Consider the following 115343-nt stretch of genomic DNA (forward strand, 5'->3'; position numbering starts at 1 on the left):
AGACCAATCGTACGACTCGCTAGTCAGAAGGGCCGACAAAGCTCTCTATATTGGCAAGGCCGCCGGGCGTAACTGTATAGCTTCGCAGGACTCAATACCGCCGATATAAGGGGCCTAAAGCCCCGGCTTCTCACCTCAATGATGCCCGCCAGGCCCATGAGCGTGGCCGTGCGCGATCTCTTCTGGCTCGGCAGCGCGTACTTCAATGATTTCGACATCGAAAGTCAGGGTTTTGCCCGCCATTGGGTGGTTGGTATCAACATCAGCAAACTTGAGGCCGACCTTGGCGACGACCACATGGCGTGGGCCCTGCTCTGTTTGCACCTGGGCAATCATGCCCCGCTTCCAGCGTTTGGCACCCACCAAATGTTTGACTGGCACACGCTGCACCGCATCAGCCTTACGTGCACCATAGGCTTTATCCGGAGTGACGGTTACACTAAATGTATCGCCGGCCTCACGACCTTCCAAGGCTTCTTCCAGGCCCCGGATAATGCCACCGTGGCCATGCAGGTATGCGTTCGGCTCACCACCGCGGGAATTTTCAACGGTATTGCCTTGCTCATCACTAACACTGTAGTGGAACAAGACAACCTGATTCTTTTCGATTGGCATAGAGTTCTCTGCAATGATTCTGGGTGCGCCATTATAACCAGCAGCGCCACTGACTCCAGCACTCACTGGTAAGCTAGGGTTCCTGATGAGCCCGCACCTTGCCGTCAACAAGCCCTGTAAACTCTGAAACTGGAACAGGGCGACTGAAATAGTTCCCTTGATAAAGGTCACAGCCAAGCCCTTTGAGAACTTCCAGGTGAGGCCCTTTTTCCACACCTTCCGCCACAACACTGATACCGAAATTCTTGCCCATTGCGATGATAGATTTAACCATAACCAAATCCATTTCATCATCAAGCAAGTCGCGCGTAAAAGAGTGGTCAACCTTCAGTTCGTTGATGGGTAGATGCTTCAGATAATTCAGCGATGAATAGCCCGTACCGAAATCATCCAGCGAAAACGATAACCCGAAATCTACCAACTCATTCAGCTTTTCAATTATTTCCTTGGTGTCGCCCAGCAAAACGGTTTCAGTGATTTCCAGCTTCAACATAGAGCGATCAATACCCGACTCAGAAACAATCCTTTTCACATTCGTCACGAAATCCCCAGACCAAACCTGCTTCGCACTAATGTTGATCGACATGCGCAAATGTTGATATCGCGAGTCAGATTGCCACTCTTTTAGCTGCCTGCAAGCTTCAGCCAGTACCCAGTCACCGATCGGTGAAATTAGATTCGTCCCTTCGACAACAGCCATAAAATCACTCGGGCTCAGCAGACCCCGCTCAGGGTGAGCCCAACGGATCAGAGCCTCGGCAGAGACAAGGCTGAGATTTTCATCATATTGAGGTTGATAGTGCAAAACGAAATCGCCCTGAGCCAACGAGGCCCACAACTCTTTCTCTAACCGCGCAGTCTTGTCAATTTCTTCCTGTATGACCGGATCAAATATTGCGGAATCATCCTTGCCTTTACTCTTGGCCTGATACAGTGCCAAATCTGCTAACTGCAGCAATTCAGAGGCCTCTTTCAAACCAGGTTCAAAAATAGTGATCCCAATACTTGCTGTAATAGCGTAGTTAATCGGAGGGCGGTTTTCGTTCAGCGTTATACTTATGTTTTTGCCAATCTCTGAGCGAATATCCTTAGCAATCAGCTTGGCTTGAGCAGCCGCATTCCGAGGGTCAACATCCAACTCATTAAGAACAATGACAAACTCATCACCGCCGAACCTGGCAACCGTATCATCCCCACGAACCAGTGAGTTAAGCCGCCCCCCCAGAACCATCAGTAAATCATCACCCGCTTGATGCCCATAGGTATCATTCAGGTATTTGAAGTTATCCAGATCTAAAAATAATACTGCACCGCACTTCCCGGAACGCTTACAACGATCAAGAGCAAGACCTAACCTGTCGTTCAATAGTGCGCGATTTGGCAGACTGGTTAGAGAATCATAAAAAGCCAATGACTCTATTTCGGATTGGTTAATTTTTTGCTGCGTAACATCCTGAACAATCCCTGCCAGCAGCAACGGCTTACCTTCCTCATCGTACTCAACAATACTTCCACGATCCCAAAGCCATATGACTTCTCCATCGGGGCGATTAAACCTGAACTCAATTTCATATGGGGTATTCTTTTCCAATAACGCCTCAAGAGCATCGGCAACACGCTGTTTGTCGTCCTCAACAATGCGAGACATGAAATACGAGAACGAACCTCTCGAACGGTTAATTCCGGTAATTCTTTCCCAACCTTTACTGAAAAGCACCACATTGGTCTCTGTGTTCCAGTCCCACATTCCTTCTCGGGAAACAGACAAAACCAGCTCCAACCGCTTGGAGTTAAACTCGGCCAGATTCTTTAATTCGGTTATTTCAGTAATGTCTCGAGCAATAACAGCAACGTTCGGCTCACCGTTACTGTTCTTGAATGGGATTTTCAGCGACTGGTAATGGCGAACCTCGCCTGTATTGCTATCAGTCGAGTCCTCATAAACCGTTTCGGGCTCGAAGCGCCGCATCACGCTCTGAACGTTTTCTTTAAAAAACCTGCCCTGCTCCTTATTACCAGTAAAAAAGGAGTCTTCTTTACCAATCATTTCCTCTGGGGTGGTGCCGTATAGCTTTGCCACGTAGCTGTTTGCGAAAACAAAGTTGCCTTCCCAGTTTTTAGCCAGGATAGGCTCTGGTATGGCGTTAACGATGTCAGACAGCAACCTGTTTTTTTCTCGCTCAGCATCCAGTTGTGATTGAGGTGAATCGCCCATTAATCTACTGCCCATGTCTAGAATCTTGAAACTAACATTGAACATAAATCAATCTTTGATTCGATGCCTCAGGATTTTTGTAACTCTTTTCCAGTGGCAAACGGAGCTGTTCAGCCCAATTTGACGCGATGCAGGACCTGATAGGGGCCTTGCACGTCTCTGGTTTCGTATTGAGCAAAGACGATTTCGTGAACCGTAAAATCGATATCGTGTGAGCTGAGCTCAGAAATCGATCCCACTATGTCGGCCGGCCTGTAAGCTTCATTATAGAATCCCAGAGTGACGTGCGGGGTGTAAACACGTTGGTTGTCAACGTTAGCAGCACTACCCAGGCACTCGCGTATGGATGCCAGATTACCCAAAGGGTCGTGAACTTGAATGTAAGGGCAGATAGCAAAGCTGTTGCAGCCGGATAACTGTAAGGGAAATGCTCTGAACGAACGTTTCTCTAGCTGATCAACTTGCCTCAATACCAAATTCTGATGGACTTGCTTCTCCGAAAGCAGGCCTGCCAACGCCAAGGTAATGTGGGGCTGTCGTGCATAGCCTGCGTGCAGTTTGTCGGACAAATGCTTCTGACACGCCTCTACTTTATTCAGGCAGGCCGGGTTTGTTACTTCGATTGCCCAGAACCCGAAATGAGGGGCTCCTTTATGCCACTCACGGAAATCCCGCAGCTCGGCTGGGCAAGTAGCTTCAAGGGCTAAAAAGTCGGAAAACATAGTATGGATCGCTCAACGTGGCACGCTACCCCGGTTTCCCGAAGTTGATAAGCACAACATCCTGGTCTTAAATGAAAAGGTTATCCGGCACACTGTATTTTATGGCGGTTCAGTCTCATTAGCGACATAGCGCCATTGTGAGAGACAGCGATCAGTCTCTCAGGCGAAATGTTTTATCCGCATGAAACATCGTATTCAAAGGAGGATTTTATGAAAAAGCTCCATGCACTCGCGTTTTATGCTTTGATCACACCGGGCATAGCCCTGGGTTCAGCGGTATTGCTTGCCGAAGAAGGCAGTGACGCGAATCAGGATTTGGGAGAACAGGACATGGGCCACCATGCTGAACCCCAAAACCAGAACTCTGAGCTACATCAAGGGTCCACCAAGTCCAAATACAATGCAGCTGACACCACGGGCAGAACTGACAAAAAAGACAAAAAAGACAAAGCTGGTCCGAAAAAGGGCGACCATTCGGGCAAACATAAAAAAGAAGATATGGACGAGCAGTAACCACTAGTTCGTCATCAGAATCAGGCCTTTTTCGGACTGAACCAATAAAGGCCTGCCGGTGTCTCAGGAGAGCACGCTAGGCCAGCTGTTTATCCGGCACCGCCGAGCTTTCCACCACCGAACCATGCTTCTGTTCGGAACGGGCTATCACTGAGGTACACGCCAGGTCTCCGGTTACGTTCATAGCCGTGGCCCCCATACCCACAAGGGCATCAATAGAGACCAATAGAGCAACGGTTTCGATGGGCAGGCCTACCTGCGCAAACACGGTCGCAATCATGACAATACCCGCGCCCGGCACTCCGGCAGTACCTATAGAGGCGAGGGTACCGATCAGCACAATTTCCAGCATGGTGACAAAGTCCAGGGGCACCCCTACCACATTGGCGGCAAAGACTGCGGAAATGGCAATGCGGATACCAGCCCCATCCATATTGATGGTGGCGCCCAGTGGCAAGCTGAAACCAAAGATACGCTGAGGAATACCCATTCGACGGGCTGCGTTCAGCGTCAGAGGCAGGGTTCCGGAGCTGCTCTGGGTAGCAAAGGCCGTGGCAACCGGAGCACGGGCCTCACGAATAAAGTCCGCCAGGCCAACACCATTGAGACGCATAAGAACCGCGTACACCGCCAGCTGTACCGCCAGAGCGATATACAACACCATGACCATGTCCCCCAAGGCCAGTATCGTGGCCATGCCCTGCTCACCTGCGGTAGTGGCTACAATCGCGAACACACCAATCGGAACATACTGCAGAACTCCTGCCATCACCTTCATCGTGACATCGTTCAGGCCAGAGACCACGTCATACACCTTGGCTCCTGCTTCACCGTGGGTGTCTGATTCCCGCAGTTTCAGCAAGGCAATGCCAAACACAATCGCGGTAAAAATAATTCCCAGAAGGTTCGGTTGGGCAAATGCCTCAACAATATTGGCGGGAACAATGTTCAGAAGCACCTGAACAAAGCCAGGATTCTCCGGCACTTCAACACTGGCCGAAGACGTTAACTCCAGCCCGCTGCCGGGTTCAAATAAGGAAGCCACACCCAACCCTACCGCAATAGCCAGAGCCGAGGTCAGCACATAGAAACCCAGCAGTTTCCGGCCCACACGCCCCATACTGGAAAGATCGGCCTGATTGATGCCCACCATCAGGGTAAACAGAACAATCGGCACGATCAGAAACTTCAATAACTTGAGCAGCAGCTCACCAAAAGGGTTCAGCCATTCAGCCACCACCGGTCCGCCTACAAGGCCGACAACCAAACCAAGAACCAGCGCAATACCAATACGCAGCACCAAAGAAGTCTTCAGATACACATCAAGCACAGATTTCATGGAGGCTCCCGTTACACCCAGGCCCGTTAATGAGCAAGCGTTCAAATATCTAAGGAGGGGGATTCTGGTCAGCAGCGGCCTATGGGTAAACCGGTATTCCCACGTACGTTACTCACAAAAGCTTTGGATAAGGTTGCTGATAACATCGGGTTAGTCAGCCGAAAGCCTTGTGCTACGGGAGCTCGGGAGAGCTGGTGCAAAAAAAGGCTATACATGAAGGCTATATGAATATGAAGGATCCGTCTCAGCAGGTGAGGAATGCCTCGCTCACGTCCACCGCCACATCGACAAATCAACGTTCAAAACAGGTACAGCCTGTAGTTATCGAGTGGAACTGGAAACTCTACAAAATGCCGGCACAGCTTTCTGGTTAAAAGGCCCATTTTCTGTCAATGGCTTCCAGAGAACCATCTGCGACCAATGACTGATAGGCCACTAGCAAGCGCTTTAATTCATCAGCCGTTACCGACGCCTTGCTGACCCCAAAGAACACGGGTTCTTTAATCACAGTAAAAGGGTGAACCACCAGACCGTAATCCGGGTTGCGCCTTCTTTCAGCCAGGATGTCCAACGGTTCATCGAAGTAGCCAAGCAGCCGGCCCAGCAATACCTTGTCGTCGTTCTGGGGGCCGACCAACTCTTCAGCGCAGGCCTTGAATGCATCGTCGCTTCTCAGCCTTTCAGCAAACTCATCGCCGTAAGCGACATCTGGCTGAATACCAAATTTCAGGCCAAGTGATTGACACTGCGCAACCAGATCGTCAAGAGAACTGATCGGCAGCGCAGCATTCTCCCTCGTCACAACCAGGCTCATCTGGGTGTATCGCTCTGGACCAATCCAATGCAGGTATTCGGAGCGTTCTTCGGTGATATTTACATTTACCAGCACGTCTACCTGCCCCTGCCTGGCCATGATCAAAGCCCGTGACCACGGAATTTCAACGACATTAGGGGTGAATCCCGCGCGCTCCACCAGAGCGACAGCCATCTCGACGTCAAGGCCTTCCCATTGTTTCTCTGAGTTTTTGTAATAGTTGGGATAGAAGTTGCCCACCCTGATATCAAGGCTTTCTGTTGCCTTCGAGCCTGCGGCCATTAACAACAAAAAAAGCAGCACCAAGAGGTGAAATAAACGGCTATCGGTACTTGAATGAAGTTGAAACAAGAAGCGCACCTTTTCAAAATGAACTGATTTAAAGTAACAGGTTTTCGCCGGCAATCCCCCATATGACCATGAAAAGAGTGCTGCCTTTATTTTTCACATAGGCGTAACCCGCACCCTCAAAGGCAGACTTCACATTGATACTTGAGATTAGATGATACGTATACTGGTTGGGTTTTGACCACCAACCAATGCATGCAGTTAGAGGTACCTCCTGAATGACTAAACCCCTTCAATGGCTCATCAGAACCACCATATTTTTGTTGGTTCTGCTGGCAGGCCCCGCATTGATTGCGGCCTGTAGTAGCCAGTCTGGCCAGAGTTGGCGTGACGCCGATCGCTCCAGCGCGGGTATTGCGCCGCTACCCGGCGAGACCGAGGAAGCCATTGTGCAGGTTTATGGTGCCCGAGCTTATAATTGGCGCGGCAATTTTGCGGTCCATACCTGGATTGCGACCAAGGCGCGCGGGGCATCCACCTACGAGGTTCATGATGTCACTGGCTGGGGTTATAAGCCGGTGCGGTCCCGCCCCGGTGAGCCGGACACCGCCTGGTATGGCAACCCGCCGATGTTACTGGCAGATCTCCGTGGTGAGAAAGCAGAGGCCGCCATCATCAATATCCAGAAAGCTATCGACGACTACCCCTTCGCGAATGAATACACAGCCTGGCCCGGGCCCAACAGCAACACCTTTGTAGCCTGGGTAATCCGCCAGGTACCCGAACTGGACGTCGCGCTGCCCAATATTGCTATCGGGAAAGACTATCTCGATGAAGGAGTGTTTGCGAAAGCACCCTCCGGTTCGGGCTACCAGTTCTCCCTGAATGGGTATTTCGGCATTATGGCGAGCATGCGGGAAGGTGTTGAGCTGAATATCCTCGGCCTCAATATCGGTGTCGACCCTCTCTCTTTGGCCGTCAAATTGCCAGGGATCGGGCACCTTGGCTTGCGCGACCCCTGGATGGATCGATCCACTTGGCAAACAGCACCGGCTATCGAACAGGTTTCAGATGCAAATTAGCGGTCACTCCCGCACGCCTGCGATAGGCGGGCTTTAAACTGAGTGAGAATTTCCAAGCTTGAGAACAGTCTGGGCATGATTGGTCGCGCCCAGAAAGCGGGAGCAACCTTGTGATAACTGTTTGTTCAGAAGAGGCATTGTCAGAATTACTGCAAACACACCCGGCCGTCCTGATCCTATTCGGAGGCCCCCACTGCGGCGTATGCCAGGCAATCAAGCCTCAGCTTGAAAAGCTTGCCAGTGGGGAATTCCCGATGCTGGTAACAGCCTACATTGATTGCCAGGAAAGCGGCGGACAATTGTGCGCAGCTCGCGGCATTTTTTCTCTTCCGGTCGTACAGCTATGGTTTAACGGCCAGCGTTTCGCGGAGTTTGCCAGAGTTTTTTCCATCGGAGAGGTTCGTACCGCACTGGAAAGGCCCTATCACCACCTCAATGATGACTGAATGGTTCACCACCAGAACCACAACCAGCCTGCGATCGTATCTACCTGGATGCCAGCCTACATCGGTTTTATGACCGCAGATCCCCCGGAGCATCCAGACACTTATGCTGAATCCTACCATCGTGGATTCTTCGCCAATCTTGCAAAAGGCCGGCCGCCCGAACAATGCGCCATGAACACCCACGACACGGCGTCAGTCGGTGGTCTGGTAACAATTGCCCCACTGGTGTTCTCAGAGCGGCTCCGAGGTACGGAAGTGCCCGACATACAGTCTCTTTGCCGGGAACACCTGGCACTGACGCACCCGGATGAAAGCTTGATGCAGGTCTGTGATCGCTATGTAAGCCTTCTTTGCGGCCTTATGGAAGGGGCAGACGAAGAAGGCGTCAAGGCGCTGCTGTCGGAAGCCGGTAAAGGTGCAACAGGCCTGGATGTTGCGGCATTGGTGAAACGAAACCTGCCGGACAACCAGGTGGTGGGCCGGATTTACTCACCCGCGTGCTACATCTCAGACTCCTGGCCGATTGTTTTGTACCTGGCTTACAAATACCGCAGTGATCCCTGGTTAGCGCTGCGGGTAAACACCAACCTGGGCGGCGACAACGTTCATCGGGGCATGGTGATTGGAGCGATATTGGGGCTGATCAGTGATGACGTGGCCGCCCGCTGGTTTGATCAGTTAATGGATCATGAGGCGATTGGCCGGGAGATTGCTGCGCTGATCAGTGCTGCGGCTGCAGCCGGATAGTCGATTTGTGGGCTCGGCGGAACTAGGCTTTAGGTGCAAATAATCGAGATAACAAGTCCCGATAAATCCGATTATTCCAGTCCTGAACGATGATCTGAGACCTGAACAATTGCCACAATTCCCACGAATAGACGATCAAGAGCAAGATGACTGCCGGCCAAAGCAACCCCGCCCTCAGGCGCAATGAAACCAAGCCCTTTGGCGTCGTTCCATGCAGTGAGAAATCCTTTCTGATTCAATTCACTTCCCCCCTTGAAGCAATCTGACGTGAAACATAAATCAGTCTTTGATTCGGTGCCTCAGGAGTTTTGTAACTCCTCGCCAATGGGGCTTAAAGGAAAGCGATCAACCACTGTGTATACAGAACCATCAGCACTCTGCTCGCTTTCAAAAAGCACAAACTGATCCACCTGAAACGACCCGAAAGCCTTCTCGCCATACTCGGCCAGCAAGCCTTCAACCGAACCAGGCTGACGTTTGAATCGGGAAAGGGTGATATGGGGGAGAAATGCCCGGCTTTCCGTTATTAATCCAAGGCGTTCCATTTGCTCTTTAATCGCATTATGGAGGCTGACAACGGGAGCCTCCGGCTGGATTGCCGCCCAGAGATTTCGGGGAGCGCAAGGCTGGCCGAAACAACCTAACCCCGCGACACTGAGTTCAAAAGGCGCCTGGGGGTTGCGGCGGGCAGCCTCGCACACCGCTGATAGACGACCTTCATCAACGTCGCCAAGGAACAACAAGGTGATGTGCATCTGCTCAACACTTTGCCATTTGGCAGCGGACACCTCTGCCCTGACCTTCGACAGGCGGGCTTTGATCTGAACGGGTATCTCCAATCCGAAGAAGAGTCTAGGCATAATTTGGAGCATCCAGTATGTCAGGCAATCCAGCCTTAGCTTGAAAAGCTTGCCTGAGATGAATTTACGAAGCGGGTAACAGCCTATATTTATTGCGAGAAAAGGAGGGATTACCTCTCAACGGGCGCTCTTGTATTCGTCAAAGATTACTCATCTAGCCCAAATTTTTTCCGAATGCGCTTGGCCCATGATGGCCTTTGTATTTTGTAGCTATATGTACTTTCAGGAACAATGATGTTCGGGTTGGCTAATACGAGCGCGTCGAAAAAAGCGCGTCGATCAAACCCACGATAATTCCCGTACATCAGTTGCTTCTTCTCCCCGTTTTTGAGCACTATCAAGTTTGAAATAAACTCTTGCGTTGTATCACTTACTTGCTTTAATTCCGTAATGTCAGAAACTTTGACCTGCCAGCTCACATCACCGAAGGTAGGGTCAAAATAGGACAGCATGGTTGGCGTGACACAAACCCTGATTTGCTTATTTTCAAGCCAGAACCACAGTGCCAAACCAAGCAAAATAGCCTCAACAACCCAAATGGCGATATCAAGAACGTCAAAGAGCTGCGTTAGCGCACTTTTATCACTCGTTAAATCAGGGAGGTATTTGTGTGCTGCCACGTATAGAAGGAATGTCAGCCCAGCATTGAAAACAAGCAGCAACGCTGAAGAACGTTGCTTCCTGGTAAAAATGAAGTAAGTTGCCATTTTTTTCCTTCGTGAAAATATATTACATGCGCGCCAGGGCCGTTTTTCTAGAAGATTGCCCGGCAGCTTCCCAGCGATTGTGCCGTCAGATACTCACAAAACGCCTTCACATCAGGATTGGTAAACTCACTGGAAATCAACTCGCCCGGGATCAGCCCTTCATCCCATCGCGACGTAACCAGAGTATGCGGGTACACGTTACCGTCGCCGGGATAAATCTGCACCTCGGCTTGGGTCTGATGAATATAGAGATCGCGAAGTTCTTTGGTGCAACGAAGCGCGCTGTGGTCATCGCGGATAACGCACTGATAGCCCTCCCCGGCGAAAAACTCACTGCCGACGGATAACAACGAACTTGTGCTCAGAGTAGAAGTCGGCATCGGGTGGATGGTTCGGGAGACGTCTTTGGCGATATTCGTGCAGCCGGCGATTAACGACAGCAATAGAAGCGTCAACACCCTGAACGTATTCACAAGAGTGCACTGAAACAAGACCGCTGGATTCTTTTGAATAGGCATCACTTTGGTTGTAACTCTTAAAAGAAAACCATTATAGCCAGCATCTGCGCTGACTCCAGAAGAGGAACGCGCCAGGCCTGTCGCGGCCCTGCGCCTTATGCAATAATGATATAACAGAAGCCCAAAATATAATATTATTAGGAAATGCAAGTATGAAAAGGATTTTAGTGTGCACCCTCGTTTCAGCATTAGTGGTTGGCTGCGGAGGTGGTGGCAATGGAAGCAACCTGGAGTCAGTCAACGAAGAGACAGGGTCGCCTGGGGAAGGCGAAGACAACGGGAGCGTAACGCCAGGAGACCAGATCACAGCACTTGAGGGCTCCTGGAAGAAGCAATGCGGAAACGTTGATGGCGAATCGCACTACGATATCGTAACCGTATCCTTCACCGGAGGCAGGTACACCACAAGTATCGAGAACTATACCGATAGCGGTTGCACGACCCCGTTTCAGGACGCTCCGAACCCTGTCGCATCAGGTGACTTCTCACTGGGTGAAAATATATTGCTAGGTGATGGCGTCACCGCTACGGAACTCAATATACACGTTACCCAGTTCAATGGTGCCGACTTCGAAATCTACGAATACGATGTTGTTTACATCAATAACAATGTTCTCTATGCAGGAATAGAATCAGGCAGTTCACCAGATGTGCGGCCAACCAGTCTCAACTATAATCGCCCATTCTATCGACTGAACTAGGTTTATTGATCTCAACCGGGACAGATCTGTCCCGGTTTCGCGGTTTCGTGACTTGATGCTTCACTTCAGTGTCTTACTTTCGTTACCACTTCGGGTACTGCCGGCTCACCGGGTTTGCCGGCGAGAATGCGGTCGGCATCCAGTGAGGCAATCGGTATTCGCGTATCCCTCGGGACGTCGCCGCTTAGCTGCAGCTCAAGATAGCGGAGTGCACAAACCCGCAGGAAGGAAGTGAAGTTGCCGAGGTCGTGGCCGGCATCAATGGATTCGTGGTAAAGCCGGGTAATCATCTGTGGCAGGTTCATGCCGTCCCGTTCAGCCAGCTCTGCCAGCACCTGCCAGAAAGCGTTTTCCATCCGCACACTGGTCACCATGCCATCAATACGCAGAGAATGAGTCCGACTGATCCAAAGCTCCGGATCGGCGTTAATAAAAAGCTTGCACATGGCGACCTCGCTGGAAGCGTTGAGGGGCCGATCATATCGGCCCCTGCCGCGTTATTGATCCAGTAATTTGAAGAACTGCGCCAACCAGGCCGGATGAGCGGGCCATGCAGGCGCTGTTACCAGATTAGCATCGGTTACAGCCTGATCAACCTCGATACCGGCAAAGGTGCCGCCGGCCAGCTCTACTTCCGGTTGGCAGGCCGGATAGGCTGAGCATTTTCGGCCCTCCAGCACCCCCGCTGCGGCCAGCAACTGGGCACCGTGGCAGATCGCCGCCACCGGTTTGTTGGTTTCGAAGAAATGGCGCACCAGATTCAGCACATCCTTGTTCAGGCGCAGGTACTCGGGTGCGCGACCGCCGGGCACCACCAGTGCGTCGTAGTTCGCCGGGTTCAGCCCGTCGAAATCCCCATTCAGAGCAAATCGATGGCCCGGCTTTTCTGTATAAGTCTGGTCGCCCTCGAAGTCATGGATGGCCGTAGCAACGGTATCGCCCGCTTTTTTGTCCGGGCAAACGGCATGAACCGTGTGGCCGACGGCTTGCAGTGCCTGGAACGGCACCATGGTTTCGTAATCTTCGGTGAAATCACCGGTAATCATCAAAATCTTTTTCCCGCTCATGGCTATCTCCTTAATCTTGTTTTTGCCAAGTCCGAAAACAGTAGCAGGGGGGATAGTGGAGCGGGTATTAAGGGACTACTACAGGCCTTCTCAGCCAAAGATATGGGCTTGCTCCTCCACTTAGCGACCGTAGGTTGGCAGCTTCATGTGCCGGTTCACATCCTTGTAAAGCAAATAGCGAAACGGGCCCGGCCCGCCGGCGTAGCAAGCCTGCGGGCAAAAGGCTCGCAGCCACATGTAATCGCCAGCCTCTACTTCCACCCAATCTTTGTTGAGCAGATACATGGCCTTGCCTTCGAGCACATACAGTCCATGCTCCATCACATGGGTTTCAGCAAAGGGAATCACGCCACCGGGCATAAAGTTGACGATATTCACATGCATGTCGTGCCTCATATCCTGCATATCCACAAACCGCGTAGTGCTCCAGCAGCCATTAGTATCGGGCATGACCAGTGGGTCAATCAGCGTTTCATTGGTTACGAACGCTTCAGGAACATCAACGCCTTCTACCTTCTCGTAGGCCTTACGAATCCAGTGAAAGCGCACCGTCTCGCCCGAGTTGTTGTGCAGTGTCCAGTCGCTGCCCGGCGGAATGAATGCGTAGCCACCCGGCTGCATGTTGTGCTCTTCGCCGCTCAGAGTGAGTGTCAGCTCACCCTCAACGATAAACAACACACCCTCAGCGCCCGGATCGGTTTCCGGTTTGTCGCTACCACCACCCGGCTGCACTTCCATAATGTACTGGGAGAAAGTTTCAGAAAAACCGGTCAGTGGCCGCGACAGCACCCACAAACGCGTACCTGTCCAGAATGGCAGATGGCTGGTGACTATGTCTCGCATCACACCCTTGGGAATCACTGCATAGGCCTCGGTGAACACCGCTCGGTCTGTCAGCAGTTGCGTTTGAGGCGGGTGCCCGCCCGTGGGCGCGTAATAGGTTTTCGGTGTATTCGAACTCTGGTCCATGATGGCCCCTTCAAGAAAAACTTAAGCTGGATGGGGTTCCACTCAGCAGCGGGCTATGCCTACTGAACCGGAACTGCATCGTATTTTTTTGGTACGAACGTAGTAAGTAAAACCGCCCAGTACAGCGCCAATAATCCAGGCGTACCCAGACAAGTCGCTCAACACAGGCACCCACACCGCCGCTACGGAGAATGCTCCACCCACTACAAATGCAATAACTGCGTTGTCGTGCCAACCTTTGTTGTAGTGATACTGGCCCGCCTCCATGTTGTAAAGGTCATCGCGGCTAAGCTCCTGTTTACGCACTACGTAGTAATCAACAATCAAAATACCAAACAACGGAGCCAGGGTTGCGCCCAGCGTGTTTACAAAGCCAGCAATACCTATCTGGCTGATCACTGCAGTCCACAACCCGCCAATAACCAGGGCAAACGCGGATGTGATCAAGCCGGCCTTACGAAAGCTGATGGTAGATGGCGACAGATTGGCAATGCCGTTAACTGCAGGAATAAAGTTAGCAACCAGGTTGATGCCAACCGTCGCGGCAAAGAAAGTGATGGCTGCGATTATGCCCAGGAACACACTGTCTGAACGCTCCACAATAGCAGTGGGGTTGATGATGGCTTCACCATAAACAACCGCGGCGCCCGCCGTCGTAAGCAAGGCCAAAGCGGAGAACAGAATCATGTTCATCGGCAGCCCCCAGAAATTGCCCTTGACCATGGCCTGTTTGTTTTTTGCATAGCGGGAGAAGTCACTGAAGTTGATCATCACCGCTGCAAAATAAGCCACCATGGTGCCAAAGATGGCAACAAAACCTGCCGCCTCGGTCTTCCATGTCCCTTCGGGGTTCGCAAAAATCGTTTGTGCGGCAGATAGTAGTTGTCCGTCTGATTTGCTCCAGAGCACGATCAACAAGCCAATCATAACCAAGTACACAAACGGGCCTGCCAGGTTCAAAAAACCTTCAACCCAGTTCATACCGCGCCAGAAAATAATAATGTGAAACGCCCATACGAACAGGAAGGCCACCCAGTCGACGCCGCTTAAACCAAGAAATATCACCTCGGACTCGGCGCCTGTAATGGACTTGATCAACAACGCTAACGCGGTTGAGGCAAAGTAGACTTGCGCGCCGTACCAGAACACAGCGACGACTGCGCGCAGAACCGCAGGCAACTTGGCCCCCGCCGTACCCATACTGGCGCGGGCGAATACCGGGTAGGAAATACCGTAGCGCTCCCCTGCTGCCCCGGACAAATTAACCATGTACATGACAAACAGGCCGGCCGCGATCAAAGCAGTAAATGCAGTCCATCCACTCACGCCAAATGAAATAAATAGCGATGCGACCAGGGTGTAGCCAAACAAAGACTGAATGTCGTTTGCCCACACGTTGAATATTGCAAACGAGCCCCACGTTTTTTCCCTGGCGGTAATGGGGCGCAGAGTGTTTTCACTTTCACTGACGACGGTATCGCTGGCTGGTTGCATGCCAATCTCCTGAGATTAAGTGGTACCCGTACAGGGTTACTGCACAAACCTCAGGCATCAGCAAGATACGGACCATGACAAATCCGCATCCATTCTCAGGCATAGTTAGACAACCGCCGAAATCACAACAGCCAGAACACTGCGACGTAGCGCCCTCCGCGACGATATGGGGAGAGCCCCGGCCGACGGCGGTCCGATATAGCTACGTTTACTTCTCCGAATAAAATAGGGCGAAAAGATCAATGCCGGGCGGCACTAAGCACTAAAGTGGAGCATAAAGAGCTCTGAGCCGATAATTTCTTATCGGTGGTAACAACCGTCCACGCTCCATTCTTCAACTTAACCTTAGCAACCGGGCTCACGTTGCCGATCATGAACATTTTGCTGGAGTCTGGCTTTCTCGCGTTTGAGTCACAACATCCATAAGGAAAGCGAAGCCATAGCCTGGTCTTTCATGGAAAGCCATTAGCATTCAGACTAGAAACTGGACCTGTGCAATTACATACAACCAGCCTTAAGAGGCCCTTATGGCAAAGCCAAAACGAATCTACCTCGCTGGCCCTGAAGTTTTCTTTCCCGCCGGCGAACATCAGTTCATCGTAGCCGAGAAAAAACGCCTCCTTGGGGAATACGGGTTTGAAGGCGTAGACCCACTGGATACCGAGTTGGTGTTTTCAGATGGCGAGGCAAAAGCTGATTGCGGGCATAGAATCTACAGGGCCAACCGTGAACTGATGGACAGCTGCGATGCCATCATCGCCAACCTGACACCGTTTCGTGGTATCAGCGCTGACCCGGGTACCGTCTATGAGGTGGGTTACATGATCGGCCAGGGCAAACCTGCATACGGATTCACCCTGGATAGCCGGCACTACCGGGAACGCGCAGGTGCAACCGGACTGGACGACATGGACCATACAATCGAGGACTTCGAGCTGAGTGATAACCTGATGATTGAGGGCGGCATCCACGAATCCGGCGGGCAACTCTTTGTGGCTGAGCAACCAGGCGAGCACCCGTTTTTCTCAGCAGAGCTGTTTCACCGCTGCGTTCAGGCGCTTACCTGTCATGGTCACTTCCGGTTAAGTTAATTTTTCATTAAAAAACTCAATGGTACGTTGCCATGCAAGCTCTGCGTTTTCTTCATCATATCGGGCGGTCGAGTCATTATGAAAACCATGGTTAGCCCCCTTATACATGTACATTGTGTATTCCACATTATTCGCTTTTAAATCTTGCTCGTACTCAGGCCATGTATCATTAACGCGTTTATCCAATTCACCCAGTTGTATCATGAGCGGTGCTTCAATATTCTTACGTAAGTTTTCGCTTGCAGGCGTACCATAAAACGGCACGCCGGCGCTCAGAAGGCCTGGATCAACCGCCGCCAGGTAATTTACAACATAACCACCAAAGCAAAAGCCAACAGCGCCTAATTTTCCATTGCTATCAGGGTGCGACTTTAAATAATGTGCAGCGGCTACGAAATCATTTTGTATTTTCGCCCTGTCCATCGTTTTTTGCATTGCTCGGCCTTCATCGTCGTTACCCGGATACCCCCCTAAAGGAAATAACGCATCCGGCGCAAAGGCTATAAAACCCACTTTAGCAAGTCGTCTTGCCACATCTTCGACATAAGGGTTCAAGCCCCGGTTTTCGTGTATCACCAATACAACAGGAAGCTTACCCTCCACATTTCTCGGAACAACGAGATAACCTCGGCCTTTACCATGTCCATCAGGCGAGTCAAATTCTTCGTATGTTGCCTTTATATCTTCATCATTAAACGATACCTGCTCTGCGAGGGCATAATCAGGCAATAAGGCGGAGGTTAATACACTGAGAGAAAAGCCAAGAACAGCTAACCCACTGAGCTTTCGCATAAAAGTGCGTCGATCAATCAAACCATGTGCATATTCATCATACCAATCGAATGCTTCCTGAGGGATATGATCTGACGTTGGCGTATTCATAACTGATCCTCGGTTTTTAAACACTTACTGACTTTGTACCATAGCGTAACAACACTAAAACTGGCAGTTTTCGTGCTGTGTACTGGTTGATTCAGCAGGCCTGCACCGATATGGGCGCATGACGGTTTGGCAAGAAACCGGAAAAAAGCCTGGCCAACGAGATAATATGGCGCCATCCAGTTCATCCAGAGAGTGAGTATTCAAATGAAATTAAAAAAATTTTTAGCCGTTAGCGCAGTCAGCTTCGCAATTTTTCTAAGTGCCTGTGCAAATACACCCGGGGCCACCGATAAAGATGTGACAACGGAAAACCTGATTCGTGGCGGCGAGTGGGTTGTGGACGATATAAGCGGCAAAGGCATTATCGACAGCTCTCGTGTCAGCATCGTGTTCATGGAAGGCAATAAGGTAGGGGGTAGCTCATCCTGCAATCGTTACAGCGGTGAATACCAACTCAATGGATCCGAATTTACCGTTGGCGAAAATATGGCCTCTACCCGAATGGCCTGTGCGCCGGCGCTGATGAATCAGGAACAATCTTTTTTGAAACTGCTCATGAATGTAAACCAGGCGCGCTTTGGCGATCACGGCGAATTGCTGTTGAGCACCCCCGAAGGAGAAACTATCCGCGCTTTTCAATCGTCACCTAAGCCGTAGTTTGGGCGGGTACGCGTGAACTCGCCGGTGCGCATCTCGCGAGCGCGCATCGGCATGGCGTCGATACGGCGGAAAATAGCGTCAAGGTCGAGATAGGAGTCCCGGCTTTTGATGCCGCCGTCCTTGCCTATCAACAGGACCTGGCCATCCGAACGCGACTCTTCCAGCATAGCCTTCACGTCACTCTTGAGGCTGCTCGAAACAGATTGCTGATTCGAAACCACACCCGAACCAGTACTTACAAACCAGACAATATCACGGTCATCCACTTTGGCCCGGACACCCCTGAGCGTTTCAATCTCACCGCCATTTTCACTGGCTGCTTGCACCAGAATGAGTCGGTTTTTCCACCGGTAGTCGTTCAACCTGTCCATGTCAGCCCCGTGAGCAGTCAGTGGAATCAGCGAAAGCATCACCGCAAGAATGGTTTTGATCTTAGTAACGAAAAAATTGAGACTCATTTCTTTGCCCCGTCATCGTTCGCCCAAAAAATACGAGAGTCTGTACCCACCTGATCATACGAACGGCCACAAGGAATCTCTCACACCTGTTGGAGAGCTCGCTATTCTAGAGCTATTGCTACAAACGAGGATGCAGGAACGCCAGGCTCTGGCATTTTGCGCGAAAATACATCTGTCCCGATTTTCGAAGGCTCCTACGGTTGGGATAATCATTCCACCCCGTATAAACTGCACTTGAGCAACCCAAGAAACCAAACCTATGCAAACCATCCTCGGCGGGAGACGAGCCGACTGCTCCACGGACCCAACGAAGTGGATTCAAACTGCGATCAGGTATCATTGGCAATGAATAAAACTACCGAGGATAAAACAGCATCAACGCCGCCGCCCGAAAAGAAGGGCTTCAGTGGCTTGCATGTCTTTGGCATTGTGCTGCTCACCATCGTTGCCACCGTGGGCGCTGGTTACTGGTGGTTAAGCCACTATGTGTTTCCTGAGAACTTCGAACCCGTAACCCTGAATGCCAGCGAACAGGATTCACTCAACAACAAACTGAATACTCTCGGCATTGATACCCGAGGCGTCGAATCCGGCCGCCCGTTGCAGCCGGAGCCCTACAGTGAGGAAGGCGCCAGCCGGGAGGTACGTTTCAGCGAGCGGGAACTCAACGGCATGCTGGCCAATAACACCGATCTGGCTCAGAGGCTCGCCGTCGATCTGTCGGACGATCTTCTGAGCGCACTGCTTCTGGTGCCTCTTGACGAAGGTTTCCCTGTACTCGGCGGCAGAACTCTACGAGTAAATGCTGGCGTAGAGCTCTCCTTTGCCAACGGTCGCCCCCTGGTAAAGTTAAGGGGCGTCAGCCTCATGGGCGTGCCCATTCCGAATGCCTGGCTGGGTAACCTCAAGAATGTGGACCTGGTTAACGAATTCGGTGCCAACGAAGGATTTTGGCAATCCTTTGCAGCGGGGGTGGATTATATCCAGGTTGAGGATGGCCGGTTGCTTGTCCGGCTGAAGGAATAGACAACACAACAAGGAGGCATCATGTCGTACACCAGCCGATATACACCCGAAACCCTGAGCCGTGATGAGCTGGACCAGAGCACTGGCCCAATGGTGATCGAATTCGGCACCAACTGGTGCGGGATCTGCCAGGGTGCTCAGGCGAACATCAAGGCGGCAATGGACAATTACCCAGACATTCCGCATGTGAAGGTTGAGGATGGCAAAGGCCGCAGATTAGGGCGGACGTTTGGCGTTAAGCTCTGGCCGACTCTGATTTTTTTGAAGGATGGTAAAGAAATAGCGCGGGTCGTCCGCCCGGAAGACAGCAACGACATCGAAGATGCACTGCTAAAAACTCACTAAGGCCGGTGCCGGCAATTGCTGGCCTGCCAGGAACAATACGGAAACTGGATAATAAATCTGGCCCGGTTTTCCCAAAAATAAATCGGTCCAGGTTTTCGCTGGTTATACATTCTCCAGTTTTTCAAGAGCCTGTTGAGGAGATAGCTCTTCCCCTTCCCAAAGCTCGACCCTATGAGCACCAGCCCCAAAGGCAACTTCCCGAAGCACTTTTACCTCAACTTCAGACAGCCCCCCTTCCGTCATTTCGATAGGGTGCATTAGTACAGCCGGGCTCCGTTTTATGAGTTTTTTAGGAAGCACCTTTTTTATGCCATTGAGCAATTCATGCTCGGCCCTTACGAATTCCCCGATCAACAGGCGGGATGTGCTGAACGGTTCCGGAGCACAAACAATTTCGACAACAGGCTTGCCGGATACCTTCATAATCTCAAAGCGGTTCCGCGAAACCTTTACGTACACCTTTTCTTCAAACAGTTTTCTCAACACTATCTCGTCCTATGTTTAACGAGGTTCTAGAAAAACCTTCTCCGAATTTGATCCACGGAAACCCAGAGATGCTGTTGGTAGTGGCTCGAGTTGCCCGCCTTTACTGCGTGGCCTGGTCAATCTTTTCCGCCTGCCTGGCCGCCTCATCCTCCATAAACTTCTTCATGTTCTCTTCAAACTTCGGCACATCGCCCGGCTTCGTCGGAACCTTTGGCGCATTGTCGGCCCTCATTTCCGCAGCCCGCTCAGCGTTGGCCTCTTTACCTTTGTTCAGTTGCTGAGTCACCAACAGACCAACCACCAATACAGCGGCGAGCAAAAGGATCAGTTTCATAACAGTTTCTCGTTCAGTGGTTACCGATCAGATTCGCTCAATCTGTGCGCATCTCACGAATGCGGATCAGCATGGCATCGATCCGGCCGACACCCTTGCCAGATTTGAAACCAGACTTGTCCCGCTTTTGAGCGCTTACGACCTGCCAGTCAAAAACCATAGCAACAAGCCAGAAACCCCGAAAAGAAGCACTGCAAAATGGACAGCCAGGTTCTTCCGGATAGTTGGGGCAGGCTTGGCAGTGAAACTGAAATAGTCCTCACCAAACAGCCCAACGCCGCAGCCCTCACAGTAGTTTTTCGAGTAAGAGATCCTGAGCTCGGATGGCTCGAACTTTTTCCGACAGCTGTAACAACTCGGCTTAATCACTTGGGGCTCCGATTTGTCTGATGGTTGAAATAATCGGGTCAGGTGGCCGCAAAGAATTCAACAAATCAAAGTCTAATTGCTGCCGCAAACCGGCCGCTTCCGGGGCAACAAGCAGCCAGCCAAGAGCGCCCAGATTCGCGAGAACCGCCAGCCAGAAAACGAACTGATAGCTCACCTTTCGCGTTTTATGCCGAAAAACCTGTTGCGCCATAAGTGCACCAGGCCAGCCACAACAGAGTTCAAAGAAGTGCAGCCTATTCTCGGGCGTGCGCTGTGCTCCCCGTTGAGCCGCCCGCTTATCAATCCAGTACATCACAAACAACAGCAGACTCACCCCGCCATAAGCAGCCGGGATAGAAACAGGCATATACCCCCGATGAAACAGACCTGCCAGAGCGGTGAAAAACGCAAGTACAACAACAGCCGCCACCCAGACTCCCGGAGCGATACTGGCGCCAACCTTTGCTGCTCCCGCATACTGAAACCGCCCAGCCCTCAGCCGGCCCCGGTCATCCTTCGAGATGCTGTACGTCACTTTGCGATCAGGAACCGGTCGCCCTCGGCCTGCATAACTGCTGATATGCGCAAAAACCCGCTCACCACCGGCTTCCGGAGTAATAAACCCAAACCCCTTGGCATCATCCCAGACAGTGAGAAATCCTTTCTGATTCAATTCACTTCTCCTCGAACCAGGGGCATTTGATCGGGCCTGCAATGGTGGTAAAAGCTAACAAACAATAAAGTGCAGTAATAAGGGGCTGGAAAGCCGGTCTCAAATCCATTTCTCAGACATCCTAGTTTTGCAATCCTGAATCAACCCAGCGTGGAACATAAGCCAGTCTTCGGTTCGATGCCTCAGGATTCTTGTAACGGATTACAAGCCCTGCCAAGGCTGGAAAACAGACCTGATCCAGTTTCCCTATTGTTCCTTCAACTCACGATAACTCTCACAGGACTTATCGCGCTCCCTCGCCAACCTGGGATCGCTATTGCCCATAGCGGCAACCGTCGCCGCATTGCAGGCCTGACGCGCCTCATCCAACGGATCAGGCGTTGGTGCGGAACCTATATTGGCAACCGTTGGTTTGAAAGAGACAGCTGCATTGCAGTACATATTCTGGATTTTCGCCTGTTGCCAGTCGCCTGCCCCTGACGCTCTCAATTGCGAACACAGCGCATTGAACAGCCGGGCAGCCGTAGCAGTGCATCTGGAAAACTGACTGAGGTTGTGCTGATGATTGGCACAAACACTCTCAGAGCGCACCTTCCAAAGCTGATGCTGGTACGAAACCGATACCCCCTCGTATTCGATAACCACGGGGGTAACCTCAAGGTTTCTGGTTTCATTGAAATGATTCGATACCGTTGATTGCACGGTGTTGAGGTAAGCGGAAAACACAAAACTCACCGGGTCCAAAATTCCATACTCCAAAATAAACCATAGTTGAGGGCCGAATAATCAAGCCAGGTATTCAACACCTGTATCAGACAGCTTCAGAAATTTGGCGGGAACACGATGACGCGCTCATACTCTGAGAGATTGACCTTGCCGAGATTACCTACATTTTCGTAGTCGATGAAAGCCCATTTCATTGCTCAACGTCCTATGTCGGTTCAAAAATAAATCTGTCACGGTTTTCCCGGCGGAGGCGCAGCCTCAACGAAAAAGGCGCCCCTTGCCTTGTTATGTTTTTACTTGAAGTGGCCGTAAACGCCCCAACCACGACCAGTGATTCCCAAATTCAGCAGCAAATCTGCCTCTTTCTTACCCACGTAGCCTGGATTTTCTGACTCCCAGATCTTGCGCTTAATATATTTAGCCCAGACTTTTTCGAACTGACTTTCCGGCTCCTTATATCCGTTACAAACCTCTACGAATCGCTCTTGGGCAGGTGTTTCAGGATAAATTGCGCCACGCATGAGCGCTGCAAGCCACGAGCCGTAATTGATGAGCAGCTCAATCTCGACCTCAGAGAAGAGCGTATCGGGCACATTGGGCCGGAACTCCATTTTCCTATATTTTATGTGCTCTGCTGAAGCCACTGATCACCCCAAAAAACATAACGCCCGCATTTACGGCTAGTTTGGAGCGCAGCGGAAAACCAGTCCGACAACATACGCTTGTTAACCTTTTTTCCATTCAGGCAAATCACATTTTGAAACTTGTTTGTCAGGAAGGATAAATGCCACGCTGTACCTTGCCCTAGTTATTGCCACATATAACTTATTTTTAGACTCTTCTGATTTATCACCATCAAATACAGCGCAGTCTCCTAGAATATACTTAATATAGGGCTTTGTAGGAACTATTATAGTCCGATCAAACCCTAGCCCCTTTGACTTACCAAAATTAATCTTTCTAATACTGACTTCATTGAAGGTTTTTCCCGAGCTAATACCATGCCTTAAAAGTACAGGCTTATGCTCATTGATATAAGCTATTGCATTCGATTCACTTACACAAAACACGCCAACATGGGCACTAAAATGCTCTGGAATTTCGGCAACAGTAGAAATTGTTTTCTTATAACCTTCGTAAGAATGAACTTTGTCGGCATAATCACAAATACTTTGCACAGATCTTCTGCTAACTGCTAGATATTCCTCGTCAAATTTCATATTTCTAAATTTGCCCAGCTTTTGTTCGCTAGATTTTGGGCCTTTTGACGCTACAGAGGTGTCATAAATCGTTTGCCTAAAATCTCCCACACAAGTTATCAGAAAGGACTTGGATTTACTAAGGGCTTTGAGTATTTCATAATCCCAGCCAACTAGATCCTGCACCTCATCAAAATATATATGCTTATAAATCCCACCCAAACGATCTAGTATTTCTTTCTCCTTCAACTCCATTATTTTACTAGCGAGCTTTGATAGATAAGTCGTGTGTGCTTTTTTTCTGCACTTGGTAAGGTAGTAGTCTGGATTGAAACTCCCGCAAGCTAGAAGCTCTTTTCTACCTGGTATAGTCCTTCCATTCCTCTTATGAGGATCACCATTACTGTTAAAGTTTATAGTTTCAATACGTCCGTCAAATGCACACTGTTGATAAGGCCTTACAATATCCTCAAGTAGAAAGCTAAACAGCCCTTTGACTACAATTTATCGTTATCTAGATTTAGTAATGAGAATCGCGATACCAGCTCTTTTTGGTTGCTTTCAGTATATGTTACTACTAGAACCTTATCTCCCTGATTTGCATAATCTCCGGCTTCGGATATTATTCTATGTGTTTTTCCCGCTCCGGCGGCTGCAATCACAACCTTTTTACTCAAAACGTAGTGCCTTCTGTAAAAAGTCTGGATAATTTATCTTGTGATCAGATTCAAATATTCTGATGGCTGAATCCACTTTTTTCTTACCTGCGCCGCCTTCATCAGCATACCAATCCATTAAAAATCCAACCTTATTATCTAAAGTTTTTTGCTTCATATACTTATTGTATGTTTGTGTTGAAAGTGTGATTTTCGCGTAGTCATCAAGCTCTTTTTCAGTAGCCTTATTAGAAAATATTAATACCGGCTCTAGCGAATACTGCTCGTTATCGGATATAGAGAAAAACTCTATATTTTTATATGCATCATACTTATTTTTGTACTCTTCAATATTATATTTGTGGTTACCATCATTATCTTTGACAACATGTATATTTGTACCAATATTTTTTCCAATTTCCAAGTAATTTTTAAAGCCAATTCCTCGAACCACAACAATATCGATCCCATCGTCTTCTGGCAGTCGATCATAATTATCAATATAACTTCTTTTCAAAACTAGTTCGTCGGACGGACCTTCTACCAACACAACATTTCTTGATAAAACCACCCTTAAAGTGTCATAACCAGGTAATCTCTTCAGACTATTTGATACACTTTTATCTATGTCATTTAACCTGACGTAACTTTCATTAATAAGGCAGAGTTTATCTAGACTAAGCTTATTGAGAACATAAGAGCTATGTGTTGTTATAAACAATTGCTTACCTTGCCTCTGATTTTCTATATATTTAACTAATTTCGACAAATTGGTATGCGAGAGGTGATTTTCAGGCTCTTCCAATAAAATCACATCAACATTGCTGGCCTTGTTTTGTATAGCTAACTTGATTTGAATAGTGTTTTGTTCCCCCTTACCAACTTGAGGAAGGTTAATATTGTCAACAGATAGCTGCATACCTGATTCAAAGCTTGATATAGATACATCAGCAGTTACTTCAAGCTTTTTATTTGTGACAATATTTTCGCTATCTAATTTATCGTTTATCGATTTAACTTGCGGCTGGTCATCGAAATGCTGCTTTAGTTGTCGGTAATTAACATTTAGAAGCGCTTGCTCTTCTTTTGATAATGAGGAGTTTATGATTCTAGAAATATACTGATTTCGACCTTGAGTAGGATGCAACCTACTCGGATCCACAAACAAACCACTCATCTTTCTATTAAGAAACTTAATTTTATTCCATCCAAAGTCTAGCCATTCAATCTTGTAAAATTCAACAGGGATAGACTTTATTGAATCAGGAGTTTTAATAAATTCGTTGTATACCGCTTTCAAGTCATCATCAAATTTTATTTTTAAAGAGAGTCCATCGGTATTTTTATTTAGTGAGTTATTATCCCCTCGGTACTCAGGTGCGCCATCTAGGAACAGTTCAATCGTTATTGAAGGGAGGCTCTCACAATTTTTATCACCCTCTATGTAGGCTGTAGCAGCATCTAAATTGAAGAGTTCTGGTTTTATTTCACTGGACAGCGGCTTACCACGATAACTACAATTTAATGCTATCTCTATTGCCTCTTGAATTGTGCTTTTCCCTGAGTCGTTATCACCTACTAGTAAGTTTAGGTCATGATTAAAGTCAAATGCACGATCTGTGAATTTCTTGAAATTCTTAACGATTAACTTTTCAATGTGCACAAAATATTCCTTATACGACTTTAGCTATATATGCGATAGAGGTTAACGCGTCAATCAGCCGACGCGTCAGCGGTCGGCTGCATTGATTTGTTAGGGCTGAGATTATGGGGAACGCCCCCATTCGTACCAAAAGCCCCGCCATAATATTTCTTCAAATTAACCCCTATCTTTTTCGTCTCTTTGTACTGCGAAAGCATATTCTCACTAGCTATTGCTATTTTAGACCCAGCAAGTGAGTAGCCATTTTTACGCTTTTGTATTGGCAGGTGCTCTAACATCTGAAACTCTACTAAAAGATTTTTAAACTGCCCTGAATCTGCCACACCATCTAGACAATTAACAAAAAGCAATGCTAATTCCTTTGTAGAAAGCTGTGCTCTTAGAATACTTGAGTATTTTCTTTTTTCTTCGTAGGTCAATTTATTTTCTTCGTAACCATCAATAATTTTTAGGGCTTGGTATAGATTCCTGAAATAGTGGCCTAGTATGTGATTGTGATGCTTCTGAATATTTTTATAGCGTTCCAGAGCATCTTCCGGTGTTTTTGCTTCAATTGATAAGAATGCCAGAATCTCCTCAAATACAGCTCGCCCTTCAACCTTAGATTTTTTAGATGATGCACTTACACCTAATTGAGAATTTATAATAGATGCAGTAATTCCCTTGAGAGCTTTTTCAGCTTCACTTCTATAACTTAATTCTTCTAAATCAACCTTTAGGTTATCTACAATTTTATGGTGCAGGTCAAGAATATTAAAAAAGGTCGTTTCGATAGCTTGCGTGCTAAGAGCATCAGCAGTCTTTTCATATTCGTGACGGGCCAAACGCAGCTCTTGTCGCTGAATCACGATAGTGGCGATTAGGCCGAACAACGTAAAGAAAGTTAGTATTGGATTTAGGACTCCACCAAAAAAATCTCCGAAAACGCCACCTCGATCAGTGAACGATATCAAGGCCAGATTAATTAATAACAGTAACCCGGCACTTAATACTGCGAACGAAAGAACTTTAAACAAAACCTTATTGAGACTTAGGCTTATTTTGTTTTCATCGGACTCGGTGAATATAGCTTCAAAATCCGGATACTTTTGATCTAGATAGCTATTCAATCTGTAAAATATTTTTTTAAACCAGTCCTTCATCGTTTATTCCATAATCCGAGAGTTTCTCAGGCTTGTGTCCTAACAGTGGTTAGATAGCGCGCTTCGTTATTACCGAAAAACTGACCGCCATGAAACATGCATACCAGAGTTTGAAAACCTTAAATTAATCGTTTAAATCAAATACCTAGATACATTAAGACCTTGCGCACCCTGTAATAACTTGACGTCTTCATTATCGCAATAACGAAGCGCCGACGTCGCTTTCCCCCTTACCTCGTCTGACTTTCTCCTGAAAAACAGGCTCGCAGAAACCCTATCGATCAAGCCTTCCAGCTTGCCGTGAAAGCAGCGCACACACATGGTAATTGCCGACATAATAAGCGGCATAAAATGCGAGAAATCAAAAAAATGCGGTGTCAGTACTGAGGTGTCCATCGGCCGTTATCCATAACAGTTGGTGCTTTTTTCTGTCTTGTTTTACTACTGAAGATAAACCATCTCAGCACTCTCTGCCCCCCCTATTACAAAAATACATATCTTTATGCCACAAAAAAAGCTGCACGGTCTCCCGCACAGCTTTCTTTTTAATTCAGGTTTTAAACTAAATAGTTATTTATGCAGCAGCCAGAAAAGCTCCGGTCGCAGCAACCACACCACCCAGCACTCGACCAAAGCGGTTATCCGTTTTCTGCATCAATGCACCAAGCCCCCGTCCTACAAAGGTAAGGGCCAGTGTGCCAATGGAGAAGCCAACCAGGTATGCCACCAGCGCTGCGCCAGCAGGCATTTCTGTGCCGTGGGCAAAGCCGTGGAATACCATAAAGGCCGCGACCAGTGTTCCGCCTACCGCGGTAGGCAGTTTGGCCATGGTGGCTATAAGAATACCGGCCAGCAACACGGAGAGTGCGATGCCGGTTTCAACGCCGGGCAGGCTCATGCCTCCCCAGGCAATGGCTGCACCGAGGATCATGCCGCCGATCACAAACAGGGGCGTGCTGTTTTTCATAGTGGTGGACTGGCGCACGCTCCAGAAACCGATGGCTGCCATGGCCAGCAGGTGGTCAAGGCCCAGCATCGGGTGCATCAGGCCGCTGGTGAAGCCACCTTCAGTGTGGCCGGGATGGGCCATGGCTGAGGCGGAGGCGGTCAGCAACGCGGCGGCGGTAAGGAGTTTGGCTGTGAGTTTCATGGTGTTTCTCCTGATGGTTCTGGATTCGTTCCGATTCGGTTAGCTCAGGCTGGTTCAGCCAGTTTTTCGGGCCGTCTTTCCGGCAGCATGCCGCGCTCAAGAATGAAGTTGATAATAGTTTCCAGCCCTACTCCGTCGTAAAGGTTGGTGAACACGAAGGGGCGTTCGCCACGCATTTTTTTGCTGTCCCGCTCCATCACATCCAGGGAGGCATGTACCTGTTCGGCAATGTCGATCTTGTTGATGATCAGCAGGTCGGATTTGGTGATGCCGGGGCCGCCTTTGCGGGGGATCTTGTCGCCGGCGGAGACGTCGATCACGTACAGGGTGAGATCGCTCAGTTCCGGGCTGAAGGTGGCGGAGAGGTTGTCGCCGCCGGATTCCACCAGCACCAGTTCCAGGTTCGGGTGTCGGTTTTGCAGGTCGTCGATGGCAGCCAGGTTCATGGAGGCGTCTTCGCGGATAGCTGTATGCGGGCAGCCACCGGTTTCCACGCCGAGGATGCGGTCGGCTGGTAGAGCGTCGTGTTTAAGCAGGAAGTCGGCGTCTTCACGGGTGTAGATGTCGTTAGTAACAACGGCGATGTCGTAGTGGTCTTTTAGGGCCTTGCACAACTGGCGCAAGAGGGCGGTTTTTCCGGAACCGACCGGGCCGCCGACTCCAACTCTCAAACAATGTTTCATGGCTATATCCTCTTATCTTCAGGCTCCGTGTCTGCGTCGATCAGTAAGTCCTTCCGGGACACGCTGTAAATACATCCCTGTACGCTTGACTGCAGCATCCATGCTGCAGACAGTCCCGGAAGGACTTACTGACCGCCGCTCCAGACCTCGGAGTAAATGTCTTTATGTTTCAGCTTCTGAAAAGCCGTGAATACTGGGTTTCGTGTAAGGCGCTGCCGAGGGCCAGGCCGGGCAAAATGGGGCCAAGTTCTTCGTCATCCCGCTGCAGAGCAATCTCGACAGCGGTTACCAATAAGGGGCGCATGTGTTCGGTTACGCGCTGGGCTGCGGTGTGGCCAAGGGGCAGTGCTTTGCAGGCAACTGCAAGCTGGTTCTCAAGCCAGGCCCAGGCGAAACCGAGCAGGGTCTGGCGCTCGGGCACCTTCCGGTAGTGGGCCACCCAGGCGAACATGGTGATGTAACCGGGTTCGTCCGGAATCAGGCTCGCCTCTGGCAGCAGGCCAAGGTTGCGCAGCAGGGTGACCAGCGCCGCGCCAAGGCGGGTGTCTTCGTCACTCAGTTCTGCGGTTTCCCGGGTGGCGTGCAGCCAGTCGTTCCACTGGGCAATAGCTTCCGCATCCCCGGCTGCCCAGGCACTTTGCAGGCGCACCACCAAAGGCAACTCGCAACGGCTCAGGCCATCTTCCAGAACGCCTTCCAGCCATTGCTGCAAGTCTGCTTCGTTTTCTACCCAGCCCAGCTCAAAGGCACTTTCCAGCCCCTGGGACCAGGCAAAGGCACCTATGGGCAGCGCGGGGCTGACCAGTTGCATCAGGCCCAGCAAAGCCAGGTCGCTCGATGCGGCAGCCGGGCTGTTAGTGGGAGTGAGCATGGTGATGGCCGTGGCTATGGCTGTGGCCGCTATCGGCATTTCCAACTTGTGCATAAGCACCAGGTTCGGGATCAAAGGTTGCCGTGTGGCGAACCAGTTCTGCGCCCAGGTGCTCGGCCAACTCTTCCAGAACATGATCAGGCGGGAAACGCACCCAGCCACCTCGTTCGCTCTGGCCAATAGCCAGCGAGACATGGCGGTTGCCAAGGTGGTAGCACAACCTTGCCAGCGGAAGGCCAGCCTGTATGTAAGCGGTTACTACCGGTTCTTCCGCGGCGCGAATCCGGATGATTTCGCCGGTTCTGGCTTGCAACAAGTCGCCGTCACGCAATACAGGGCCACGGTCCAGAAACAGGCCAACGTCCTGGCTGGTTTCTGTGGTGGAGCGCAGCCGGCCCCGCATGCGCAGGTCGTAGGGCAAGGTCAGATTGTCGAAAATTTCAGTGCTTTCCACATGGGAAACGCGTTTTATAAGTTCCAGCATAAGGTTCTCCGGCCTCTGGCTCAGAATAGGTGGTAGCGCTGGGCCAACGGCAACTCAGAAGCCGGTTCGCAGGTCAGCAGTTCACCGTCTGCATGCACTTCGTAGGTTTGCGGGTCTACAGTCAGGTGCGGGCAGGCGTCGTTCAGTTTCATATCGCTCTTGCGGACTTGCCGCACGTTGGTACAGGCGGAGAGCATGCTGTCCAAGCCCAGCTCCTTGCCAATACCGGCTTCCAGGGCTGCCTTGCTGACAAAGGTCAGGCGGGTGGCACTGGCGGCTTTACCAAAGGCACCAAACATGGGGCGGTAGTGCACTGGCTGAGGCGTGGGAATCGATGCATTGGGATCGCCCATGGGCGCAGCGGCAATCATGCCGCCTTTGATGATGCAGGCGGGTTTCACACCAAAGAATGCAGGGCTCCAGAGCACCAGGTCCGCCAGCTTGCCCACTTCTACCGAGCCCACATCGTGTGCAATGCCATGGGTAATGGCGGAGTTGATGGTGTACTTGGCGATGTAGCGTTTGGCGCGGAAGTTGTCGGCACCCAGTTCTTCATCTTCCGGCAGCAGACCGCGCTGAGTTTTCATCTTGTGGGCCGTTTGCCAGGTGCGGCAGATAACCTCCCCTACCCGGCCCATGGCCTGTGAGTCGGAGGAGATCATGGAGATCACACCCATGTCGTGAAGGATGTCTTCAGCTGCAATGGTTTCCCGGCGTATGCGGGAGTCAGCAAACGCCACATCTTCCGGGATGTTGGGGTCCAGATGGTGGCAGACCATCAACATGTCCAGATGCTCGTCGATGGTGTTAACCGTGTACGGGCGCGTGGGGTTGGTGGAAGACGGCAACACATAGGGTTTCGAGCAGGCGGTGATGATGTCCGGCGCGTGGCCGCCGCCCGCACCTTCGGTATGGAAAGTGTGAATGCAGCGTTCTTTGAACGCGGCCAGGGTGTCTTCCACAAAGCCGGATTCGTTCAATGTGTCGGTGTGGATGGCAACCTGTACGTCGTATTGATCCGCCACGGTCAGGCAGTTGTCGATGCTGGCCGGGGTGGTGCCCCAGTCTTCGTGCAATTTGAGGCCAATGGCGCCCGCTTTGATCTGCAGTTCCAGTGCTTCTGGCAGGCTGGCGTTGCCTTTGCCCAGAAAGCCGATGTTCATGGGCAGGCTGTCCACGGCCTGCAGCATTTTACCCATGTGCCAGGCACCGGGTGTACAGGTGGTCGCGTTAGTTCCGGTTGCCGGGCCGGTGCCGCCGCCCAACATGGTAGTCACGCCGCTCATTAGCGCTTCTTCCACCTGTTGCGGGCAGATGAAGTGAATATGGGGGTCAACGCCGCCAGCGGTGAGAATTTTACCCTCGCCTGCGATGATTTCAGTGCCGGGGCCGATGACGATATCGACGTCTGGCTGGGTGTCCGGGTTGCCGGATTTGCCAATGGCGGCGATGCGGCCTTTCTGGATGCCTACATCCGCTTTAACGATGCCCCACCAGTCGAGAATCAGGGCGTTGGTGATCACCGTGTCCATCACTGAGTCGTCGGCGCGCTGGCTCTGACCCATGCCATCGCGGATAACCTTGCCGCCGCCGAATTTTACTTCGTCGCCGTAATGGGTGTGATCTTTCTCGACCTCAATCCACAGTTCAGTGTCGCCCAGCCTTACCCGGTCACCAACGGTGGGGCCGTACATGTCGGCGTATGCCTGCCTAGTAATCTTCATTTCTGCGCCTCCAGTTTGCCCATCACATCGCCCCGAAACCCATAGATTTCACGTCCGCCAGCAAAGGGAATCAGAGTGACCTGCCGCGATTGCCCCGGCTCGAAACGAATGGCCGTGCCCGCAGCTACGTCCAGGCGGTAGCCTTTTGCTTTATCACGATCAAAAATCAGAGCCGGATTCGCTTCGGCGAAATGGTAGTGGGAGCCGAGCTGAACCGGCCGATCGCCGGTGTTGGCTACATCCAGAGTGATGCGCTCGCGGCCTGCGCAGAGTTCGATGTCGCCGTCTTTGAGTTGGTACTCTCCGGGAATCATAAATAGCCTCCTTTAAAAGCCGATGAGAAGCGTTGGCGAGGCAGCCGATACAAGCGGAACGCCGCCCGGACAAAAGAAGGCGAAAAAGCGCAGTTTATGCATGTATAAATGAGCATTTTGAGCCTTCTTTTAACGCCGTAGCGGCAACGCAGGTAGCTTCTCATTGGCCTTTTAAACAATGGGGTTGTGAACGGTGACCAGCTTGGTGCCGTCCGGGAAGGTGGCTTCCACCTGCACTTCCGGAATCATTTCAGCTATTCCATCCATCACGTCGTCCCGCGTGAGAATTTCTGCGCCGCTGCTCATCAGTTCTGCAACGGAGTGGCCGGCTCTGGCGCCTTCCATGATTTCCGCGCTGATCAGGGCAATGGCCTCCGGGTAGTTCAGTTTCAGGCCCCGGGCCTTGCGGCGTTCGGCCAGCAGTGCGGCGGTGAACAGCAATAGTTTGTCTTTGTCTCTGGGCGTTAATTCCATGGTGTCTAACTCCGGTTATCGCGACGCAATTCGAATGGTGTTCAGGTCAGCCAGATGCGGGGAACGCTGGCTGGCTGGCCGGTGAGTTCTGGCCTGAGCAGTTCCCAGGCTTGCTGGCAAAGGGCCCAGGCTTCGTTTCTTTCCTGCCCCAGATAGCGCAACAGCAACACGCCACGGCGACGGGTAACGGCCCAGCGTTGATTAGCGGGCAGGTTTGCCCGGAGCGCTTCGATAGCAGCGGCTTCGTCTTCCAGCCCGACAACCCAGAGGGTGGCTTGCACGGTCGCACCACCCTGCCCCCAATGGCCTTTAAATCGGCGGTGGGTAGGGTCCATGGGCTGGCGTTCGAGCCACAGAGGGCGGCCGTTCATGTGCAGGCGAAAACTCTGTTCCAGATGGCCAGACACAAACGGCAAGTCACTGGCCGGGCGCCCCAGGGCAAGGATTTCCCAGCCGATGCATTTGGCGCCGGTTTCGAGTTCGATGGTGGTGCTTTGCTTACCCCGGGAGCCGTCAAAGGCAATGGTTTCTTGTGGCAGGTATTCAAGAATGCCGTTTCTGGCCACCCGCAGGCGGGTGTGCTGCCCCCAGGCGACGCCGTGGCTGTCGGCTTTGTAAAGCTTGGCGGCGGCCGGAGTGGTTAGCAACACATGAGCTCGCTCACCGACCGAGGCTTCAATACGGAGCTCATCACCGCTCACCAACCCGCCGGGCGGGTGCAATAAATACACATGGCAGCAGCCGGTGCGCCCTTCCGGGTAGAAAGGCCGCTGCACCCTTAACGGGCCATGGTGTTTACGGCGAACCAGACTGGTAACAGGCTCACCTTTTTCTTTATCTCTCGCTTCAAAACCAAGAGACAAACCGGCGGCCCAACGCCGCTCCAGATCAAACCGGTGGCCCGACGCAGACTCGTGCTGAAGGAATGGTTCTAGTCGTTGGAAAGCTGTCATACCACGGGATGCTTTTGAAAGTGAGTTGCGCCGTTCATCATGAACCTTTCCCACATTGCATCAGCCGTTCCAGACCGGTAAAACCATCATTAATTTCAGTTAGTTACATTAAAAATAAACATAGCATGGTGCTCTATTCCGGGTTCAAGAACCCCAAATCAGTGCGAGCAAAACCGGGGTGCGCCATTCTGGTGCGCTCACCCTGCCAGGTTGAGTGGGCTCTAGATCAGCACAACCTCGTCGCCAACACTTATCAGGCCCGAGTTTCTGACGTTTCCGTATATCCCCAGATTCTGATCCGCGTGCCGAACAATGCTGCGCAGCAAACCGGTATCTGCACCAAAGTCGCTCTGTTGCCTGGTAACCGCACCGCAGCGTGGTGCAGGCCCGTCGCATTCGATGCGTAGCTCGCCAATTTGCAGGGTTTTACCAATCCAGTCCTGTTCAGCCAGGCCCTCGATTCCCGGCAAGGTTTCAATCATCAGATTGGGGCGAAAGCGCTCCAGGTGCCAGTCGGCCTCCGGGTTTTGCTGCTTCATGTAATCCAGGCTGGCTGTGGTCAGGATATGGAACGGCGACACCAGAAAGAACGTGCCCCGGACAGACACGAACTCCTGCATGGACTTTGGCAGGTTATCGAGATCGGGCAGTGGTTCACCTTCTTCTCGTGCGAAGGTAGCTTTCAGCTCGTCAAGCCAGGTGTGGTCATCGGTTTTGTATCGGCGATAGAAGTCGTCACCTGCATCTGCGCGCAGTGGCTGCAGAACGCTTTCATGGCCAATAAGGGCAGACACCTGGGCATTGACCTGCGGGTGATCGCTGCGAAGGGTTTGGCCGTCAGGAAAGGTAATTTCGATATGCTCGCTGTCAAGCTCACCCCGGGTGCGGGCACGGCATTGAAGGAGTTGCGGGCGGAACTTGCAGCTCTGGATCTCCTGGCGTTTTACGTCCTGCACGGCCCATGTGCGATCACCCGCCAAACCCTGCGAATCAAGAGCACAGGCTCCCAGACTTTCACCGGCCATGCCCTTTACGGGGTAACGCCAAATCGACTCGATCGTACCAATTTTCATTGCAGTTACCTCTGAAAATACCGTTTAAAGGTATTGCCGAGGTGTCCAGGCGTCTATACGTCGGAGAACGTAGAAGCGCCCAAGGGGTTGCCAACCATCAACTTGCCTTACTTGATGCAGTTCTGGCGCTGTTGATGATGGCGTCTAACTCTAAACCATCGCGAGGATACTCAGCGGCGCCCACTCTGCAGGAAACAAGCACATCCCGACCGTCCTCCAGCTGGATCGCCGACTCCAGGGCATCGGTTATAAGGTGGGCGACTTCACTCGCGTCTGCAGCGCTCTGCCCGGGAAGCAGAACAATGAATTCGTCGCCACCCCAGCGGGATACTGTATCGGCCTGGCCGATACAGGCGCCGACCCTTCGAGCCACCTGGCGGAGCACGTCATCGCCACCGGAGAACCCCAGCTTTTCGTTGACCTGTTTAAAGCCGTTGATGTTCACATACAAAACGATGACGGTACCCTGCCACCTGTCTGCCTGTATCATGGCCTGCCGTAATCTGTCGGTCAGCAACAGGCGGTTTGGCAGATCTGTGACACTGTCAAAATGCGTCAGGTACTCCAACTCCTGGCTTTTTTCCAGATTGGCGATTGCGAATGAGATATCGCCAGCGACTTCCCGCAAAAGTTCCATTTCAGCCTGGTCGAAAGAAAACGGCTCACACCGATAGAGGACCAAAGCAGCGTCCAACGGCTGTCCCTGCGTGGTTAGCGGAAAACTGGCCAACGCCTGTATGCCCTGACCAACCAACCCCGCCAGGTCCACGTTGCCTTCCTGCTGCGCCAGATTGTTTCGCGTAACTACCTGATGTGTCTGCAGGCACTCATAAATGGCATCGGTTTCGAAACCAGAGAGTGACCGGGCCTGCAGCTGCGTATTTTCGGCGTGTGCGTGCCGGATATTGAGCAGGCCCGAATGCTTGTCGTGCTCTACAACCATTGCAGCAGGCAACTCACCTTTCTCTACCGCAATCCATGTAGCGCCCTCATAGAGCGCATCCAGGGCCTGAGCGCGTAAGATCAGCGTGTTGATGCCACTCAGAACCTTATGAATCCGGTTCAGGCGAAGTACTTTCAGCTCGGCTTCTACGCGCGCCGTGATATCCAGAATCGCCACGATAATAGAGTGGCCATCAGCCGTCTGTACCGGGTTCAGAGCAATCTCGGCCCGAAACTCGCTACCGTCCTGGCGCAAAGCAAACAGATCTCGCCCGCTGCCCAGCATTCTTCGTTCTCCCCCTTCCAAATACTCACGCTGGAAGGTTAAAGGCTCACTGCGGAACCGCTCGGGTAGAAGGCGTTCTACCTGCCGGTTAACCAAATGGCCCTGCGGGCAGCGAAATAGTGAGTGTGCGAGTTGGTTGGCTATCTGGATAGTACCCCTTCGATCAACCATAAGCGTGGCCACTGGAGATGAGTCCACGGTGGAGCGAAAACGTTCCTCCTCCCGGTTGAGGGCACCCGCACCGAGCCAGCCGACACAGGTCAGCACCAGAATGCTGGAGAGACTGCTCAATGCAAAGCCGAACGCCTCGGTGTAATAGCCAGCCACAACGCCTTCCATACTCAGCCAGCCTATAAGCACCGGAGTAACAACGAAATAAGGCAGAAGGCGCCTTAAGGAGCGGCCACCAATATACGCACTCGCTGCGGAACTCATCACCCCGGCGTGAGGCCTTACCATGAGCATGCCAGCGCCGCAGACAACGAACAAAGCTGCGGTGTGCAGGGCCATGGTGGAAAACAAAGGCAGCCTGAAGCGTTGCACACCGAAAATATATCCGATGAGTGCCGCACCGCTGATCACGATTACCGCCAGGGCAAGGAGTTGCAGTACGACGATGGAGTGGCGTAACGGCATAGCATTGATCAGCCACGCGACGCCCATCAGGCTGAAACAAAGGGCCGTGCCGGCCGACATACGCCCCGGCCAGTCCTCTGGAGGCGTATCCAAATCCTGAATCACAAGATTATCGATGCCCAGCTGCCAACCCAGCCCGTACTGGAGCAGCGTGAGGCCTGATATCACGAGAAGAAAAACCCCCAGGCAGGCAACGATCGAGTCCCGTGCAGAAGTCTCGCCACTCTGTGATTGACGATGAAAAAGAAGGCCGCAGATGAGGAAGCAAAATGCTGTATTGAACTTCATTGACTGGAAAGAGGGGCGAAGGCGTTTTCCCACCTCAATATCGAACCCCCACGACAGCATAACCAGCGAACTGATTACGATGACCGCCCAGCCAATATGACAGATGGTGCGGCTGTGTGCGCCTTGCGAGCCTAGCGCTGGAATGTTATTCGGATAGCTTACCCCTGGCATGCCACTCGCCTCTTCCCTGGGTTAGCACGGAGTCTCTGCGCCAATTCGCCGGCCAATTCTCCGCCTGCCAACCCAGCATACACCTGAAGAATACAAGGTTGAAAGCTGAGCAGAAAACAAAGCACCCAAATAAAGCACTGCGCTCTTGAGCGCACCACTGTGGCACCAGTCGGGGCGATGTTTTACTCAAACAGGCAGTTTTTTCAAGGCTGGCCCAGCTCCTTGTTTTTCCGACACTATTAATAGAATCCGCACGCCGGGCAAAAGCCTTCTGGTCCCCACCCGGTACAAATCCTGCAAGCACCGTAAGGAAACATGCAGACAGGAGTGCACCATCATGTTACTTGCCACCGATCTTGACGGAACCTTTCTTGCGGGTGATCCGGAGAATCGCCTCAGGCTGTACCAACTGATCGCCGCCCACCCGGAAATCCAACTGGTGTTCGTAACCGGTCGAGGATTGGAGTCGGTATTGCCACTACTATCTGACCCGACCATCCCCCAGCCCGATTACATCATCTGCGACGTGGGCTGCACCGTTGTCCATGGGGATTCCCAGCAGGCCATACAGCCCTTGCAGGGCGAAATCGACGATATCTGGCCCGGCGAACAGATCATCGAGGCGGCGCTGACGTCGTTCGAAGGCCTGCAGCGCCAGGAAGTGCCTCAGGAACGCCGCGTTTCCTACTTCTGCCACAGCACTGCAGTGGGTGAGGAACTGAAAGCCAAAGCGGAAGCCTTGTCCTGCGACGTGCTCTTCTCCGCTGGCAAGTATCTGGACATTCTGCCCCGGGGTGTTAACAAGGGCAGTACTCTTACGCGTCTGATTGAGCACCTGGGCGCCGACCCGGAAACAGTTCTGGTGGCAGGCGACACCCTGAACGATCTGTCGATGTATCAGCAAAGCTTTAAAGGGGTTTGCGTTGGCGCCTCGGAGTCCAGTCTGCTGGAGGAAACCGAACAGCAGGCACGGGTCTATCACGCAGACGCGACCGGCTGTGGCGGTATTCTCGAAGCCTTTGAACATTTCGGGTTTCTGGGCCACGCCGGTATAGATGCTGAAATTCCGGATACCATGCGATCGGGTAAATCGGACCTGGTTATCGTGTACCACCGCCTGCCCTATGAAGAAGTGGTAGAGAACGGCCAACTGATCCGACGCCGGCCCCGTTCACCCAACGGCATCATTCCCACTCTTCTGAGCTTCTTTGCCGATGGCAAAGCCGGATCCTGGGTGGCCTGGTCGATTGATGACCCGGAACTGGGGCCCTTCCAGACCCACACCGAAGTGGACACCAGCCGTTATGAAAAACTTGTCGCCGCACGGGTTGGGTTAACCGCCGAAGAAGTCGATATCTTCTACAAACGCTTCTCCAAAGAAGCCTTCTGGCCCACCCTGCACACCTTCTGGGAACGCGCCACCTTCCGGGATGATCACTGGCAGGTGTTCCTCAAGGTCAACAAACTCTTCGCTGAACGCACAGCGGCGGAGGCAGCAGACAATGCCGTGGTGTGGATCCACGATTACAATTTGTGGATGGTGCCGGCTTTTCTGCGAGAGCTGCGCCCGGACCTGACCATCGCTTTTTTCCATCACACCTATTTCCCATCCGCCGATGTGTTCAACGTTTTACCCTGGCGCCGGGAAATTATCAGTAGCCTGCTGCAGTGCGATCACATCGGGTTCCATATTCCCCGCCAAGCTGAGAATTTCGTGGATGTGGCCCGCGGCGTTACACCTCTGGAAGTCACCAAAAAAGCCGGCTGCGCACCTCGATTCCTGACTTACGGCTGCGCCGTGGGCCTGGACGAGATGAGCACCGAAATTACCGTGAACGAACGCAAGATAGGCCTTGGTGCACACCCGGTGGGGCTGGACCTGAGTCGTGTTCGCAACGCCCTTGCAGATACCGATGTCATTGCCCGTATGGAGACTCTCAGAGAAGAACTCGAAGGCATCCGGCTGATCCTTTCTGTGGAACGCCTTGATTTCACCAAGGGCATTCTGGAAAAGCTGCAGGCATACGAGCGCATGCTGACCGAGCATCCGGAACTGGAAACCAAGGTCACTCTGATGATGGTGTGTGTGCCCGCCGCGAAAGGCATGACCATCTACGAAGAACTGCTGGCGCAGATTGAACAGACCGTGGGCCGTATCAATGGCCAGTTTGCTCAGGTGGGCTGGACCCCGGTGCAATTCTTCTTCCGCGCCCTGCCCTTCGAGGAACTGGTTGCTTATTACACCATGGCCGATGTGATGTGGATTACCCCCTTGCGTGATGGCCTTAACCTGGTGGCCAAGGAATACATTGCTACCCAGGGGCTCACCAAGGGCTGCGGGGTGCTGGTGTTGTCAGAGTTTGCCGGAGCAGCGGCCGAACTTCGGGGTGCCATTCTTGCCAACCCCCATCACCCGCAGGACCTGGCAGACACCTGTTACTACGCATTGGCCATGAGCCCGGATGAAGCCAGAAACCGCTTGAGCGAGGCTTTCGAAATCGTGTGTCGCTACGACATAAGCTACTGGGGCGACGAGTTTATCGAGACAGTGGAACAGCGGCGCCTCAGCAAACTGAAAAAAGTCGTATCGCTGGGCCAGAGCGCGGCCTGATTGGTTTTTATCCGATAATTGATAACGCAGGAGCCCTGCCATGCTGCTCAAAAATGCCGTTCAGCTGATCTGCTATCCCGACCGGATTGGTAAAGATCTTAAAGACCTTCACACGGTGGTGGACAAGCACCTTTCGGAAGCCATCGGCGGGCTGCACATACTGCCGTTTTTTCCCTCCAATGCAGACGGCGGTTTCTCACCCCTGACTCACAAGGAAGTCGACCCCGCCTTCGGCGACTGGGACGACATTGAAGCCTTCACACAGAAATACGATCTGTGTGTGGATCTGACGGTGAATCACATCTCTGATGAATCCCCGGAGTTCCGGGATTTCATCGCCAAGGGGTTCGACTCCGAATACGCCGATCTGTTCGTACACGTGGACAAGTTCGGTGAGATATCGCCGGACGACATGGCCAAGATTCATATCCGAAAGGAAAAAGAACCTTTCCGGGAAGTGACTTTCGCCGATGGCACCAAAACCCGGGTGTGGTGCACCTTCACCGAACAGCAGGTCGACCTCAATTACGACGCCGACCTGGCCTACAGGTTGATGGAAAGCTACATCGGCTTTCTGACCTCCAAAGGCGTAAACCTGCTGCGTTTGGACGCCTTTGGCTACACCACCAAACGCATCGGCACCAGTTGTTTTCTGGTGGAGCCAGAGGTTTACCGCATTCTGGACTGGATCAACGAAGTGGCCCTCAAGCACGGGGCCGAGTGTCTGCCAGAAGTGCATGACCACACCAGTTATCAGTACGCCATCAGCCGGCGCAACATGCACCCTTACGGATTTGCCCTGCCACCCTTGCTGCTCTACTCACTGCTCGACGCCAACAGTGTTTACCTGAAGAACTGGCTGCGCATGTGCCCGCGCAACATGGTAACCGTGCTGGATACCCACGATGGCATTTGCATACCCGACGTTGAAGGGGTGCTGCCGGATGACAAGATCAGAGTGCTGATCGATAACATCGACGCCCGCAGCGCCGACCCGATTCTGCGCCGCTCTGCAGCGAATATTCACAGCGTGGGCGCTATCTACCAGCTTACCTGCACCTTCTATGATGCTCTGATGCAGAACGACGATGCCTACATTGCTGCCCGGGCCATCCAGTTTTTCACACCGGGCATTCCGCAGGTGTATTACGTGGGGCTTCTGGCCGGTTGTAACGATCAGGAACTGATGGAACAAACCGGCGAACTACGCGACATCAACCGGCATTATTACAGCCTGGACGAAGTAGAGCAGGAGATGCAGAAACCAGTGGTGCAACGCCTGCTGAGCCTGATGAAGTTTCGCAGTAACTACCCCGCTTTCGATGGCCACTTCGAGCTGAACTACTCCAACGATTCCAGCGTCGCCATGGCCTGGCGACATGGGGAATATTACTGCCACCTGTTCGTGGACCTGAACTTTAATACGGTAAAGGTCGAGTACCTTGATGTGCAAAGCGGGGAAACTCGGCGCCTGGATTGTTAGGCGCCGAGCCTGCTCAAAATGTCATATCAGCTAAACATTCTCGTCACGCAATAAAACATAATTGCCCTACCTAACGATCAATTACCTACCATAAAATATGGCTTATTGAAGTACTGATGAATAAGCCAATTTTATTGCTCTCCAGGCTGCACCCTCAAACAATATAGGTTCTCGATGTTAGAAAGCAGTTACAACGGGGTTTTAGTTGCCTGTTCCATCATAGTCGCCATTCTCGCATCCTACACTGCCCTCAATATGGCCAGCCGCGTCTCCAATGCCTCGGGCAAGACGGCTCTTTTCTGGCTGGTCGGCGGCTCGTTTGCCATGGGGTTTGGCATCTGGTCGATGCATTTTGTCGGTATGCTCGCTTTCAGCCTTCCCATTGATCTGGGCTATGACGTCCCGCTAACCCTGCTTTCATTGCTTATTGCCATCGCATCCTCTGCGTTCGCACTTTACCTGGTGTGCCAGGACAAATTGCCTTTGAGGCGGCTGTTGTCCGGCGGTGTTCTGATGGGGCTGGGCATCGCCTCCATGCACTATACCGGCATGGAAGCAATGCTCATGAATCCGCACATTTTTTATGTACCCTGGTTAGTTGTGCTGTCCATTGTTATCGCTATTGTCGCCTCTCTGGGCGCTCTCTGGCTGGCTTTTCGGCTTCGCGAGGAAACCAAACGGGCCACATTTAGCCGCATAGGTGCATCGCTGGTTATGGGCTGCGCCATCATCGGTATGCACTACACAGGAATGGCCGCTTCCAAGTTCCCCCTCAATAGCTTCTGCGGTGCCGCAAACAGTGGCATTGATGCCAAATGGCTGGCCATACTGGTCATCATTGTGAGCCTCGCGGTTTTTGCCATTGCGCTGATTGTGTCCATGCTCGATGTGCGCACAAACCGCCTGTCCACTTCACTTGATGACGCCAACAACGAACTGATCAAGCTGGCTTTGCATGACAACCTGACCCGCCTCCCAAATCGTGTTCTTCTGGGTGACCGGCTGGAGCAGGCCATACATAGGGCAGAGAGAAACAAGAATGAGTTTGCAGTGCTTTTCCTCGACCTCGACGGTTTCAAGGCCATTAACGACATGCACGGGCACCATGTGGGAGACCTTTTGCTGAAAGAAGTCTCTCAGCGCCTCCTATCGAGCAAGCGCGAGGGGGATACGGCTGCAAGGCTTGGAGGGGACGAATTTATACTGCTGATGGAACCCGGCACCCCGGAAAATTCAGCCGGTTTTGCCCAGCGGTTGATTGATAAAATAGAAGAGCCTTACGAGGCTCTGAATAATCACCTGAAAATATCTACCAGTGTAGGTATCGCCATTTACCCTCAGGATGGTGAGACCGGACACGAGCTGATGGTGAACGCCGACGCCGCCATGTACCACGCCAAAAAGCAGGGCCGTAACGGTTACTGTTTTTTCGAACACAGCATGAATGCCGATGTACACCTGCAAATGCAGATGCAACAAAACCTGCGAAACGCGATTGATCGCAACGAGCTGGTTTTGCACTATCAACCCAAAGTTGTCGCTCCGAACGGGCCCATGACCGGGTTGGAAGCCTTGCTAAGGTGGCAAAGCCCCGACCACGGTTTCCTGTCACCAGATCGCTTTTTGCCTCTGGCCGAAAGCTCCGGGTTGATCGTGCCCATTGGCAATTGGGTTATCAACGAAGCCTGCCGGCAAATGCGGACCTGGTACGAGCAAGGCCATCAGGACTGGAGTGTGGCGGTCAATCTTTCCGCTGTGCAACTTGAACACGACAGCCTGGTGGACGTTGTTCGTTCGGCACTGATGCGCAACTCGTTGTCTGCTTCACACCTGGTGCTTGAGATCACTGAATCCACCGCCATGCGCGATGCCGAGACCAGCCTGAAGGTGCTGAACAAACTGTCTGAGCTTGGCGTGTCCATTTCTATCGACGACTTCGGCACAGGCTACTCAAGTTTGCTGTACCTGAAGCGCCTGCCAGCCGATGAGCTGAAAATCGATCGGGGCTTTATAACTGAACTGGCCCAAGGCAACGATGACGAAGCGATCATTCAGGCCATTATTGCCCTGGGCAAGACGTTGGGTATGAGGATTGTCGCCGAAGGTGTTGAAACCTCAGACCAGCAGGCACTGCTGACTCGCCTGGGCTGCAATACCTTGCAAGGCTACCTGCTAGCCCGGCCCGCCGCGCCTGATGTATTGTTCGATAGCATTACTCATCTGACCAAACGCGCTGAGCCAACGCTCGTTACTACTTAGCCTGATTCAACCCTACTTCACCCGGTGCGTTGCGGCATTTTTCGAGCCGCAACGCAGCAAGGAACAAACAACGAACCGGTGCAGCCAGGCCACCTGTTTGTAGTGTTTTGAGAGCCCTGACACTCCCCCATCGATAGCCCCCTGCCAATCGATTTTCTTCATAAAATAAACTAAGCTCCCACCACTCTCCCCATCTTCAGCGGGGGTGCATTTTTCAAACGCGTTATCGCCTGATTAATCAAGGACAATTACAATGACAAAACTCAGCCTGAATACGCTGGCGCTAAGCATTTCACTGGCCCTGGCCAGCACAGCTTTTGCCTCCGATTTCACCGATATGGACCCCGTTACCCTGCGACTGGCACACGTGGTCAACGAGCAGGATGGCTTTCACATAGCCGCTGTAAAATTTCAGGATTTGGTGGCCGAGCGTACCGAGGGTGCGGTAAGCATCGAGCTTTATCCGAACGCTTCTCTGGGTGACGAACGTACCTTGCTCGAAGGCATGCAGATTGGCACTGTGGATATGGGTGTGATCACCAACGGGCCGGTAGCCAACTTTGTAGAAGAGATGGCGGTTTTCGAGCTTCCGTTTCTGTTCCCCTCACCGCAGGCCGCTTATGAAGTGCTCGATGGGCCCATTGGCCAGGAACTGCTGGACAAGCTTTCAGAGGTTAACCTGAAGGGCCTGGCCTATGCAGAGCGCGGCTTTCGCAACCTGACCAACAGCGAGCGCCCGGTTAACACCCCCGAGGACCTGGATGGCCTGCGCATTCGTGTAATGGAGAACCCGGTGTATGTCGACACCTTCCGGGCATTAGGTGCCAACGCCATTCCAATGGCGTGGACGGAAGCCCTGACAGCCATGCAGCAGGGCACCATCGACGGGCAAGAAAATCCGGTCAACGTGGTTCACTCATTCAAGCTCAATGAAACCCAGAATTACATGACCCTTTCCCGGCATACCTATGCCCCGGCCATCTTTGTTATGGGCATGCCCGCGTGGAACAAACTACCGGAAGCTGCTCAGGACGTGCTGAGCCAGGCCGCTCAGGAAGCCGCAGAGCATGAGCGCCAGGTAAATGCCGAGATGGCATCAAAGCAACTCGAGGAACTCAGGGCAGCTGGTATGCAGATCAACGACGAACCGGACATAAAAGCTTTCCAGTCTGCAGTAAAACCGGTTTACGAGCAGTACGGCAAAGAGTTCGGCGACTACCTGCCGCGCATTCAGGAGGCGCTCAAGTAAGTGGCATTAGCAACTCAATCGGTGCTGAAGCCGCTGAAGCGAGTTGAGCGCGGGCTGGATGCAATTCTCCAGCCCGTGGTCTTTGCGGCTATGGCGGCATTGATCGCAGTGATTACCCTGCAGATCGTATCCCGTGTGCTGTTCAGCGCGGTCGGCTGGACCGAAGAGGTCAGCCGCTTTCTGCTGGTGTGGATTACCTTTTTGGCAAGCACTCTTGCGTTTCAGCGTGGCCGGCATATCGCCGTAACCTTTGCCGTAGATGCGCTACCAGTGCGACTTCGGCAGGTCGCACGCATTGTTGCCACGCTGGCAGTGCTGGCTTTCCTGATAACTCTTGTAGTGATCGGGTATCGCTACATGCAGGTTCAAAGCTTTCAGAAATCCGCCTCACTGCGACTGTCCATGACCTACGTTTACGCCGTAATTCCCCTGAGCGCCGCGATAATGTGCTGGTATGCGCTGGTCGACGTGGTAGAGCTGATTGTGGATGGCGAACGCGTTGAGGGTCCCGCGCCATGACGTTGCTTCTGTTCGGGCTCTTCTTCGGGCTTATGCTTCTGGGCGTGCCGATTGCATTGGCAATAGGCGCCAGCACCATGATTGCACTGAGCCAGGCCGGGGTGCCACTGATGGTGGTCACCCAGCAGATGTTTCAGGGCATCAATTCGTTTGCCCTGGTAGCCATTCCGATGTTCATTCTGGCCGGCGACCTGATGGCTCAGGGCAAGGTAAGCGAAAGGCTGGTGAACTTCGCTGACTCCCTTTTCGGTTTCCTGCGTGGGGGCCTGTCTTTGGTGTCGGTGATGGCAGGTATGTTCTTCGCAGCGATTTCTGGCTCCGGAGCTGCGACCACGGCGGCGGTTGGATCAAGCCTGGTTCCGGAACTACGCAAGAAAGGCTATGACCCTGCGTCTGCCGCCAGCCTGATTGCCGCAAGCGGTACCCTGGGCGTGGTGATCCCGCCTTCTGTGCCCATGATTATCTATGCCGTGATTGCTCAGCAATCGGTAACCGAGCTGTTCCTGAACGGCTTTTTGCCGGGGCTGGCTATGGGGTTGGGTTTGATGGCAATTGCCATTACCCAGGCCTACAAGCGCCAGTATCCAAAAGGCACGACGCTCTCGCTGCGCACCATCTGGCGTACGCTGAAAAGTGCAAGCTGGGGCTTGATGACACCGGTGATCATTCTGGGAGGGATCTTTTCTGGTATTTTCACCCCGAGTGAGGCGGCTGTGGTAGCCGTAAACTACGCACTCATGGTGTCACTGTTCATCTACCGCGATCTCAAACCACGCGATGTGTATCGAATTCTGATTCGCTCGGCAATTACCACATCGGTGATCATGCTGGTGATCGCCACCTCGGCGGTGCTGAGCTGGACACTTTCCAGCTGGCAGGTACCCGGCGCCATTGCTCAAGCCGTGCTTTCCATCTCCACCAACCCATACGTGATCATGCTTCTGGTGGTAGGAGTAATCCTGCTGACCGGCGTATTCATTGAAACCGCCAGCGCCCTGATCATCCTTACTCCAGTGTTGCTGCCGCTGGTACTCCAACTCGGAATCGACCCGATTCACTTCGGCATAGTCATCGTGGTGGGATTGGCGATAGGCATGATAACTCCGCCGGTGGCGATCAACCTTTATGTGGCATCCTCAATCACACAACTGCCGCTGGAGCGCATCACCCGGGCGATCATTCCATACTTGCTGACCTTGATCAGCGTATTGCTGTTAATCGTTTACGTGCCGATTCTCGCTGGCTGGTCAGGCTCCTGACCAGCCAGCGAGAATTTCACAGGCTATCAACATGCGCCACCATTCGCTTGCGCAATGTCTCATCAGGCAGCGCGCCCATGGCCCCACCCATGTTATCGATCATATGCCGAGCTTTGCTGGTCGCGGGTGTGGCAGCCGTCACCACGGGGTTTGAAAGCACAAACTTCAGGAAGAACTGAGCCCAGGAATGAGCATCAAACTCTGCTGCCCACTCCGGTAGCTCCTTGCCTCTTACCTTCTCCCACAGACGAGAGCGACCAAACGGCGCGTATATGAGCACGGCAATGCCCTTGTCTTTGGCCAGTGGCAAAATACGTTCTTCCATGGTCAGGTTGTCAACGGCGTAATCAACTCCGATAAAATCAATGGGCTCCTTCTTCATCACCTCTTCCAGGCCCTCGTATTGGCGCTGAAAGGTCGTCGTCACCCCGATGTAGCGTACCCGGCCATCGCTCCGAAGCTCCTTTAACAGGCCAAGCTGGTTAGGGATGTCCGCCATATTGTGGACCTGGATCAGGTCGATGGGGTTTTTGCCGATCCGCTCAAAAGAGGTTTCTATCTGGGCCCGGGCATCGTCCATGTTAGCGGTACGCCCACCCCAGCCAGCTGCGTTCAGTTTGGTCGCCCAGAACAACTTATCGACAATGCCCAGCTCATTGGCTATTTGCCCGGCCACTTCCTCAGACGCGCCGTAGCCCGGTGCTGTATCAAATACCGAACCGCCCTCTTTAACCAGCGCAGCCAGCACTTCCCGCAACGCGTCAAAATCCTCGCTTCGGGCGGTGCTGGAGAAGCTGGCAGAACTGCCCAGGCCGACACCCGGCAGGCGCTCTCCTGTGGAAGGGATGGGGCGGGTGATCAATTCAAGCTTGCGGTCTTCTGCCCACAACAGGCCTGGCCGCATGGCCAGGCTGGCGCCGGCCGCCATCGCCAGTTTGAGATAGGTACGACGGGATATCATGATGGCATTCTCCTCTCTTGCTCTGCACCGGCTAACTCGTAGGCCAGCGCCTTTTGTTTCTGGGATCGTCCAAGCCAGAAAGCCAGAACCGCCCACATCAGGGCAAGCGGAACAGCAACAGCGGCTATGCCGGCAAGGCCCATTCCTAAACGAGTCAGAAGGCCTTCTGTCTGGGCGCCCACCACATCACCCGAGCGATAAACAAAGGTATCGATAAACGCCTTGGCCTTGTATTTTTCCTCGCGGCTGGCAACGGTGTACAGGGTTTCCCGAGCTGGACGCATCAGCGACCGCTGCACCGCCCTGAAGGTGGCTTCGAATACCACCAAAGCCGCGAATGAACCCACCATCGCAAGGCCAACAAAACCCAGTGCAGCCGTCAGCGGCAACAACGCCAGGGTTACCGAGACCCCAAGGCGTTTCATCAAATGCCCTGCCACCAGCGCTTGCATCACCAGAGTGGCAATCTGGGTTATCAGATCAATTCGGGCAAACAACGTGGTGCGCAGGTCGGTGCTTTCTCCCATGGCTGCCACCATATGCAGCCGGGTGAAGTAGATGAAGGTGGCCATCACGGCAAGAATCACCACGTAAGCCGCAATACCCATCAGGTAGCGGGAACGGCAGACCGCCCGCAAACCTTCCCAGGCACTGCCTCCGATGCGTGCATGCTCATCGACGGGAAGCGGATCTTCCGGGCTCTGACGCTGTGACGGCGAATGGGGCTGCAGACGGGTGAGCACCAGAGCAGCAACCAGCGCCAGAACCAGAAAGCCGGTGGCCACCAATAAAAGAGCCGGTGTGCCCAATGGCTGGGCGAGGCGCCCCGCCAGCCAGGGCCCGAAAATAGCGCCCAGGGTGCCTCCAACTGCGATTAACCCGAAAAAGCGCTTCCCCTGCTCAAGCGAGAAACGATCCGCCATCAGCGCCCAAAACACCATGGTTACGAACAGGTTAAACACGCTGAACCACACATAGAACACCTGGCCGGTGGTTACACCAATCACATTGGGGGTTAGCGTCATCAAACCGTAGAAAACCAGCAGGCTGGCACTGAAAAACAGGTAAGTTGCAGAGATAAACAGACGCCGGGGTAATTTGCTGACCAGCCAGCCAAACACCGGGTTAACGGCCAGTGTAACCACCGCCGTGCCAATGAACAGCCAGCGAACCGTGTCGATGCCGCCCTGAATACCCAGCGCCTCCCGGGCGGGCCGAAGCACCATCAGCGCAGTCAGAACACAGAAAAAATACAGGACAGCTACAAAGACCGGCAGGACTTCATGTCGGTGGAGGTTGAAGGCGTTCTGGAACGGGTGACGCATGAAAGCTCTCCTGAGGCCAAGGTGTTAATTATCCAGCCATAGGTCGATTGCCGCATCGTAAGTTGATTGTCTTGCATCCTCAGAAGCGCTATAGCCGCCGCTGCCGCTTTGCTGAGAGGAAGGTTTCGGAACCGACCCTACACCATGTTTGTTGTACGACCAGCTTTCCATGTTTTCGAATAGTTTCTTTGCTTCAGCGAGGTCCCGCACCAGATACGCCCCTGCGCTGTGTTTGTAGTCCGGATGGTCAGACCATTTTGCACAGGAAATAAACGCGCAGGTTCTTCCATTAAAATTCCCTATCCTGCAGAACCTTTGGTTGCTTGGATTCTTGAACCGGTAGATTCCCCGTCTTTGCACGCCCCCTTTCTCAAAAACCGGTTCCAGATAATGCGCCCGTGTCGCCCCATAGGTCTCGCGACCACAAGCGTCACTAACGGCTTGCATATGATCATTCGATACCCAGTTTCCAAGACTGTTGTGCCAAGTGCCTTTATTGGCTTTCTGATTTCGGCGAGCAAGCCTGGGATCTGCTGACGTGTGAACGATACTGACAAAATCATAGCCCAGAGATGGCTTGTGCCTGGTCACAGTTATCTGGGCTATTCCGGAACTCGAAACTTCGTACCAGCCGTGAGGATTATCCAGTTTTACTATGGGCTTTCTGACCAGGGTGGTAGCAACCTGGGGCGGTGTTGCCGCTTGGCTTGCTACCCGGTCCTGACTCAAAGAAGCTAACTCTTTCTGTTGGCTGTCATACCCCACAGCTAATATTGACTGTGCCTTAAAATTGTCTTGAAACGTACCGTCTTTCAAATTGATAGCAACAAATTCAGGCTGTTTCATCATATTCGAAATGTCACTCAAAACCTCCGGCGATGAAACAACTCTTTCAGGTACGAGCCCTTTTGACGTAAAAGCACCAACAGTTAACCCCTCAGGGGCAGGCTCCAGTGTGAAAAACAGGTTCCTCTCAACATTCTCGTTCCCATTCAGGTAAGGTTTCAGCTTGCCTGTGCGATCATCCCTCTTCGAAAGAGACTTCGCAGGAACTGTGGCTAATACACGTTCAGTGCCAGGAACCCACGACAAGACTGCAACACCAGAATAATGCGTCACAGTTTTTTGATTGCCTGTCTGGAAGCTGAATTTAACTGCCGGTAAGGCTTTAGCGGGTTCAGTAGATCCAGCCTCGCCAGGAGGCGCTGGCGTAAATGGCGGGCTCCATGAACCCAATGAATCTGAAATCGATAAGTACCAGACGTAGTCTTTATCCTCGATCAGAAGATAAACACCCGATAGCTCGCGAAGCTCATGTTCACTTAATAAATGATCTCGGAATACGACTGCATTATCGGAGACAGTCAGGCAGCCGGAAAGCAGCAGGAAAGAAGCGATCAAAAATAACTGAAAGCGTTTCTTCAGCGCTGCGCCGAATGCGAACTTGTGCTGATCGGAGTTGGTGCGGTATGTCGTTATTCTTCGATTCATTGGCGCTGACCCCTGTTTTTGACGTTCAGCCAGCAACTCCGAAACCGGAGCGACGCCAGAACCAACAAACAGCATGTTGATGCCGATAGCCCAACCTCAATCGTTCTATCTATAACAGACAGCCCCGCCAATGCAACACGTCGGCGACACCTGAACTGTTACAGAGCATTCACTACGCCTTGTTTGCACACACCCCGGCCCTATGTTTGTATTAGCGAGTGGGGTCGATTGAACGGCTCAGCCTTTGCCTCTATTGTCCGAAGCGGGATCACCCGGTTCCGATATTCCCCAGGAGAGCTACATGGATAGTTTGTTCAGCAGTTTAGGAAATGTTTTCGGTGGCCTGTTGAGCCTGATCTGGCTGATCATCGTTATTATGGCCATTATTAACGTCACCAAAAGCAGCGCCAGCACCCTCGCCAAAGTGCTCTGGATTATCGTTCTGATTTTCTTCCCTCTTGTCGGCCTGATCATCTGGTATCTATTCGGCCCCAGAGGGTAGTTCGCCAGTGCCGGGAATGTTTCTACAATTCTCCCAGCGGGTGATACGCAACTTTCTGCGCAATCACGGCATATTGCTGGCGGGCGGGGTTGGCTACAACGTTCTGCTGTCGGCAGTGCCCATGCTTGCTCTGCTGGCGGTATTGCTCACTCGGGTGGTCGACGAGGAGCAACTGTTGGAAGTTATGTCAGTACAGGCGCAGCACTTTGCCCCCGGCAACGCGAGCCTGCTGCTGGATGCGGTCCGGGCGTTCATGGATTCAAGGGACATCATCGGCATTGTCGGTTTACCAGTGATGTTGTTCTTCAGTTCGTTTGCTTTCCGTATGCTGGAAGATTCCATCGCAATCATTTTCCACCGGCCAGACAACCCTCACCGCAGTTTCTGGGTGTCCGCGGCGCTACCCTATGCCTTCATCCTGGTATTGGGCGCCGGTCTGCTTGCCCTGACGCTCCTATTCAGCCTGATCAACGCATTGTATGACGCCCCGGGGCTAACTCTGTATCTGATCAGTTTCCTGGGTGTATTTGCGCTGTTCAGCTCTATCTATAAGGTTTTACCCATTGTGCGCATCTCTCCCCGGAGAGCTTTGGTGGGTGGTCTGGTGGCAGCGATTCTCTGGGAAACTACCCGCCTTTTGCTGATGTATTACTTTCTCAACGTATCATTCGTCAATGCAATCTATGGCTCACTGGCGACCATCATTGTCATACTGATCAGCCTGGAAATTGCGTCTATTATCCTGTTACTTGGTGCCCAGGTAATCGCAGAGCTGGAACGAAGCGAACGATTGGGCTTGCCTTGGTATGTTTCCCCGGACTGAATACAGTGTCCTGAGGCGATTGATTGCTATACAGTTTCGTTTTCGAAAAGAAACCCATGAACTCCAGGGAGTTTAAAATGTTAAGTTCATCAGAAGGTAAGAAGGTCCCCGAGGTTACGTTTCCTATTCGCCAGGATAACGAGTGGAAATCTATAACCAGCAACGAGTTATTCAACGATCAAACAGTCGTTTTGTTCGCCTTGCCGGGCGCGTTTACGCCAACCTGTTCAAGCACTCATTTGCCGCGATACAACGAGCTGGCACCGGTTTTCAAAGAGCTTGGTGTGGATCGGGTAATCTGCCTTTCAGTGAACGATCCGTTCGTGATGCAGGCGTGGGCGGAAGACCAGCACGCTGACAACATCGAATTTATTCCCGACGGTAACGGCGACTTTTCCCGCGGGATGGGCATGCTGGTCAACAAGAGTGACATAGGGTTTGGCGACCGCAGCTGGCGCTATTCCATGCTGGTCAAAAACGGCACCATTGAAAAGATGTTTATTGAGCCAGACAAGCCTGGCGACCCGTTTGAAGTATCAGACGCCGACACAATGCTTCATTACATGAAGCCGGATGTAACCTTACCGGCACGGGTCAGCATATTTACAAAACCCGGATGCCCACACTGTACCCGCGCTAAAACGCTGCTACAGAGCAAGGGCTACAAGTATGAAGAAATCACACTGGGCGGCGCTGGCCTGTCGTATAGCACACTGCAGGCAGTGACAGGAAAAGGCACAACCCCTCAGGTGTTTATCGACGGTCAACTGGTTGGTGGCGCCGATGAACTCGAAGCCGCGATGGCCTTGCGCTGATCGCCGAACCGAGCTGAACTGAGCTGCGCCTGCACGGATATTGTTCAGGCGCAGTTTTCTGACAACTCAGTTATTATCATTCACACCCCTTACCCTTTAGAATAGTCGCCCCTGAAAGATCGAAAGACGACCAAAAGTCTCTTTGCTACCTAACCTGTGCGCGATTATTTGATGACTCACACACCCTCAAACTCTGCCGGGGTTTCGCCACCAAGGCTGCTACAGCTACTCGCCCAACCCGGAGCGCAGACTGCCGACGAGCGACTACCCTGTTGCGGTGAACTGTTGGGGCGTCTGTTCGGGCTATCAGACACCCTGGCCCTGGATTCGGCGATCGGGTTTCGGACTCGTCAACCAGGCATGGACCAGGGGCCAGCTATTGAACGAGTCATTCAGGAACTGACCAACACTCGCAGGGCACTGATACGAAAAATCAGCAGCTACGGTAGCGAAGTCGAACCCATCGATAGCCTGGAGTTCGAGCCCTACCTGAACGCATGGACCACGCTACAGCGCAGGGTTATCGCCGCCAGCCGCCAGCTTCGGGACAAAACCCGCAAGGTGATGAAAGAGCACAACCAGAACCTGGCCCGGCTGGCAGAGCTGGACTCAGCGTTTGACCACGCCATGGCCGGTTACACCAGCCAGTGTTTTTCCCATATCCCCAAGGTACTGGAACAACGGTTCCAGGCACTGGCCCAGGCACTCCAGAGCCCCTCTGATATCCCCCAGGAAGCCGGTATTACGCCCGCTGACTGGCTCCACAGTTACTGCGAAGAAGCGCAGAATCTTTTACTTGCTGAACTGGATGTTCGGCTGGAGCCAGTGCTGGGATTGCTTGAGGCCTGCCACAACGAGGTAACACATTCGCCATGAGCAGATTTTTCTATTTTTTCGCTTTTGCCATTGGCCTGGCCGTGGTGGCCTGGATTGGCCAGCGCTTTCTTGGCTCGGACCTTCTGGCTCTTACCGTTACAGCTATTATTGCTGTGGTGTACGCCCTTGGTTTTGTGGAGTTGGCGGGGTTTCGCCGCACCACCCGGCAGCTCGCAGAGCGGCTTGATGATGTTCCGCAAAACCGTGAGCAGCTGGAGGGCTGGCTCTCTGGCCTGCCCGAGCAAGTTCAGTTTGCTGTACAGAAGCGCATTGATGGTCATTTTGCCGCCCTGCCCAGTCCTCAGTTGACGCCCTACCTGGTTGGCCTGCTGGTGATGCTTGGTTTGCTGGGCACCTTTGCCGGCATGATCGTAACCCTGAGCGGTGCTGCGTCTGCACTGGATGGCAGTACAGACCTTAGTGTGATTCGTGGTGCACTGGCCGCCCCCATTGCCGGGCTGAGCCTGGCGTTTGGCACCTCCATTGCCGGCGTTGCAGCTTCGGCTATGTTGGGTTTGGCATCCACTCTCAGCCGACGCGAGCGGTTACAGGTTTCCCGCCAACTGGATAAAACCCTGCGCCAACGGCTGCATCACTTATCGGCGGACTACCAGCGCCAGCAAGCCTTCGCAGCACTTGAATCCCAGGCCGCCGCCCTGCCTCAAATGGCCACGGCCATGGAGTCCATGACTGCCCGCATGGAACAGCTGGGCCAGCAACTTGAGCAGTCGCTGACCCGCAACCAGCAGGAATTCCACAGCACCGTTGGCAACCACTACCAGGCTCTGGCGGATTCTGTTGCCAGGTCCCTGGAGAACGCATTGGAATCAAGCTCGCGCCTGAGTGCGGAGCGCATAGAGCCCATAGTCACTGAAGCCATGACAAGCCTGCAGGCCAATGCCGGAAAGCTCCATGAAAACTGGTCTTCCACCACCCGACAACAACTGGAGGAGCTTGCCGAAAGCTTCCAGAAAATCACCAGAGATGCGGGTGAAAACTGGCAACAAAACCTTCTGGCTCAACAGCAGGCCTCCGCTGATCACAACAAAGCTTTGCAAGAGACGTCGCAGCAGGCACAACAGCGCCTGTTGGAGCAGGTTCAGCAAGCTACTGAGCAAACCGCACAGCTCTGGCAGGCTGGCGTAGAGCAACAGCAGCAAACCGCCGAAGCGCTGATGACCAACCTGCAGAGTAGCTTGCAGGAATATCAATCCAGTCTCCGGGAAGAAAGCGAAAAGCTCACCACAAACCAGCAACAAGGCCTGGATGCTCTTATCAACCGCATCAGCGAGCAGCTCACCAAGCTGCGTGACCAGGAAGCTGTCAGAGGCGAAGCTGCCAATGACCGACTGGCTCACCTGGAAGCTGCTGTCGCCAAACACCTGAATGAATTGGGCTCCGGCTTGGAAGCCCCCATGACCCGCCTGATAGAAACCGCATCGGAAACTCCGAAGGCCGCAGCACAGGTGATCTCCCGACTGCAAGGTGAAATGGCGCGCAACAGCGAGCGGGAAAACGAACTGCTGGAAGAACGCCAGCGGCTGGTGCAGGAACTGGATAGCCTCCTCGAATCCCAACGCAGCAACGCAGACAGTCAGCGCCAGGCGGTGGACTCCCTGATCAGCGGCGCTGGCGACACCCTCACAGGCATCAGCGAACGCTTCAATACACTGATCCAGGAGCAAAGCCAGCAGCTAGGCAAACTGGGTGAAGACATCATCGGTAGCAGCCAGGAAGTGGGCGCCCTCAGCGAGTCGTTCCTTGCCGCTGTGGAGCTGTTCAGCACTTCCAATACCCAGTTGCAGGAGAGCCTGACCAACATTCAGAAAGCACTGGATAGCGCCGGCAGCCGTCACGATGAGCAACTGGCCTATTACGTTGCCCAGGCCCGTGAAGTGATCGACCTCTCGGTTTCTTCCCAGAAAGACGTGATTGATGCTGCTGCGGCCTTGATCTCCAGCCGCGATGAGACCGCTGGAGCCAGCTGATGGAATACCTTGAAGATGGCGAACAACAGTCCACCCCCATCTGGGCGATTTTCTCAGACCTGATGGCCGCACTGGTGGGTATCCTGGTGCTGATACTGGTTTGGGTCATCGGAGTTCAGGTAGAACTCAGCCAGTCTCTGGAAGATGAAAAAGCCAAGCGGGAAGCCGAGGAGCAGCGGCGCATTGCGCTTGAACAGGCCTTGGAAGACCCACTGACCAAAGGCCTGGTAACCTTTCAGAACGGCCGCATTGGTATCAGTGGCAACGTGCTGTTCGAGTTGAACTCGGATCAGCTACAGGCAGACGGCCTGGACGTGCTGGAAGCCCTGATAACCCCTCTGCAAACCTATCTGACTCAGCACGAAGAGCTCTTGATGATCAGCGGGTTTACCGATGATCTGCCCATGCACAGTGGCAATCGATACCAGGACAACTGGGGCCTGTCAGCTCAACGGGCCCTGACGGTCACCCGAACCTTAATGGAGCTTGGCCTACCCAACGACCGGGTATTCGCCGCTGCGTTTGGCCCGCACCATCCGGCTGTGCCGAATACGGATGCCGAATCCCGGGCCCGGAACCGGCGGGTGGAGATCAGTACCGTGCCCCTGGCCCCCGAAACGCCCGCAAGCGACGGAGCCGGGAACTTATGACCGCCACGGTTGAGACTTTGCCCGAGCTCCCGCAGCTGGAAGCTCTCCGAGACTGCGGTGCCGATCACATGAACCCGTCCCGCTTTCGATACCTGGAAGCTCTGGCCCTTCGCCTTCGCGCGAAAGGCCTGCAGCAAACCCGGCATTGGCAGAAGCTGGAGCAGGCTATTTCAGATTATCAGGCCAGCTATGAATCACCAGCCCAGCCTTCCAAAACCGATGAAGCACACTCCCCCTCACCTCTGTCAGATCTTCTGGAAAGGCTGAACCAGTCGCCAAATATTCCTGCGACCCAACCCAGCTCAACACTGGAACAGTTGGTTTTCGGAGCAGCCCAAGAAGATTCCAGCCCGGCCCAACGTCGGCCATTAAAAGCCATGACAAGGGCCAACGCCGGGCGGGGCGAGCAAGCGTTACAGGAGCGTATTCGCCACGCCATCGAACACGCCCCCAAAGACGCCGGCCCGATAAACGCCCACCGCCTGGTAAGCCGGGCGCTGGCAGAAATGCAGAAGCTGTCGCCGGAGTATCTGAAACGCTTTGTGAACTATACGGATACACTGATGGCGTTAGAGCGGCTGGGGCGGAAGGGTTAGGCTGCATGGATCCCAAGCAGGCACACTGAACAAACTACCAGCTACACACCTGGATGCACCACCCGTACTTCGAAGATATATTTCATACATACCCCTCCATTATTTGCGCAACCAAAAGCCCTGTGCTTGTATAAATATGATAGGCCAATTGGAAGGTAGCGCCTATCACCCTTCAACCCGCCGTGAGATCAACTGATTTCAAGCGGTCTGGCATCACTGTTAAACGGAGTTAGCTTTGTTATGGCTTATGAAACGATTGATGGTCAAAAATACGAAAAAGAACTTCTGGATCTGGCCCGCAAGCACACGACCGGGCAAGGCGAAGGTAATTTGTCCAAAGACGAGGTGGCTGATCTTTTCAAATCTGCCCAGGATGGCACCAGCGTGACTGAAACGGAAAAGGCTACGCTGGCGTATATCAGGAACAACTTTGACTTTACCGACGCTGCAGCCAAGGATTTTGACGCCGCTTTCGGCAAGCTCTGATTAAGTAAAGCAGTAATCGGGGCAACAACATCCCCGATTACTGCCCTGCCCCATTCTTCAGCTAGTTCGTTTCATTCACCAAAATGACTTTTCGATGAGGGAACGGAATTTCTATACCCGCTTCATCGAGAGCCTTCTTGATCTGTTCCGGCACTGAATACAGCACATCGAAATAATGCTCACCCTCGCAAAAAGGCCTGACCAGAAAGTCTACGGAACTGTTATTCAGGGTTTCAACTTCAACAAACGGTGCAGGGTCGGTCAGGATATGGGGGTGGTTCGCCAGTACGCTGTCGATTACCTTTCGGGCTTCATCAATGCTTTCGTTGTAAGCGATACCAAAATGCATATCCACACCCCGCACAGGGTGGTGAGAATGGTTGGTAATCTGCTGCCCCCAAATCTGACTGTTGGGAATAATAATCTGCTGATTGTCGAAGGTTTGCAGGATGGTGGTGAACATATCCACTTCCCTGACATTTCCGAATTTACCGGCCGCATCGATAAAATCACCAACCTTGTATGGGCGGAATATCAATAGCATTACACCAGCAGCGAGATTGGAAAGCGTGCCCTGCAACGCCAACCCTATGGCAAGGCCGGCAGCACCGAGCAGGGCAATAATGGAAGCCGTCTGGACGCCAAAACGATTCAGTACTGCGATACCCACAAAAGCCAGAATGGTATAGCGCACAACGCTGCCAAAGAACTTGAACAGGGTATCGTCCAGTTGGTCGTAACTCGCAGAGATACGGACAACAGACTTGTAAGCCTTGCCGGCAACCCAGAAACCAATTATGAGAATAACCAGAGCTAACAGAATGTTGGTTGCCCAATCCAGAGCAGTGGGGAGGTACTGGTTGATATCCAGTTGATCGATATAATCCGTCATCATCTTGAGCTTCCTATGTGTTGAAGCTCATTAAAATAAGTTAACCTTCAGGCGTGCGCAATATTTATTTCTTGGCCATTAGAGCAACACGCTAACCATGCCCACGCTGCTGACCACCAACAGCACTATGCCCAGCAGGCGGAAAAACACTGGTGTTTCAGCTTTCAGAATGCGTTCATGAAAGCGCAACCCGATCACATGGCCTATGGCTGCGCAGGGTAGCAACCACAGGTGATGAATCAGTTGCAGATCAAGCCCCACCCAGATGAACGCTGCCAGTTTGATAAGTACCAGAATGAACCAGAGACCAAACAGCGTGTCGCGCAGTTTTTCCCGCGCCAGGTGCTGTGCCGCAACGGCAATAATCAGCGGCGCGCCAATCAGCGAGGTGCCGCTGATATAGCCGCCAGCCATCAACAAAGCCACATCCACGCTTTTACTTTTACTGCGAAACGGCCGGTTAATGATGTAGGACACCGAGTAGATTGCGACAATCACGAAAATAATTGCACTCAACACATTCGATGGCAGCGTAAACAGTCCAAACACACCAATCAGCTTGGGTATCAGCATCACGCGCAGCATGCGCCAAAGGTAACCCCAGTCAACCGTACCTTCCGTCGCAGCAGAGGCAACATCAGGTCCAAAGCCAGTCAATTTCTGCCGGCTCTGGCTATCTTTATTCGCTGAACTACGGCGATTGTTCGTCCAGATCGTCAGTGATGAAAACACCAACAGATGCACTGCAATAATGGGCAGAAAGACCAGCGGGTCGTCCTTCACCAGTAGCAGGAAAGGCAGAGACAGCACCGCCCCTCCAAAGCCCAGACCGGAGCGCACAAAACCACTCCAGATGAAAATGAGTGCGATCAGGGCGTATTGAATTACGGAAAGGTCTGACATAACTTCCTGAACAGGGGAAAAATTTTCTCAATTGTAACGGTTTTCCAAAAAAAACACCGGGCAAAGCCCGGTGCAAATTTCTTTATATCTCTGCTAAAGCGGCTTATCTGCCACTTAATCGCTCACCGGCCCCTCCTTGATGGCGGTGCGCATGCGTCGGCGCAATATCGGCCCGAATAGAGTCGGCAACACCAGGCCAAGACCGGCTACCAGCCACAGCCCAATGGCCAGAGGGCTTGACCAGAGCGTTGACCAGTCACCATCAGACAGGATCAATGCGTGGCCCAGATTTTTCTCCATTTCCGGCCCCAGAAGCAGACCCAGAATAATGGGTACCATGGGAATCTCGAGCTTGCGCAGAATAAACCCGCCAACCCCGAAGACGATCATGAAGTACAGATCGAAGGTACTGTGGCTGATGGAGTAAATCCCTACAAACGCCACCATGGTCACAATGGGCAACAGGTACATAGGCGGCACGGACAGCAGCCGCACAAACACCCCGATCATCGGAATATTCAGCACCAGCAGAAGTACGTTACCGATCAGCAGCGCAGCAATCACGCCCCATACGATGTCGGCATTCTGTGTGAACATCAGGGGGCCTGGCGTGATATTCAGGGAGATCAGCATAGCCAGCAGTACCGCTGTGGTGCCACTACCAGGCACACCCAGAGTCAGCATCGGCACCAAAGCACCTGACGCAGCACCGTTATTGCCCGCTTCCGGTGCCACAACACCACGGATATCACCTTCACCAAAGCGACCTTTTTTGCCCAGTACCGACTTTTCCAGGGTATAGCTGATAAAGCTGCCCAAAGACGCACCGGCGCCCGGTAAAACACCAGCCACAAAGCCTAACAAACCACCACGCAGCTGGGTCGGAATTGTCGTTACGACCTCTTTAAAACTCAGTGTCAGCTTACCCACTTCCACTTTGCTGCGGCCTTTGCCCATGCGTGATTCAACAAAAAACAGCAGCTCGGATATGGCAAACAGACCAACAATCGCCAGAATGAAATCGATGCCCTCGTACAGCTCCAACACACCGCCGGTGTATCGCTGGGTGCCGGTGGATATGTCGATCCCTACGGTGGAAATCATGATGCCCAGCGTTGCAGCAATGACCGTTTTCATCGGATTTTTGCCGGTAATACCACCCAGGGTGGCGAAGGCCAGCAAAAACAGCGCGAAATATTCCGCCGGCCCGAACGTCAGCGCAAAACGCGCCAACACGGGCGCCAGCATAATCAGCCCTATGGTGCCAATCAGGCTGCCCGCGAAGGACGCAATTGCCGAGATTGCCAAAGCATCCGCCGCCCGGCCTTTTTGTGCCATGGGATAGCCATCGAGGCAAGTCATCATGGCAGGCTCGTCGCCCGGAATATTCAGCAGAATCGACGAGATCCGACCGCCGTACATGGCGCCAGCGTAAACCGATGTGAGCAGAATCATCGCGGTTTCAGGCGGCAACCCCAGGGTAAAAGCCAGCGGAATCAGAATGGCAACGCCATTCGCCGGGCCCAGGCCTGGCAGACAGCCAATCAAAGTACCCACAAAGGCACCGAACAGCGCAAACATCAAGTTGTACGGTGTCAACGCCACCGCAAACCCTTCCATCAGAAAGCCTATGGTTTCCATGATTAAAAGCCCCCCAACAAGCCATTGGGCAAGCTTAAGGACAGCCCATAATTAAACAGTCCAAACACCACAACAGCGCTGATCAGGCCAGTTACAAACGAGTTGGTTACCGGTGCACCCATACGCCAACTCAAAGCACCAACGGCCAGGGTGGTAGAAATAATAAAGCCCAGAGGCTCCAGCAGAAGTGCATAAACCACCAGCACAACGATTGATATCAGCAGTTCAAGAGCCGATTTCCCTACTGGCCACTGAGCGTCTGCATCTGGCTTTATCATCAGGTACAAGCTACCCACCACCAGTACGACCGCCAACATGGTCGGAAAGGTTTCTGGCCCCACCCCCTCGGTACCGCCGAAGGGCTCTGGCCATTGTTGAGCTACCCAGCCGTAGGCAACCGCCAACACCAGCAGGAATAGCCCAAGAATACGATCACCCATACCAGTCATTTCAGCAGCCCTATTTCCCGGGACAGGTCTTCGATCTCCTGCACCTGATTGGTCACGAAGGCCTCAAACTCACCAGCTTTGGGATGGAACGGAATCAGACCGTTACTTTTCATGACGGCTTTCCACTCTTCACTGGCGTAGAGGGTGTCGATTGCCTTTACCCAATACTGCTGAGCGTCTGCTGAAGTGTCTTTTGGCATGTAAAAGCCACGCCAGTTAGGGCCAAGCGCATCAATACCCTGCTCACGGGCAGTAGGGATATCGCCGAATTTACCCGGCAGGCGCTCCTCTGACAGTACCGCCAGCACGCGCAAATCGCCGGATTCCATAAAGCCGGTAGCCTCTGACACATCACCGGTAAAGGCGTCCACCTGGCCACCCACGACCTGGGTCATGGCTTCGCCGCCGTTGTTGTATGACAGGTAAGGAATGGATGGTAGTTTTTCAGCGCCTGCAGCCTTTGCGGCAATAAGGACTTTGAGGTGATCCCAGCCGCCACGGGCACTGCCGCCGGCGAATTTGACCGAACGCGGGTTCGCTTTCAGCGCGTCCATCAGTTGATTCAGGTTTTCATATTTGGAGTCTTTGCCTACAGCAATGATGCCGTAGTCTGCACCCAGTGCACCGATCCACTTCACCATGGAGGCGTCCATACCGGGAAACTGCTTCTGTGCCAACCGCGTGGTGGTGGCGGTAGACGCTGCGACGATCAGTTTATCGTCGTTTTTACGCTTGCTGACCGTGTGAGCATATGCCACACCGCCGCCTGCGCCGGCCATGTTAACGGTTTGCACCGTTCCATCGACCAGATCAAGGGTTTGCATCACGTTGCCGACACTGCGGCAGGTAAAATCCCAGCCGCCGCCTGGATCGGCTGGCGCCAGGCACTCGACTTTTCCGCTGGGTTGCCAGGCCATGGCAGACATACTGAAGGCGGCTACTGCCGCAAATGCGATTGTTCTTTTAATAAACATACACATTACCTCTTTGTTGTTTGAGCACTCAGAGTAAAAGGCAATGCGTAGTTCCTGAAGTTTGCGGGCGTAACGCGTTTAAAAAAACTACTGTGCTTTTTGTGCATAAAGTTCACGAGCAAACCCGCCAACGGTGTCCTACCCTTTACCCATTCCATTGATGGACGATTCTTAAGAGCCTTATGCCTGTTAAACGACGCACCAAACTCAAAACCCGCATGATTCTCACCCTGGGCCTGGTGAGCGCACTGCAAACAGCGTTTATCGGGGTATTTGCCGGTTATTACCTTAGCGAATCCCTATACAGCGAAATTGGCCAGCGTGCGCTGATGGTGGCCAAAACCGTTGCCGCCAGCCCCGCAATTATTCAGGGCATACAGCAGAAGGACGTCGAGTCTCTCAACACGCTTACCCATACAATGGCTGTCACCAACGAAGCCTTGTTCATCGTGATTGGCGACCACAAAGCTATTCGCCTGGCCCACCCCTCACCCGATCGCATCGGACACTCCATGGCGGACGACGACGGCGACTTTGGCCGCCGCGCGCTGGAGGAGGGAGAGGGTTATGTGGCCCGTGCGGTAGGCAATCTGGGCGAATCCATGCGCGGTAAAGCGCCCGTGTTCGAGCCCTCCAGCGGCGAGATTATCGGCATTGTGTCGGTGGGATACAGCGTAGGGCAGGTAGAAGCAACGGTGCAGCGCTACAACTTTGTGCTGTACGGCGTTCTGGGCGTGGTCTTGCTGGTTAGTATTCTGGCCGCGGTGGTCATCGCCGGTCGGTTCAAGCGCGCTATTTTTGGTCTGGAACCGGAAGAAATCGCGGGGCTCTTTCAGGAACGCGATGCTACTCTACAATCGATACGTGAGGGCATTATTGCCATCAATCGTCACGGCATTATCACTACGGTAAACCGTGCCGCCCTGACAACTCTGGAGCTCAGCCCAGATACCCCCATTGCGGGGCGACCGATTCTGGAAGTATTACCGGAGAGCGACCTGATGTCGGTTCTGACCACAGGTACGCCGGATTTCGATCGCGAAGTGTGGCTGCGCAACCGCCAGATGGTGGTGAACCGGCTACCGATGCGCCAGGGCAACGAGATTATTGGCGTGGTGGCCAGTTTTCGACTGCGCAACGAGCTGGACCAGGTCAGCCAGCAGCTCACGCACATCCAGCAATACGCCGACACTCTGCGCAGCCAGACCCATGAATACTCCAATAAACTCCATACCATTGCGGGGCTGATTCAACTGGGCGCTTATAAGGATGCGCTGAAGCTAATCGGTAACGAGGTGATCAGCCATCAGGCGCTGATACACCTGCTGCTTGAAGCGGTGCCAGACCCCATCATTGCAGGTTGCCTGCTGGGCAAACACAACCGGGCGCGGGAAATGGGCCTGCATCTCGACATAGACCCAGGCAGCCAGATGGCCGACCTGCCTGATAACCTGCCACGGGATCAGTTGGTGAGCGTGTTGGGCAACCTGATTGATAATGCACTGGAAGCCACCCGCCGCCACACAGGTGCAAACGGCCGGGTGCATTTGTCTATGACCGACCTCGGCCAGGAGCTGATTTTTGAAGTGGAAGATCAGGGGCCGGGCGTGGCACCGGAGGTACAAAACCGCATCTTTGAAAAGGGTGTGACCAGCAAAGCCGGTAACGAACACGGTTTTGGGCTTCACCTGGTGCGCCAGTTCCTCGACAGCTGGGGCGGTTCAGTAACCGTGGAGAATCTGGGCGAAGCAGGCGGCAGCCGCTTTACCTTATACTTACCCAAAGAACCCACAGGCAGGAGCCAACCGTGCCCCCCATCCGACTGCTGATCGCCGAAGACGACCGCCAGATTGCAGAAATTCAGCGCCGCTTTATTGAACGCCTGGGGCAGGTGGAACTGTGCGGCATCGCACACACCCTGGCAGACGCCCGGGAACAGGCCGAGGTGCTGCAGCCCGACCTGATCCTTCTGGATGTGTATTTCCCCGACGGCAGCGGCCTGGATTTACTGCGCGAACTGCGCGCCAGTGACAACAGCAGCGATGTAATCCTAATTACCGCCGCCAAAGAAGTGGACACGCTACGCACTGCCCTGCGCGGCGGGGTGTTCGACTATATCCTGAAGCCTCTGGTGTTCGAGCGCCTGGAAGAGGCCATAACCCGCTACTGTGACCACCTTGCGCGCCTATCGGCACTGAAACACCTGGGCCAGGACGAAGTAGACGCCCTGCTCCCGCGCAACGCCGGCGAAACGGGCAGCGACACCCAGCATAGACTGCCAAAGGGAATCGACGTTATTACCCTCGACAAGATCCGCGAATTGATCGCTGATGGCAAACCCTGGAGTGCAGAAGAAGTGGGCGGCGCCATGGGTGCATCACGCACCACCGCCAGGCGTTATCTGGAATACATGACAGGCACCGGAACTCTGGTGGCCGAGGTTAGTTACGGCAGCGTTGGCCGGCCAGAGCGGCGCTACCGGATGCAGGGTCTCCCGACCTGAGTACCAAGGATTAACCACCCATTCCGGATCGTCAACCTCACCAAGAGCCCGGATTTCACAAAAAGGCGCCGCACTGCGGATAATCTCAGCCACGTCGCTGCTGTGTTGCGCCTACATCGCATCCCGGCTGGCTTTGCTGTCCCAGTGGGCAATGGCTATAAGGATTTTGCGATGCACAAGCGAGCAACTAAGCCGCAGATGGCGATACATAACTGAAGCGCTTGCGGTACTGCTCCATGGTGCAGCCCGCTATCCTTTTGAAAAGGCGCCGGAACGAACTGGCATCTTCATAACCCACACTCCAGATAATGCGAGCAGTCTGTTCACGACTGGATTCCAGCAAATGCTTGGCTCCCTCGACCCGCAGGTGTTGCAGGTAACCAATGGGCGTTTCGCCAGTGGCCTCCTTGAAGCGGCGTTTGAAAGTACGGGCGCCAAGACCAGCAACAGCAGCAACTTCATCGATGGTCACGGGGTCGGCATAATGCTCTTCAAGCCAGGTTTGTGCCTTGCGGATGGCATCATCCTGATGAGCCTTCTGGCTGTATAACGCCATATAGGGCGTCTGCTCTATTCGGCGACCGTCCAGCACCAGCATTTTACTGCAGGCAAGAGCAACCGCAGGCGAGGCAAATCTTTCCACCAGATGAACACATAAGTCCACAAACGCCGAAGCACCACCGGCACAGATGATCTGGCCGTTATCCACCAGCAACTGATCCGCATCCATGCGGATATGAGGATAACGGCTGCGGAACAGTGAGGCTGCTCGCCAGTGAGTAGTCGCCACTTGATCGTCAAGCAAACCGGCCTCCGCCAACACAAAACTGCCGGTGCAGACACTCGCAACCACCGTACCCTTTGCCACGGCGTCCCTGAGCCAGCCATGCAGCGGAATTGCCGGCGCCAGGGTTTGATCCAGACGATCTGCACCAACGGCCGCTTCTACCGAGGACCCCATCACAATCAAATCTGCCTGAAAGTCTCTCCGCTGGATGGTCGGCGTGATCACGGCACCGCTGTAGCCGCGCACTGGTTTGTCATCCACGGTGACGATCTGGCAGTCGAAGAGCGGAGCACTCTGCGCCCCCGATTGGTTGCTGCAGTAATTGGCTACGGAAAAGAAATCCATTACGCCGTGCACACCAGAGGCGTGGCAGTATGGTAAAGCAACAATCGCGACGTTGAACATGAACCTGGCCCTTTTCGCATTTTATATGTCAAATATGACACTCCTGCTCATCGCCCGCAAGCCCTAACCTGAAGCTGTAAACAACCAGAGCAGGAAGAAGGACTTTCACTATGAACTCACCACTGAACACCCAACCTTCGATTACTCAACAGTCCACACCTCGCCGTGCTGGTCTTTCAGCCACCCGACTGGCTTTGCAGCTTTACGCTCGCGTGGCCCCGCAGAAAGCAGGTCAACTGGTAAATCGCATGGCATTCCGGCCATCACGCCTGCCATTGCCTATACGCTATGAATACCTGTTGGACACTGCCGACAGTTATACCCGGCTCCAACATGGTGCCCACAGCATTCCGGTGTATTCTTGGGGGAAGGGGCCCGTTATTCTGGGTGTTCATGGCTGGGCCGGCGCAGGCATCCAGTTTGGTGCCTGGGTGAATCCTTTGGTAGAAGCCGGCTATCGCGTGGTGCTGTTCGACGCAATAGCCCATGGGCGCGCCCAGGGCAGCAGTACCGACCTGTTTGAGATAGCCGAGGTCACAACGAAGGTGGCTGACCATGTTGGCCTGGTCCACGGGATATTGGCGCATTCCATGGGCTGCATAGCGGCTGCAAGAGCAATTAAGGACGGTCTTCATTCCCAGCACTTGGTCATGCTTGCGCCCCCACTCAGCGTAGCGGCTGTGATGGACAATCTGGGGCAGCAACTTGGGTTACGCCAGGATGTTCTCGACGTCCATCTTCGGCTAATGGAAGAGCGTTTCGGGGATTCGGTTTGGGAGAAGCTGGATCTGGAGGCACTATCCCTGTCACTTAAGCAGCGTGGCATGATCGTCATTGACCACGACGATATGTCGATTGCCCCAAATGAAAGTGAAAGAGTCTCTACCAACTGGCAAGCCGCACAGGTACTGCGCACCCGTGGCCTGGGGCATTACCGGCTGCTTTGGAGCCCACTGGTAATTGAAACCGTTCTTCAGGATCTGGGCAGGCCGGTGGTCGACACGGTTGCTTGATTGAACATGACCGCTTTATCTCATCTATGACGGTTGCACCACCCATTCCGGCTCATCAAACTCACCAAGAGGCCGGATTTCACAAAAAGGCGCCGCACTGCGGATAATCTCAGCCACGTCGCTGCTGTGTTGCGCCTCCATCGCATCCCGGCTGGCTTTGCTGTCCCAGTGGGCAATCGCTATAAGCGCATCCGGATCACCGATCTTGCGGTGCAATTCGGTTCCCCTCGCGCCCGGTGCACGCTGAATCAACTTACTTGCACGCACCCAGGCATCGGCGTAGTCCTCGGCGGTATAGCCCTCTTTGATATGTACTTCGAAGATGTATTTCATACCTGCCTCCACTGTCGGTAGGGGTAATCCACAAACCATGCCTTTTCAAAGGCCTCAGTACTGAAGCTACTAGCTAGCTTGTCCTCTATCAAGCAGCTACCTTGACTACGGATCAGACCACCTTATAGCATTTAACATTCATTCGAAATACTTGTTAAAGGTGACCACATGCTCTCTGAATATACCATTGCTACCGTTAAATCGACGGTGCCTCTACTGGCCGAAAATGGCCAAGCCATCACCAAAGAGTTTTATAGAAGGCTGTTCGCCAACAACCCCGACCTGCAGCATATATTCAACATGGCCAATCAACGCAGCGGTGGCGGTGGTCAATCATCCGCTTTGGCAGATGCCGTTTTTGCCTACGCCAATAACATCGACCAGATTGAAGTACTGGTTCCCGCAGTGCAGCGAATCGCCAGCAAACATGCCAGCATTGGCGTTGAGCCCAAGCACTACCCGATTGTAGGGGAAAACCTGATCGCAGCCATTCGGGATGTGTTGCAGTTGCCAGACAATCACAAAGCACTCATCGCATGGGAGGAGGCCTACAACGTGCTGGCACAGATTTTTACCGCTACTGAAGAAAGCATGTATAGCGAAAAAGAAACTCAACCAGGGGGCTGGCGCGGATTTCGCTCCTTTACCATTGAGCAAATTGTTGAGGAAACACCGGAAGTTAAATCGTTTTACTTCAAACCAACCGATGGTGGCGCTATTTGCGCCTATTCCGGCGGCCAGTATCTTGGCATCAAGCTGACCGGAACCGGTGACAGCTATGATGAGATCCGCCAGTATTCACTATCATCCTGGGGCACAGAGGATTACTACCGGATTTCGGTCAAAGCCGAAACTCACGGAGCAGCATCGCAACAACTCCATCAATGTGCGGTCGGTGATACAGTTGAACTGAGCGCGCCCAATGGGCAATTCATGCTGAACAAAAACATTCCGAAGCATGTATTTATCTCCGGTGGCGTTGGCATCACTCCGCTGTTCAGTATGTTGAAAGAAGCGCTGGCATCTGGCATCCCAGGCGACAACCTACAATTTATTGACTGCTGCCGCAGTGCCGAGCATCAGATCTTCCGCAAGGAGCTGGCAGAGCTGACAGCATCAACAGGGCTGGATCTTAGGCTTGCATTTGAGTTTGGCGAAGGTGCGGACTGGGTTGGGTACTTATCCGCTGACATTCTCAATACATGGCTGACCGACAAAACTGCCCACGTTTACTTCTGTGGCCCTATGCCCTTTATGGCCGCCCTTAAGAGCATACTTAACAGCATCGGATTCACCGACGATCAATTGCACTACGAAGTGTTCGGGCCAACCACGGAGATCCCTTCAACCCATTGATGCCATAAAGAAACCAGGCAGGATTGTAAGATGGAATGCTTTGCTGCCTGCTCATCCCACCGTACCCTTTGCCACGGCCTCCCAGAGCCAGCCATGCAGCGGAATCGCCGGGGGAAATTAATTCGCCCGGACAAAGACCCAGTTTATCCCGACGTTGTCGCAGACGATGACATCGCGATCGACGGTCTCACACATAGACAGGTTTTCTGGCAGCTCATCGTGGTAGCGGGCCTTCACGCCCAGAGTTTTTCGATCCTGTTTGAGCAGCTCGTAGGTCTGCCCCATACGCTTGGAAAAATCCACGTCACTGTTTTCAAGGGTTTGAAAGGCGTTGTGAAACGCCGTGAAACTCATGGTGTTTGCGCCAAGGCCAATAGCCAGCATTTTGAGGATGTAACGATCATAGGCGGCCGAGAGATAAGACCGCACGGCTTCATCATCGTTTCGTCCGCCATCAAAAGGCACTATTCCGAGACGGTTGCGAGGCTCCAGCACGCCGTCGTCCAGTGATGCAAGTGAGCGATTGCCTTCCAGCTCATAGGTGACTTTCGGGCACTGTATAAACTCGCCCCTCAACAGGCAACCCGCCAAGCCCCGGGTAACCGACGGTTCAGAGCGGGATTCTTTCGCGGGTTCTCGCTGCGACGTGGCCAATTCAGGTTTAGACCCAGGTTCAGGGGTGGCCGAAACCTCGGGCAATGTCAGGCTCAGACGTTTGGCTGGCTGGCGCAACAACAGCGCCTGCACCTTTGGATCATTACGTTTGAAATCCACCATAGAAGGCAGGCCTGCACCTCCACCGCGCTCTACAACCTCACAGTAGAGACGTTCCAGATCCGACTGTGCTGACGCCAGACAACCTTCATCGGCGCTGGCGACCGAAATCCAGCCAGCGGCGAAAATCATGAAGAGTTGTTTTAGGTAGGCGATGACTCAAACCTCAATAATTCTGTCTGCAACAAACAGCGGTGGCACGTATTCTTTCGGATAGGCACCCGGGTTGGCGAACACGCGAGTGCCTTCAACCTGCAGATCAACAGGCTCATGAACATGGCCGTGAACCCACAGATCCATCTTCCCCATCAGCGACCGCAAATTCGAGGCGAACGCCGGTGACAATGAATCGCCCTGGTATTTTGGCGGAATGCATTCCGGCAAAGGCGCATGATGGCTGATGACCACTTGCGGTCCCGAACAGGGTTCGCTCAGCTGCGCCTCCAGCCATGCAATGGCTTCTGCGTGCAGCTTCTGGCTTTCTGCCGTGGTAAACACCTCACCCGTTGGTTGTTCGATAATGCGGAAATCAGGCATATACGCGAGCGCGCGCCGTTCCGTCTGCAACGGATCCTGGTCAGGCTGGCCGTCATACAGACTAAAATCTGTCCATAAGGTGGTGCCATGAAAGCGCACGCCGCCAATATTCACCGTATCGTTATCAAGCAGATGAATTCCCAACCGCCGGGCTTCGGCACGCATTGCCTGGCGGGCCTCGGGCATACTTGTTCCGTAGAACTCGTGGTTACCGGCAACGTAAATAATCTCCTGCCCGACAAACCGCTCCGCTGCCCAGGCAAGACCCTCCGTTGTGCGGTGAATGTCTCCGGCAAGGATAACCACATCTGCGGCTACGTCCGGCAGCTCTCGACCTTCCCGAAAAGTCTCGATGTGTAAATCTGACAATATTCGCAAACGCACAATGTTACCTCCTTTATTGATGTGCCAGAGCGTAGTCGATCCCGGCGCACACCGCGGCAACCTGCGCAGCGTTGCATTGCTCGGGGGTCGCACGGGGGCTGTCGGGATAAACCTCCGTCGTCGTTCTATAGGGTGCACTGGTCACACTGGCACACAGGCCCAGCTGCTTGAGCGGGTACTGGATAACGCCACGGGCGGCCATAGGTGAACCAAGGATCTCCCCATTGTCGTCAGCAGGGGCAATATGAGTGACCTGCTCCACCGCCTCAATCACCTTCTGCTGAAATTCAGAATGAGGGTTTTCGCTGTCGTCGACCAGATAAAAGCCATCGGGAATCTCACCTGGCTCGAATGGCTTTCCTTCGAGAGCTGCCAGTGCGGGTCTAAACTCGCTTTCATCCGTATCGGTAGTTTCGTGCAGGTCCATATGCATCAGCACACGATCACGAACGGGCGCAACAAGCCGCATCAGTGCCGCCGCTTCCTCTGCCGGGCTGTCATCCCGAAATGAGCGATTCGGGTCGACGGCGTTCGGGTTCCAGCGGTGGATGCGCTCGTATGCCCAGGGGCTAACACAGGGCGCAACCAGCAAGTTGACGCGCCCGGCGTAATCCTCTGCACGCTGACCGACGAACTGCAATGCGCCGTGCACACCACTGGTTTCATAGCCGTGCACTCCGCCTGTTATCAGCACGACCGGAAGATCGTCACGCCAGTCGCGGCTGCGGATCGCCATCAGCGGGTAAGTATCCGGACCATAATCCAGCCGCCCATACTCTTCCACGTCAAAGCGCGAGCGCAGGCGCTCGATCACGCTCAGCACTTCTGACTCGTAGCTGCGCTGCCGAGTCTGTCGCGAAACCCACTCGGCGCGTTCTACCTCGCCCCAGGGAATGCCAGGCGTACCGATTGGGTAGAATGCGGTAACCGTGCTCATCTTGATTTTCTCCGGAATGCTTTCATATCACCTCTCTTTCCTGAGGTCGCCATCCAGACCGGCGTTCTGTATTGCCACGTACTCAGTGCCGTAATCGATAAACGACCATCCAAATGCATCACCAAAGAACTCCTTCGTTGCCCCATGCCCATATTAGCCCTTGATCAATTTATCGACCATACTGATAAATCTCGTGCAATCCCAGCCGAACTCAGCATGAACTAACCGTGCCCTATGGCCGCCGATGATCTTGGCTATTAACAAACTAGAGGTGAATCCGGTGCTGGAAGATTCAGTTTTCATAGGCAAAGGCAGTTCTGTTCAAAACCTGTTGTTACGTCGCGCCAATCGTCACGGCCTTATTGCCGGAGCAACCGGTACCGGCAAAACCGTCACCCTGCAGATTCTGGCGGAAGGCTTTTCCGCCCAGGGTGTGCCGGTATTCATGGCCGATGTGAAAGGCGACTTGTCTGGCATTTCCCAGCCAGGCACTGCCAAACCTTTTCTTGCCAAGCGCGCAGAGCAGGTTGGCCTTGAACCCTACAATTTCGCGGGATTCCCCACCGTGTTCTGGGACGTTTTTGGTAAACAAGGGCACCCAATGCGAGCGACCATTTCAGATATGGGCCCGCTTTTACTGTCTCGTCTGCTGGAACTAAACGACACTCAGGAAGGCGTTATCAACATAGCCTTCAAGCTTGCCGATGATCACGGCATGGCCTTGCTTGATCTCAAAGACCTGCGTGCATTAATGACGTTTGTGTCCGAGCAGTCGAAGGAGCTCACTGCGTTATATGGCAACGTCAGCAAAGCATCCGTAGGCGCGATACAACGTCGCTTGTTACAACTTGAACAACAGGGCGGAGATCAATTCTTTGGCGAACCGGCCCTGGAACTCGCCGACCTGATGCGCTGTGATTCGGATGGGCGGGGGCACATTAATTTGCTGGCTGCAGACCAGTTGATCGAAAGGCCCCAGCTATACGCCACCATCCTGCTCTGGCTATTGGCCGAGTTGTTTGAGGAACTACCCGAAGTTGGTGACCCTGAAAAACCCAGGCTCGTGTTCTTTTTTGATGAAGCTCACCTGCTATTCGAGGATGCTCCGAAAGCTTTGCTTCAAAAAGTGGAACAGGTGGTGCGATTAATTCGATCCAAGGGCGTAGGCGTCTATTTTGTTTCACAAAACCCTACCGATATCCCCGACAAAATACTCGGCCAGCTCGGCAACCGGGTGCAACATGCCTTGAGAGCCTTTACCACTCGTGATCAAAAAGCCGTTCGCGCAGCCGCTTCAACCTTCAGAGAAAACCCCGAACTGGATACTGAAAAAGTCATAATGGAACTCGGTGTCGGCGAAGCCCTGGTCTCTACCCTCGATGCCAAAGGATCGCCCTCTATCGTTGATCAAACGCTTATACGTCCGCCCTCTTCACGCATGGGGCCAGCTACGGCAGAAGAACGTAAACGTATTCTCAACCTCAGTGAGTTTGGCCCTCGCTACGACCAGGTTATAGACCGCGAATCCGCTCACGAAATTCTGCAAAAACGCGCGGAGAAAGCTGCGAAAGAAGCTGAGCAAGCAGCCCTGGATAAAAGCCGGGTTTATAAACCGCCAGCCAGTAAAAGCAAAAAGCCCCCACAGCGTCGACGCTCCTCACGCCAGGGGGTCTTTGAAACCATGGCAAAAAGCATAGCGCGTACGATGGGCCGCGAAATGACACGGGGAGTTATGCGAGGCCTGCTAGGATCCCTGTTTAAAGGGCGCTAACGAGGAGTATGCTTCGAAGGGATCACTCATAGGTTCGCCCGTTGTGCTTAAGCCAGCCTTCATCAGGGACCTTCTTATAGCGCAACAGTTTTATCTCCCTGGCAGGGCAACCTCAACGGTCTTACCTCCATAGCCGAAACGTTGATCACGGCCTTGAATGACCACCGTTGCAACGGACTTTGGAACCTTGACCGCATGGAGGCTTCTGGTGAAGGGCTGTTCGGCGGCGTGATCGTGTAGAAGTATTCGTTCGCCGTAGAGCGTGCCATCTTTTCCCATCACCCGAAATGCATCTGCATAACGTTGTGGCGTGTCGTAGGGTGAGGAAAGAGTAACGTCGAAATTGAAGCTGTCATCGCCGGTGGCGCGCACCTCGGCTGAAATGACATCGGGGTACCTCTGTTGAGATGCATTTTCTGCTAATACATCGCCCGCCAAGGTAATGATTCCGATCGCAAGAATCGTGAAAATTCGAAGGTGCGACAGCATAGCGGATTACTCCTTCGTTGACTGAACTGTATTGAGATAAGCCGAAAACACAAAGTGTTTCTCGTCCCGCCCATTTTATTCGCTAACTTCCATTGTATTAACGCGAGTGGTACCGGTCACTGTAACCAAAAACTTCCCGACCTTTTCTTCAATATGGCTTTCGACCGTTTTCAGCCGAAGCAAAGGCAAACCACCTTTTTGAAGGATGCTATTCTTCAGGGCATCCCATTGCTTCTGCTGAGGCTTTTCGTGATCACCTCCGTCTACCTCAATGACGGCTAGCGGTTTCTTACCCACCTTGAAGTAGAGCACAAAATCACAAGAGCTTCGGCCCTTCATAAACCCGCGCTCTCTGGCGGTCAAAGCTTCGTTGTTAAGTGACACCAACTGATTCAAGGCTATCTGCGTATGGAAGGTTATCCCCTGATTAGCAGGAAGAGAAAGACGTTCGCGCAGTATCTGGGCGACTATCTGTTCCGACCTGAATTGTGAATCGCCCGCCCTTAAAGCAGACTGCAGCTTTTCCAGGGATTGGTCATACTCGGCGTAGAGCAGATCAAAAGCCGACACAACGGGTGAGCGATGGACTTGTGCCGCTTCATTCGCGTAATACTCAATATAGCGTATCAAAGCTGCAACAGGCCCACTCGACGCACTGAAGACATCATCACCTGTTACCAACGTAAACTTTTCTTTTGCGCGGGACACCGCAACGTTGATCAGATGGGGATCATCCACAAATCCCAGATTTTTCTGGTTACTGGCTTTCTTGTCCAATACCGTCGAAAAAACAATCTCATCACATTCCCTGCCCTGGAACTTGTGGGTGGTATCTTTGATGAAGCTGGCAGGAAGGTGAGAGCGCGAAAGCGCAACCTGTGCGTTGTATGGTGCAATAAATCCTCGCTTGGAGGCTTCATCCCACTGGCTGCTTTCGCCCCCTTCCAGGACATGGAGTAATGAATCCAGCTCTCGCTGGTTTTTGTAGAGCCGGGTGTGATTCCCTTTGGCAGTTACTATAAGTTGCAGGACATCTTCGCCCGCATCCTGAGTCATCGGAATAAGTTCGTTGTCATAGAATTGCTGATTACAGAACTGGATGATTCTGGGGTGGCACCGGTAGTGCTCCTTCAACAGGGTAACCGGAATGGTGTCGCCAAAAACCCGAAGGCAGGAATCCAGCAAGCTGTACTTTTCGCAGTCATACGCTCTATCAGGCGCTGATTTACCAGTCTTCGTAAAGATTGGGGGCAATTGTTTTCCGTCACCAACGATAACCAGGTTCCGGGCGCACCCCAACGCCAATATTCCCGGAATAATATCCTGCTGGGAGGCTTCATCAATGATGGCGTAGTCGAGAACCGTCCCTGACTTAAGCGAGTTGATGATGGAGTGCGTACTGCTGCCGATGATGGGATAGCTCTTCAGAAACGCATCGATCCGGTCCCGGTACCCTTCCGAAGTAAAGGCTTCCTCAGGCCGTTTTCGTTGTTGAAGCTGATCTTTCAGGTAGGCCATCGAGGAAGTGGTTACGCTCGCTAATAATGCGTCGAAGTCACCATTCTTCAAAGTCTCCTGACAGGAAGCCAGCTCAGCTTCTTTTTCCTGCAAGGACTTGTCGTAGTATCTCAGTTGCAACGCATGGATTGTGGCGTCGCGTTTATCGGTGGTACTAAAAGGTTTGATGCGCAAAATCCGGAAATTCAACCACAGCTCTATTCTGTTCCTCATGCTGACGGGCTTGTCATCCAGCATAGTAAGATAAGCCATCAGATCGGTGATCTTTTGCTTTGATAACCGGTATTTTTCCAATGGGTCAGTTTTGGGCGAGTTTGGGTCAGTTTCCAGATTCTCCTGCCGCCAGTGAAGCAAATGCTTTCTCTCGATGTTCAGTTCATCGACTTCAGCTTGCAGTTTCGCCACCTCGTTCCGTGCATGTAGAAACTGCTTTAAATTCTCCACATCTGCCTCGATATCATTCAATAACGGCGCAGGTGGAGACTCTCCTGTTGGAAGCGAGGGAGTATTTTCAAAAAAATTCTTACGATTTTCTCTGTTGCCGAGCTTGGCGACAAGGAAGTCCAACCCTTCTTTACCCAGCTTCTCATACACATTTTCAACGGCGGTATTATTGTTGGAAAGGATGGCAACGGTTTCATTCCTTAGCAGAATATTGGCAACAATATTCAATATCGTCTGGGTCTTTCCTGTGCCGGGAGGGCCCTTGATAATACTTACCTGCGAGGAGAAAACGCCCGCCACGGCCTCTAGCTGGCTCTCATTGATACCAAAGGGAAAAATAAGATTTTCTTGAGATTCTCTTGGCTGACTGAAGCCTGTGCAGTATGAATTCAATACAATCTCTGGATTTGAAGGCAGGGCCTTCAGTTGGCGCAACACATTTTCCGCAATCGCGGCATCTTCCTTAGAGCTTGCCTTCGCCTTTTCCAACCTGGCCTCGGCCACAGAAACGAAGTAACGGAAGACTTCTCCATCCTTGAGCTTTGTTTTTTTAACAAGCCGGATGTTGTCCATATTCATAACGTAGGTTTTAGCATTCTCCGAATACTGGACAACTGCCTGTTTGTTACCATAAACCACCGCCCTATCCACTTGCCCGAACACGCTACCGTTTTTCTTAACAAGGAGCGCGTCCTCCAGCACTTCTGTGGGCGTGACTTGGCATTCACTAAGCGGACGAGTGTAGGATTTTCCTGAGGGGAAAAAGCAGGTCAGCTCCAGGCCTTTACGAGAATCCCGTATTTTCCAATCATTGATCTGCTTGGTCTTATCCTGGCCGTCTACATGGATGGTGACCATGGCCCTCTCGATATTATTTGCTCTGAAAAAACTGATTGGAGTGCTTTGCAAGGTATGAGATGAACCAGGCAAGCAGTCATTCAACCACTACCCAAAAGACTACAAGCACAATGTAACCAAAAACAGTCGGGCTGTAATCTACGAGACCCCTGCTCTTACGCTCTGGATGGGTTAGACTTCAAACAGCCAGCCGGACGCCCCAATTAAAGGAACAGAATGAGTAAACCTGGCACCATCAGACCCGAAACCCGATACCTTCTTTACTTCGCTGTTTTCTGGATTGTGTTCCTCACCGCTGCAACCTATTTACTCGGTAGCTGGGACTCCCGCAAAACCAACCCGAACCAGCAACTGGTCAGCCACACCGACGGCGACGTCACCGAAATTAAACTGCAGGCAAACCGCCAGGGCCATTATCTGGCAAATGGCACTATCAATGACCAAAACGTGACCTTCATCCTCGATACCGGCGCGACAACCGTGTCTGTCTCAGAACACATCGCCCAAAACGCAGGCCTTGTCCGGATGCAGCCCAGCCTTGCACGCACTGCGGCTGGTACCGTACGTGTGTGGGATACAACCATTCCGGAACTCCGCATGGGCGATATCACATTCAATAATGTACCCGGCACCATTAACCCGGAGATGGACCCGGACATGGTCCTGCTAGGCATGAGTGTGCTTGGACAACTTAACTTCTCCCAACACTCGGGCGTTTTGACCCTGAGCCAGGGAACACATTGAGATGGAGGGGAGCCTCTCAATCGCCATAACTTGGAAGTCTGTCACTGTCCGAGCTGTTTCAGAAGATGAGGGCGCCCGCTGGAGGCAGCAAGTGCAGAGCGAATTTCATGCGATTGTTAAATGGTCTTACACCAACCACTGATATACAGCCGCACCGCCCAGCGCTGGCAATAACATCATCATTGCAAACGCTCCAAGACATCCGCCACTACTTCGAGCCTGCGCTCTTTCCTGTCGCGGATTATTGGCCAGCCACTGGCGGTGGCAGCTACTACAGTAAAGCTTGAGAAAACCATTGTTCCATGCCTGGACAGTTCTTGGATCAAACGCTGAAACCGCTTTGCAACGAGCACAGGTAAAGTTCTTTTCGAGAGGCTTCCGCTGTCGATTTAAAATGAAGAAGCCCACGACTGCAGGTGCACCAAAAACCCACGAGCTTTCGATTGAATTGGTGCGAAAAAACGCAAACCCAAGGGCAATAAATGAACCTAAAATAACCAGAATCGAAACGTAATCGATAGCATTTTTTCTTGGTGGCTCGATTTTACTATGCCGACTTTTGGCTGACGTTCCCGAAGCTTTGGTAACGCCTTCAATGACAACACCCTTTGCTCTTAATCTATTTTGGGAATCTCGCGTTGGGTCATATAAAACGCTATCTCCAACTTCAGGCCGCCTCGCAGTTGTTTTGACGCTCGAAATGTGGAAAAACAGCTTTTCGCCTCCATTCTCGGGCTGAATGAAGCCAAACCCTTTGTCATCTTTCCACTGACAAACCTTCCCTTTCATAACTATCCTAATGTTTCTTGGGGCTGACTAACCCATTTAACGCGAAGCTAAGCGGTGCCCTGACAAGGGCATCCGGTGGACGGCCCTCGGGCCGGGAGCGTACTTAAGCGATTGGTTAGCAAGCCCATTGGGTTGCACCATAGACTACTACACCCGCGCCAAAGATAAATTGGCAGAAGATCAGCACGCGAAAAGCAGTGCTGTATCGGACAATTTTCCCGTGGCAACCCGAATCATTTGCGAACAGTCTGCTGTGTTCAGGGAACTCTTTTTCTAACTGCTTGAGGCCCGGGATAGTGAGGCGTAATAGGTGCTGACTCCTCAGGTCTACTAGCCAGAAAACCAGCGCTAGAATGATGATGAAAGAGCCAAGCAATACGAGAAGGACAGGATTGAAGTGTCTGTCGATAGCGGTGAAAACACCACCATCTGCGAATATCGAGAGAAGCACAAAGAAGTTGAAGCCTTTTAGTCTCTGCTCCGCGTTAAATTTGAAGTGATCCCAAAGGTACTGCCACTCATCCATGTGATTTCCTTACTTGCTAACAGCAATTATTTGGCAATTTTCACGTTCTCAGTTGCATTCACCAAGCCTTTCAAAAATCTAATGGCCTTTTCTAAATCATCTCGCTTCACAATATGTGCTGAGTAGGCGTTAGTGGTAGCTTTGTGTGCGGCATCTCCTCGCTTTGAAATTAGCTCATTTAGAGCCTTCTTTGCTTGCGGCGGCTGATAATTATCCCACTTCCAATGCTCAGTGATATCAATGTCGAAATAGGTTTTGAAAAGATTTTTGGTGCGGTCGTGATTTGGGTTGAAGAAACGCTTCAGTTCTTCATCGACTTTCTTTAACACAAAATTCGATATTTGGCTTCCCTTTAAAGAGCAGAGCCAAACATCAATTTCTTCACGAAATCGATCTTTGACATAAGTTTCCCAAGCGGCCAGCGCGATAACCATACCAGCCCGTTTTAGGGCCTCTGACCCATTCGTAGGATCCTGTTTATCTAAATCAAATCGCGCTAATAACTTTTCCGCATCTTTTATCGAGTATTCGAATAGCTTCCCAGCGTCAGACAACTTCGTTTCCTCTTGTGAAATTCTAACAGCGTATTAGATAGCACGCTTCATTATTGCAAAAACGTGACTTCCACATTTTACGCAACCTTCCACGCCCCAATCATAGATTTTTACTCACAAAATCAGAACGTTAAAAAATAAAGCCGCTCACATCCTGTAATCGCGTGACATCTTCATTATTGCAATAACACCGAATCCTCAACACCTTGCCATGAGCCGTTAGTCGCTCGACGCTCTTTCCAACGGCAATGCATCACCCACTGCCAGAGCTACATCCATAGCTTACTACCTTCAACATTAGCCCATTTCCGGACTATCTGCCGTAGCTCTTTGCAAAAACGTGTTCATTCGGGTGAAGAGAAGTGTTTCGTAGTCGGCTTATCGGCGATCAGAATGTAAGTGGAGCTATAGAGGAAGGCTTCGTAGCGGGCGTTTTCCGTTCTCCAAAGCCTGAAACCAATTTACCCCAGGCGTAGATCAGCAACACAAACAGTATTGCGGCCGCTGTTCTTAGCCTGATAGAGAGCCTGGTCTGCTCTATTCACCCAACTGGTCAGAGGGGCGCCGGGCACAACTTCTGCAACTCCGAAACTGCAGGTAAGATGCCCGACTTCGCCAAAAACCTGTTCAGCCATCGACAGACGCAGCTTTTCAGCGACTTTCTGTGCCTCTTTGGCATCACTTTGAGGTAACAGGATGATGAATTCCTCACCACCCCAACGGGCCAGAACATCACTGGCTCTCAGATTTTGAAGGGTCAGCTCGGTTAACCGGACCAAAACCTCATCCCCACTGTGGTGGCCAAAGCGATCATTGATCTTCTTGAAGTAATCGATATCGAATATTATCAATGAAAGAGGCGTTCCATGGCGCAGTGTTCGCGAAGCTTCTACTTCGACTCTCTCTTCAAAATGTCGTCGATTAAAAGCGCCTGTGAGAGGGTCCGTGGTCGCAAGCTTCGTCAATGCTTGACTCGAGTTCTGCAACTTCCGGTATGCAGATTTGATTTCAGCGACGTAGTTCATGATCAAAGCGCGGCCGACCAGCAGAAATACCACCAGATAAACGGGCAAAAACACGAAAATCAGACCAAGCTCTACGACCCTGATGCCGTAGGTCTTGTCGACCGTGATCGAGCTTCCCAGGAAAAACAGTCCTAGTCGCGCACACTGGACGACTAACTGGACGATCAGCAATGTTTTAAGTGAGTTCAGGAGGGGCTCGCCCGGGCTTCGCTGAAGGTGCAACACCAACACCTCGGCCAGTGCCCAGCCCGCAAGGCAAATCAGCAGGATCAATAGTAAAAGCTGGTGCTCCCACTGTATGTTGAGCAAAGACAGAAGGTCCAAGCTGAAATTCAGTGCCAGTATCAACGCACTTAAGGCACCGACTATGCTGAGTGGCAGTCTCGCCTTTTGTAACCAGGGGGTCTGGTCCAGATCTCTCACTGGTGACCACCTGATTTTCTTATTAGAACGGGTTCCACCAACTCTCGCCATTCATCGGAGCAGCCCGGATAGAGCTCATCACAGTACTGCGCCCATTTTGGAAAGACGGTCTCTTTAAAAGCTTGGCCCAGTAACTGGTAGTCCTGCTCACTCGGCTCAACATCAACCAGGTTATAAGGCGTGCCGTCCTGGCAGGGTTGACCCGTGTTGCACGCTGAAAACTGTAAATGAAGTTGCTCAACAGACGCCCATATGGCGTCCACATAAGCTTCAAAGGCCTGTTCCAGCCTCTCCTGCTGGTGACGCGACAAGCGGTTCCAGAGGCTGAGGTTAATAACATAGCCATTGACCCCCGCCTGTGTGCGTAGCCGGAAGAAGTGGGTTGCGTATTCCGGCCATCCAGCTGCATTAGCCGAGGCGGCGCTACTGATGGCGCAGTCGATCAGCCCGCTACGCAGGCCCATTTGGACGTCTTCAAACAACATAATGACCGGCGAGGCACCAAAATATTCTATAAGGGGCGAGAAGGTTTCATTACTCACTCGTATCCTCAACCCCTCAAAATCCTGTAGGGACTCAACCGGTGTTCTACAGACAAACACCTGAGGGCCAAACGGCCACATACCCAACAATTTCACATTGAAACGGTCCTGCAGGCGACGGTCGAGTGCAGGAGCGTAGGCTTGCATGATTGCGTAAGCGTTCTCAACATCAACCGCTCCGCCGAGCAGGTCCACACCGAGCAATGCGGGTTCAACCCAGGCGTTCTGAGGAAACCGCAGCGAAACAAGATCAAGCGCGCCTTCTCTCAACATGATTAACTGGTGGGTATCTTTGAATCCAAGGGTATCGACTGGTGTATAGTTAATTTCAAGTGGCAGGTCCGTCGTTTCTGCGAGGTCCTCAAAAAATTTTCTTTCCTCGATGTGCACAGAACCCGACGCATGCTGCTGACCAACAACCTGAACAGGAATGCGGTCGTATACCTTCCAGGCGATGGAAAACCCGGCGATCAAAACCATCGCAACCAGAGGTCTAACCCACATACACGAAATGCCCTCAACGTGCGCGTTGGCGCCCCCACCCAGGATCAAAAGAAGTCATCAGCCGTTGTCCATTACAATACTTAATTAAGATGGGTAATGAATATCGAGGAGTGAGTTCAATGGGGGGACATGACAGCCCCAGGCAAAGCGCCAGGGACTGCTTTAACGCAACTTACTTAACTTTCGGATCCAGCTCACCAGACTCGTAACGCTCAAACATACGCTCGAGATTGATTGGCTTGATCTTGCTGGCCTGGCCGGCGCAGCCGAAGGCTTCGTAGCGTCTGATGCACACGTCGGTCATGGCGACCATGGTGGCTTTCAGGAATTTGCGTGGGTCGAACTCGGCCGGGTTCTGGGCCAGGAAGCGACGCACTGCACCTGTGCTGGCGAGGCGCAAGTCGGTGTCGATGTTTACTTTACGCACACCGTGCTTGATGCCTTCCACGATTTCCTCAACCGGTACACCGTAGGTTTCCGGAATCTCACCGCCAAACTCGTTGATCACTTTCAGCCATTCCTGGGGTACGGAGCTGGAGCCGTGCATGACCAGATGGGTGTCTGGAATGCGTTTGTGGATGGCTTTGATTTGCTCAATGGCCAGGATGTCGCCTGTGGGCGGGCGAGTAAACTTGTATGCACCGTGGCTGGTGCCGATGGCGATAGCCAGGGCATCTACGTGGGTCTTTTTCACGAAGTCGGCGGCTTCTTCGGGGTCGGTCAGCATCTGGCTCATGTCCAGGGTGCCTTCGGCGCCAATGCCATCTTCTTCACCGGCCTGGCCGGTTTCCAGGGAGCCCAGGCAACCCAGTTCGCCTTCTACAGATACACCACAGGCGTGAGCCATTTCGACGGTACGACGGGTTACGTCTACGTTGTATTCGTAGTCCATAGGCGTTTTGCCGTCTTCACCCAGGGAGCCGTCCATCATTACAGAACTGAAGCCCAGCTGGATGGAGCGCTGGCAGATGGCCGGGCTGGTGCCATGATCCTGGTGCATAACGACCGGGATATGGGGCCATTCTTCAATAGCGGCCAGAATCAGGTGGCGCAGGAAGGGGGCACCAGCATATTTGCGGGCACCGGCAGAGGCCTGAACAATCACCGGGGAGTCGGTTTTGTCAGCCGCCTCCATGATAGCGCGCATCTGTTCCAGGTTGTTTACGTTAAAGGCTGGCACACCGTAACCATGCTCGGCGGCGTGGTCCAGCATTTGCCGCATCGAAATCAGGGCCATTTGGTTGTCTCCTTAGTTACACATTTGTTTGAAATCTGGTTCGCAGTCCTACGCGCCGCGCTCTTCCAGTACGGCAACAGCTGGCAGCACTTTACCTTCCACAAATTCCAGGAAGGCACCACCACCGGTGGAAATATACGAGATCTTGTCAGCTATGCCGTATTTGTCAACGGCCGCGACGGTATCGCCACCGCCGGCCAGAGAGAAAGCATCGCTCTCGGCGATAGCGTTGGCCAGGGTTTTGGTGCCGTTACCAAACTGGTCAAACTCAAACACGCCCACAGGACCATTCCACAGGATGGTTTTGGCATTTTTGAGCAGTTCAGCGAACTGGCCCGCAGTTTCCGGGCCTACGTCCAGGATCATGTCGTCTTCAGTTACGTCGGAGATGTTCCGGGTGGTGGCTGTAGCGTCTTCTGCAAACTCACTGGCAACCACAACGTCGACCGGCAGCGGTATGTTCACGCGGGAGGCGATATCTCTGGCAGTTTCCAGCAGGTCGTGTTCGCACAGGGACTTGCCTACCGGGTGACCAGCAGCCGCAAGGAAGGTGTTGGCAATGCCGCCACCGACGATGATCTGGTCACACACTTTTTCAAGGGCGTTGAGCACGTCGAGCTTGGTAGAGACTTTCGCGCCGCCAACAATGGCAACAACTGGCTTGGCCGGGTTATCCAGGGCTTTGCCCAGGGCTTCCAGCTCTGCCGCCAACAGCGGACCGGCGCAGGCTTCCGGTGCAAAGCGGGCAACGCCATGGGTTGAGGCCTGGGCGCGGTGCGCGGTGCCGAAGGCGTCCATCACGTAGATGTCGCACAGCGCGGCGTATTGCTTGGCCAGGGTTTCGTCGTCTTTCTTTTCGCCTTTGTTGAAGCGCACGTTCTCGAACAGCACCACTTCGCCGTCAGCGACTTCAACACCTTCTAGGTAGTCTTTGATCAGGCGCACTTCCTGGCCAAGCACTTTGGTGAGGTGCTCGGCAACCGGCTTCATGGAGGAGGCTTCGTCGTAAACGCCTTCTTCCGGGCGCCCCAGGTGGGACATCAGCATCACCTTGGCGCCGGCGTCTTTTGCCGCCTTGATGGTTGGCAGGGAGGCACGGATGCGGGCATCGCTGGAAACAGCGCCGTTCTTCACCGGTACGTTGAGGTCTTCGCGGATCAGAACCCGTTTGCCCGCGAGGTTCAGGTCGGTCATTTTTTTGATGGCCATAACACTCTTGTCCTTAACGTTTAAATCTTGAAGATGGGGGCAGGCGATTCGTCGCCTGCCCCCTATTCAGTCTTGAACCTCTGCGGTCTTGCTCAACCAGCTCTGACTTACGTCCAGCATCCGGTTGGCAAACCCCCATTCGTTATCAAACCAGCACAACACTTTCACCATGGTGCCCCGGGTTACCCGGGTCTGGCCGCCATCCACAACGCCGGAATGGGCATCGTGGTTGAAGTCGGAGCTGGCCAGCAGTTCGTCGGTATAACCGAGAATGCCTTTCAGCGGGCCCTGGGCGGCCTCTTTGATTACACGGTTTACCGATGCCACATCAGTTTCTTGCCGCACGTTGAACACCATGTCGATGGCAGATACGTTCATGGTGGGGACACGCAAGGCCACGGAACTGAACCGACCTTCCATATGAGGCAGCAACCGCTCCACACCGCGCGCCAACCCAGTGTCCACCGGCACTATGTTGTGCAACGCACTACGGGTGAGGCGCAAGTCCTGCTGGTGGTATGCGTCGATGACTGGCTGGTCGTTCATGGCGGCGTGGATGGTGGTGGTGCTGCCCTGCTCCACACCAAAGGCTTTATCGAGCACACAGATCACCGGCACCAGGCAATTAGTGGTGCAGGAACCTGCGGCCATAATGCGATCAGCACCGGTGATTTCCCCTTCGTTGATTCCGTAAACCACCGTTCGGTCGACATCCGATTCCGCAGGCTGGGAAAACAGCAATCGTTTTGCGCCCGCCTGAAGGTGCCGTTCCGCGGTCGCCCGGTCAGAGTAGGAACCGGAGCATTCCAGCACCAGATCAATGTCCAGTTCATTCCACGGCAACTCGGCCGGGTCCGAATGGCTGAGCACGCGGATGGGATCGCCGTTAACAATCAGTTCCTGCCCTTCCACCGCAATGCTTCCGGAGAAGCGGCCATGGGTAGAGTCGTACCGGGTCAGGTGTGCAATCGTGTCGATATCAGAAAGCTCGTTAATCGCGACCACCTGAAGATGATCGCGAAAACCGTTCTCGTACAGAGCACGCAACACGCATTGGCCGATACGGCCGTAGCCGTTGATAGCAATACGAAAAGGCGCAGGTGCTGTCATCAGGCGTCCAGAAGCTCCGCGGCAACTTCGAGGATGTTGTCCACGGTAAAGCCGAACTCTTTAAACAGTTCACCAGCTGGCGCAGATTCACCAAAGGTGGTCATACCTACAACGCGACCGTCCAGGCCAACGTACTTGTACCAGTAGTCGGCAATTGAGGCTTCGATGGCAATGCGGTTAGTGACTTCCAGCGGCAACACCTGCTGTTTGTACTCGGCACTCTGGGCATCGAATACGTCGGTAGACGGCATGGATACAACGCGTACCTTCTTACCCTGCTCACGCAACTTGGCAGCGGTATCCTGGGCCAGACCCACTTCGGAACCGGTGGCAATCAGGATCAGGTCCGGAGTGCCTTCGCTGTCTGTCAGCACGTAGCCGCCTTTGGCAACGTCTGCCAGTTGCTGCGCATCACGCGCCTGACCGGGCAGACCCTGACGGGAGAAGATCATGGCCGTTGGGCCGTCTTTGCGTTCCAGAGCGGATTTCCAGGCAACGGCAGACTCTACGGCATCGGCCGGGCGCCAGGTGCTCATGTTCGGCGTGGTGCGCAGGCTGGCCAGCTGTTCAACCGGCTGGTGTGTGGGGCCGTCTTCGCCCAGACCAATGGAGTCGTGGGTGAATACGTAGATGGAGCGCTGCTTCATCAGTGCGGCCATGCGCACCGCGTTACGGCAATATTCCATGAAGATCAGGAAGGTCGCGCCGTAGGGTACAAAACCACCGTGCAGGGCAACGCCGTTCATGATCGCAGCCATGCCAAACTCACGCACACCGTAATAGATGTAGTTACCGCTGGCGTCGTCTTTGCTCACGCCTTTACAGCCGCTCCAGATGGTGAGGTTGGAGCCTGCCAGGTCGGCAGAGCCGCCGAGCAGTTCCGGTAGCAACGGGCCGTAGGCGTTCAGGGTGTTCTGGGAAGCCTTGCGGCTGGCAACAGTCTCGCTCTTGTCCTGACATTCCTGAATGTAAGCCTGAGCTTTTTCAGAGAAATCAGCAGGCAAGTCACCTGCCATGCGACGCTTCAGCTCGGCTGCCAGTTCCGGCTCAGCTTTTTCGTAAGCTGCAAAGGTATCGTTCCAAACGCTTTCAGCCGTTGCGCCTTTGTCCTTGGCGTTCCAGGCGCTGTAGATGTCGGCCGGAACTTCAAACGGGCCGTGAGTCCAGCCCAGTGCTTCGCGGGTCAGTGCAATTTCGTCATCACCCAAAGGCGCGCCGTGACAGTCTTCTTTGCCCTGCTTATTGGGTGAACCAAAGCCGATGATGGTTTTACAACAGATCAGCGTGGGTTGATCTTTATTGGCACGGCCTGCTTCTACAGCGGCACGGATGGCGTCAGCATCGTGGCCATCAACGTTGGCAATCACCTGCCAACCATAGGCTTCAAAGCGCTGTGGTGTGTTATCGGTAAACCAGCCCTCAACTTCGCCATCAATGGAGATGCCGTTGTCGTCGTAGAACATGATCAGCTTGCCCAGGCCCAGGGTGCCTGCCAGCGAAGATACTTCGTGGGAGATGCCTTCCATCAGGCAGCCGTCGCCGAGAAACGCGTAAGTGTAGTGGTCAACCACATCATGGCCAGGGCGGTTGAACTGCGCGGCCAGTGTTTTCTCAGCCAGTGCGAAACCCACTGCGTTGGCCATGCCCTGCCCCAGCGGGCCGGTGGTGGTTTCAACACCCGGCGTGTAACCGTATTCCGGGTGGCCCGGGGTTTTTGAATGCAGCTGGCGGAAGTTCTTGAGGTCGTCGATGGAAACGTCGTAACCGCTCAGGTGCAGCAGCGAGTACTGCAGCATCGAGCCGTGGCCGTTGGAGAGTACAAAGCGGTCGCGGTTGGCCCACTGTGGATTAGCCGGGTTGTGGCTCAGATAGTCGTTCCACAGTACCTCGGCGATGTCCGCCATGCCCATGGGCGCACCCGGGTGGCCGGATTTGGCTTTCTGGACCGCATCCATGCTCAGCGCGCGAACGGCGTTGGCGAGATCTTTACGAGAGGGCATCAACGTTTCTCCAATGTTTTACGAAAAATAGGAAGCAATCCAGGGCTTTTTACAATGCTTGAAAAAGCTGCTTAAAAATAAGGCGCGTATTTTCGCCGATTAGGGTGTGCCGGGGCAAATCAACATGCCGCTTGTGTGTAAATATCCTGACGCGGAAACCCGAAAGAGATTGATTTCAAAGAATGATAAATCTATATCAAAAAACTTTGATATGGCTATTGATTGAACAACTCAACGCCCTTACACTTCGCAACCATGACAAGTTTGAATGCACACGCTAACCAAATCTCCTCCGTGGACGTGCTGGCCCCGATCTTCAAAGCGAGCGGCGACCCTTTGCGCCTTGAGATTTTGCGTGTGCTGAGGCGCGATACCTTTGGTGTTCTGGAACTGAGCCAGCTGTTCGATATGCGCCAGTCCGGCATGAGCCACCACCTGAAGGTGATGCATAAGGCTGGCCTGGTGGAGCCGCAACGTGAAGGCAACGCGATTTTCTATCGCCGTCCGTTGCACCTGGATAGCGAAAAGCCAACCGACCTGACCATTCGCCAGATTTTTGAAGCGGTGGATCGCGCGCCTTTACCTGCGCAATTGCAGGAAAAGATTGAATCTATACGTACCCAACGGGCAGATCAGTCGCAGGCGTTTTTTTCCCGGCACTCAGAACAGTTCCGGGAACAGCAGGAGCTGATCGCCGCGTTTGATCTGTATGCGGCACCCGTGGCCGACATGATTCGTAAGCGGACCCGCAAGCAGCAGTGGCAGACTGCGCTGGAAATTGGTCCGGGCGAAGGCGGCTTTCTACCCGTACTGTCGGAATTGAGCGAACACGTTGTGGCGCTGGACAATAGTAAAGACATGCTCGCCAAGGCAACGCGCACCTGTATTGACGAGCGTCTTAATAACGTGGATCTGATAGAAGGCATAACCGACACATTGCTGGCCCGGGGAGATGCGTTCGATCTTGTTGTGGCCAATATGGTTCTGCACCACGTACCTAGCCCTGCAGACATTTTTCTGGATGCTGCGGCACTCATGAATAATGGCGGCTGCCTGGTTGTCAGTGACCTTTGCAGGCACGACCAGAACTGGGCAAAAGACAATTGCGGCGATCTCTGGCTTGGCTTTGAACCGGAGGAATTGACCGCCTGGGCGGTAGCAGCCGGCCTCAAAGCAGGCGAGCAGCTATTTATTGGATTGCGCAACGGCTTCCAGATCCAGGTCAGGGAATTCTGGAAAACCCAATTGCCACTGAGATGACCAACCCCTGATACGCCAACAGCTTCACAGGCATATCAAAAAACTTTGATATTGGTGTAGGTAGTACTACTTACACGCTAAACCACAAGATTTCGAAACGCTCACAAAGGAGCAAACCTATGTCTGACTACAGCATTTTCACCTCCGAATCGGTCTCCGAAGGCCACCCGGACAAACTGGCAGACCAGATCTCCGACGCCGTTCTGGATTCCATCCTGACGACTGATCCGCACGCCCGGGTAGCTTGCGAAACCATGGTGAAAACCGGTGTAGCTATCGTAGGTGGTGAAGTTACAACCAGCGCCTGGGTAGATCTGGAAGACCTGGTTCGCGGTGTGATCAAAGATATTGGTTACACCTCTTCCGATGTCGGCTTCGACGGCGACACCTGCGGCATTATCAACATCATCGGCAAACAGTCTGTGGACATCGCCCAGGGCGTTGACCGTCAGAAACCTGAAGACCAGGGTGCCGGCGACCAGGGCCTGATGTTCGGCTACGCCAGCAACGAAACCGAAGTGCTGATGCCCGCGCCGATCACTTTTGCCCACCGTCTGGTCGAGCGCCAGGCAGAAGCGCGTAAAAATGGTGTCTTGCCGTGGCTGCGCCCCGACGCTAAGAGCCAGGTAACCTGCCGTTACGAAAACGGCAAGGTAGTGGGCATCGACGCGGTCGTGCTCTCCACCCAGCACGATCCGGACGTTTCCCAGGCAGATCTGCAGGAAGCCATCATGGAGCTGGTGGTCAAAAACGTACTTCCGGCTGAGCTACTGCATAAAGGCACCCAGTTCCACATCAACCCTACCGGCAAGTTTGTGATCGGCGGCCCAGTGGGTGACTGCGGCCTGACCGGCCGCAAAATCATCGTAGACACCTACGGCGGCATGGCTCGCCATGGTGGCGGCGCTTTCTCCGGCAAAGACCCCTCAAAGGTTGACCGCTCGGCGGCCTACGCTGGTCGTTATGTTGCCAAAAACATCGTCGCTGCAGGTCTGGCTGACAAATGCGAGATTCAGGTTTCCTACGCCATCGGCGTGGCACAGCCAACCTCTATCTCTGTAAACACGTTCGGAACGGGCAAAATCGGCGACGACAAAATCATCGAACTGGTTCGACAGCACTTTGATCTGCGCCCTTACGCCATCACCAACATGCTTGATTTGCTGCACCCCATGTACCGGGCCACGGCAGCCTACGGCCACTTCGGGCGTCAACCAGAGGAAGTGACCATCGGTGGCAAAACTTTCACGACCTTCCCTTGGGAAAAAACCGATCGTGCAGCCGCTTTGAAAGACGCAGCTGGCATCTAAATCATTTTCGGGCGTATTGATGAACTCAAGCGCCTAAACAGAACTGACTGGAGAACACCTGAATGAGCAACTTCGAAGACTTTAAAGTCCGCGACATTTCCCTGGCAGACTGGGGCCGCAAAGAAATCAAAATTGCTGAAGGCGAAATGCCTGCTTTGATGGCGCTGCGTGAGAAGTACAAAACAGAGCAGCCGCTGAAAGGCGCCAATATCATGGGCTGCATCCACATGACCATCCAGACCGCTGTCCTGATCGAAACACTGATCGAGCTGGGTGCAGACGTGCGCTGGTCATCCTGCAACATTTTCTCAACGCAGGACCAGGCCGCTGCAGCCATCGCGGCGCAAAATATCCCTGTGTTTGCCTGGAAGGGCGAGACCGATGAAGAGTATGACTGGTGCCTTGAGCGCACTGTCGGTGTTGACGTAGAAGGTTGGGAACCCAACATGATTCTGGATGACGGCGGCGACCTGACAGCCCTGCTCCATGAAAAGTATCCGGAAGTTCTGGCCAACTGCCACGGTGTGACCGAGGAAACCACCACCGGTGTACACCGCCTGCAGGAGATGCTGCGCGACGGTACACTGAAAGTCCCGGCTATCAACGTTAATGATGCCGTAACGAAAGCAAAGAACGACAACAAGTACGGTTGCCGTCATAGTCTTAACGATGCCATCAAACGCGGCACCGACCACCTGATGGCCGGCAAGAAAGCGCTGGTTGTCGGTTACGGCGACGTGGGCAAAGGCTCTGCTGCCTCACTGCGTCAGGAAGGCATGATTGTGAAAGTTACCGAAGCCGACCCCATCTGTGCCATGCAGGCCTGCATGGATGGCTTTGAAGTTGTTTCTCCCTACCTCAATGGTGTGAATACCGGCACCGAAGCAGGCGTAGATAAAGCTCTTCTGCAAACCACCGATCTGCTGGTGACCACCACCGGTAACATGAACGTGTGTGATGCGAACATGCTCAAGTCCCTGAAGTCTGGCGCGGTGGTTTGCAACATCGGCCACTTCGACAATGAGATCGACACTGCGTACATGCGCAAGAACTGGGAATGGGACGAAGTGAAGCCTCAGGTTCACGTGATCTACCGTGACAAGGCCACCAACGATCATCTGATCCTGCTCTCCGAAGGCCGTCTGGTAAATCTGGGCAACGCGACAGGTCACCCGTCACGAATCATGGACGGCTCATTCGCCAACCAGGTTCTGGCTCAGATGTACCTGTTTGAGCGCAAGTTCGCTGACCTGCCAGAAGAAGCACGCACCAAGGGTGTGTATGTTCAGGTCCTACCCAAGCAACTGGATGAAGAAGTTGCTCGAGCCATGGTGGAAGGTTTTGGTGGTGTGATCACCAAAATGACCCCGGAACAGGCAAAATACATCGGTGTACCGGTCGAAGGCCCGTACAAGCCAGAAAGCTACAAGTACTGATCAGGTAACAAGATGCAATCCCAGAAACAGTTCAAACGCCGTTTCAGCTTCGAGTTTTTCCCGCCCAAGACCGACCAGGGCAAGGAAAAACTCCAGGTGGTGCGTGATCAACTAGCCGGGGTGAATCCGGATTTTTTCTCGGTGACTTTCGGGGCGGGGGGCTCCACCCGGGAGCGCACCATTGAAACCGTCCTCAACCTGCACAAGCAGGGCATTTCCACAGCGCCACATCTCTCCTGCGTCGGTGGTACGCGGAGCGAGATCGCTGAGCTGCTGGATGTGTATAAAGAGAACGGCATCAACCGGATTGTCGCCCTTCGGGGTGACATGCCGTCCGGTATGGGTGCCTCCGGCGAAATGCGTTACGCCAACGAGTTGGTTGAGTTTATTCGTGAGCACAGCGGTGATCACTTTAATCTCGAAGTAGCGGCCTACCCGGAGTTCCATCCCCAGGCCCGTAACGCTGAAGAAGATCTGAAAAACTTCGCCCGCAAGGTAGAGGCTGGTGCCAACAGCGCCATTACCCAGTACTTCTTTAACCCGGACAGCTACTTCTACTTCATCGACAGGCTTGAACAGCTCGGGGTTACCATTCCGGTGGTACCCGGCATCATGCCCATCGTGAACTTTTCAAGCCTGGTGCGCTTCTCCGACATGTGTGGTGCAGAAATACCGCGCTGGATTCGCAAGCAGCTGGAAGCCTATGGCGATGATAAAGAAAGCATTCTCAAGTTCGGCGAAGAAGTCGTCACCAATATGTGTGAAAAGCTTCTGAAAGCCGGTGCACCGGGATTGCACTTTTACACTCTGAACCAGGCTGAACCCAGCATCAGCATATGGAAAAACCTTGGAATCAGTGAGCGCGAGAAAATCGCATTCTGATTACATGTCAGAGCGTTCGAAATACTACCGGGTTATGCCATGTGGCTATAACCCGGTTATCTAAACTCCCTTCATTCACTACAGGGCACAACCCAAGCAGTTGATATTGGGTACGCTCCTGAGTAATAGTCTAAAGTGTACGTGACGCATTCACTAATGCTCCCCGGGAATCACAGTCACCAGCAGTGAACTCCCCGGCCTGCCTTATCGGGCAAACGGAGCCTCATAAGAAAGAAAAGGAGAAAGCATGAGCACGAAATGGCTGAAAACAATGGGGACTGGCCTGGCACTTACCGTAGCCGCCAGCGCCGTAAGCGCCGAAACCCTGCGAGTGGCTACCGACCCTAGCTTCGTCCCGTTCGAAATGCTGGACCAGGAAACCGGTGAGATGATCGGGTTCGATATGGAAATCATTGCCGAAGTCGCTGAGCGTGCCGGTTTCGATTACAACATCAACACCATGGACTTCAACGGTATTATCCCTGCACTTCAAACCGGCAACGTGGATATTGCCATTGCCGGTATCACCATTACCGACGAGCGTGAAAAAATCGTTGATTTTTCAGACCCCTACTACGATTCTGGCCTGCGCATTCTGGTTCGCCAGGACAACGACAATGTCACAGAAATATCCGATCTTGAAGGCCTGAAAATCGGCTCCAAAATCGGCAGTACCAGTTATGACTTCCTGAAGAAAAATCTGGATGAAAACGACGGTGTAACGCCTTATCCGGGCAGTTCAGACATGTACATGGCCCTGATGTCCCGTTCAGTTGACGCGGTATTCTACGATGCCCCGAACGTTGGCTACTTTGCCCGCACCAAGGGTGAAGGCAAAGTCAAAACCGTTGGCCAGCTATACGAAGGTCAGCAGTATGGCATCGCGCTTAAAAACGGCAGTGAGTGGGTAGACGAGGTTAATGAAGCCCTCGCAGCCATGAAAGAAGACGGAACCTACAAAACCATCTACGAAAAGTGGTTTGGCCCAATGCCTGACGGCATGTAAAGGCCGAAAGGGCCATCAGGTCCTTTCCTTTTGTAGCGCCGGGGTTATTTGCCCCGGCGTCTTCTGCCCCTAACTCCTGCGGAGACGCACACTGTGGAATCCCAGTTCCAATTTGACTGGCAAGCAGCCATCGACTCGATTCCCTTTCTGATTAAAGGGATCCCCTATACCTTGATGATCTCATTTGGCGGCCTGCTTATCGGCTTTGCCCTGGGCATCATTTTCGGCCTGTTGAGCATCAATAAAAAGTGGTTTCTTAAGTGGCCCGCAACGGCTTATATAGAAATCTTCCGTGGCACCCCAATTCTGGTTCAGGTTCTTTTTATATTTTATGGCCTGCCCGACTTGATCGGCGGCCCTATCGATCCTCTTACCGCGGGTGTCGCCGCCATTGCGCTGAACTCAGGCGCTTACATTTCTGAAGTGGTGCGTGGTGGCGTTCAATCCATTGCCAAGGGTCAGACCGAAGCCGGGCTTTCCCTGGGTCTTTCCCGCACTCAGACATTCTGGTCAATCACCTGGCCGCAGGCCTTCCGGCGCATGATTCCGCCGCTTGGCAACCAGGCCATCGTCAGCATCAAGGACACCTCGCTGTTCTCGGTCATTGGCGTCGGCGAACTGGTTCGTCAGGGCCAGGTTTACATTGCCAGCACCTTCACTGCCTTCGAGGTGTATTTTGTGGTCGCGATTATGTATCTGGCCATTACCCTCTCACTGTCTCTGATTCTCCGCCTGGTTGAACGGCGTGGACTGGCCTCTGTCTGAAGGAACCTGACCCATGACTCAGATTGTAAAGATGAAGGGCATGAACAAGTACTTCGGCAAGGTACATGTCCTTAAAGATATAGATTTAACGGTAGAACAGGGCGAAGTCGTGGTGATTATCGGTGCCAGTGGCTCCGGCAAATCCACTCTGATCCGTTGTGTGAACGGGCTGGAAGAATTCGAATCCGGCCACCTGGAAGTCGACGGCCAGGCACTGGCACCGAAAGGCGGTAACCAGCAGGCGCTAGCGGAGATCCGCAAAGAAGTGGGCATGGTTTTCCAGCAGTTCAACCTGTTCCCTCATCTTACGGTGAAAAAGAACATCATGCTGGCGCCCCAGAAAGTTAAAAACACATCCCAAACAGTTGCGAATGCAACGGCTGAACGCCTTCTGGAACGAGTTGGGATTGGCAGCCAGGCCGACAAATACCCCGGCCATCTCTCGGGCGGTCAGCAACAACGGGTTGCTATTGCCCGCGCCCTGGCCATGGAACCGCGCCTGATGCTGTTCGACGAGCCCACCTCGGCACTGGATCCGGAAATGATCGGTGAAGTGCTCGATGTAATGCGCGAACTGGCCAAAGAAGGCATGACCATGATGGTGGTTACCCACGAAATGGGCTTCGCCCGTGAAGTGGCTGACCGCGTGATATACATTCACGAAGGCCAGATTGTGGAAGAAGGCAAGCCGGATGACGTGTTCGACAACCCTCAAAATGAGCGCACACAGGCGTTTCTATCGAGGGTGTTGGCGCACTGACCACTTGCCGACATTTTCATGCGCAAGGCTTCTAACAAGCCCCTGTGGACCTTTTGTCGTTCACAGGGGCTTTTTTAGGGCCTCCACTAAAGAAACAGATCACCAGCGCAAAGACTCCATACTCGGCTACTTCTTGAACACCTCCTCGCGTGATGATATATATGATGCTATATGTCATCAAAACTGAGGATAACACGCTCATGCGTACTACCGTGACCATCGATGAGGAGCTCTACCAGCAGGCGCTGGACATGGCTGATCCCGACATGGATAAGGCTGAGCTGTTTCGGGAAGCTATCAAAACGTTTGTAAGAGTTCGCGCGGCCAAACGCCTTGCCGCCCTTGGTGGTGACGCCCCCGACATGGAGTCCATTCCTCGCCGTCACGAAGTCACGCCTACATCATGAGCGTACTGGTTGATACATCAGTATGGGTAGACCACTTCCGAAACCGCAATATAGTGCTCACCCACCTTTTGCTCTCCGACAGAGCTCTCACCCACCCCATGGTGATCGCCGAACTGGCCTGCGGCACACCACCCGCGCCACGAAAACAAACCTTGGGCGATATCGGCTTGCTTCAGCCCGCAACTCAGGCAAACCTTAGCGAAGTCAGAGAGCTAATTGAGCGGGAACAACTCTACGGTCTTGGCTGTGGCTTGATAGATATCGCGCTGCTGGCATCCACATTGATCACACCGGATGCCCGGCTGTGGACCTTTGATAAACGCCTGGCGACGTTAGCGTCGCGATTTGATGTGGGCTATCAATACGAAATAGCTGAGTAGGCAACCAGGCATTGAGAAATAACCAAACTCCAGGCGCAGAATTCTTCGCCAGCTTTCAGGCAGGACCAAACGCAGAATCCGTCAACTAAAATCCAAAGAAAGACCAACCGAAAAGAACACGACACCAGAGAGAAAAAATACGATGTGCGGAAAAGTCGCCCACAACTTGAGGCTCAACGATAGTGGTTCGACTTCATCACCGTAACGTGCAGAGATTTTTGATCCGTATTTCGGGATTTTCCGAAACGCAAAAAAAGCAAACACATGAAGCGAGCGCATCCATCGCCCTATAGGCCCACCACCGAAAGACAGCCTCACAGAATCAATCAGTTTTCCTGCGGTACCAATTCGCCGTTCCACATCAGCAATTCTGGGAAATGCAACCGTCACTATAAATATCACGGAAAGCAGCCCGGTTGGCAGCGAGACCATCAATGCATATTCCCAAAAGGTAAGTGCGCCATTCTCCATCAATAACGACCTTCCTCACCACATTACCAGCATTCCCCCCGACCGTTCCGCCTAACTGCCCCCCAACCGCCGAGCCAAACCAAACTAACCCATCTTTATAATCGCATTTGCAGTTAGTGCAATAGCAAGCATACCGAAAAGGAACAAGGCGGGAACAAGAACCCATGCTTGCCAGCTTCTAGGTATACAAACATCCGGATCTCCAAGCAGCGATGCTCTTTGCTTAAAAAAGGAACCGGGAAAATTTCGCAGTATGAGATATGCAAATACATTGCTGCTTCTGAAAAACCGACCAATCATCCGCCCTTGCCAGAACATTCTCGCTGTAGCGATACCTCCTGTATCAGTGCCAACGCGGTCCTCAATCAAAACTACGTATCTGAATCCGGTGGTAATAATGAAAGGGAGTGGTATCAGCCCCAGGAAAAGACTGTAAAAGCCTATGTACGCCAAGATGGTGATAGTCTCGTCAGTCACGGTTTCGAACCTCGTAGATCAACTGCCCCATGTCTTCTCCTGCATCGCCAGCTATCTGGCCGCCCACTGCACCGCCAACGCCAGCGGCAATAATCCCACATGCAACCCCACCAATGCCGCCAGTGCCAACTCCGACCACGGTACACAGTATTGGTGCAACGTAAGCCCCAACTGAACCGCCTAAAACAGAACCTGCCAAGCGTCCCGACTCAGTATGGCTCACTTGATGGCACTGCTCAGCTCGACCAATCGAACACGCTTCGTAGATCTTATATCCCGCGAACCCAACATCAAGCGCGATAGCTAAACGCCCCCCTTTTTCGATGAGCCCTGCAGCCTTAGAGGCTCTCGTGTAGTTCGTCCCATAACCCGGTATCCCGCCAACTCCCGAAGCTTTCCACTCATGCACAATGCTCTTGGAAGACAAGCCCAATGCCCGCTTGAGTTTCGCGTTGTCGTCTAAAGACATCCCTTTTCTGGCGACTTTACCGAGCGCAAAGTCCAGCTTCGTAAACAGTCGCTGGCGGCGCTCAAAAAACTCCGAATGGCTAAGTGTTCCATGTTTTCGGAAGGTATCCTGGTGCAGAACTTCCAGCTCCTTCAATGTGGTATTGATGCTCTTGATTTGCTGGCCAATCATTGTGGCACCTACACCAAGCCCAGTTGCGGTGCTTGAGGTCATCATTTCCAATAAATCGTAGTGATCTACAATGAACTGGGCTTCCGGCTCACTGAGTTGTCGAACTTCCTGATTCACCTGCTCAGCGACTTGCATCAGGTCGTTTTCCTCAACCGTGCACTCAAGGCTGTTCGGGTCAGCAATCACGATCATTTCACCAGGCAGGGCCCGGTTACCCAGGCCCGGATTCAGGCGTTCGAAATTATCTGGTTTGGCTGATGCATCGCCATAGAGCAATGTAAGTAGTCCAAGCTTGCTCATGGGCTGACGCACGATGTGAAATCCCGGTTCGCTCAAAAGCTGATCCGGCTTCTGGGCGAGGTTGCCTGAAATACCCTCGACAGGGGCCACGCTTTGGACAGAGACTGGTGATTGCTGCGGAGAGGCCTGCGGGCTAACCGCTTCCGCCGCTTTAGCCGGGGATATTCTATTCTGTAGTGCCGAAGCCTGAGCGGCTGCAAAAGTACCTCCCTCGGATAATGTTGTCGGTGACACCCCCGAGAATGTGGCGGGTGTATGAGTATCACCAATCACCACCGACCCTGAACCAATCGTTACACCCCCACAGGAAATCGCACTACCCGTTACGGCTGCGGGTATGCCATTGATCATCACGGTGCCAGAACCGTCAGCGATCACGCGCGGGTGCGAAGAGTGCTTAGGCTTGGAGTGAGGCGCTAGTGGATCACCAACCCGGGCTACGGGTTTGCCATCAATCAGAACATCGGGGGAACCGGCAATAACCGGCGTAGGCGGGAAACCTTCGTGATCGGAGCCCATGTCTCCGAGAAGCACAACTGCTTTACTCATGTCGCATCCTTTGCGTTGTTTTCTTCCTTGAAACCAGACCGCACACCTTCGAGCCAGCCAGGCTCTGTCGGTATGAACGAGCATCTTATACCGAAGGGGCGCAGAGGCCAAACCAGGCAAAACCTCGGTGGTCTGGCTGTGCCCGGCATCACAGTGGCCAGGCACCGCTGTTAACTGTATTATCGCCAAAGGTTAACAGCCAGACTTTTTCATTGTAGAACCATCGTCTTATCGGAGCTCCCATATGCGCAATGCCGACCTTGTCGCCCGCGGCCTGAAATCCGTGTGGCACCCTTGCACCCAAATGAAAGACCACGAAACTCTACCTCTGGTCCCGATCAAACGGGGCGAAGGCGTCTGGCTGGAGGATTTTGAAAACAACCGGTTTATCGACGCGGTCAGCTCCTGGTGGGTAAACCTGTTCGGCCACGCCAACCCCAGAATCAACGCTGCGATCCAGAAGCAGATCGGTGAGTTAGAGCATGTCATTCTGGCCGGTTTTACCCATGAACCCGTCGTCAATCTTTCCGAGCGGCTCATTGAGGTTACGCCTGAAGGCCTTAATAAATGCTTCTACGCCGACAACGGCTCATCAGCCATAGAAGCTGCGCTCAAGATGAGCTTCCACTACTGGAAGAATCTGGGAAAGCCCGGCAAAAAGAACTTCGTAAACCTTAGCAACAGTTACCACGGCGAAACCCTGGGTGCCCTGGCTCTGGGGGATGTAGCTTTGTACAAGAACACCTACCAGCCATTGCTGATGGAAGTGCTAACCGCGCCCTCGCCAGACGCTTACAACAAGGAAGAAGGCGAAACCGACGAAGCCTATGCCCTGCGCCAGTTTGAGGTTATGGAAACGCTACTGGCAGAGAAGCATGAGGAAATCTGTGCCGTTGTGGTGGAACCGCTGATCCAGTGCGCCGGTGGCATGCGCATGCACCACCCGATTTACCACACCAAACTACGCGAAGCCTGTGACCGCTATAACATTCATCTGATCGCAGACGAAATCGCCGTCGGCTTTGGGCGCACCGGTACTCTGTTCGCCTGCGAGCAGTCGGGTATCACCCCGGATTTCATGTGCCTTTCAAAAGGGCTGACCGCCGGCTACCTGCCGCTATCCGTAGTATTGACCACCGATACCGTCTACAACGCTTTCTATGATGATTACGAAACCCTGAAGGCCTTTCTGCACAGCCACAGCTATACCGGAAACCCCATCGGTTGTGCAGTAGCACTGGCAACACTCGATATTTTCCGCGACGATAATGTAATTGAGAATAACCGCCGGCTTTCAGCCTGTATGGCTGACTCCGTCGCCCATCTTGCCGATCACCCCAACGTCGGGGATATCCGCCAGCACGGGATGACGCTCGCAGTGGAAATGGTGAAGGACAAAGCCTCGAAAACGCCTTTTCCCTGGCAGGAGCGTCGGGGTGTTCGAGTTTATCAGCACTCTCTCACGCGTGAGGCCTTGCTTCGACCCCTGGGTAATGTGGTTTACTTCATGCCGCCTTACGTCATCACCGAAGACCAGATCCGCCACCTGGCCCAGGTCGCGACCGAAGGCATCAACATAGCCGTTCGGGACTGACCAAGGTAAACACGCATGCGTATCCCAAGAATTTATACCGATTCGCCACTAAGCGAAGGCCACCAATCGGATCTGGACGAAAACGCCACCCAACATGTTGGCAGGGTATTGCGCATGCAGCCAGGCCAGGAGCTGAGACTGTTTAACGGCGATGGCCAGGACTACCCTGCCACTATTACTGAAGCGGGCAAGAAGCGTGTGGAAGTACTCGTGGGAGCGCCCGAGACAAACCACACAGAATCGCCGCTGCAGATCACTCTTGGCCAGGCCCTTTCCAAAGGCGACCGAATGGATTATGCCGTGCAGAAAGCGGTGGAAATGGGCGTCACCCGCATAGTGCCGCTCACCACCGAGCGCTGCGAGGTAAAACTCAAAGGCGACCGTGAAGACAAGCGATTGCGTCACTGGCAATCCATTGCTGTAAGCGCCGCGGAACAATGTGGTCGCGCCCGGGTGCCCGAAGTCCTGCCAGTTATGACGGTGGCACAGTGGCTAGAGCACAGCCACAACTGCGATCTGCGCCTGGTGTTACACCACCGCACTGAACAGTCACTGGAATCCATGGCCAAACCCGACAGCATAGCCCTGATGATCGGACCGGAGGGCGGCTTGACTGCCGATGAAATTGCACACGCAGAGAAAGACGGATTCATGCCTGTGGCACTTGGCCCCCGTGTTCTCAGGACAGAAACCGCACCGGTCGCAGCCATGGCCCTTTGCCACTGGTTATGGGGTGACATTGGGCACTAGCGCCGCTTTTAAGGGGCTGGCGAGTCATTGACAGGCACAGGCCTTCCACACATGCTCCATCCCACAGACATAATCAAAAAGTGAGTACGAGCCCGGATGACAAGCCTGTTTAGTAACCCAGAATTCTGGCAATACCTCAGCATCCCCATTATTGCGGCACTCATTGGCTGGACCACCAACTGGCTCGCCATCAAGATGACTTTCTTCCCACTGGAGTTCGTTGGCAAACCGCCCCTGTTGGGCTGGCAGGGCATCATTCCATCAAAAGCCCGGAAAATGGCTGCTATCAGTGTCGACGCTACAATTTCCAAAATCGGCACTGTGCGGGAAATTTTCCAGCAGATTGACCCCAGAGTACTCGCCACCCACATTGTCCACTCCGTTGAGCCTCGCATTGAAGAATACGTGGACGAACTGATGCTTAGAGAGCACCCCACATTCTGGGAAAACCTTCCCGCTTCAGCGCGAAAAATGGTCTACGACCGGGTGCGTAAATCTACACCTCAGCTTGTAGACAACCTGGTGGACGACATATCTGACAACGTCGAAGATCTGCTTGATATCAAAGGCATGGTTATTGAGAGGCTGGCTGCAGACAAACAGTTGCTGAACCGCATCTTTCTGGAATGCGGCGAGGTCGAATTCCGCTTCATTGTAAACTCCGGCCTTTACTTCGGTTTCCTGTTCGGCCTGATTCAGATGGCCGTCTGGTACTTCTATCAGAACTGGTGGGTGTTGCCCGTTTTCGGGTTACTAGTGGGCTGGGCAACCAACTGGATTGCACTGAATGTTATCTTCCGGCCTTTGCGTGCCAGGAAGATCGGACCATTCCGCATTCAGGGCCTGTTCCTCAAACGGCAACCCGAGGTCGCGGAATCCTTCTGCCACATAGTGACCCACGAAATCCTTACCGTCGGGAATATCATCAACGCTATTCTGGAAGGCCCCAAGGGTGACCGCGCCCGCAATATGGTAAAAAAGCACATCAAACCTCTGGTCGACGAAACGGCTGGCATGGGCAAGGCACTGACACAGATGGCGTTTGGCCCTACAGGCTTTGCCACCCTCAAAAACCAGGTGGGCGAAAAAGCCATCGAGATATCTAAAACATCCTTTAATAATCCGGTGTTCGAAACCGACCGCGCACGCGCCGTTGAGTCTATTATGGTCGAGCGAATGGTTGCCCTGTCATCGGTAGAGTTTCAGGATCTTCTGCGCCCCTGTTTTCAGGAAGATGAGATCAAGTTGATTCTGGTAGGTGCCACGCTCGGCTGTGCGGCAGGTATATGCCAGCTTGTTTTCGTATTTGGTGGCGCACTGGTATAACCGCCCTACTGGCCTTAACGGGTTTGGCCTGTGCAAGCCTGCGGTGTACCTCTATACTGCGGGATATGAGTGCGTACTCTTTCACGACTGATTGATCCGGAGGGTGTGAATGCCAGGCTTCTTTTCCTGGATTGCAGGCTTTTTCAAGACAGCAGAACCGCCACCTTCTCCAATGGCTGAGGCCAGGCTGTTTAATCCTGCGAAAACCACAGAACAAGGTGAAGTACCGGAGAACACCCAGGACCTTACCCTGCAACTTGAAGAAAACCTGTTCTGCTGGCTTCTGGACACGGGGCCTTCAAACCTGCACTCAGAATCAAGCTCATGGGACGCAGTGCTTCAGGAGCTTCAATCCCGCCTTACAAATAACACGATGGAAGAGGTTCCGAGACGGCCCATGACGCTGCCGATGCTCATGAAAGCCCTCTCGGATGAGGGTTCTGACCGTCATAAGCTGACGCAGATTATTCTTGGTGACCCCGCTCTGACGGACCAGATTCTGCAAGTTGCGAACAGCCCGTATTTCCGCACCGGGGAGCACACCATCGAGTCTGTCGACCAGGCTGTCTTTGTACTCGGAATGAACGGCATCCGAAATGTGATCTCTGCTGCGGTTATGCGCCCTATGATGGCCGCCCGTAACAGCCGGGAAGCGCTGTTCGCCCAGAGGGCCTGGGCCTGGGGCCTTACATGCGCACGCGCTGCCGAGTTTATCGCCGATATCCGCAACGAAGACACAGGTGCACTTTTTACGGCCGGCTTGTTGCCGGCGCTTTCCTATATAACGATTCGCCGGGAGCTTCAGCGCATTTGCAAAGCTCAACGTGGCAGCGATGAACCCGATACCGCCTTGATACGCAACGCAATTTCACGCTATCAGTGGGTGGCTTGCCAGCTAATTGCAAGCGAATGGAACCTGCCGCCCAAGTACCACGCTTACCTGATGGCAGCAGAGCGCCCTGCCCCGGATCAGGAAGAAACGACATTGATCGACGGCATGGTAATAGGCAGTCGCGAAGTCCTGCGCCACGCCCACCAACGAAATCTGCCCGAAGAAGATCTCAACAAGATTGTACACCTTACCCCGGAGCAGACCGGTCGCGTGCGTACAGCGCTGAAAGCTTTGCTCAACCAGGGGGCTAGGGGCTGATCTCAGGCCGGGCGCCGTTTTTCAGCAGAGCCGCGAATGTCATGGATTCGTTCTTGCGCTCGCCCTTGAGCAACTCGACAGGAAATACGGGCGGCAACCGATCAACGACCCGATCCTCATCGTGGCGCACCACCTGAAGCACATCACCCACCGTAATCAGATCCAGAGCCCGCCCGGGTACAAGCTGATCTCCCTGCTTGCCCGCCAATGAAAGCAACCCCGCACGAATCAACTTGTCACTGACTCCGCGCGTCACTTCACCCGGCACCCTCAAGGTTTGTTCCAGAGCTTCCTGCTGCGGTGCTTTGTGGCCCTCACTGAATGGACGCGCCACCAGCCACATCATGGCTAAAGCCACTTTCTCCTGGAGCTCCGGTGCCAATTGCACATGGGTATGCTTGGCAACGGCACCGGGGTTTTGCAGGTAAAACGCCAGGCTCGCACCCAGAAGCAGAATCATCCAGTTCAGGTAAATCCAGATCAGCATGATAATACCGATCGCAAAGCTGGAATAAATGGCGGCGTACTTTGCTGAACCGGCCACAAAGGAGGCAAACAACATTCCACCGGCTTGCCAGGAAACCCCGGCAACCAGACCACCAATAAAGGCATACCTCAGCTTCACCCGGGTGTTGGGCATGAACACATAAACAAACGTAAAGGCGCCTACCACCAAAAAGAACGGCGTAAAACGACTGACCACGAGGATAACCGAGCCAAACGGCTCAATGGCAATCAGCGCCTGTACAATGGATGAAGAGAAGATAGTTGCGCTGACACCAATGGCCGAGACCATCAGTAGCGGCCCAACCATGATAACGCTGAGGTAATTGCTGAATCTCTGGGCGACCGACCGCATCTCCGGCACTCGCCAGATCATGTTGAATGAGCGCTCGATTTTCTGCACCAGCGAAACCACAGTATAAACCAGCAACGCAAGGCCTACAGAGCCCAGGACACCCACCTTCATATTGTCCACAAAGCCAAGTACGCGCTCGGCCATTTCAATACCCTCAGGCCCCATGGGCTGAAAAAACTGGAACAGGAACGGCTCCATGCGCTGGTGGACACCCAACGCTTTCAGCACCGAAAAACTCAGAGCCAGCAGAGGGACAATACTGAGCAGCGTGGTGTAGACCAGACTCATGGCATGGAGGGTCAGCTGCCCACTGATAACATCTCGCATCAGCGCGTAAGCAGAGCGCCCTACTTTATAGAGCCAGGTCCAGGGCCACCTTTGCGGCGGGTTCGGGTTTGCAAGAATCCAGCTTTCTGCAGCCTGGAGTCGCTCTTTGAATTGGAAGGAAGCCACTTTAGATCCTGTTGGTCCAGATTTGTTCAGATTATCAGTCAGATATCTGCTTTCCATCCAGTATGACGGATTAACAGCTTTTTGCGAGGCGCTCGTTCAATATAACCATATCGACATTAGTTACTTCCACTTATAACAAAAAGACTGTAAAAACGTTCACATCTTATATGTCGCCCAACCAAATAGGTTTTACATGCGCATCAAAACCGCCTTGGGAGCTTTTGCTCTTTCAACACTGTTCCCTACCGCCGCCCTGGCAACGAATGGTTACTTCAGCCACGGTTACGGGGCCATAAGCATGGGCATGGCCGGCGCTGGTTCAGCCTTGTCTCAGGACAGCATGGCTGCTTCCACCAACCCGGCGGGCATGGCCTTTGTGGGCAGCCGTATTGATGGCGGCATAGAGGTATTTTCACCACGGAGAGAATATTCAGTTGAAGGCCCTCTATCACCCCCTCCCGCATTTTCTCTTCAGCCGGGCACCTACGAAAGCAGCAAAAACGGCTTCCTCATCCCTCATTTCGGATTCAACCATGAGGTCTCAGACACCACGGCTGTGGGTGTTTCCATTTTTGCCAATGGGGGCATGAACACCGACTACTCGGGTGACAACGGCGGGGCATTCTATGGTGGCCGTACCGGGGTGAACCTTGAGCAGCTATTTATTGCACCAACGGTGTCCTGGGAGTTTGCCGACAATCAAGCCATCGGTATTTCTCCAATAGTCGCCTATCAGCGCTTTTCGGCGGAAGGACTGCAGAGCTTTGCGCCGTTTTCGTCCGATGCTGACGCACTTTCCAATAATGGTACAGATGACGCCTGGGGTTACGGGTACCAGATAGGTTGGCAGGGTAAAATCACCGATACCCTGCGGGGTGGTGTCAGTTGGCGCAACATTCTGAAAATGGGAGAGTTCGACAAGTATCGCGGACTGTTCGCAGAACAAGGCGACTTCGACATTCCACAAATGTTCAATGCCGGCATTGCCTGGTCAGGCATCCAGGATCACTGGCTTCTATTGGACATCCAGCATATTCGATACAGCGAAATTAACAGCATAGGCAACTCTGTAATGCCCATCACACCGGGATCTTTGGGTACAGATGAAGGGCCCGGGTTCGGCTGGGACGACATGACCATCGTAAAACTTGGATGGCAGTGGCAGCAGACTCCTGGGCATGCCTGGCGGGCTGGCGTGAGCTACGGAGAAAACCCGATCTCCGCCGAAGACGTTTTATTCAACATCCTTGCGCCGGGAGTGCAGGAATGGCACTTCACGGGTGGATTCACTCACGGTTTCAGCGAAAACCTGGAATTGTCAGCAATGGCCTTCTTCTCGCCCGCGAAAGAAGTCTCCGGCCCCAACCCACTGGCGCCTAACCAGACAATTAGCCTGGAAATGTACCAAATCGGCGCCTCCGCCAGTCTGGGTTGGGTCTTTTAATCGCCACAGTAAAGCAATGGGTGTGACAGCTCCTCTTCTGATTACCAGGAAACGGAGCTGTCAGGGCCACGCTTGATGATAGGCGTTTCACCTTCCCAGATAGCCAGGCCTGATTCGAGATCGGTCAGGGACAACTGAATGTAGTATTCCACCTGCTGCTCCTTACCAACCTTATGATTACGCTGAAGAATTTTTCCTGAAAGGCTCAGATCAGGTGCCTGAAGTGTGCCTTTACGCATAACGCCTGACTGATCAAACTCCTCCGAATCGCGCAACTCACGCGCTTTCATGTTCATTTCATCCTCTGCGCCGTTGAGGCCGACGGCTGTGGTGGTCACAACCTTTCCGGATTGGAGAAGGGATACGCGGATTTTTTTGGTGAGCTGGTCGGTATCAATACGCTGCATGGTGTCGTTGGTCACACGGCTGACCACCATGATGTAACGGCTACCATCGGGATTGTTTACGGCGCCACTGGCAAGCATGTCCTCAACAGCATCTGTGGCCGCCTTTTCAAAATCCCGGTAGTCCATAGTCATAGCGACGGGGCCATCGTCAGCAGCCGGGTCAATATAGCGGGCAGGTGCGGCGCAGCCGGCGACAACAGCCAGGCCGACTGAAATGGCAAGAGCACGTATCAACATAGGAAGTTCCTTTTATTTGGGTTCACGGAGGTGCAACTGGTAACTGGTGGCCCTGGCATGAGGTGCAGTGGCATCGAAGTAGCGCACCTGGCCAGTCAACAGGGTTGCTTTGCGATAACCCTCACCAACGCTTTTAACAACCATGCCATTATCGTCAAACCAGATCACGGTCCATGCAAGCTCGGCATCTGACCTCGCTTCCACCGCAAACTGCACTTGCAGAAGGCTATCACCACCGGGTTGAGCCAGGCGTTGATCAAAGAGTTCTGTCACCGTCATGGCGTAGCTGACTTCCGGGTCTACCCTAAGGTTTTGCCTCTCACTCATTGAATGAGTTTCCGGCTGCGAGGCGCAACCTGCCAGGCCGAAAATCAGCAGACTGGCTAATAATAGTGTTTTCATAGCATGATTCCTCATCTCACTCGGGCATGCGCCTTAATGTCGCTTCAGTTTTCCCCTGCAAATCCATAGTGATAACCGTCGCAGGGGCACTCAGTGTAGGTCGCTTAACATACACCAGTGTGAATGCCTGGTGTGGAATATCCAGTTCACCCAGCACCTTTCCCCGGTTATCCAGTAGCGTGATGCTCCCGCTTTCAGGGCGATCGACACGTAAGGCTTCCCAATGATCAGGTAATGCCTGCCAGCTGCGCAGGTCGGCCTGAGTAGTCGCAACCGCATATGCGGCAGCAAAAAGCTGGCCCCAGGGGCCAAACTGATCTGCCGCCTCGCTCTGGAGAACGGCTTTACTTATCGCAGACGCAACAGCTCGGGAGAGTATGCCCGGGAACCGCTCTTTCATCTCGGTACGGATAACCTTGCCCATGTCCGAAATTCTTTCTGTCTGAACGAGCTGTCCGGTGGGCTCGACCACGCCGAGGCCACCAGGTACAGCGGATCGTTCAGTATACTCCGGTAGAGCTATACCCACATACGCGGGCGCCTGGTGGGCGCCGCGCACAATAAACAAGGGTACATCCAGTCGGGATTCTCGCAGAACCGGCCCCAACCCGTTCTCATACAAAACCCATACTTGCGGGGGCAACTCTTTCAATGACTGTCTGCCCGACGCGAGGTCGGCAGCCAACTCTGCATCGGCTTGCAGCACCCTGCTCCCCGGGCTCATTTGTGCAACACGACCAAGCGAGGTAACCGCCCGTTCATAATCTGCGGCGTCTTCAGCATTCGCAAGAAAGTAAATGCCATGGAGATACGTACTTGAGGGCACAATAAATTCAGGGAAAACAGACCAGCTCGAAGTCGCACCGTACTGGTTATCAACAGCTGACTGAAAGCGGCTGTCTCCAAGGCTGGTGCGAACCATCGAGGCTTTCTGGTTCCCGCTCTGGGCCTCACGCTTCAGGGCAGCCTGCTGCTCAGCGATTTCCTTGCGGAAATAATCAACAGCGCGACGGGTCCGGTCGTCGGCCCGGTTAAACTCGACCCGGGCGTATTCGGTATTGCCCGAAGCCAGAAACGCCAGTCCTTTATAGGTATTCACCAGCACAGCCTCAGACATCAAAGCCTCGTAGTCCCGTGTTGAGTCATTGACCATAACCGCCAAAAGGCCTTCCGTAGCACTCGCCAGCAAGCCCTCAGTATCGAGGTATTTCATGCCCTCCTCTGCCAGGTCGAACGCTTTGACAGATTCGTCATAATGACCTGTCAGGCGGTACATTTCGCCCTGATGCAGTAATTCGAGCAAGTGCGCCCTGGAATCGACAGGTTTCTTATCAGACTCACGGAAGCTCATCGCCTTAAGCGCCGACGTGTAATCACCGGCAACATAGGCTGAATTAAAAGAAGCGAGCTGATCACGTTGGTGGAACGACGAGCACCCTGAAACAAGAAGTGCCAAAATCGCCGCAAAAACCACGTACCAAGAGCTTTTCAAACTACCATTCCTTGCAAACCATCATCTCCCGCCCGGTCCTGTCCTTTGATGCGTCAGGAAATCGACGCAAGATTTCGTGCCGTAATTTCCACAATTCGCTGCCGCGCCTCACGGCTGGCCCAGGCCGAGTGCGGCGTAACAATCAGGTTTGGAATATCATCTGCTAACAAGGGGTTGCCATTTCGCGGCGGCTCCTCCGTCAGCACATCAAACCCGGCACCTCCAATAATGCCCTTTCGCAACGCATCTGCCAGGGCCGCTTCATCGACCAACCCGCCGCGGCTGGTGTTAATCAGCAGCGCGTCCGGTTTCATCATCTGCAATTCCCTGGCTCCAATCATATTACGGGTTTCATCGGTTAACAGGCAGTGAAGTGAGAGAACGTCCGCTTGCGGGAGGAGCTCGTCCATAGGAATCCTGGGGTACCCATCAACTTCCCCTGCCGACTGTCCAGGCCGGGCGCCCAGCACTATATTCATGCCAAATGCCCTTGCCCGTTCCGCAACACCCTGCCCGAGATCTCCGTAACCAACGATTCCGAGGGTTCGCCCCTCGAGTTCCATGATCGGGTGGTTCATCAGGCAAAACATGTCGCTTTCAGCCCAGCGCCCTGCACGCACATCACGATCGTAATCCAGCAGGCGCGTTGCCAAAGCCAGCATCAACGCCACGGTGTGTTGCGCCACCGTTGAGCGGCCATAGTTGGTCACATTGAGAACCTGGACGCCATGTTCTCGAGCGGCTTCCAGGTCAATATTGTTCACCCCGGTGGCCACTACTGCGATAGTTTTCAGCTCCGGACAATTCTCGAAATGCTCCCTGGTGAGCAAAACCTTGTTAACCAGAACAGTATCGAAGCCGCAGATCCGCTCGGCCACCTGCTCTGGCGTGGTTGCGTCATGTTTAACAATGCCGCCAGCAACCCGCTCAACAGCGGCAAGGTCTACATCATGGCCAAGTGTGGCCGCATCAAGAAATACCGCTTTCATACTTTTCTCCCTCATCAATATCGCCTGAGATTAAGGTAGACTGAACCAAACGTCCAAATAAGAGAGCGGAAACATGGAACACGAATTCTGGCACGAGCGCTGGAGTAAAAAGGAAATTGGCTTTCACGAAGGCACCGTCAACCAGTTTCTTTACGACCACTGGCCAGAACTTTCCGGCAGTGGTACCGAAAGCGTATTCGTTCCGCTATGCGGCAAAGCCCACGATATGTGGTGGCTGCATGACCGGGGTCATGCTGTCCTGGGCGTGGAACTGAGCGAGATCGCCTGTAAGGATTTCTTTGAAGAAGCCGGCGAAAAAGCCATGGTTCATCCCGGCGAGCCTTTCACAACCTTCAGCCATGACAATCTGCAACTCTGGGCCGGCGACTTTTTTCAGTTAGCCCCGGACGACCTGAAGCATGTCCGTCTGGTATACGATCGCGCTGCACTTATTGCCCTTCCCCAGCCTATGCGCAAGAAATATGTCGAGCACCTTACGGCCATTATCCCGGAAGGCACCAAGATTCTGCTCATTACCCTGGACTACAAAACCAGAATTACCCCACCGCCGTTTAACGTCAGCGACGAAGAAGTTCGGGAGCTCTATTCTGCCGACTACGACATCGAGCATGTCCTTTCCAATACCCTCCCCAACGATCACATGTTCACCAAACGCAAGGGCCTGATAGGCGCAACTGAGAGCGTATTCCGGCTCACTAAACGCTAGCACCGGGGCAGTAGCGGTAACATAATTTAATGAACCTTAACCGTTTACTGCCTGTCCAACCTCGTGACCGTGAACTAAGCTCAAGTTAGAGCTGGCCGGAATCCGGCACAGAACGTGATCGGCCGAAAACATCCTTTCCTTTAACCCATAACCAACGAATCGCCAGCATGGCGACCGTAACTGCAACGGGGATATTGCGTGTACTGAAAACTGAAGAACCGCGAGCGAGGGGCTACCCATGAGCATACTGCAGCAGTTTAGAAACCGGTATGAGAGCACCCAGGAAGAAGAGTACAGCCTTGAGGAATACCTCGAGATCTGTAAAAAGGATCCCACGGCCTATGCTACGGCCGCAGAACGATTATTGATTGCCATCGGCGAACCCGAATTTGTCGATACTTCCCGTGACACCCGCCTGTCACGTATCTTTTCCAACAAAATCATTAAACGATACCCGGAATTTTCCGAATTCTACGGCATGGAAGAGGCTGTGGAGAATATCGTGTCGTTCTACAGGCACGCGGCTCAGGGACTGGAAGAAAAGAAACAGATCCTTTATCTGCTGGGTCCCGTCGGCGGTGGCAAATCATCACTGGCAGAGAAGCTCAAGTACCTAATGCAAAAGGTGCCCTTCTACGCCATCAAGGGTTCTCCAGTTAACGAGTCGCCTCTAGGCTTATTCGATCCAGCCGAAGACGCCAGCATTCTGGAAGAAGAGTACGGCATTCCCTCTCGCTATGTGAAAAACATCATGTCGCCCTGGGCAGTCAAGCGCCTTCATGAATTTGGCGGCGATATCAGCCAGTTCCGTGTGGTGAAAAAATATCCCTCGGTGCTGGATCAGATTGGGGTATCCAAAACCGAGCCGGGGGATGACAACAATCAAGACATCTCTGCGCTTGTAGGCAAGGTGAATATCCGCATGCTGGAAGACTATTCCCAGGACGATCCGGATGCCTACAGCTTCAGTGGTGGTCTGTGTAAAGCCAACCAGGGACTCATGGAGTTCGTAGAGATGTTCAAGGCGCCCATCAAGGTGCTGCATCCATTGCTTACTGCGACTCAGGAAGGCAACTACAACACCACCGAGGGCATGGGTTCTGTACCGTTTGATGGCGTTATCCTTGCTCATTCCAACGAATCGGAATGGCAGACTTTCCGTAACAACAAGCACAACGAGGCGTTTCTTGACCGGGTGTACATCGTCAAGGTGCCCTACTGTGTGCGTGTAACGGAAGAGATCGAGATCTACAAAAAATTGTTGAAAAACAGCTCTCTGGCCGGTGCGCCCTGCGCGCCGGATACACTGGATATGCTGGCGCAGTTTTCCGTGCTCTCCCGCATCAAAGAGCCGGAAAACTCCAGTGTTTTTTCCAAAATGCGGGTCTACGACGGCCAGAACATCAAGGACACAGATCCCAAGGCCAAATCCATCCAGGAGTACCGCGATGCAGCGGGCGTTAACGAAGGCATGGACGGCCTTTCGACCCGGTTTGCGTTCAAGATTCTCTCCAAAGTCTTCAACTTCGATACCACCGAAGTGGCCGCCAACCCCGTGCACCTGCTTTACGTGATTGAAAAGCAGATTGAACAGGAGCAGTTCGCGCCCGAAACTCACGAACGCTATCTGCGCTTTATCAAAGAGTTTCTGGCTCCGCACTATGTGCAGTTTATCGGCAAGGAAATCCAGACGGCCTATCTGGAAAGCTACAGCGAATATGGTCAGAACCTGTTCGACCGCTATGTAACCTATGCCGACCTGTGGATTCAGGATCAGGAATTCCGGGATCCGGAAACCGGCGAGATTCTCGACCGTTCGTCTATCAACGAGGAACTGGAGAAAATCGAAAAGCCGGCAGGCATCAGCAACCCCAAAGATTTCCGCAACGAAGTTGTCAATTTTGTACTGCGGGCCCGAGCTAACAACCAGGGACAGAATCCATCCTGGCTTAGCTACGAGAAGCTGCGCAGCGTGATAGAGAAGAAGATGTTCTCGAACACCGAAGACCTGTTGCCGGTTATTTCGTTCAACCCAAAAGCCAGCCAGGAAGATCAGAACAAGCACAAGCAGTTCGTCGAACGCATGGTCGATCGGGGCTACACGGAGAAGCAGGTGCGCTTGCTGGCCGAGTGGTACCTGCGAGTACGCAAGTCGCACTAGCAGTGGCAGTGGGCTCGGTAAACGCGCCTGCGATACTTGCCCCGAACGCGTAAGTGGAGTGTGAATTATGGGTATGACCCACATTGTCGACCGACGACTGAACGGCAAAAACAAGAGCGCGGTGAACAGGGAGCGGTTTTTACGCCGCTACCGCCATCACATAAAGAAGGCAGTTTCTGACGCAGTACATCGGCGCTCGATCACCGATATAGAACGGGGGGAGCGCGTCAGTATTCCCACCAGGGATATTGATGAGCCAGTCTTCCATCATGGCCAGGGTGGCCATCGCGAAATGGTGCATCCGGGTAACCGGGACTTCGTGGCGGGAGACCGACTGCCAAAACCGGAAGGCGGCGATGGGCAGGGCCAGGGACAAGGTCAGGCCAGCCCTGACGGCGAAGGCATGGATGAGTTTGCCTTTCAGATCACCCAGGACGAATTTCTGAACTTTCTGTTTGATGATCTCGAACTTCCGAACCTTGTCCGCAAAAAGCTCAAGGATACGGAAACCTTCAATTATGTGCGCTCCGGCTTCAGCACTCAGGGTGTGCCTGCAAAACTAGACGTCGTTCGATCACTACGCGGTGCCCACGCCCGTCGCCTGGGTCTTGGCGGCGCTCGCAAAAAGAAAATTCGTGAACTGGAAGCCCAGCTTGCCGACCTGAAATCTGCTCCCGCTGATCTGGATGCCGCGTTCAGCCATGAAGATCAGATAAAAGTGCTGGAAGACGAAATTGCCCGCCTAAAGGCCAACGTAAAAAGGATTCCGTTCATTGATGAAATCGACCTGCGTTATCGCCAGCATCTGAAGCAGCCAAAACCGGCCACCAGCGCAGTCATGTTCTGCCTGATGGACGTGTCTGGCTCAATGACTCAGATGCACAAGGACACCGCAAAGCGGTTTTTCATCCTGCTGTACCTGTTCCTGAAAAAAAACTACAAAAAAATCGATGTGGTGTTCATTCGCCACCACACCAGCGCCAAAGAAGTGGATGAAGAAGAATTTTTCTATTCCCGGGAAACCGGTGGCACCATCGTTTCCAGCGCCCTGAAACTGATGCACAAGATCATCGAGTCCCGCTACTCCCCGGCAGAGTGGAACATCTATGCGGCACAAGCGTCTGATGGCGACAACTGGAACGACGACTCACCCGTGTGCGGCAAGTTGCTGACCGACAGCATCCTGCCCCTGGTGCAGTACTTCGCCTACGTGGAGATTACTCCCCAGGACCACCAGATGCTGTGGCACGAATACGAGCGGGTGCAGGAGCGCTTCCCCGAGAGTTTTGCCCAGCAGCAAATTGCCGACCCCGGCGAGATCTACCCGGTCTTCCGCCGGCTTTTTGAGAGGAAAGCCGCATGAGTGATGCCCTCGATACTCCGAACGACTCTGGCAATGAGAGCCGGGCAAGTGGCAATCCGGTTTCCACCGGCTCGGAATGGACGTTCGAACTGATTCGACAATACGATGAGGAAATTGCCAAGTGCGCTGCCGAGTTCGGCCTTGACACTTACCCCAACCAGGTTGAGGTGATCAGTGCCGAGCAGATGATGGACGCCTACAGCTCGGTAGGCATGCCAGTTGGCTACAATCACTGGTCGTTCGGCAAGCAGTTTCTCAGTACATCCAAAGGCTACCAGCGCGGGCAGATGGGGCTGGCGTATGAAATAGTGATCAACTCCAACCCCTGCATTGCCTACCTGATGGAAGAGAACACTCTGCCCATGCAGGCACTGGTGATTGCCCATGCCTGCTATGGCCATAACTCGTTCTTCAAGGGCAACTATCTTTTCCGCACCTGGACAGACGCCAGCGCCATTATTGATTACCTGGTGTTTGCCCGGAATTATGTGTCTGAGTGCGAAGAGCGTTACGGCGTGGATGCGGTCGAGGAAATACTCGATTCCTGCCATGCTCTCATGAACCACGGCGTCGACCGCTATAAACGACCCGCTCCGATCTCTGCCGCCGAGGAAGCCCAGCGCCAGGAAGAACGAGAGGACTATCTGCAACGCCGGGTGAACGACCTGTGGCGCACTATTCCGAAAATGGGGGAGGATGAAGATCCGATAAAGCGCCAAAAGCGCTACCCGGAAGAGCCCCAGGAGAACCTGCTGTACTTCATCGAGAAAAATGCGCCCCTGCTGGAGACCTGGCAGCGGGAGATCATCCGGATTGTGCGCAAGCTGGCCCAGTATTTCTACCCGCAGCGCCAGACTCAGGTGATGAACGAGGGCTGGGCTACGTTTTGGCACTACACTCTGCTGCATCGGATGTACGAGAAGGGCCTGGTGACCGATGGCTTTATGCTGGAGTTTCTGCAAAGCCACACTGCGGTGGTGTATCAACCGCCATTCAACAGCCCATGGTATTCCGGCCTTAACCCCTACACTCTCGGGTTCTCTATCTTCACTGACCTGCGACGGATTTGTGAAACGCCCACCAATGAGGATCGCGAGTGGTTTCCAGACATCGCCGGCTCAGACTGGCTTGAAACCCTGCATTTTGCCATGGCCAACTTCAAGGATGAGAGCTTCATCCTGCAATTCCTTTCGCCCAAGGTGATGCGGGATTTAAAGCTGTTTGCCATTGAGGATGATGACTTGGAAGATAGCTACATGGTAACTGCTATCCACGACGAGCCCGGCTATCGGAAACTGCGGGAGAAGCTCGCCCGCCAGTACAATCTTAGTTATCGGGACCCTAACATTCAGGTGTGGAGCGTGGATTTACGCGGCGATCGTTCGTTGACGCTCCGGCACGTGCCCGCAGACAGAGTGCCTTTGGGCACAGATACAGAAGAAGTACTGCGCCATGTTCACAGGCTATGGGGCTTTGATGTGCACCTGGAAAGTGTGGAAGAAGGTATTGTGGTGGAGGATTACCACTGCCCACACGCGCCTCCGCTAGGGTCCTGAGTGCAAGTGTGTCAGAGGCAAAAGCACCTTTGCCTCCAGGCCACCTTCAGTGCCGTCTTCCAGCCGGAGCTCGCCGCCATGCAAAGCAGCAATATCTGTAACGATCGCCAGCCCCAGCCCGGACCCGGACCTTGCCTCGTCCAGCCTGCCCCCCCGGCTCAAAGCCTGCTGACGCTCTTCCGGTGACATACCAGGCCCATCGTCGGCGACACTCAGCACCAGCCAGTCCCCTTCAACAACGCCAGTCAGGCTGATGGCACCTTTAGCCCAGTTGATTGCATTTTCAAGTAGATTGCCAACAAGTTCCTGCAAGTCCTGGGCATCAATCCGCACCTTGAGTCCCTGTGGAAGACTACTCTCAAACATCAGGCCCCGCCTGCCTGCCAGGCGTCGGACGCCTTCAATAACGGGCTCAAGCACTGTGCCAATTTCCTGTTCAGTGCCCAATGCGGCGGGGCCGGCCGCAGAAGCACGGGCCAGGTGATGCCGTACTGCCTCGTCCAACCGCTTGAGCTCCGCCCGCATTGCCTTCTCCTGCTCTTGCGGTAACCGTTCTGCCAGGGTGCCCAGTACAGCGACCGGGGTTTTCAATGCATGAGCCAAATTACCCGCAGCGGTTCTGCCTCGCTCCATCAGGCGCTGGTCTCTCTCCAGCACGGTATTAATCGCCTCTGCCAGCCGCGCCAATTCCCGGGGCAGGTCGGTCTCAATGGACGGCTGCCGACCCTGCTCTACCGCCTTCAGGCTTCGTTCAATCCGCCGCAGGGGCGCGAGCCCCCAACGGATCTGCAAACCAATCAGCACAATGAGAAGCCCGCCCAGTGTTACCAGCGACAGCCACAGCAAAGTCTGGAAACGGGCAATCTGCGCTTCTACCTCATCAAGGTTAGCGGCCACCTGCACGTGCAGAATGTCGTCAAGGTTGGGAAGGCGTATGTCCCGTTCCAGCAATCGAAGCTGCTCGCCTCTGGGACCGGTAACGGTGCGGAAGGCTATGCCTGGTTCATGGGAAACGGCTAACCGCTGATCCCATAGCGACCGGGACGTAAGTACCCGCTCACTCTCATCACGAACTTGCCAATACCAGCCAGAAAACACCCGGTCAAAACGAGAGTCACCCAGCTGCCTGCTGGTCACCAGTGCATCTTGCCGGACATCGTAGCTGACCCCGGCAATCACAACATTGAGCAGACTTTCAAGGCGCTCATTAAAGGCCGTATTCACCGCTTCCCGGAAGTTCCATGACAGCAGCGCACCGGCGGCAGGTAATACCAGAACAACAAGCACCAGCGCTGAGACCAGCATGCGCGTAGCTATAGGAAGCCGGCGCAGCCGGCCTGTCAGGGTCATGATGCCTCTTTATCCGCAACCATCCGGTAGCCCTGACCACGCAGGGTTTCGATACTTTGG

At 53.2% G+C, this 115343-nt stretch carries 116 protein-coding genes and 1 pseudogene (2 of these 117 only partly in view); 48 read left to right on the top strand and 69 right to left on the bottom strand.

The genetic code is table 11. From position 1 onward, the window contains the following. Positions 1-109 carry the 3' end of a sensor domain-containing diguanylate cyclase gene (locus Q4501_RS11870; protein ID WP_303596450.1) on the top strand. Its footprint begins 821 nt before the window's first position, so the window shows 109 of its 930 coding nt (coding positions 822-930); the start codon falls outside the window, past its left edge; it ends in the stop codon at positions 107-109. A 26-nt stretch (positions 110-135) separates the two neighbouring features. On the opposite strand, the gene Q4501_RS11875 is transcribed toward Q4501_RS11870, so the two are convergent. From Q4501_RS11875 to Q4501_RS11885, 3 genes are all read right to left on the bottom strand, one after another. After that, entirely contained in the window at positions 136-615 is a 480-nt protein-coding gene (locus Q4501_RS11875) for a peptidylprolyl isomerase (RefSeq protein ID WP_303596451.1), read from the bottom strand. Positions 616-688: 73 nt separating this feature from the next. Further along, complete coding sequence (locus Q4501_RS11880; protein ID WP_303596452.1) at positions 689-2875, bottom strand: EAL domain-containing protein; 2187 nt, start codon at positions 2873-2875, stop codon at positions 689-691. Positions 2876-2940: 65 nt separating this feature from the next. Next, positions 2941-3552: a 2'-5' RNA ligase family protein gene (locus Q4501_RS11885; protein WP_303596453.1), complete on the bottom strand. Its 612-nt coding sequence runs from the start codon at positions 3550-3552 to the stop codon at positions 2941-2943. Between the two features lie 210 nt (positions 3553-3762). Between Q4501_RS11885 and Q4501_RS11890 the strand changes: the two genes are divergently transcribed. Continuing rightward, entirely contained in the window at positions 3763-4065 is a 303-nt protein-coding gene (locus tag Q4501_RS11890; protein ID WP_303596454.1) for a hypothetical protein, read from the top strand. A 76-nt stretch (positions 4066-4141) separates the two neighbouring features. Here the strand turns inward: Q4501_RS11890 and Q4501_RS11895 are convergent, their stop codons facing one another. Together Q4501_RS11895 and Q4501_RS11900 are read right to left on the bottom strand one after the other, a co-directional pair. Further along, on the bottom strand, positions 4142-5404 hold the full coding sequence (locus Q4501_RS11895) for a dicarboxylate/amino acid:cation symporter (RefSeq protein WP_303596455.1): 1263 nt from the start codon (positions 5402-5404) through the stop codon (positions 4142-4144). A 370-nt stretch (positions 5405-5774) separates the two neighbouring features. Beyond that, positions 5775-6500, bottom strand: coding sequence for an ABC transporter substrate-binding protein (locus Q4501_RS11900; RefSeq protein ID WP_303596828.1), 726 nt, complete (start codon positions 6498-6500; stop codon positions 5775-5777). A gap of 284 nt (positions 6501-6784) precedes the next feature. Here Q4501_RS11900 and Q4501_RS11905 point away from each other — a divergent pair, with 284 nt between their 5' ends. The 3 genes from Q4501_RS11905 to Q4501_RS11915 all read left to right on the top strand — a co-directional run bounded on the left by Q4501_RS11905 (position 6785) and on the right by Q4501_RS11915 (position 8781). Further along, positions 6785-7588 carry a DUF3750 domain-containing protein gene (locus tag Q4501_RS11905; RefSeq protein WP_303596456.1) on the top strand — a complete coding sequence of 268 codons (804 nt, stop codon included), beginning with the start codon at positions 6785-6787 and terminating at the stop codon, positions 7586-7588. Positions 7589-7698: 110 nt separating this feature from the next. Next, entirely contained in the window at positions 7699-8034 is a 336-nt protein-coding gene (locus tag Q4501_RS11910) for a co-chaperone YbbN (protein WP_303596457.1), read from the top strand. Then, complete coding sequence (locus Q4501_RS11915) at positions 8035-8781, top strand: ADP-ribosylglycohydrolase family protein (RefSeq protein WP_303596458.1); 747 nt, start codon at positions 8035-8037, stop codon at positions 8779-8781. It abuts the gene before it with no gap. Between the two features lie 71 nt (positions 8782-8852). On the opposite strand, the gene Q4501_RS11920 is transcribed toward Q4501_RS11915, so the two are convergent. From Q4501_RS11920 to Q4501_RS11935, 4 genes are all read right to left on the bottom strand, one after another. Next, positions 8853-9020: a hypothetical protein gene (locus Q4501_RS11920; protein ID WP_303596459.1), complete on the bottom strand. Its 168-nt coding sequence runs from the start codon at positions 9018-9020 to the stop codon at positions 8853-8855. Positions 9021-9080: 60 nt separating this feature from the next. Further along, positions 9081-9641, bottom strand: coding sequence for an RNA 2',3'-cyclic phosphodiesterase (gene thpR, locus Q4501_RS11925; protein WP_303596460.1), 561 nt, complete (start codon positions 9639-9641; stop codon positions 9081-9083). 146 nt (positions 9642-9787) lie between these two features. Next, positions 9788-10348 (bottom strand): hypothetical protein, encoded by a 561-nt coding sequence (locus Q4501_RS11930; protein ID WP_303596461.1) that lies wholly within the window; start codon positions 10346-10348, stop codon positions 9788-9790. Between the two features lie 47 nt (positions 10349-10395). Then, positions 10396-10866 carry a hypothetical protein gene (locus Q4501_RS11935; protein ID WP_303596829.1) on the bottom strand — a complete coding sequence of 157 codons (471 nt, stop codon included), beginning with the start codon at positions 10864-10866 and terminating at the stop codon, positions 10396-10398. Between the two features lie 152 nt (positions 10867-11018). Between Q4501_RS11935 and Q4501_RS11940 the strand changes: the two genes are divergently transcribed. Then, the gene (locus tag Q4501_RS11940) at positions 11019-11567 is read left to right on the top strand and encodes a hypothetical protein (protein WP_303596462.1); all 549 of its coding nucleotides are present in this window, start codon (positions 11019-11021) and stop codon (positions 11565-11567) included. Between the two features lie 65 nt (positions 11568-11632). On the opposite strand, the gene Q4501_RS11945 is transcribed toward Q4501_RS11940, so the two are convergent. The 4 genes from Q4501_RS11945 to Q4501_RS11960 form a co-directional block, all read right to left on the bottom strand. Beyond that, positions 11633-12013, bottom strand: coding sequence for a ribbon-helix-helix domain-containing protein (locus Q4501_RS11945; protein ID WP_303596463.1), 381 nt, complete (start codon positions 12011-12013; stop codon positions 11633-11635). A 51-nt stretch (positions 12014-12064) separates the two neighbouring features. Continuing rightward, positions 12065-12634 carry a DJ-1/PfpI family protein gene (locus tag Q4501_RS11950; protein ID WP_303596464.1) on the bottom strand — a complete coding sequence of 190 codons (570 nt, stop codon included), beginning with the start codon at positions 12632-12634 and terminating at the stop codon, positions 12065-12067. 120 nt (positions 12635-12754) lie between these two features. Continuing rightward, positions 12755-13603, bottom strand: coding sequence for a bifunctional allantoicase/(S)-ureidoglycine aminohydrolase (locus Q4501_RS11955; RefSeq protein WP_303596465.1), 849 nt, complete (start codon positions 13601-13603; stop codon positions 12755-12757). A 42-nt stretch (positions 13604-13645) separates the two neighbouring features. Further along, positions 13646-15097, bottom strand: a complete 1452-nt coding sequence (locus Q4501_RS11960; protein ID WP_303596466.1) for an NCS1 family nucleobase:cation symporter-1 — start codon at positions 15095-15097, stop codon at positions 13646-13648. 527 nt (positions 15098-15624) lie between these two features. On the opposite strand from Q4501_RS11960, the gene Q4501_RS11965 reads away from it, so the two are divergent. Beyond that, positions 15625-16188 carry a nucleoside 2-deoxyribosyltransferase gene (locus Q4501_RS11965; RefSeq protein ID WP_303596467.1) on the top strand — a complete coding sequence of 188 codons (564 nt, stop codon included), beginning with the start codon at positions 15625-15627 and terminating at the stop codon, positions 16186-16188. On the opposite strand, the gene Q4501_RS11970 is transcribed toward Q4501_RS11965, so the two are convergent. After that, a complete protein-coding gene (locus tag Q4501_RS11970) occupies positions 16180-17070 on the bottom strand; it encodes a dienelactone hydrolase family protein (protein ID WP_303596468.1) in 891 nt (296 codons plus the stop codon). The genes Q4501_RS11965 and Q4501_RS11970 overlap by 9 nt on opposite strands. Before the next feature lie 204 nt (positions 17071-17274). Between Q4501_RS11970 and Q4501_RS11975 the strand changes: the two genes are divergently transcribed. Next, positions 17275-17727, top strand: a complete 453-nt coding sequence (locus tag Q4501_RS11975) for an META domain-containing protein (protein ID WP_303596469.1) — start codon at positions 17275-17277, stop codon at positions 17725-17727. Here the strand turns inward: Q4501_RS11975 and Q4501_RS11980 are convergent. Further along, a complete protein-coding gene (locus tag Q4501_RS11980) occupies positions 17706-18188 on the bottom strand; it encodes a DUF4174 domain-containing protein (protein ID WP_303596470.1) in 483 nt (160 codons plus the stop codon). The two genes, Q4501_RS11975 and Q4501_RS11980, sit on opposite strands and share 22 nt — an antisense overlap. A 345-nt stretch (positions 18189-18533) precedes the next feature. Between Q4501_RS11980 and Q4501_RS11985 the strand changes: the two genes are divergently transcribed. Continuing rightward, positions 18534-19214, top strand: coding sequence for an arginine N-succinyltransferase (locus Q4501_RS11985; protein ID WP_303596471.1), 681 nt, complete (start codon positions 18534-18536; stop codon positions 19212-19214). A 21-nt stretch (positions 19215-19235) separates the two neighbouring features. Then, entirely contained in the window at positions 19236-19559 is a 324-nt protein-coding gene (locus tag Q4501_RS11990; protein ID WP_303596472.1) for a thioredoxin family protein, read from the top strand. 102 nt (positions 19560-19661) lie between these two features. On the opposite strand, the gene Q4501_RS11995 is transcribed toward Q4501_RS11990, so the two are convergent. The 20 genes from Q4501_RS11995 to Q4501_RS12085 all read right to left on the bottom strand — a co-directional run bounded on the left by Q4501_RS11995 (position 19662) and on the right by Q4501_RS12085 (position 36856). Beyond that, positions 19662-20045, bottom strand: a complete 384-nt coding sequence (locus Q4501_RS11995; RefSeq protein WP_303596473.1) for a hypothetical protein — start codon at positions 20043-20045, stop codon at positions 19662-19664. A gap of 100 nt (positions 20046-20145) precedes the next feature. Then, a complete protein-coding gene (locus Q4501_RS12000) occupies positions 20146-20379 on the bottom strand; it encodes a hypothetical protein (RefSeq protein ID WP_303596474.1) in 234 nt (77 codons plus the stop codon). Between the two features lie 37 nt (positions 20380-20416). Further along, entirely contained in the window at positions 20417-20539 is a 123-nt protein-coding gene (locus tag Q4501_RS12005) for a hypothetical protein (protein WP_303596475.1), read from the bottom strand. 201 nt (positions 20540-20740) lie between these two features. Continuing rightward, on the bottom strand, positions 20741-21421 hold the full coding sequence (locus Q4501_RS12010) for a cold shock and DUF1294 domain-containing protein (protein WP_303596476.1): 681 nt from the start codon (positions 21419-21421) through the stop codon (positions 20741-20743). 246 nt (positions 21422-21667) lie between these two features. Then, positions 21668-22147: a hypothetical protein gene (locus Q4501_RS12015; RefSeq protein WP_303596477.1), complete on the bottom strand. Its 480-nt coding sequence runs from the start codon at positions 22145-22147 to the stop codon at positions 21668-21670. 293 nt (positions 22148-22440) lie between these two features. Next, on the bottom strand, positions 22441-22791 hold the full coding sequence (gene maoP, locus Q4501_RS12020) for a DUF413 domain-containing protein (protein WP_303596478.1): 351 nt from the start codon (positions 22789-22791) through the stop codon (positions 22441-22443). Positions 22792-22872: 81 nt separating this feature from the next. Further along, positions 22873-23601 (bottom strand): UvrD-helicase domain-containing protein, encoded by a 729-nt coding sequence (locus tag Q4501_RS12025; RefSeq protein WP_303596479.1) that lies wholly within the window; start codon positions 23599-23601, stop codon positions 22873-22875. 242 nt (positions 23602-23843) lie between these two features. Next, on the bottom strand, positions 23844-24008 hold the full coding sequence (locus tag Q4501_RS18520; RefSeq protein ID WP_368497717.1) for a hypothetical protein: 165 nt from the start codon (positions 24006-24008) through the stop codon (positions 23844-23846). 7 nt (positions 24009-24015) lie between these two features. After that, the gene (locus Q4501_RS12030) at positions 24016-25665 is read right to left on the bottom strand and encodes an ATP-dependent endonuclease (protein ID WP_303596480.1); all 1650 of its coding nucleotides are present in this window, start codon (positions 25663-25665) and stop codon (positions 24016-24018) included. A 50-nt stretch (positions 25666-25715) separates the two neighbouring features. Next, the gene (locus Q4501_RS12035) at positions 25716-26807 is read right to left on the bottom strand and encodes a putative phage abortive infection protein (protein ID WP_303596481.1); all 1092 of its coding nucleotides are present in this window, start codon (positions 26805-26807) and stop codon (positions 25716-25718) included. A gap of 574 nt (positions 26808-27381) precedes the next feature. Next, complete coding sequence (locus Q4501_RS12040) at positions 27382-27957, bottom strand: HupE/UreJ family protein (RefSeq protein WP_303596482.1); 576 nt, start codon at positions 27955-27957, stop codon at positions 27382-27384. A gap of 44 nt (positions 27958-28001) precedes the next feature. Next, positions 28002-28640 (bottom strand): urease accessory protein UreG, encoded by a 639-nt coding sequence (gene ureG / locus Q4501_RS12045; protein ID WP_303596483.1) that lies wholly within the window; start codon positions 28638-28640, stop codon positions 28002-28004. 169 nt (positions 28641-28809) lie between these two features. After that, positions 28810-29511, bottom strand: a complete 702-nt coding sequence (locus Q4501_RS12050) for an urease accessory protein UreF (RefSeq protein ID WP_303596830.1) — start codon at positions 29509-29511, stop codon at positions 28810-28812. Further along, positions 29495-29995 (bottom strand): urease accessory protein UreE, encoded by a 501-nt coding sequence (gene ureE / locus Q4501_RS12055; protein ID WP_303596484.1) that lies wholly within the window; start codon positions 29993-29995, stop codon positions 29495-29497. Before ureE ends, Q4501_RS12050 begins: the two co-directional genes overlap by 17 nt. A gap of 20 nt (positions 29996-30015) precedes the next feature. Then, complete coding sequence (ureC, locus tag Q4501_RS12060) at positions 30016-31719, bottom strand: urease subunit alpha (RefSeq protein WP_303596485.1); 1704 nt, start codon at positions 31717-31719, stop codon at positions 30016-30018. Beyond that, entirely contained in the window at positions 31716-32033 is a 318-nt protein-coding gene (locus Q4501_RS12065; protein WP_303596486.1) for an urease subunit beta, read from the bottom strand. The genes ureC and Q4501_RS12065 overlap by 4 nt, the downstream gene beginning before the upstream one ends. A gap of 171 nt (positions 32034-32204) precedes the next feature. After that, on the bottom strand, positions 32205-32507 hold the full coding sequence (ureA, locus tag Q4501_RS12070; RefSeq protein WP_303596487.1) for an urease subunit gamma: 303 nt from the start codon (positions 32505-32507) through the stop codon (positions 32205-32207). A gap of 41 nt (positions 32508-32548) precedes the next feature. Then, positions 32549-33460 (bottom strand): urease accessory protein UreD, encoded by a 912-nt coding sequence (locus tag Q4501_RS12075; RefSeq protein ID WP_303596488.1) that lies wholly within the window; start codon positions 33458-33460, stop codon positions 32549-32551. A 221-nt stretch (positions 33461-33681) separates the two neighbouring features. Then, the gene (locus Q4501_RS12080) at positions 33682-34533 is read right to left on the bottom strand and encodes an MOSC domain-containing protein (RefSeq protein WP_303596489.1); all 852 of its coding nucleotides are present in this window, start codon (positions 34531-34533) and stop codon (positions 33682-33684) included. A gap of 97 nt (positions 34534-34630) precedes the next feature. Continuing rightward, the gene (locus Q4501_RS12085; RefSeq protein WP_303596490.1) at positions 34631-36856 is read right to left on the bottom strand and encodes a diguanylate cyclase; all 2226 of its coding nucleotides are present in this window, start codon (positions 36854-36856) and stop codon (positions 34631-34633) included. A 337-nt stretch (positions 36857-37193) separates the two neighbouring features. Here Q4501_RS12085 and ggpS point away from each other — a divergent pair, with 337 nt between their 5' ends. The 6 genes from ggpS (at position 37194) to Q4501_RS12115 (ending at position 46236) form a co-directional block, all read left to right on the top strand. Further along, entirely contained in the window at positions 37194-39467 is a 2274-nt protein-coding gene (gene ggpS, locus Q4501_RS12090) for a glucosylglycerol-phosphate synthase (RefSeq protein WP_303596491.1), read from the top strand. A gap of 40 nt (positions 39468-39507) precedes the next feature. Then, a complete protein-coding gene (gene gtfA / locus Q4501_RS12095; RefSeq protein WP_303596492.1) occupies positions 39508-40950 on the top strand; it encodes a sucrose phosphorylase in 1443 nt (480 codons plus the stop codon). Between the two features lie 174 nt (positions 40951-41124). Next, the gene (locus Q4501_RS12100; protein ID WP_303596493.1) at positions 41125-43209 is read left to right on the top strand and encodes a bifunctional diguanylate cyclase/phosphodiesterase; all 2085 of its coding nucleotides are present in this window, start codon (positions 41125-41127) and stop codon (positions 43207-43209) included. A gap of 253 nt (positions 43210-43462) precedes the next feature. Next, positions 43463-44458, top strand: a complete 996-nt coding sequence (locus tag Q4501_RS12105) for a TRAP transporter substrate-binding protein (RefSeq protein ID WP_303596494.1) — start codon at positions 43463-43465, stop codon at positions 44456-44458. Then, entirely contained in the window at positions 44459-44977 is a 519-nt protein-coding gene (locus tag Q4501_RS12110) for a TRAP transporter small permease (protein WP_303596495.1), read from the top strand. Then, positions 44974-46236 (top strand): TRAP transporter large permease, encoded by a 1263-nt coding sequence (locus tag Q4501_RS12115; protein WP_303596496.1) that lies wholly within the window; start codon positions 44974-44976, stop codon positions 46234-46236. Before Q4501_RS12110 ends, Q4501_RS12115 begins: the two co-directional genes overlap by 4 nt. Before the next feature lie 16 nt (positions 46237-46252). Here the strand turns inward: Q4501_RS12115 and Q4501_RS12120 are convergent, their stop codons facing one another. From Q4501_RS12120 to Q4501_RS12130, 3 genes are read right to left on the bottom strand one after another with little or no spacing between them, the layout of a single operon-like run. Next, positions 46253-47197, bottom strand: a complete 945-nt coding sequence (locus tag Q4501_RS12120; protein WP_303596497.1) for an aldo/keto reductase — start codon at positions 47195-47197, stop codon at positions 46253-46255. Continuing rightward, complete coding sequence (locus Q4501_RS12125) at positions 47194-48522, bottom strand: NTP/NDP exchange transporter (RefSeq protein WP_303596498.1); 1329 nt, start codon at positions 48520-48522, stop codon at positions 47194-47196. The genes Q4501_RS12120 and Q4501_RS12125 overlap by 4 nt, the downstream gene beginning before the upstream one ends. 24 nt (positions 48523-48546) lie before the next feature. Further along, complete coding sequence (locus Q4501_RS12130; RefSeq protein ID WP_303596499.1) at positions 48547-50088, bottom strand: hypothetical protein; 1542 nt, start codon at positions 50086-50088, stop codon at positions 48547-48549. 226 nt (positions 50089-50314) lie between these two features. On the opposite strand from Q4501_RS12130, the gene Q4501_RS12135 reads away from it, so the two are divergent. The 8 genes from Q4501_RS12135 to Q4501_RS12170 all read left to right on the top strand — a co-directional run bounded on the left by Q4501_RS12135 (position 50315) and on the right by Q4501_RS12170 (position 56749). Next, entirely contained in the window at positions 50315-50515 is a 201-nt protein-coding gene (locus Q4501_RS12135) for a PLDc N-terminal domain-containing protein (RefSeq protein WP_303596500.1), read from the top strand. A gap of 16 nt (positions 50516-50531) precedes the next feature. Next, positions 50532-51338, top strand: coding sequence for a YihY/virulence factor BrkB family protein (locus tag Q4501_RS12140; RefSeq protein ID WP_303596501.1), 807 nt, complete (start codon positions 50532-50534; stop codon positions 51336-51338). 77 nt (positions 51339-51415) lie between these two features. Further along, positions 51416-52153: a glutathione peroxidase gene (locus Q4501_RS12145; RefSeq protein ID WP_303596502.1), complete on the top strand. Its 738-nt coding sequence runs from the start codon at positions 51416-51418 to the stop codon at positions 52151-52153. Positions 52154-52324: 171 nt separating this feature from the next. Continuing rightward, on the top strand, positions 52325-53029 hold the full coding sequence (locus Q4501_RS12150; protein WP_303596503.1) for a DUF3348 family protein: 705 nt from the start codon (positions 52325-52327) through the stop codon (positions 53027-53029). Then, complete coding sequence (locus Q4501_RS12155) at positions 53026-55017, top strand: DUF802 domain-containing protein (RefSeq protein ID WP_303596504.1); 1992 nt, start codon at positions 53026-53028, stop codon at positions 55015-55017. The genes Q4501_RS12150 and Q4501_RS12155 overlap by 4 nt, the downstream gene beginning before the upstream one ends. After that, on the top strand, positions 55017-55667 hold the full coding sequence (locus Q4501_RS12160) for an OmpA family protein (protein WP_303596505.1): 651 nt from the start codon (positions 55017-55019) through the stop codon (positions 55665-55667). The genes Q4501_RS12155 and Q4501_RS12160 overlap by 1 nt, the downstream gene beginning before the upstream one ends. Then, positions 55664-56263: a DUF2894 domain-containing protein gene (locus Q4501_RS12165; protein ID WP_303596506.1), complete on the top strand. Its 600-nt coding sequence runs from the start codon at positions 55664-55666 to the stop codon at positions 56261-56263. Before Q4501_RS12160 ends, Q4501_RS12165 begins: the two co-directional genes overlap by 4 nt. A gap of 240 nt (positions 56264-56503) precedes the next feature. Then, the gene (locus Q4501_RS12170; protein WP_303596507.1) at positions 56504-56749 is read left to right on the top strand and encodes a hypothetical protein; all 246 of its coding nucleotides are present in this window, start codon (positions 56504-56506) and stop codon (positions 56747-56749) included. Positions 56750-56810: 61 nt separating this feature from the next. On the opposite strand, the gene Q4501_RS12175 is transcribed toward Q4501_RS12170, so the two are convergent. From Q4501_RS12175 to Q4501_RS12195, 5 genes are all read right to left on the bottom strand, one after another. Continuing rightward, entirely contained in the window at positions 56811-57644 is an 834-nt protein-coding gene (locus Q4501_RS12175; RefSeq protein WP_303596508.1) for a mechanosensitive ion channel family protein, read from the bottom strand. Between the two features lie 75 nt (positions 57645-57719). Beyond that, positions 57720-58544 carry a sulfite exporter TauE/SafE family protein gene (locus tag Q4501_RS12180; protein ID WP_303596509.1) on the bottom strand — a complete coding sequence of 275 codons (825 nt, stop codon included), beginning with the start codon at positions 58542-58544 and terminating at the stop codon, positions 57720-57722. A gap of 114 nt (positions 58545-58658) precedes the next feature. After that, positions 58659-60185, bottom strand: coding sequence for a tripartite tricarboxylate transporter permease (locus Q4501_RS12185; protein WP_303596510.1), 1527 nt, complete (start codon positions 60183-60185; stop codon positions 58659-58661). Positions 60186-60187: 2 nt separating this feature from the next. After that, a complete protein-coding gene (locus tag Q4501_RS12190) occupies positions 60188-60634 on the bottom strand; it encodes a tripartite tricarboxylate transporter TctB family protein (protein WP_303596511.1) in 447 nt (148 codons plus the stop codon). Then, positions 60631-61608: a tripartite tricarboxylate transporter substrate binding protein gene (locus Q4501_RS12195; protein ID WP_303596512.1), complete on the bottom strand. Its 978-nt coding sequence runs from the start codon at positions 61606-61608 to the stop codon at positions 60631-60633. The genes Q4501_RS12190 and Q4501_RS12195 overlap by 4 nt, the downstream gene beginning before the upstream one ends. A 182-nt stretch (positions 61609-61790) precedes the next feature. Between Q4501_RS12195 and Q4501_RS12200 the strand changes: the two genes are divergently transcribed. Continuing rightward, positions 61791-63437 (top strand): sensor histidine kinase, encoded by a 1647-nt coding sequence (locus Q4501_RS12200; RefSeq protein WP_303596513.1) that lies wholly within the window; start codon positions 61791-61793, stop codon positions 63435-63437. Further along, positions 63416-64111 carry a response regulator gene (locus Q4501_RS12205; protein ID WP_303596514.1) on the top strand — a complete coding sequence of 232 codons (696 nt, stop codon included), beginning with the start codon at positions 63416-63418 and terminating at the stop codon, positions 64109-64111. Before Q4501_RS12200 ends, Q4501_RS12205 begins: the two co-directional genes overlap by 22 nt. Before the next feature lie 6 nt (positions 64112-64117). Here the strand turns inward: Q4501_RS12205 and Q4501_RS12210 are convergent. Both Q4501_RS12210 and Q4501_RS12215 read right to left on the bottom strand, forming a co-directional pair. Continuing rightward, positions 64118-64294: pseudogene (locus tag Q4501_RS12210) on the bottom strand (antibiotic biosynthesis monooxygenase); the annotation flags it as partial. A 4-nt stretch (positions 64295-64298) separates the two neighbouring features. Beyond that, positions 64299-65303, bottom strand: coding sequence for a GlxA family transcriptional regulator (locus tag Q4501_RS12215; protein ID WP_303596515.1), 1005 nt, complete (start codon positions 65301-65303; stop codon positions 64299-64301). A gap of 110 nt (positions 65304-65413) precedes the next feature. On the opposite strand from Q4501_RS12215, the gene Q4501_RS12220 reads away from it, so the two are divergent. Next, positions 65414-66316, top strand: a complete 903-nt coding sequence (locus tag Q4501_RS12220; protein WP_303596516.1) for an alpha/beta fold hydrolase — start codon at positions 65414-65416, stop codon at positions 66314-66316. 24 nt (positions 66317-66340) lie between these two features. Here Q4501_RS12220 and Q4501_RS12225 read toward each other — a convergent pair whose 3' ends face one another. After that, complete coding sequence (locus Q4501_RS12225) at positions 66341-66649, bottom strand: antibiotic biosynthesis monooxygenase (protein WP_303596517.1); 309 nt, start codon at positions 66647-66649, stop codon at positions 66341-66343. 168 nt (positions 66650-66817) lie between these two features. On the opposite strand from Q4501_RS12225, the gene hmpA reads away from it, so the two are divergent. Further along, a complete protein-coding gene (gene hmpA / locus Q4501_RS12230; protein ID WP_303596519.1) occupies positions 66818-68005 on the top strand; it encodes an NO-inducible flavohemoprotein in 1188 nt (395 codons plus the stop codon). 117 nt (positions 68006-68122) lie between these two features. Here hmpA and Q4501_RS12235 read toward each other — a convergent pair whose 3' ends face one another. The 3 genes from Q4501_RS12235 to Q4501_RS12245 are packed head-to-tail and all read right to left on the bottom strand — an operon-like array spanning position 68123 to position 70637. Next, positions 68123-68911 carry a hypothetical protein gene (locus Q4501_RS12235; RefSeq protein WP_303596521.1) on the bottom strand — a complete coding sequence of 263 codons (789 nt, stop codon included), beginning with the start codon at positions 68909-68911 and terminating at the stop codon, positions 68123-68125. 27 nt (positions 68912-68938) lie between these two features. Further along, the gene (locus Q4501_RS12240; protein ID WP_303596523.1) at positions 68939-69700 is read right to left on the bottom strand and encodes a metallophosphoesterase family protein; all 762 of its coding nucleotides are present in this window, start codon (positions 69698-69700) and stop codon (positions 68939-68941) included. A gap of 13 nt (positions 69701-69713) precedes the next feature. Continuing rightward, entirely contained in the window at positions 69714-70637 is a 924-nt protein-coding gene (locus tag Q4501_RS12245) for a M14 family metallocarboxypeptidase (protein ID WP_303596524.1), read from the bottom strand. Between the two features lie 280 nt (positions 70638-70917). Between Q4501_RS12245 and Q4501_RS12250 the strand changes: the two genes are divergently transcribed. Next, on the top strand, positions 70918-72408 hold the full coding sequence (locus tag Q4501_RS12250; protein ID WP_303596525.1) for a helicase HerA-like domain-containing protein: 1491 nt from the start codon (positions 70918-70920) through the stop codon (positions 72406-72408). Positions 72409-72498: 90 nt separating this feature from the next. Here Q4501_RS12250 and Q4501_RS12255 read toward each other — a convergent pair whose 3' ends face one another. Continuing rightward, a complete protein-coding gene (locus Q4501_RS12255) occupies positions 72499-72897 on the bottom strand; it encodes a hypothetical protein (RefSeq protein WP_303596526.1) in 399 nt (132 codons plus the stop codon). A 75-nt stretch (positions 72898-72972) separates the two neighbouring features. After that, positions 72973-75717 carry an AAA domain-containing protein gene (locus tag Q4501_RS12260; RefSeq protein ID WP_303596527.1) on the bottom strand — a complete coding sequence of 915 codons (2745 nt, stop codon included), beginning with the start codon at positions 75715-75717 and terminating at the stop codon, positions 72973-72975. Between the two features lie 216 nt (positions 75718-75933). On the opposite strand from Q4501_RS12260, the gene Q4501_RS12265 reads away from it, so the two are divergent. Continuing rightward, positions 75934-76461: a TIGR02281 family clan AA aspartic protease gene (locus tag Q4501_RS12265; RefSeq protein WP_303596528.1), complete on the top strand. Its 528-nt coding sequence runs from the start codon at positions 75934-75936 to the stop codon at positions 76459-76461. Between the two features lie 126 nt (positions 76462-76587). Here the strand turns inward: Q4501_RS12265 and Q4501_RS12270 are convergent, their stop codons facing one another. The 9 genes from Q4501_RS12270 to tkt all read right to left on the bottom strand — a co-directional run bounded on the left by Q4501_RS12270 (position 76588) and on the right by tkt (position 86380). Further along, positions 76588-77250 (bottom strand): cold shock domain-containing protein, encoded by a 663-nt coding sequence (locus Q4501_RS12270; protein WP_303596529.1) that lies wholly within the window; start codon positions 77248-77250, stop codon positions 76588-76590. Positions 77251-77365: 115 nt separating this feature from the next. Then, the gene (locus Q4501_RS12275; RefSeq protein WP_303596530.1) at positions 77366-77776 is read right to left on the bottom strand and encodes a hypothetical protein; all 411 of its coding nucleotides are present in this window, start codon (positions 77774-77776) and stop codon (positions 77366-77368) included. Between the two features lie 26 nt (positions 77777-77802). Further along, positions 77803-78330 carry a HEPN domain-containing protein gene (locus Q4501_RS12280; protein WP_303596531.1) on the bottom strand — a complete coding sequence of 176 codons (528 nt, stop codon included), beginning with the start codon at positions 78328-78330 and terminating at the stop codon, positions 77803-77805. A 461-nt stretch (positions 78331-78791) separates the two neighbouring features. Beyond that, positions 78792-79778 (bottom strand): diguanylate cyclase, encoded by a 987-nt coding sequence (locus Q4501_RS12285; RefSeq protein WP_303596532.1) that lies wholly within the window; start codon positions 79776-79778, stop codon positions 78792-78794. Then, positions 79775-80824, bottom strand: a complete 1050-nt coding sequence (gene dctP / locus Q4501_RS12290; protein ID WP_303596533.1) for a TRAP transporter substrate-binding protein DctP — start codon at positions 80822-80824, stop codon at positions 79775-79777. Before dctP ends, Q4501_RS12285 begins: the two co-directional genes overlap by 4 nt. 172 nt (positions 80825-80996) lie before the next feature. Then, positions 80997-82061, bottom strand: coding sequence for a class II fructose-bisphosphate aldolase (gene fba / locus Q4501_RS12295; RefSeq protein ID WP_303596534.1), 1065 nt, complete (start codon positions 82059-82061; stop codon positions 80997-80999). A 48-nt stretch (positions 82062-82109) separates the two neighbouring features. Continuing rightward, positions 82110-83270, bottom strand: a complete 1161-nt coding sequence (locus Q4501_RS12300; RefSeq protein ID WP_303596535.1) for a phosphoglycerate kinase — start codon at positions 83268-83270, stop codon at positions 82110-82112. A gap of 66 nt (positions 83271-83336) precedes the next feature. Continuing rightward, positions 83337-84380 (bottom strand): type I glyceraldehyde-3-phosphate dehydrogenase, encoded by a 1044-nt coding sequence (locus Q4501_RS12305; RefSeq protein WP_303596536.1) that lies wholly within the window; start codon positions 84378-84380, stop codon positions 83337-83339. Further along, the gene (gene tkt / locus Q4501_RS12310) at positions 84380-86380 is read right to left on the bottom strand and encodes a transketolase (protein ID WP_303596537.1); all 2001 of its coding nucleotides are present in this window, start codon (positions 86378-86380) and stop codon (positions 84380-84382) included. The genes Q4501_RS12305 and tkt overlap by 1 nt, the downstream gene beginning before the upstream one ends. A 255-nt stretch (positions 86381-86635) precedes the next feature. On the opposite strand from tkt, the gene Q4501_RS12315 reads away from it, so the two are divergent. From Q4501_RS12315 to Q4501_RS12355, 9 genes are all read left to right on the top strand, one after another. Then, entirely contained in the window at positions 86636-87640 is a 1005-nt protein-coding gene (locus Q4501_RS12315) for a metalloregulator ArsR/SmtB family transcription factor (RefSeq protein ID WP_303596538.1), read from the top strand. Between the two features lie 119 nt (positions 87641-87759). Then, the gene (gene metK, locus Q4501_RS12320) at positions 87760-88950 is read left to right on the top strand and encodes a methionine adenosyltransferase (RefSeq protein WP_303596539.1); all 1191 of its coding nucleotides are present in this window, start codon (positions 87760-87762) and stop codon (positions 88948-88950) included. 62 nt (positions 88951-89012) lie between these two features. After that, positions 89013-90386 carry an adenosylhomocysteinase gene (gene ahcY, locus Q4501_RS12325; protein ID WP_303596540.1) on the top strand — a complete coding sequence of 458 codons (1374 nt, stop codon included), beginning with the start codon at positions 89013-89015 and terminating at the stop codon, positions 90384-90386. A gap of 12 nt (positions 90387-90398) precedes the next feature. Further along, a complete protein-coding gene (gene metF, locus Q4501_RS12330; protein WP_303596541.1) occupies positions 90399-91268 on the top strand; it encodes a methylenetetrahydrofolate reductase [NAD(P)H] in 870 nt (289 codons plus the stop codon). Between the two features lie 247 nt (positions 91269-91515). Then, positions 91516-92274 carry a transporter substrate-binding domain-containing protein gene (locus tag Q4501_RS12335; protein ID WP_303596542.1) on the top strand — a complete coding sequence of 253 codons (759 nt, stop codon included), beginning with the start codon at positions 91516-91518 and terminating at the stop codon, positions 92272-92274. A 93-nt stretch (positions 92275-92367) separates the two neighbouring features. Next, positions 92368-93039 carry an amino acid ABC transporter permease gene (locus Q4501_RS12340; protein WP_303596543.1) on the top strand — a complete coding sequence of 224 codons (672 nt, stop codon included), beginning with the start codon at positions 92368-92370 and terminating at the stop codon, positions 93037-93039. 13 nt (positions 93040-93052) lie between these two features. Beyond that, positions 93053-93799 carry an amino acid ABC transporter ATP-binding protein gene (locus Q4501_RS12345; protein ID WP_303596544.1) on the top strand — a complete coding sequence of 249 codons (747 nt, stop codon included), beginning with the start codon at positions 93053-93055 and terminating at the stop codon, positions 93797-93799. 200 nt (positions 93800-93999) lie between these two features. Further along, entirely contained in the window at positions 94000-94206 is a 207-nt protein-coding gene (locus Q4501_RS12350) for a type II toxin-antitoxin system VapB family antitoxin (protein WP_303596545.1), read from the top strand. After that, on the top strand, positions 94203-94586 hold the full coding sequence (locus tag Q4501_RS12355; protein WP_303596546.1) for a type II toxin-antitoxin system VapC family toxin: 384 nt from the start codon (positions 94203-94205) through the stop codon (positions 94584-94586). Before Q4501_RS12350 ends, Q4501_RS12355 begins: the two co-directional genes overlap by 4 nt. An 81-nt stretch (positions 94587-94667) precedes the next feature. Here the strand turns inward: Q4501_RS12355 and Q4501_RS12360 are convergent, their stop codons facing one another. Both Q4501_RS12360 and Q4501_RS12365 read right to left on the bottom strand, forming a co-directional pair. Beyond that, positions 94668-95057: a hypothetical protein gene (locus Q4501_RS12360; RefSeq protein WP_303596547.1), complete on the bottom strand. Its 390-nt coding sequence runs from the start codon at positions 95055-95057 to the stop codon at positions 94668-94670. Between the two features lie 469 nt (positions 95058-95526). Beyond that, complete coding sequence (locus tag Q4501_RS12365; RefSeq protein WP_303596548.1) at positions 95527-97023, bottom strand: type VI secretion system PAAR protein; 1497 nt, start codon at positions 97021-97023, stop codon at positions 95527-95529. A 244-nt stretch (positions 97024-97267) separates the two neighbouring features. On the opposite strand from Q4501_RS12365, the gene Q4501_RS12370 reads away from it, so the two are divergent. The 4 genes from Q4501_RS12370 to Q4501_RS12385 all read left to right on the top strand — a co-directional run bounded on the left by Q4501_RS12370 (position 97268) and on the right by Q4501_RS12385 (position 101843). Beyond that, a complete protein-coding gene (locus tag Q4501_RS12370) occupies positions 97268-98617 on the top strand; it encodes an adenosylmethionine--8-amino-7-oxononanoate transaminase (RefSeq protein WP_303596549.1) in 1350 nt (449 codons plus the stop codon). A gap of 15 nt (positions 98618-98632) precedes the next feature. Further along, a complete protein-coding gene (locus tag Q4501_RS12375) occupies positions 98633-99367 on the top strand; it encodes a 16S rRNA (uracil(1498)-N(3))-methyltransferase (protein ID WP_303596550.1) in 735 nt (244 codons plus the stop codon). Between the two features lie 96 nt (positions 99368-99463). Further along, on the top strand, positions 99464-100693 hold the full coding sequence (locus tag Q4501_RS12380) for a DUF445 domain-containing protein (RefSeq protein WP_303596551.1): 1230 nt from the start codon (positions 99464-99466) through the stop codon (positions 100691-100693). Positions 100694-100802: 109 nt separating this feature from the next. Next, positions 100803-101843: an HDOD domain-containing protein gene (locus tag Q4501_RS12385; protein ID WP_303596552.1), complete on the top strand. Its 1041-nt coding sequence runs from the start codon at positions 100803-100805 to the stop codon at positions 101841-101843. On the opposite strand, the gene Q4501_RS12390 is transcribed toward Q4501_RS12385, so the two are convergent. Continuing rightward, positions 101833-103155 (bottom strand): YihY/virulence factor BrkB family protein, encoded by a 1323-nt coding sequence (locus Q4501_RS12390; RefSeq protein ID WP_303596553.1) that lies wholly within the window; start codon positions 103153-103155, stop codon positions 101833-101835. The two genes, Q4501_RS12385 and Q4501_RS12390, sit on opposite strands and share 11 nt — an antisense overlap. A gap of 193 nt (positions 103156-103348) precedes the next feature. Between Q4501_RS12390 and Q4501_RS12395 the strand changes: the two genes are divergently transcribed. Further along, complete coding sequence (locus Q4501_RS12395) at positions 103349-104599, top strand: OmpP1/FadL family transporter (protein ID WP_303596554.1); 1251 nt, start codon at positions 103349-103351, stop codon at positions 104597-104599. Positions 104600-104640: 41 nt separating this feature from the next. On the opposite strand, the gene lpoB is transcribed toward Q4501_RS12395, so the two are convergent. The 4 genes from lpoB to Q4501_RS12415 are packed head-to-tail and all read right to left on the bottom strand — an operon-like array spanning position 104641 to position 108126. Further along, positions 104641-105243 carry a penicillin-binding protein activator LpoB gene (gene lpoB / locus Q4501_RS12400; RefSeq protein WP_303596555.1) on the bottom strand — a complete coding sequence of 201 codons (603 nt, stop codon included), beginning with the start codon at positions 105241-105243 and terminating at the stop codon, positions 104641-104643. 12 nt (positions 105244-105255) lie between these two features. Beyond that, positions 105256-105645 (bottom strand): YcfL family protein, encoded by a 390-nt coding sequence (locus Q4501_RS12405; protein WP_303596556.1) that lies wholly within the window; start codon positions 105643-105645, stop codon positions 105256-105258. A 16-nt stretch (positions 105646-105661) separates the two neighbouring features. Next, positions 105662-107137 carry a COG3014 family protein gene (locus Q4501_RS12410; protein WP_303596557.1) on the bottom strand — a complete coding sequence of 492 codons (1476 nt, stop codon included), beginning with the start codon at positions 107135-107137 and terminating at the stop codon, positions 105662-105664. 53 nt (positions 107138-107190) lie between these two features. After that, positions 107191-108126 carry a D-2-hydroxyacid dehydrogenase gene (locus tag Q4501_RS12415; RefSeq protein ID WP_303596558.1) on the bottom strand — a complete coding sequence of 312 codons (936 nt, stop codon included), beginning with the start codon at positions 108124-108126 and terminating at the stop codon, positions 107191-107193. A gap of 73 nt (positions 108127-108199) precedes the next feature. Here Q4501_RS12415 and tmpT point away from each other — a divergent pair, with 73 nt between their 5' ends. From tmpT to Q4501_RS12435, 4 genes are all read left to right on the top strand, one after another. Beyond that, positions 108200-108853 (top strand): thiopurine S-methyltransferase, encoded by a 654-nt coding sequence (gene tmpT, locus Q4501_RS12420; protein ID WP_303596559.1) that lies wholly within the window; start codon positions 108200-108202, stop codon positions 108851-108853. A 238-nt stretch (positions 108854-109091) separates the two neighbouring features. Beyond that, complete coding sequence (locus Q4501_RS12425) at positions 109092-111014, top strand: PrkA family serine protein kinase (RefSeq protein ID WP_303596560.1); 1923 nt, start codon at positions 109092-109094, stop codon at positions 111012-111014. A gap of 67 nt (positions 111015-111081) precedes the next feature. Beyond that, positions 111082-112377, top strand: coding sequence for a YeaH/YhbH family protein (locus Q4501_RS12430; protein ID WP_303596562.1), 1296 nt, complete (start codon positions 111082-111084; stop codon positions 112375-112377). After that, on the top strand, positions 112374-113933 hold the full coding sequence (locus Q4501_RS12435) for a SpoVR family protein (protein WP_303596563.1): 1560 nt from the start codon (positions 112374-112376) through the stop codon (positions 113931-113933). Before Q4501_RS12430 ends, Q4501_RS12435 begins: the two co-directional genes overlap by 4 nt. On the opposite strand, the gene Q4501_RS12440 is transcribed toward Q4501_RS12435, so the two are convergent. Both Q4501_RS12440 and Q4501_RS12445 read right to left on the bottom strand, forming a co-directional pair. After that, complete coding sequence (locus Q4501_RS12440) at positions 113922-115283, bottom strand: HAMP domain-containing sensor histidine kinase (RefSeq protein ID WP_303596564.1); 1362 nt, start codon at positions 115281-115283, stop codon at positions 113922-113924. The two genes, Q4501_RS12435 and Q4501_RS12440, sit on opposite strands and share 12 nt — an antisense overlap. Next, a protein-coding gene (locus tag Q4501_RS12445) for a response regulator transcription factor (protein WP_303596565.1) crosses the window boundary here: on the bottom strand, positions 115280-115343 show its 3' portion. The gene runs 608 nt beyond the window's last position; 64 of the gene's 672 nt are visible here — the last part of the coding sequence; the start codon falls outside the window, past its right edge — the gene reads right to left on this strand; it ends in the stop codon at positions 115280-115282. The genes Q4501_RS12440 and Q4501_RS12445 overlap by 4 nt, the downstream gene beginning before the upstream one ends.

The organism is Marinobacter sp. 2_MG-2023, assembly GCF_030546935.1.
Lineage (GTDB): Bacteria > Pseudomonadota > Gammaproteobacteria > Pseudomonadales > Oleiphilaceae > Marinobacter.

Excerpts from the sequence above, each read along its gene's own strand:
- ureC (WP_303596485.1), bottom strand. The coding sequence starts at position 31,719 with ATGAAGATTACTAGGCAGGCATACGCCGACATGTACGGCCCCACCGTT.
- Q4501_RS12170 (WP_303596507.1), top strand. The coding sequence starts at position 56,504 with ATGGCTTATGAAACGATTGATGGTCAAAAATACGAAAAAGAACTTCTG.
- Q4501_RS11880 (WP_303596452.1), bottom strand. The coding sequence starts at position 2,875 with ATGTTCAATGTTAGTTTCAAGATTCTAGACATGGGCAGTAGATTAATG.
- metK (WP_303596539.1), top strand. The coding sequence starts at position 87,760 with ATGTCTGACTACAGCATTTTCACCTCCGAATCGGTCTCCGAAGGCCAC.
- hmpA (WP_303596519.1), top strand. The coding sequence starts at position 66,818 with ATGCTCTCTGAATATACCATTGCTACCGTTAAATCGACGGTGCCTCTA.
- fba (WP_303596534.1), bottom strand. The coding sequence starts at position 82,061 with ATGGCCCTGATTTCGATGCGGCAAATGCTGGACCACGCCGCCGAGCAT.
- Q4501_RS12260 (WP_303596527.1), bottom strand. The coding sequence starts at position 75,717 with ATGGTCACCATCCATGTAGACGGCCAGGATAAGACCAAGCAGATCAAT.
- Q4501_RS12245 (WP_303596524.1), bottom strand. The coding sequence starts at position 70,637 with ATGAGCACGGTTACCGCATTCTACCCAATCGGTACGCCTGGCATTCCC.
- Q4501_RS12200 (WP_303596513.1), top strand. The coding sequence starts at position 61,791 with ATGCCTGTTAAACGACGCACCAAACTCAAAACCCGCATGATTCTCACC.
- Q4501_RS12270 (WP_303596529.1), bottom strand. The coding sequence starts at position 77,250 with ATGAAAGGGAAGGTTTGTCAGTGGAAAGATGACAAAGGGTTTGGCTTC.
- Q4501_RS12355 (WP_303596546.1), top strand. The coding sequence starts at position 94,203 with ATGAGCGTACTGGTTGATACATCAGTATGGGTAGACCACTTCCGAAAC.
- Q4501_RS11980 (WP_303596470.1), bottom strand. The coding sequence starts at position 18,188 with ATGAGTCTCAATTTTTTCGTTACTAAGATCAAAACCATTCTTGCGGTG.
- ureG (WP_303596483.1), bottom strand. The coding sequence starts at position 28,640 with ATGAAACATTGTTTGAGAGTTGGAGTCGGCGGCCCGGTCGGTTCCGGA.
- Q4501_RS11875 (WP_303596451.1), bottom strand. The coding sequence starts at position 615 with ATGCCAATCGAAAAGAATCAGGTTGTCTTGTTCCACTACAGTGTTAGT.
- ureA (WP_303596487.1), bottom strand. The coding sequence starts at position 32,507 with ATGGAATTAACGCCCAGAGACAAAGACAAACTATTGCTGTTCACCGCC.
- Q4501_RS12335 (WP_303596542.1), top strand. The coding sequence starts at position 91,516 with ATGAGCACGAAATGGCTGAAAACAATGGGGACTGGCCTGGCACTTACC.
- Q4501_RS11915 (WP_303596458.1), top strand. The coding sequence starts at position 8,035 with ATGGTTCACCACCAGAACCACAACCAGCCTGCGATCGTATCTACCTGG.
- Q4501_RS12425 (WP_303596560.1), top strand. The coding sequence starts at position 109,092 with ATGAGCATACTGCAGCAGTTTAGAAACCGGTATGAGAGCACCCAGGAA.
- Q4501_RS12415 (WP_303596558.1), bottom strand. The coding sequence starts at position 108,126 with ATGAAAGCGGTATTTCTTGATGCGGCCACACTTGGCCATGATGTAGAC.
- Q4501_RS12025 (WP_303596479.1), bottom strand. The coding sequence starts at position 23,601 with ATGGAGTTGAAGGAGAAAGAAATACTAGATCGTTTGGGTGGGATTTAT.
- Q4501_RS12255 (WP_303596526.1), bottom strand. The coding sequence starts at position 72,897 with ATGCTGTCGCACCTTCGAATTTTCACGATTCTTGCGATCGGAATCATT.
- Q4501_RS12100 (WP_303596493.1), top strand. The coding sequence starts at position 41,125 with ATGTTAGAAAGCAGTTACAACGGGGTTTTAGTTGCCTGTTCCATCATA.
- Q4501_RS12195 (WP_303596512.1), bottom strand. The coding sequence starts at position 61,608 with ATGTTTATTAAAAGAACAATCGCATTTGCGGCAGTAGCCGCCTTCAGT.
- Q4501_RS12180 (WP_303596509.1), bottom strand. The coding sequence starts at position 58,544 with ATGTCAGACCTTTCCGTAATTCAATACGCCCTGATCGCACTCATTTTC.
- Q4501_RS12375 (WP_303596550.1), top strand. The coding sequence starts at position 98,633 with ATGCGTATCCCAAGAATTTATACCGATTCGCCACTAAGCGAAGGCCAC.
- Q4501_RS11960 (WP_303596466.1), bottom strand. The coding sequence starts at position 15,097 with ATGCAACCAGCCAGCGATACCGTCGTCAGTGAAAGTGAAAACACTCTG.
- Q4501_RS12160 (WP_303596505.1), top strand. The coding sequence starts at position 55,017 with ATGGAATACCTTGAAGATGGCGAACAACAGTCCACCCCCATCTGGGCG.
- Q4501_RS11895 (WP_303596455.1), bottom strand. The coding sequence starts at position 5,404 with ATGAAATCTGTGCTTGATGTGTATCTGAAGACTTCTTTGGTGCTGCGT.
- Q4501_RS12185 (WP_303596510.1), bottom strand. The coding sequence starts at position 60,185 with ATGGAAACCATAGGCTTTCTGATGGAAGGGTTTGCGGTGGCGTTGACA.
- Q4501_RS12435 (WP_303596563.1), top strand. The coding sequence starts at position 112,374 with ATGAGTGATGCCCTCGATACTCCGAACGACTCTGGCAATGAGAGCCGG.
- Q4501_RS12380 (WP_303596551.1), top strand. The coding sequence starts at position 99,464 with ATGACAAGCCTGTTTAGTAACCCAGAATTCTGGCAATACCTCAGCATC.
- Q4501_RS12120 (WP_303596497.1), bottom strand. The coding sequence starts at position 47,197 with ATGATATCCCGTCGTACCTATCTCAAACTGGCGATGGCGGCCGGCGCC.
- dctP (WP_303596533.1), bottom strand. The coding sequence starts at position 80,824 with ATGTGGGTTAGACCTCTGGTTGCGATGGTTTTGATCGCCGGGTTTTCC.
- Q4501_RS12040 (WP_303596482.1), bottom strand. The coding sequence starts at position 27,957 with ATGAAACTCACAGCCAAACTCCTTACCGCCGCCGCGTTGCTGACCGCC.
- Q4501_RS11970 (WP_303596468.1), bottom strand. The coding sequence starts at position 17,070 with ATGAATACGCCAACGTCAGATCATATCCCTCAGGAAGCATTCGATTGG.
- ahcY (WP_303596540.1), top strand. The coding sequence starts at position 89,013 with ATGAGCAACTTCGAAGACTTTAAAGTCCGCGACATTTCCCTGGCAGAC.
- Q4501_RS12360 (WP_303596547.1), bottom strand. The coding sequence starts at position 95,057 with ATGGAGAATGGCGCACTTACCTTTTGGGAATATGCATTGATGGTCTCG.
- Q4501_RS12370 (WP_303596549.1), top strand. The coding sequence starts at position 97,268 with ATGCGCAATGCCGACCTTGTCGCCCGCGGCCTGAAATCCGTGTGGCAC.
- Q4501_RS12215 (WP_303596515.1), bottom strand. The coding sequence starts at position 65,303 with ATGTTCAACGTCGCGATTGTTGCTTTACCATACTGCCACGCCTCTGGT.
- Q4501_RS12345 (WP_303596544.1), top strand. The coding sequence starts at position 93,053 with ATGACTCAGATTGTAAAGATGAAGGGCATGAACAAGTACTTCGGCAAG.
- Q4501_RS11985 (WP_303596471.1), top strand. The coding sequence starts at position 18,534 with ATGAATAAAACTACCGAGGATAAAACAGCATCAACGCCGCCGCCCGAA.
- Q4501_RS11930 (WP_303596461.1), bottom strand. The coding sequence starts at position 10,348 with ATGGCAACTTACTTCATTTTTACCAGGAAGCAACGTTCTTCAGCGTTG.
- Q4501_RS12235 (WP_303596521.1), bottom strand. The coding sequence starts at position 68,911 with ATGATTTTCGCCGCTGGCTGGATTTCGGTCGCCAGCGCCGATGAAGGT.
- Q4501_RS11905 (WP_303596456.1), top strand. The coding sequence starts at position 6,785 with ATGACTAAACCCCTTCAATGGCTCATCAGAACCACCATATTTTTGTTG.
- tkt (WP_303596537.1), bottom strand. The coding sequence starts at position 86,380 with ATGCCCTCTCGTAAAGATCTCGCCAACGCCGTTCGCGCGCTGAGCATG.
- Q4501_RS12155 (WP_303596504.1), top strand. The coding sequence starts at position 53,026 with ATGAGCAGATTTTTCTATTTTTTCGCTTTTGCCATTGGCCTGGCCGTG.
- Q4501_RS12395 (WP_303596554.1), top strand. The coding sequence starts at position 103,349 with ATGCGCATCAAAACCGCCTTGGGAGCTTTTGCTCTTTCAACACTGTTC.
- Q4501_RS11900 (WP_303596828.1), bottom strand. The coding sequence starts at position 6,500 with ATGGCCGCAGGCTCGAAGGCAACAGAAAGCCTTGATATCAGGGTGGGC.
- Q4501_RS12140 (WP_303596501.1), top strand. The coding sequence starts at position 50,532 with ATGTTTCTACAATTCTCCCAGCGGGTGATACGCAACTTTCTGCGCAAT.
- Q4501_RS11885 (WP_303596453.1), bottom strand. The coding sequence starts at position 3,552 with ATGTTTTCCGACTTTTTAGCCCTTGAAGCTACTTGCCCAGCCGAGCTG.
- Q4501_RS12145 (WP_303596502.1), top strand. The coding sequence starts at position 51,416 with ATGTTAAGTTCATCAGAAGGTAAGAAGGTCCCCGAGGTTACGTTTCCT.
- metF (WP_303596541.1), top strand. The coding sequence starts at position 90,399 with ATGCAATCCCAGAAACAGTTCAAACGCCGTTTCAGCTTCGAGTTTTTC.
- Q4501_RS12125 (WP_303596498.1), bottom strand. The coding sequence starts at position 48,522 with ATGCGTCACCCGTTCCAGAACGCCTTCAACCTCCACCGACATGAAGTC.
- Q4501_RS12130 (WP_303596499.1), bottom strand. The coding sequence starts at position 50,088 with ATGCTGTTTGTTGGTTCTGGCGTCGCTCCGGTTTCGGAGTTGCTGGCT.
- gtfA (WP_303596492.1), top strand. The coding sequence starts at position 39,508 with ATGCTGCTCAAAAATGCCGTTCAGCTGATCTGCTATCCCGACCGGATT.
- Q4501_RS12275 (WP_303596530.1), bottom strand. The coding sequence starts at position 77,776 with ATGGATGAGTGGCAGTACCTTTGGGATCACTTCAAATTTAACGCGGAG.
- Q4501_RS12300 (WP_303596535.1), bottom strand. The coding sequence starts at position 83,270 with ATGGCCATCAAAAAAATGACCGACCTGAACCTCGCGGGCAAACGGGTT.
- Q4501_RS11965 (WP_303596467.1), top strand. The coding sequence starts at position 15,625 with ATGGCAAAGCCAAAACGAATCTACCTCGCTGGCCCTGAAGTTTTCTTT.
- Q4501_RS11940 (WP_303596462.1), top strand. The coding sequence starts at position 11,019 with ATGAAAAGGATTTTAGTGTGCACCCTCGTTTCAGCATTAGTGGTTGGC.
- Q4501_RS12385 (WP_303596552.1), top strand. The coding sequence starts at position 100,803 with ATGCCAGGCTTCTTTTCCTGGATTGCAGGCTTTTTCAAGACAGCAGAA.
- Q4501_RS12305 (WP_303596536.1), bottom strand. The coding sequence starts at position 84,380 with ATGACAGCACCTGCGCCTTTTCGTATTGCTATCAACGGCTACGGCCGT.
- ggpS (WP_303596491.1), top strand. The coding sequence starts at position 37,194 with ATGTTACTTGCCACCGATCTTGACGGAACCTTTCTTGCGGGTGATCCG.
- Q4501_RS12075 (WP_303596488.1), bottom strand. The coding sequence starts at position 33,460 with ATGACAGCTTTCCAACGACTAGAACCATTCCTTCAGCACGAGTCTGCG.
- thpR (WP_303596460.1), bottom strand. The coding sequence starts at position 9,641 with ATGCCTAGACTCTTCTTCGGATTGGAGATACCCGTTCAGATCAAAGCC.
- Q4501_RS12005 (WP_303596475.1), bottom strand. The coding sequence starts at position 20,539 with ATGGTTTTTGACTGGCAGGTCGTAAGCGCTCAAAAGCGGGACAAGTCT.
- Q4501_RS12050 (WP_303596830.1), bottom strand. The coding sequence starts at position 29,511 with ATGCTCACTCCCACTAACAGCCCGGCTGCCGCATCGAGCGACCTGGCT.
- Q4501_RS12080 (WP_303596489.1), bottom strand. The coding sequence starts at position 34,533 with ATGAAAATTGGTACGATCGAGTCGATTTGGCGTTACCCCGTAAAGGGC.
- Q4501_RS12085 (WP_303596490.1), bottom strand. The coding sequence starts at position 36,856 with ATGCCAGGGGTAAGCTATCCGAATAACATTCCAGCGCTAGGCTCGCAA.
- Q4501_RS12265 (WP_303596528.1), top strand. The coding sequence starts at position 75,934 with ATGAGTAAACCTGGCACCATCAGACCCGAAACCCGATACCTTCTTTAC.
- Q4501_RS12150 (WP_303596503.1), top strand. The coding sequence starts at position 52,325 with ATGACTCACACACCCTCAAACTCTGCCGGGGTTTCGCCACCAAGGCTG.
- Q4501_RS12135 (WP_303596500.1), top strand. The coding sequence starts at position 50,315 with ATGGATAGTTTGTTCAGCAGTTTAGGAAATGTTTTCGGTGGCCTGTTG.
- Q4501_RS12220 (WP_303596516.1), top strand. The coding sequence starts at position 65,414 with ATGAACTCACCACTGAACACCCAACCTTCGATTACTCAACAGTCCACA.
- Q4501_RS12035 (WP_303596481.1), bottom strand. The coding sequence starts at position 26,807 with ATGAAGGACTGGTTTAAAAAAATATTTTACAGATTGAATAGCTATCTA.
- Q4501_RS11945 (WP_303596463.1), bottom strand. The coding sequence starts at position 12,013 with ATGTGCAAGCTTTTTATTAACGCCGATCCGGAGCTTTGGATCAGTCGG.
- Q4501_RS12440 (WP_303596564.1), bottom strand. The coding sequence starts at position 115,283 with ATGACCCTGACAGGCCGGCTGCGCCGGCTTCCTATAGCTACGCGCATG.
- Q4501_RS11950 (WP_303596464.1), bottom strand. The coding sequence starts at position 12,634 with ATGAGCGGGAAAAAGATTTTGATGATTACCGGTGATTTCACCGAAGAT.
- Q4501_RS12065 (WP_303596486.1), bottom strand. The coding sequence starts at position 32,033 with ATGATTCCCGGAGAGTACCAACTCAAAGACGGCGACATCGAACTCTGC.
- Q4501_RS12315 (WP_303596538.1), top strand. The coding sequence starts at position 86,636 with ATGACAAGTTTGAATGCACACGCTAACCAAATCTCCTCCGTGGACGTG.
- Q4501_RS11955 (WP_303596465.1), bottom strand. The coding sequence starts at position 13,603 with ATGGACCAGAGTTCGAATACACCGAAAACCTATTACGCGCCCACGGGC.
- Q4501_RS12225 (WP_303596517.1), bottom strand. The coding sequence starts at position 66,649 with ATGAAATACATCTTCGAAGTACATATCAAAGAGGGCTATACCGCCGAG.
- Q4501_RS12430 (WP_303596562.1), top strand. The coding sequence starts at position 111,082 with ATGGGTATGACCCACATTGTCGACCGACGACTGAACGGCAAAAACAAG.
- Q4501_RS11935 (WP_303596829.1), bottom strand. The coding sequence starts at position 10,866 with ATGCCTATTCAAAAGAATCCAGCGGTCTTGTTTCAGTGCACTCTTGTG.
- Q4501_RS12105 (WP_303596494.1), top strand. The coding sequence starts at position 43,463 with ATGACAAAACTCAGCCTGAATACGCTGGCGCTAAGCATTTCACTGGCC.
- Q4501_RS12165 (WP_303596506.1), top strand. The coding sequence starts at position 55,664 with ATGACCGCCACGGTTGAGACTTTGCCCGAGCTCCCGCAGCTGGAAGCT.
- Q4501_RS12365 (WP_303596548.1), bottom strand. The coding sequence starts at position 97,023 with ATGAGTAAAGCAGTTGTGCTTCTCGGAGACATGGGCTCCGATCACGAA.
- Q4501_RS11975 (WP_303596469.1), top strand. The coding sequence starts at position 17,275 with ATGAAATTAAAAAAATTTTTAGCCGTTAGCGCAGTCAGCTTCGCAATT.
- Q4501_RS12190 (WP_303596511.1), bottom strand. The coding sequence starts at position 60,634 with ATGACTGGTATGGGTGATCGTATTCTTGGGCTATTCCTGCTGGTGTTG.
- Q4501_RS12175 (WP_303596508.1), bottom strand. The coding sequence starts at position 57,644 with ATGATGACGGATTATATCGATCAACTGGATATCAACCAGTACCTCCCC.
- Q4501_RS12000 (WP_303596474.1), bottom strand. The coding sequence starts at position 20,379 with ATGAAACTGATCCTTTTGCTCGCCGCTGTATTGGTGGTTGGTCTGTTG.
- ureE (WP_303596484.1), bottom strand. The coding sequence starts at position 29,995 with ATGCTGGAACTTATAAAACGCGTTTCCCATGTGGAAAGCACTGAAATT.
- Q4501_RS12115 (WP_303596496.1), top strand. The coding sequence starts at position 44,974 with ATGACGTTGCTTCTGTTCGGGCTCTTCTTCGGGCTTATGCTTCTGGGC.
- Q4501_RS11890 (WP_303596454.1), top strand. The coding sequence starts at position 3,763 with ATGAAAAAGCTCCATGCACTCGCGTTTTATGCTTTGATCACACCGGGC.
- Q4501_RS12405 (WP_303596556.1), bottom strand. The coding sequence starts at position 105,645 with ATGAAAACACTATTATTAGCCAGTCTGCTGATTTTCGGCCTGGCAGGT.
- lpoB (WP_303596555.1), bottom strand. The coding sequence starts at position 105,243 with ATGTTGATACGTGCTCTTGCCATTTCAGTCGGCCTGGCTGTTGTCGCC.
- Q4501_RS11990 (WP_303596472.1), top strand. The coding sequence starts at position 19,236 with ATGTCGTACACCAGCCGATATACACCCGAAACCCTGAGCCGTGATGAG.
- Q4501_RS12350 (WP_303596545.1), top strand. The coding sequence starts at position 94,000 with ATGCGTACTACCGTGACCATCGATGAGGAGCTCTACCAGCAGGCGCTG.
- tmpT (WP_303596559.1), top strand. The coding sequence starts at position 108,200 with ATGGAACACGAATTCTGGCACGAGCGCTGGAGTAAAAAGGAAATTGGC.